This window comes from Kribbella sp. NBC_00889 (assembly GCF_045207705.1).
Classification (GTDB): domain Bacteria; phylum Actinomycetota; class Actinomycetes; order Propionibacteriales; family Kribbellaceae; genus Kribbella.
Genome location: NZ_CP108783.1, coordinates 3,126,757 through 3,241,019, shown reverse-complemented (window position 1 = coordinate 3,241,019; position 114,263 = coordinate 3,126,757). Strand labels below are relative to the sequence as shown.

The window sequence follows — 114,263 nt, the reverse complement described above, 5'->3', positions numbered from 1 at the left end:
CACCGGGGCGCATCAGGCGATCGCGCTGGTCACGCAGATGTACCTGCGGACCGGCGCGGCGGTCGTCATCGAGCAGCCCAGCTGGCCGGGGTGTTTCGATCTGTTCGGCGCGGCTGGTGGGCGGGTGGTCGGCGTACCCCTGGACGATGCCGGCATCCGGCCGGACCTGCTGACGGCCGCGTTCGCCGAGCATCAGCCGGCCATGTTGTTCGTGATGCCGACGTTCCACAATCCGACCGGTCGGCTGATGTCCGCGAACCGGCGTCGGCAGGTGGCCGAGATCGCCGCGAAGTGTGGCGTGGTGGTCGTGGAGGACAACGCGTACTCGGCGTGGGATCCGTCCGGGCCGGCGATTCCGTCGCCGCTGGCCGCGTATGCGCCGGACGGGTGTGAGGTGCTCACCATCGGGTCGGTGTCGAAGGCGGTGTGGGGCGGGTTGCGGATCGGCTGGATCCGCGCGTCGCGACCGCTGGCTGAGCGGCTGGCGCGGCACAAGGCGCTGGCGGATCTGGGGAGTCCCGTGATCGATCAGGCGCTCACGGCGCGGTTGCTGCCGCGGCTGGCGGAGGTGACGTCGGCGCGGGCGCGGGTCTCGACGGTGCGGAAGAAGCTGATGGGTCAGTTGTTGATCGAGCGTTTGCCCGAATGGGAATGGTCGGAGCCCGAAGGTGGGTCGGCGTTGTGGATCCGGCTGCCGGAGACGGATGCGCGGGTCTTTGCGCAGGTGGCGTTGCGGCATGGTGTCGAGGTGGTCGCCGGGCGTGCGATGGATCCGACCGGCGAGCACGACGATTACCTAAGGGTGCCGTTCGCTTACGCAGAGCCGATACTTGACGATGCAGTGTCCCGGTTGGCCGCCGCCTGGCACGAACTCCGCCGGCACGGCCCCGGCCCCGGCGTACCTGTCGTCTGAGGTCCGCCGCGAACACAGAAGGATGGCGGTCACCCCTCCGGGTGGACCGCCATCGAGTCCTGCAGGTCTTTGGCGCCGCCGTTGGCGCGTTTATGAGGCCGAGATCACCGTTCGTCTTCGGTGGCGATGGCCGGGGTGGCTTCGAGCCGACCGGTCTCGTCGTGGATGGTGATCGCGATGTTGCGCAGCTTCTCCGCGTGCTCCCGGCCGTGGTGGGCGCAGAAGAGGAGCTCCCCACCGCTGGTCAGGGTGACACGGACGTAGGCCTGCGCACCGCAGCGGTCACAACGATCCGCGGTCGACAGCGCCGAACTCGGGGCGAGTGCTGTAGTCACTTGAGGCCTCATCTCATCTAGTTCCGTACTCACCAGATAGGAACATCCTGACAGACGGATCGCTTCCCAGTAGGGGCAACGTGTCCGAATGTGAGACGAACCACCTGTTCCCTTATGACGCATCTTGACGAGGAATCGTTTCCGATGGCGTCGATTTCTCGCGTGGCGGCGGGTGCCGGGCGTGTCTTCTTTCACTGTGCGCCATGAGGTGCTCACAGTGCGCTGATGTTCGGAGTGTCGAATGCCACTCCCGGATCGAGTCCGGATCGATACCTGCCGAAACATCTTTCTCGCTGCCACGCCGCGGGTTCGGAGCGGACCAAGTGACGGATGTCCGGTACCCGGGCCGTAATCGCGGACAGCCCCGCCTGCCGGGTTTTGGGGGTCGGTCCGCATAGGCTGTGAACATGCGTTCGGACCGGCGGTCCGGCCCCGGGCGCGCAGTTGGCTTGTGAACCAGTGAAGGAGCCCAGTGGCCGCCCCGACGCCTCGCAGTACCGAACTCGACCCGACGTACAACGCCCGCAACCTGCTCGTCCTCGAGGGACTCGAGGCGGTCCGGAAGCGGCCCGGCATGTACATCGGGTCCACCGACAGCCGCGGCCTGATGCACTGCCTGTGGGAGATCATCGACAACTCCGTCGACGAGGCCCTGGCCGGCCACGGCGACCGCATCGACGTCGTCCTGCACAAGGACGGCTCGGTCGAGGTGAAGGATCGCGCCCGCGGCATCCCGGTCGACATCGAGCCGAAGACCAAGCTCAGCGGTGTCGAGGTGGTGTTCACCAAACTGCACGCCGGCGGCAAGTTCGGCGGCGGGTCGTACAACGCCTCCGGTGGTCTGCATGGTGTCGGCGCCTCGGTGGTGAACGCGCTGTCCGCGCGGCTGGACGTCGAGGTCGACCGTGGTGGCACGGTCTGGACCACCTCGTTCCGGCGCGGTGTCGCCGGTGAGTTCGACACCGAGGGCGCGAGCGCGGGCTTCACCCCGGCGAAGGGCCTGCGGAAGGCCGGCCGGGCGAAGAAGGGCGTCACCGGCACCCGGATCCGTTACTGGGCGGACCGGCAGATCTTCACCCGGGACGCCAGCTTCAACTACGACGAGCTGGTCACCCGGGCGCGGCAGACGTCGTTCCTGGTGCCGGGTCTGCTGCTGGTGATCCGGGACGAGCGTGGCGACGAGGTCACCGAGGAGCACTTCAAGCACGACGGCGGGATCAGCGAGTTCTGCGAGTTCCTGGCCACCGACCAGAAGGTGACCGAGGTCGTCCGGCTGACCGGGACCGGCCACTTCACCGAGACCGTCCCGATGCTGGACGACGCCGGCCACATGACGCCGACCGACGTCGAGCGGGACCTGGACGTCGACATCGCGGTCCGCTGGGGCGACGGGTACGAGACCGAGGTCCGCTCGTTCGTGAACATCGTGGCCACGCCCAAGGGCGGCACGCACGTGGCCGGCTTCGAGCGGGCACTGTCGAAGAGCTTCACCAACGCGCTGGACGGCACTCGCCTGCTCAAGAACGGCGAGGAGATCATCAAGGACGACGTACTCGAAGGTCTCACCTCGGTGGTCACGGTCCGGCTGGCCGAGCCGCAGTTCGACGGGCAGACCAAGGAGGTGCTCGGGACGCCGGCCGCGTCGCGGATCGTCGCGAAGGTCGTGCAGAGCGAGCTGGAGTCGTTCCTCACCTCGAACAAGCGCGAGCACAAGGCGCAGGCGCGCGCAGTGCTGGAGAAGGTTGTCGCCGCGTCCCGGACGCGCGTGGCGGCTCGTCAGCATCGTGAGCTGCAGCGGCGCAAGACCGCGCTGGAGTCGTCGGCGCTGCCGGCGAAGCTGGCCGACTGCCGCAGCAACGATGTCGACCGGTCCGAGCTGTTCATCGTCGAGGGTGATTCGGCCCTCGGTACGGCGAAGCTCGCGCGCAGCTCGGAGTTCCAGGCGCTGCTGCCGATCCGGGGCAAGATCCTGAACGTGCAGAAGGCGTCGGTCGGCGACATGCTGAAGAACACCGAGTGCGCCTCGATCATCCAGGTGGTCGGCGCCGGCTCGGGCCGCAGCTTCGACATCGAGCAGGTCCGCTACGGCAAGATCATCTTCATGGCGGACGCCGATTCCGACGGCGCCCACATCCGTTGCCTGCTGGCGACGCTGTTCTTCCGCTACATGCGACCGCTGGTCGACGCCGGCCGCGTCTACACCGCCGTACCGCCGCTGCACCGGTTCGAGCTGACGAACCCGAAGAAGGGCCAGGACAAGTTCCTGTACACCTACAGCGACGCGGAGTACCAGCGCAAGACGGCCGAACTGATGAAGAAGGGCGTCCGGTGGAAGGAGCCACCGCAGCGCTACAAGGGTCTCGGTGAGATGGACGCCGACCAGCTGGCCGAAACCACCATGGACCCGCGCCACCGCACCCTGCGCCGCATCACCGTCGACGACGGCGAAGCCGCCGCCCAGGTCTTCGACCTCCTGATGGGCAACGACGTGGCGCCCCGCAAGGAGTTCCTGGTCCAAGGCGCCTACGAATTGGACGAGAACCGCATCGACGTCTGATGGCTCGGCTGGCCTGCTTCGATCTCGACAACACGCTGATCGATCGGGATGGCGCGTTCCTGGCCTGGGCTCGGTGGTGGGTCGGCCGGGCCGGTCTCGATGGTGGCGCGGTCGAGTGGTTGGTTGCTCAGGACAACGGTGGGTTCACGCCGCGTGCAGAGTTGTTCGAGCGGTTCCAGGAACGCTTCGGTGTTGTGATCTCGGTCGACGAGTACGACCGGGAGCATCCGGCGTTCACGTGGGTCGAGCCGAGTGTGCTCGAGGGGTTGGGGTCGTTGCGCGCAGCGGGGTGGCGGGTGGTTGTGGTGACGAACGGTGGGGTGGTGCAGCAGAGTCGGAAGCTTGCGCACACCGGGATCGCTGATGTGGTCGACCATTGCTGCATTTCGGAAGCGGTGGGGGTGCGGAAGCCTGATGCGCGGATCTTCGAGGTGGCCGCCAAGGAGGTGGGGGCGTCATTGGACGACGGGTGGATGGTTGGTGATCATCCGGCGTACGACGTTGCGGGTGGTATCAACGCCGGGCTGCGCACGATCCGGGTTGGCAGCCATCACTCTGTCGACGTGCCGCAGGCGGATCATCAGGTCGAGTCTGTGGTTGAGGCGTTCGCGATCATCTTGGCGGCACGACCTGGCCTGGGCTGACGGGACTGCCGTCGACGGTGATCTCGGTGTGGTCTGGTGTGATCACGACGTCGATCGTGTGGTCGCGGTAGATGAGGCCGCGGAGTTCGATGGTGCCCGCGGCAACTGGGTTCGGGTTGATGTGGAGTGAGCCGTCGGGGTGCGGGCGGATGCCGGCGAGGCCGGTGATGATGGCTTCAGCGCCGGCCAGGCCGGCGATGATGTTGATGCGGCGGCCGGTGGCGGGCGCGCCGGGTTTGTCGCAGTAGTGGTCCTGGGGGAAGTACGGGTAGTGGTCGCCCATCCAGAGCAACCGGCGCAGGACATCCCAGGCGACCTCGGGCCGGCCCTGTTCCCACAGGGTGAGGGCGAGTTGCGGGCCTTCGCCGGTGTACGCGCCGGCGCCCGACCAGTCGATGTCGGCGGTCTCGTAGTGGCGTTCGTCCTCGGCGCTGACACTGCTGACGCCGTACTCACCGAGGAACGCACCGGGACGCAGATGCTTGACCAGCACATCGGCGACATCAGGCGGGCAGGCGCCGGACCGCAGTACGTCGAAGGCCTGGATCGAGTACGCGAGTTCGGTGTGACCGTCGGGGTAGCGGCTGCGAAACCACCCCGCCTCGCTGTCCCACAGTTGCCGGATCACCTCGCTCCGGATCTGTTGCGCGGACTCCCGCAACTCATCAGCCGGCAACGCGGCGCCTGTGATGTCGGAGAGTTCCGCCAGCGTTTCGAGCGCCCAAGCCCGCTCGGCGTTCGGACTGGCGACGACATGCTCCCAGCCCGATCCCCGCATCTCGAGCAGGTTGCTCTGGTTGCCGTAGTCCCGCAGTACGCCGGTCTGGTCGTCGGGCTGGAACCCCTTGTCGAGCGTGATCAGTACGTCGTACAGCCGGGCGACGAGGGCCGGGTCGAGAGACCGTTCCGCCGCGGCGGCGCGCGCCAGGGCAACGAGTGACCAGCCGCTGTACGCGTAGGCGACGCCGAGTCCGGTCCCGTCCGGAGCGATGGCGTAGCGATCGGTGAGGTCGGCGTCGAGCAACGACTCGATGATGTCGAGTACGTCGTCGCCGAGCATCAGGCTGAGGACGTTCGGGGCGTAGCCGCCGGTGTCCCACGCATAGGCACACAGCGCACCGCCGTCGAGTCCCGACGTCGCGATGAACGGCGTCGTGACGAAGTCCGGGTGATCCCACCAGCACACGAGACCGCTGGCCAGCGAACGCCGGTAGTACTGCGCGAGCCCGGGGATGTCCGAGGTGATCGTAGGGAGATGGCCGACCGCCTGTGCCACTCGGGACTCCCAAACGCGCACGGCATCGGTGGTCGGCGCATCAGTGGTCCCGACGCCGAGGTTGAACGTGACCGAACCATGAGGCTCGACGGTCGCGGTCAGGGCGTCATGGGTCAACGTGATGGCGTGGTCGGTGCCGGCTTCGGGAGGCACCCAGCCCCAGCCGGACAACGGAACCTGGCGGGCGCGGGTAGGCAACAGCTCCGGCTCGATCACAACCTCGTGGGTGTTGCCGCTGCGGTTGCTGATCGTGAGGACGAGCTCGTAGCCGGGGGAGCCGTGCCGCGGCGTGAGCGTGGATTCCACGGCCAGCGAGACGAGCTCCCCATCGGCGTAGTGGTGGTAGGTGCCGCGTCGGGTCAGGCGGTCAGGCCGCCAGGTGCCACCGGTGGGAAGGAGGCCGCGGTCGCCCGCGCCAGGCCGGGCGGCGTCGACGATCGATCGCCCGTCGACCTCGAACGAGACGGTCAGCCGGCTGTCCGGGGCGGCGTACGGGGGCGCGAACCATCCACCGACGCCACACACCGTGCCGGACAGTTGGGTGACCGTCCCGGTGCCGCTGCCGACCCAGATCTCGGCTGGGGGTACGGCGCGGCGCAGGTCGAAGGAGAAGTCGTCGAGCGAGTACGGCGGCATGGGCGGCCTTCCGGTGACACGGGTGAACGAGCTGGCAAGGGCGATCGGCGTACCGCGCAACGCTCCGCGGCCGAGCACGGGTGAGGGCCGTGCCGGACCGATCCCGGCAGGTGATCCCGGCCTGCGTAGGACCGGTCCAACACGGTGGCTCGATGGTGGCACGACAACCGGTGACAGGGCAATGCCTCGGGGCGGAAACCGATTGCGTACTGCCTGTTGACGTGGATCGGGCGCGCTGTTACGTTCCGGTGCACAGCCGTTGGACCAGTCCAACGGCCACGATCAAAGGAGGGACCGGATGGCGAAGCTGACGATTCGCGACATCGCCGCGCTGTCCGGCCTGTCCAAGTCCACCGTCTCGCTGGTGCTGAACAACAGCCCGAAAGTGGACCCGGCGACCCGGCGGCACGTGCTTGCGGTGATGCGCCGGAATCGCTACGTGCCGAGCTTCGCGGCGACCGCGCTGGCCAAGGGCAGCACACGACTGATCGGCATGGTCGTGCCCGGCCTGTCCTGGCACATGGTTGCCTCGATCAACCTCGGGGTCGCGGCCGTGACCGAGCAGCACGGGTTCGACATCATCCTGTACACGGCGACCAACGACCGCGACTACGGTTCGCTGATCGACCGGGTCCTGACCTCGAGCATGTCCTCGGGTCTGCTCGTGGTCAGCCACGAACAGCCGCTCGAGCCGCTCGTCCAGCTTCACCAGGAGGGCATGCCCGTCGTCCTGGTGAACACCATCGACGCCGACGTGGCCCTGCCGTCGGTCACCGCCGACAACTACGACGGTGCCCGGACGGCGATGGACCACCTGATGCAGTTGGGTCACGAGCGAATCGCTTGTGTGCAAGGCCTGATGCGCTACCGGTGCTGCCAGGACCGGTACCGCGCGTACCTGGACGCCCTGCGTGAGGCCGGCATCCAGCCCGATCCCGAGCTCACCAAGCCAGGTGACTTCGTGCCCGAGCAGATCCGTGCGCGGTCCCGCGAGCTGTTCGCGCTGCCCGCCGGCCAGCGCCCGACGGCGGTGTTCGCGCAGTCCGACGTGACGGCGTACGGCGTGATGACCGCGGCCGCCGAGGCGGGGCTGCGGGTGCCGGAGGACGTGTCGGTACTCGGGTTCGACGACATCGAGTCGGCGGCACAGATCCGGCCGCCACTGACCACCATCCAGCAGCCGTTCGTCGAGATGGGCAAGCGGGCCGCCGAGCTCCTGCTGTCCGAGATCGGTACGAACGACGACGACCCCGGCACCGAAGCGGAGCCGGTCGGCGAGAAGCCTACGGCCGACCTGCCCCGTCTCGTCATGCCGACCAGCCTGATCGTCCGGGCGAGCTGCGGGCCGGTGCCCGTCACCCGCAGCCGGCGCGGACGATCCCAGACCACCAAGGCCTGATCCTCCGGATCGAGGTCCCGCCCGACCGAGCAGACGACTGCTGGCGCTTGATCCGGCGCCGCCCACCCACAGAACCCGCGGCAGTAACCACACCGACCCCGGCCGACGGCCGGCGGGTCAGGCACTGCTGCGCGCCTTCTGGAAGGAACCCGGAGCATGAGGCCCTTTCCGCTCACCAGAGCCAGAGTGTTCAGAAAACTGACCATCGGCATGTCCAGAAAAGTGATCATCGGAGTGGTCCTGGCCGTCGTCGCGGCGGTGGCCGTCCAGCCGGTCGCGCAGGCCGACGCCACGCCGTTCGAGGTCCTGCCGACCGACCCGCTCGCGAACTTCAACGAGTTCAAGAGTCTCCCCACCGACGCCACCCAGCAGGTCCCGATCACCGGAAACCCCAACTTCAGCAAGGCCCTCGAGATCACCGTCCCGAACGGACCGCAGAGCCCGGGTCTCGACGGCGAGTACGAGATCACGCTCGGCGTCCCGACCGCCGCGACCGTGACCGTGGGCGACGCGATGGTCGCGACCCTGTGGGCACGCTCGATCGAGCCGACCCAGGGCGCCACGACCGGTAACGCGCACCTGGTGTTCGAGACCGACGGGTCGCCGTTCAAGAAGTCGCTGAACGCGGCGATGCTGTACGGCTCGGACTGGCAGAAATTCGAGTTCCCGTTCCGTGCGGCCGTCACCTACACAGCAGGTACCACCACCGCCGCGCACCTGAACCTCTGGCTCGGGTACGGCGCTCAGAAGTTCCAGATCGCCGGGGTCTCGGTCCAGGACTGGGGCCCGGGGACGCCGGACGGCTACCCGCAGGCGACCTACGAGGGCCGCGACGCGAACGCCGCCTGGCGCGCCGACGCGAATGCGCGGATCGACCAGTATCGCAAGGGAAACCTGGCCGTCTCGGTCGTCGATCCGGCCGGTCATCCGGTCAGCGGCGCGACGGTCTCGGCGGTGCAGCAGACGAGTGCCTTCAAGTTCGGTGCCGCGTCGGACGGCGCCCGGCTGATCGGCGATCCGTCCGGCGGGATCAGCGGGAACGACCTGCAGCAGTACCAGAGCAAGGCGTCGACGCTCTTCAACCAAGGGGCCCTGGGCAACAACCTGAAGTGGAACCACTGGGAGACCCCGACCGAACGGGAGACCGTCACCCTCCCCGCGCTGCAGTGGATGCGGGAGCACGGGATCCGGATCCGCGGTCACAACCTGGTCTGGCCGTCGTGGGGCGTGATGCCGCCGGACCTGGTCAACCTGCAGAACGATCCGGCCGCACTCCGGGCGCGGATCAACACCCACGTCACCGACGAAGCCTCGGCCCTGGCCGGGATCGTGGACGAGTGGGATGTGGTGAACGAGCCGTACTCGGAGCACAACGTGCAGGACATCCTCGGGCCGGACGAGATCGCGTCCTGGTTCCGGCTGGCCCACCAGGCCGATCCGAACGCCGAGCTCGCGCTGAACGACTACGGCATCGTCGAGAACAACGGCTGGGAGAAGCGGCACCGCGACCACGTCTACGACCTGGTCCAGTCGATGAAGTCTTCCGGTACGCCGATCGACCTGGTCGGCTTCGAGAGCCACTTCAACGGCATGCAGCTGACCTCGCCGGACGACCTGATGACGATAGTGGACCAGTTCGCCGGTCTCGGCGTGAAGGTCGCCATCACCGAGTTCGACGTGGACACCGACGACCTGCAACTGCAGGCGGACTACACCCGCGACTTCATGACCGCGATGTTCTCGAACCCGAACGTCAACCAGATCAGCAACTTCGGCATCTGGACGAAGAACATCTACAACCCGCGCGTCGCGCTCTACAACGACGACTGGTCACCCAAGCCCAACGGTCTGGTCTGGGAAGACCTGATCGAGCGTCAGTGGCACACCAGCGTGAACGGTCAGACCACCGCCGCCGGAACGTTCGGCACCCGCGGGTTCCTCGGTGACTACCTGGTGACGGTCACCGTGAACGGCATCGCCAAGCAGGTGAAGGTCGCGATGCCGACCACGGCAGGCGCCTCGGTGAAGGTCATCGCCGACGGGATCGCCACGACGGTCCGGACCGACACGCCGAACCCGATCGGCGACGGTGACTTCGAGACCGGCACCCGTGGCTGGACCTCGCTCGGCACGGGCCCGGGTACGGCGGCGAACGCACACAGCGGACACACCGCCCTGTCGCTCGAACCGGGATCGGGCGTGACGCAGAACGTCACCGGTCTCACTCCGGGCACGAGCTACCTGCTGTCCGGGTGGGGGAGGCTCAACGCCGGCGGCACTCAGTGCTACGTCGGTGTGCGCGGCGGGGCCAGCGCAGGTACGCCGACCTTCCAGTACGACCTGACGTACGCCGACGAACGCGCCTACACGCAGAAGCTCGCGGCCTTCACTCCGCCGACCGGGACGAAGTGGGTCCAGGTGTTCGCCTGGTCCAACCCCAACCCGACCTCGGCCCAGTGCACACTCGACGACCTCGCGATCACGCCGACGGACGGCACGCCGCCACCCGCTCAGGGTCCACCGGCCATCGCGCCGACTCTGCCGACTCCGTCGGTGCTGGGGAACGGGAGTCTGGAGTACCAGTCGGCCACGACGGGTTGGTACTGCCTCGGCAGTTGCACCCTCAAGAATGCGTCGACGACCCCGCACTCCGGTAGCGGCGACCTGTCGGTGACTGGTCGTGAAGCGGCCTGGGCCGGTCCGGCACAAGGCGTGCCGGTCACCAACGGTGGTCTCTACGACTCGTCGGCCTGGGTCCGGCTGGTCAGCGGATCCGACACCGCCATGGTCAGCCTGAAGCTGACCACGTCGACCGGATCGACGACCATCCGACTCGGCTCGGCGCCGGTCACCTCGACCGGGTGGACGCGGATCTCGGCTGCCAACACCAACGTCTCCTGGACCGGGACGCTGACCAAGGCCGAGTGGTGGATCAGTACGACGACAGGTGCCGGCAACCTGCTCGTCGACGACGCCTCCTTCGCGCCGATGGCCAAGACCGTGGCCAGCCCGCCCTCCGGCCCAGCGGAGACCGTGTTCAACCCGGTGCAGCCGACCGCTGCCTGCGTCGTACGCAACGTTGCCGACAGCACCTACACGGCGTACTTCGGCTACTCGAACGCCAACAACTACTACATCCCGGTTCCGGTCGGCAGCGACAACTCGTTCAGCCCCGGCCCGTCCGACCGTGGCCAGACCGTCTCGTTCCTGCCCTTCCAGCGGCCGCGTCGCGTCGCGGTCACCTGGGACGGCAGCCCGCTCACCTGGCGGCTCGGCCCCCTGACCCAGACCGCCTCGTCCACGTCTCCGGCGTGCGGCGCGGCTGCCAGCACTCATCGGAGGTAATGCAATGTCATCCCGCATCTCACGACGGACCCTGCTCCGGGGCGCAGCCGCTGTGGCCGGCGCCGGCGCGGCCGGCGCACTGGCCGGCTGCTCGTCGGACGACAACAGCAGCGGCACCGGTTCGAGGGCCCAGGCCACGATCACCTACTGGGACTGGTATGCCAGCCAGGCCGGGTGGGTGGACAACGAGATCAAGCTGTTCCAGCAGGCGCATCCGGGGATCGCGGTCAAGAAGACCACGCAGGTCAGCGACAAGTACGCCGACCTGGTCTCGCTGGCCTACCGCAGCAACAACCCGCCGGACATCCTGATGGTGCCGAAGAGCCCGCAGCTCAGCCAGCAGGTGACGCAGGACTGGCTGCTGCCGGTGGACAAGTGGGCGACGAAGGACTGGCAGTCCCGGTTCCCGCAGAGCAGCTTCGTCGAGGGCGTCGACATGTTCGACGGCAAGATCTACACCGCGCCGTTCGCGGCACCGGCGCCGTCCCTGCAGCTGTACATCCACCACAAGGTGTTCAAGGACGCCGGACTGACCGAGTCCGACGGCAGTGTGAAGCTGCCCAAGACCTGGGACGACGTGACGCACGCGGCCGAGGCGATCGCGTCGAAGAGCGGCGGCAAGGTCGCGCCGTTCGGGTTCGGCAACTCGACGAACACGACCCTGGCCTGGTGGCTCGATCTGTTCGTCCGCGGCGCCGGCTCGCCGGGCGGTGCCGCCGTCGGCGGGATCGACGGGATGGACTACCGGCTCGGCCAGTGGACGTTCGGCACCGACCGGAACTACGCCGACGTGATCAACCTGCTGCTGGAGTGGAAGAACAAGAACTGGTTCTACCCGAACTCGATGAGCATCTCGGACGAGCAGGCCCGGGCGTTCTTCGAACGCGGCCGGTTCGGGATGACGATCGGCGGAGTCTGGAACCAGCCGGAGTGGACCGAGCACAAGTTCACCGACTACAGCCTGGTCACCCTGCCCGCGCCGGACGGTGACCCGAAGGCACTGTTCTACGGCCCGCCCGGCGGCAAGTTCGTCGCCGTGTCGTCGAAGTCCAAGCACGCCGACGAAGCGTGGGCGTGGTTCGACTGGCTGTACAGCAAGGACGCCGGCAAGCGCTGGGTCGAGCAGGGCCAGGGGCTGTCGGTCTATGCCGACAACAACGACCCGAAGGGCGTTACCTTCGCACCCTTCGCGCAGTACGTCGCCATGTCCGGGACCGCCGTGGTCGGGCCGCAGCCGACGGTCCGCAACCCGCTGCTGACCAAGCTCGAGCTGCCCGCGGTGAAGCCGGACATCAACGACGTCCTGTCGGGCATCTGGACTGGGCAGCTGAAGGACGTCCAGGGCACGCTGACGTCGCTGACGGACAAGATGAACCAGGCGTTGTCCGACGGAGTGAAGAAGGTCGGCACCGGTGCGAGCCTGAAGGACTTCGCCTTCCCGGACTGGGACCTGACCAAGCCGTACACCACCAAACCGGGCGCCTGATGGTTGTCACCGTCAGCGTCCGCGAGGACGTCGCCACGGCCGAGCCGCCCCGCTCGGCCGGACGGCGGCGGGCGCGACGCCGGACGTACCTGTGGTCGTACGTCTACCTGGCCCCGATGATGGTGTTGCTGCTCGGCTTCGTGGTGTACCCGATCGTGGCGTCGCTCGGGTACACGTTCTACAAGTGGGACGGGATCGGTGACCCGTCCGACTTCGTCGGGCTGGACAACTTCCGGCAGATCGTGCACGACAACATCTTCTGGCGCTCACTCGGCCACACCTTCGTGTACGCCGGCTTCGTCGTACCGATCCAGCTGGTCCTGGCCCTGGCGCTCGCGCTGGTGCTGAACAACAAGCGGCTGCGGTTCGCGTCGTTCTACCGCACGTTGTTCTTCCTGCCGGTGGTGACGTCGGCGGCGGTGATCGGTGTTGTCATCCAGTTGCTGGTGTCGAACTTCGGCGACTCGATCAACGACCTGCTGCTGAAGCTGCACGTGATCGACCAGCACGTCGACTGGCTGGGGGACCCGCACTTCGCGCTGGCGATCATCATCCTGGTCGGGATCTGGCACACGTTCGGCTACAACCTCGTGTACTTCCTGGCCGGGCTGCAGACGATCCCGGACGAGCTGTACGAGGCGGCCCGGCTGGACGGCGCCGGGCCGCTGGCGACGTTCCGGTACATCACGATCCCGATGCTGCGAGCAGTCGGCGTGGTGATCGTGATCCTGGCGGTCATCGGGACTTTCCAGATCTTCGACCTCGTCCAGGTGCTGACCAGTGGTGGGCCGTACTTCTCCACCGAGGTCGTGAACACCTACATCTACCACCTGGCCTTCGGTGGCAGTAATGCGAACGCGGTGCAGCCCGACATCGGTCTGGCCTCCGCCGCATCGTTCATCTACGGCGTTCTGCTGATCGTGTTCTCGGTCGTACAAGTCCTTGTACTGCGATCACTGGCGAAGCGTCGGGCAACGGGAGGAAAGTCATGACGCGCCGCCGGGTGGTCACGGTGATGACCCATGTCGCCTTGCTGGTCAGCGGTCTGGCCTGGCTGTACCCGTTGTTCTGGGCGCTGGGCAGTTCACTCAAGGGCGACGACGACTTCTTCAGCGAGGGCCTCAACCCGATGCCCTCGCACTTCCTCTGGGCGAACTACCTCGACGCGTGGCGCGAGGCGTCGTTCGGCAGGTACTTCCTGAACACTTTGGTGATCACCCTCGGGACGGTGGTGGTCACTTTAGTAGTCACTTCCACCGCAGGGTACGTACTTGCCCGTACACGCTTCCCGGGGCGCGGCTTCTGCCTGGGGCTGGTGTCGGCGACGCTGTTCCTGCCGCACGGCTACACGATCATTCCGGTGTTCGACCTGATGCAGCGGCTGCATCTGCTGAACAGCCTGTGGTCGGTGATCATCGTGCAGGCGTCCGGCGGCGTGGTCTTCGGCACGTTCCTGTTCATGGGCTACTTCATGGCCATCGACCGTGAGCTGGAAGACGCGGCCCAGGTCGACGGCGCGAACTTCCACCAGACGTTCGCCCGGATCATGCTGCCGCTGTCCGGACCGATGCTGGCCACGGTCGGGTTGTTCACCGCGATCAGCGCCTGGAACAGCTTCTTCATCCCGCTGGTCTTCACCCTCGGGCGGCCGGAACTGCGGACGCTGGCGATCGGCATGTACGCGTTCATCGGCGAGAACTCGACCGAGTGGACGTTGCTGTGCGCCGGCACGGTGATCACGCTGGCGCCGATCATCCTGCTCTTCCTGCTCCTGCAACGCTTCTTCGTCAACGGCCTGGCCGGCGCGGTCAAGCAATAGGAGGACTCTGTATGCCCACCCCCGTACGGACCGCGATCGTCGGCACCGGCAACCGTGCCCAGCTGTTCACCGAAGGGCTGGCCAAACGCGACGGGTACGACGTCGTGGCGCTGTGCGACCCGAACTCGGTGCGGATGGCGTTCCACAACCGGATGCTGCTGGCCGCCGGTCGCCGGCCGGCCCATCAGTGGCCGCCGGCCCGGTTCGACGAGATGATCCGGGTCGAACGGATCGGGCTGCTGGTGGTCACCACCGTCGATGCCACTCACAACCGCTACATCGAGGCCGCGCTGCGTGCCGGCGTCCGGGTGATCAGCGAGAAGCCGATGACCACCGACGCGACGAAGGCTCAGAGCATCTTGGACACGGTCCGCGAGACCGGCGGCGAGCTGGCGATCGCGTACAACTACCGCTTCAATCCCGTCCACCGGAAGGTCCGTGAGCTGCTGGCCGGCGGAGCGATCGGCGACATCCACTCGGTGCACTTCGAATGGCTGCTCGACGTCTCACACGGCGCGGACTACTTCCGTCGCTGGCATCGCGACAAGGCGAACTCCGGTGGCCTGATGGTGCACAAGGCCAGCCATCACTTCGACCTGATCAACTGGTGGCTCGGCGCGGAGCCCCGGATCGTCTACGGCCAAGGCCAGTTGGCGTTCTACGGGCCGGACCACAAGCACGGGTACGCGCGGGAGTATGCGCGAGCTCATGGTTCGGAGGCATCGCTCGATGATCCGTTCGCCTTGCATCTGGCGGACAACGCGACGCTGAAGGAGCTCTACCTGGACGCCGAGGTCGAGGACGGGTACTACCGGGACCGGAACGTCTTCGCGCCTGGCGTCACGATCGAGGACGACATGGCGTTGCTGGTCTCTTACGACAGCGGTGCGTCGATGAGCTACCACCTGACCGCGTACTCGCCGGCCGAGGGCTATCGGGTGATGTTCAACGGATCGGGTGGCCGACTCGAATTGAATGTCGAAGAATCGACATGGACGATGCCGCACCTGCGCGTCGCGTCGGCTAAGGGAGCGATTCACGGCGATCTCGCCGCACCGACGGCGGGCCGGACGAGCATCACCCTGCGGCCGCTGTGGTCACCGCCCGAAGACCACACGGTCGACCACGATCACGCCGGCCATGGCGGAGCCGATGCCCGCGTCCTCGCGGCATTGCTGGACGACGACCCGACGCACGCAGCGGATGTTGCCGACGCCCGTCAGGCGGCGCTGGCCTTGGTCACCGGCCTGGCCGCGAACCGGTCATTCGAGACCGGCCAGCCGGTGCGGACCAGCGACGTACTCGATCTCTAGGGGCAGGTCTGCTGGTAGGGGCGGTCGGGGAAGATCTGGTTCCATTCGGCAGCCGTCAAGTTGCGCCCGGCCATCTTGCACGCCTGGGCGAGGGTGTGGGCGCTACGGATGTTCCATTGATAGACCTTGCCGTCGTACGACGGGATGATGATGACCTCGCCACCTCGGGCGAAGCGAGGGGTGACGGGGATCGGATCGGCTTCGGTACTGGTGGCTACCGTGAGCAGCTTGTCGAGCGTACGGGCGTCCCAGACGGTGACGGTACCGTCCGCCGCGCCGGAGACGAGGCGCGTTCCGTCCGTAGAGAAGCGGACGGAGACCCCTTCCGCCTTGCGGCCGCTGGGTGGCGGGAACTCGAGCGCACCCGAGGCGGTGTCGATGGTGAACACGCCGGCGGTCCCCGCGCCCGCGATCAGGCGGCCGTCGGGCGAGTAGGCGGCCGAGTTGGCCCAGGTCGGCAGCTTTCCTGTCCGGATGACCTCACCGGTGGCCGACTGGACGATCGCCCACGACATCGTCGCGCCCCGCAGGCCCTCCTCGAAGAGCACGGCGGTCGTTCCGTCCGGGGACGACGCGGTGCAGCAGTCCGCGACGAAGCCGAATGCCACGCGGCTCGGCCTGAGGTCGGCGTCGAAGTAGTGGCTGCCATCATGACTGCCCGCGACGATGCGGTTCCCGTGATCGATGAAGGCGACCGACAGCGCGCTCAGGCTGTGCGTCGTCAGGATCTTGCCGGACTCGGCATCAATGGTTGCGATCACTTCGAACCCGTGGACGACGAGGCGGCGGCCGTTCGGGTGCCAGGATGCCGGTGGATGGGCCTGTTGCTGGACTTCGAACCCGAGCCGGGTCGGTCGAGTCATCCGTCCGGTGGTCGAGTCGGCGATGCTCAGCCACGACGTGCCGGCTTCGTTCCACAGGTACGCCGTCCGCCTGCCGTCGTCAGAGGCAAGAACGTGGGTGTAGCGGCGGGGTGGCGCGCCCTGGATCCAGGGCAGGTATCGCTGCTGTCCACCGAGATCGTAGGCACGCAGCATGCCTGCGTCGCCGGCCGTGTACAGCGTCCGCCCATCCGGACTGAGCGCGACTCCCCACGAGACCTCCGCAGTACGCAGGCGTTGCGTCGCCTGTCCCGTGTCCAGGTCCCAGATGACGACCTCGCCCCCGTAGTGAGCGGTGGCCAACAGCTTGCCGTCGGCCGAGAAGGCAGCGTCGCGCGGTGGGTCCTGAGCAGTCGGCAACACCCAAACGGTCTTCCCGGTGCGTGCATCGACGACCGTTGTCGTAGTCCGCTCGGTGCGGACGGGGCCGGGATGCAGATAGGCGAGCAGCTCACCGTTCCGGGAGGTTTCCACGATGGGCAGACCGATGCTTGGGGTGACCACAGGATCGCCCTTGAGATCGGGTCGCTGCCACCTCTCCCGGCCGGTGGCGACGTCGGACGCAATGAGCGGCCAGGACCGGTAAACCGTCCGGCCGTCGGGGCTGAGGGCTGCGCGCTGCGGCCCAATGCTGAGATCGACCCTCCGCGGCAGTCGATCGAGCGCTCCGACGTCCCAGACGAGCGCGAACGCCGAGTCGCTGTTCGGATCGCGTGCTCCGGCCACCAGATAGCGGCCGTCTGCGCTGAAGGCGAGGTTGTTCAGCTGAGGTCTTCCAGAGCCTGGAAAGACGGGCTGTGGATCTACCGGCTCGAGTGTGTCGGCCCTCAGCATCCGTATCGGCCAGGCCGGGTCGACCGGGTTGTTGTAGGTGTCCACCGCGATCGCCGCGATCAGGCTGCCGTCGGGGCTGAACACCGGGCGGGTGAAGACGACCGCGTCGTCGGCGACCGGAGACAAGGTGTGCGCCTCGAGCACTCGTCCCGATGCGGCGTCGTACAGCTGGAAGGTGGCACGGTTGTCGCCGGAGACGATCCTGGTGCCATCCGGTGAGACATCGACGTTCTCGGTCCGGCCCAGGGGTGCGGAGATCGATCGGATCAGAGACGGATGTCTGTTGATCGCGGCCACCAGATTCGTCCGGGTGTCCGGGGAGTCGTCGAAGCGGACGCCTTGGGCGGCCAGCAGGAGGGACGGGCTGATGTCCTCGGTCACCAGCGCGCGAGCACCCACCTGTCGGGCCAGTTCGCGGTCGGCGGCGACTTCGGCGCGTCCTGCCTGGCGTACGGCGACGAAGCCGGCGATGAGAGCGCCGACCAGGAGAACGGCCGCGGTGGCGAGGGCGGCGCGGAGGCGACGGTTGGCCCTCGACTGGAGCCGGGCTTTGGTCTCGGCCGCACGGAGTTCGGTCTCGGAAAGTCGTTTGCTCGTGGCAAGGAAGTCTTCTTCGGTCGCGGTCAGCGCGGGCGTCGTCCGCTCACGCCAGTCCAGTGCCTTGGCCAGACGCACGCCACGATAGAGCTCACTGCCGGGCCGGTCGAGGTTGTTCCAGGAGTCGGCGGCGACCGCGAGATGATGCAGGATGCGCTGGCCTTCCAGGTCGTCCTCGATCCAGCCGCGGAGCCGGGGCCAGGCCCGGACCAGAGACTCGTGGGCGATCTCGACGACTCCGGCGTCGCTGGTGAGCAGCCGCGAAGCCACCAGCAGATCGATCATCTGGTCGTCCTCGGGACGTGTCACGACCAGGCGACGCGGCAAGCGGCTGCGGGTCGGTTCGCCCTCCGGTCCCGGCGCGACCAGGCGCAGCAACAGGCCGTGCAGGACCGTGCGCTGCTCCGGTGACAGCCGCTCGTGGACCGCTTCGGCGGATTGCGCGTCCGCGACCTCGTTGACGAGCAGGTCGACCAGGCCTGGTTCGACGACCAGCGATGCCAGCCGGGCGGGTTCCTCGATCGCCGCCCGCAGGTTGTCCGGTGTCATCGCCGACAGCAGGTAGAGGCCGCGCTCGACCAGCCGCGCGAACGACGGAGACTCCGAGACGTCGGCCAGCCGGTCAGCACGGATCGAGATGATCAGCAACGCCTCATGCGCTGCCAGAGCGGTCAGGAAGGCAACCCGCTCGGTCCTGTCCTGGCACAGTGAGAACACTTCCTCGAACTGGTCGACGAGGAGCACCGGTGCCGTCGTACCGGACATGGCCGCTGCGAGCATTGCGACCGGATGCGGCCCCGGTGTCATCACCACGACCTGCCGGCCGTCCCGGCGCAACGTGGCGGCGACGCCGGCCCGGATCAGTGAGGACTTGCCGCAGCCGGAGGGGCCGGCGACTGCCAGTACCGATTCGTCGGCGAGTCGGCGCAGGCAGGCCGCGATGTCGGCGTCACGGCCGAAGAAGGAGTCGGCGTCGTCGACGTCGTACGGCTTGAGGCCCGGATACGGGCATTCCGGGCTGGGCTCCTGCAGGGCGCTTGCCGCGACCAGCGACGGGTCCTGGCGCAGGATCGCCTGCTCCAGGGCGTCGACTTCCGCGTTGGGATCGAGGCCGAGATCGCGGTTCAAGACGTTCTTCAGTCGATGGATCGTCCGCAGCGCGTCGCCTTGCCGGCCGGACCGGTACTGCGCCGTGGCGAGCAGGACCCAGCGTCGTTCGCGCAATGGCGCCTCAGTGACCAGTGCCTGTGCCTTGGCGAGGACCTGGTCGTGCTGTCCGGATCGCAGGGCCGACTCGACGTACAACTCGTCGGCCGTGTGCCGCAACTCGATCAGTCGGGAGGCCTCGATGCGGGCGGTGTCCCAGCCGTCCAGCTCCGTGAGCGGTCGGCCACGCCACAACGCCAGAGCGTCGGCGAGGACCATGGCCGATCGCTCGGGTTCGTCCGACGCGAGCAACGCCCGCGCCCGGACCACGGCACGATCGAAGCGCTGAGCGTCGATCTCGTCGAGCGGTACGGCGAGCCGGTACCCGAGCGGCTGCGTCTCGATCGCGTGCGTGCCGAGGACCTTGCGAAGCCGGACCACGCACCCCTGGACGACTTTCTGCCATGACGGCGGCGGCCGCTCGCGCCACAACACGTCGGCCAGCTGCTCTGCGCTGACGACCTCCCCGGGGTGGACGGCCAGCGCTGCGACCACGATCCGATCACGTCGCCCGAGAACCTTCTGCGCGCCCTCGACCGTGAGCGGACCGAGTACGTCGATACCCACCTCTCGACTGTCATGCCCGCCCGGAGCGCCGTCAATGGCGGCGTCACCGCCGTGATACCGCCCTGCGGCGTCGCGATACCGCTGTGGGCGACAACGGAGTACCAGACGTACGGCGTACCCGGACCGCGGCGAGCGGTTCCGCCGGACGTGAGGACAAGGAGACGGGATCATGAAGCACCGCAGCATGGCGATCGCAGTCGTTCTCTTCGGCGTCGCCCTCGGAACGGCTGCGCCTGCGACGGCCACTCCGTGGCAACCGAACCAAACGCAGACGCAACAGGCGGACCCCTGGCCGGACGAAGGAACCGGCTATCCGGGATACGCCGACCCAACCCCTGCCCCGGCACCGCTCGATTCGGTTGATCGAACGACTGCTCTCGACACCAACTCCGTCGCGTTGGGCGCACTGGGTGGCATCTCCCTCGGCGCGGTCGCGCTCGGCGTCACGCTGGTCGTTCTGCGCCGCCGCGACCAGCACGGCCTCTCTGAGTCCTAATGCAGGGCTTGGCGGAGTACGGCGTGGGCGCCGCGGACGATGTCTTCGCGGTTGGTCTCGTACGTCAGGTCGGTGATCTCGGTCTTGTTGGCTGGGTCGAACGACAGCACCGGGACATGCAGGTGACCGGCGGGCATCGACGGGTCGAGCAGGTCGCGCTGGAGAGTGTTGCGGTAGGCAACCTCGTTCGACAGGTACCCGCCACCGGTGCCTTCCGAGGCGATCGAGCCGGGTGTCGGACCCAGCGGCTGCCGGACCGGCGCGGTCTGTCCGTCCGGGATCTCGAGCACTGAGGTGTTCACGCGGGTCCGGAACGGGGTGACGTCGGCCTGCGCCATCCGTGCCAGCGGGAGGCTCGACGTCAGCCACTCCGGGCCGGGCGGCATGCTGGGGGAGACGACCGGGGCGTTGACGGTGCCGCCGCCCCAGAGGTTGTTGTTGTCACCGATCGAGCTGACCGACCGGCGCCGGCCGTTGTAGACCTCGAGGTCGAAGATGCCGGCCCGGCCCTGGCTGGCCGTCATGACCAGGTCCGCGCGCTGCGGGCCGGGGCGGTAGTGCGGGGCGAGGGCGTTCTCGACCATGTTCTCGTCGAAGTCGGTGTAGCGGACCGGGAACATCACGGTCTGGATCTGGTAGGTCGTGCCGTTGATCGTCCAGCGCTGTCCGTCCAGCGTCAGTGCGTTCGCTCCGGACGGGTTGCCGATCCGGATGTCCGCGTCGAGCGTGAACGGATCGAAGCCGGTGACCAGGATCTTCCGTACGCCGGGGGAGAAGCTGCTACTGGTGATGCCGCGTGAGGTGTATTCGAGCGATCGGATCAGGTCGGCGCGTTCCGTCGTACCGAGGCCGAAGCGGGGTTGCCACTGGCGGAGGGCCAGGGCCATAGAGAGGCGGGCCCAGTAGAGGCCGCGATCGTCGGTGGCTGGGAGCGCGTTGGTGCCGGTGACCGGATGTTGGGCGCGGTGGGTCGCCGTACGCCAGAGAGCCTCGCCTTGGGCGTGGACGAGGATGGCGGCAGCCCGCGGGTTCGGCATCGTGCAGAGCAGGCGGGTGAAGAGCGCTACCTGATGGTCGAAGCCGGATCGCTGCAGGATCTGGGCCGGAACCGAGGGACCGCCGGCGACGCCGTTGTCCAGGCGTTGCTCCTCGACGCTGCCGGTGACGGACTGGTCGAGGCAACCGGTGACGACCGGCGCCGCGTGCACGGTGGGCGCGCCGGAGAGAACGGTGGTCAGGGCCAGGGCGCCGACGAGTAGGGATCGGGAGAATGAGCTGGGGCGGAGTCTCATAAGGGGTATCTATCAGATTTCGGCCCGGGAACCGAGAGATCCGAACATCTCGCGGGTATTGCAGACTGTATGCAATCAGCTACCTTCGGAACAGGCGGCGTCGCCCCACGCCGCACTCCCGTGAGGAGCTCTCCGTTGAACACACCGTCGCTTCCGTCCCTGGACACGCCTTCCGGCAGCACGCCGTACCGGAATCGGCCGTCGCGTCGCCGGATGCTGGGTTTGCTCGCGGCCGGAGCTTCCGGCGCGGTCCTCGCCGGCTGTGCGGACGACGCCTCGCCCGAGGTGACGCCTGCCGCCGAGCAGATCGCCGGCGGGACGTTGCCCCCGACAACGGGTTCGACACCCTCGCCGCCGTTGGCTGTTGTTGACGGCAACCAAGCGCTGCAGCAGCTACTGGACGGCAATGCCCGCTTTGTGGCTGAGCGGGACGAGGATCTCGACGAAGGGATCGCGCGCAGGGTCGCGGTGAGCAAGGCGCAGCATCCGTTCGCGACCGTGCTCGGGTGCGTCGACTCCCGGGTCCCGATCGAGCTCGTCTTCGATCAAGGGCTCGGCGATCTGGTCGTCGTACGCAGTGCGGGTGAGGCGCTCGACCAGTCCGTCACCGGCAGCGTGGAGTTCGGGATCGCGGAATTGCGTACTCCTCTTCTCGTCGTCCTGGGCCATCAGCGCTGTGGTGCACTCGACGCGACGATCAAGGCGCTGGACTCGCGTCGGCGAACTGCGGAAGCCGGTGAGCTGGGGTACATCGTCGACGCCCTCGCGCCGGCCGTCCGTCAGGTCGCCGGGAAGGCGGGCGACCGCCTGACCAACGCCGTCCACGCGAACGTCGACCTGGTGCTCGCGACGCTGCGCCAGTCGCCGGTGATCGGCCCGCTGGAGAAGTCCGGCAAGCTCAAACTCGTCGGCGCGTACTACGAACTCGACACCGGCAAGGTGACCGTCAGGTAGGCGGCGCCTGGAAGAGTGGCAGCAGGTAGCGCGTCCAGACCGCGTGCTGGACGACGAGGACGGCGACCCACACCGCAGCCGGGACCAGTGTGCGGATCCACCACGCCAGCTGGTTGACGAGCAGAGCCATCACGATCATCACGATCGCGGTCAGCACGCCTGGTGCGAGGTTCGCCGCGATCTGTTGGTGCAGTGGCCAGCAGGAGGCGTAGGTGCAGCGATCGTCCGGGCCCCAGAAGTACGCGCTGGTGAGCGCGGTGCCGACCACAGCCCAGAAGGCGACGGCCAGGCCCCCGATGACCTGGGCAACTGCACCTGGGAGCGAACCGCGCCCGGCCAGGCGGCCGATGGGGAGTCCGGTGACGAGCATCAGGAGGAGTGCTGAGAGCAGCGCCTGCGCGATCCACCGGTGATCGATGCCTGAACCCGAGTAGGTGACCCCGTGCCCGAGTTGGGAGGGATCGACCCGCGGCAGCGCGTCCATGAGAACGAAGGTGGGATACACGAGGACGACCAGTCCGATCGCGCCGAGCAGCAGAAGAGCAGCTTCGCTCCAGCGTCGGGCTCTGGTCGCGGTGGGTGTGGTCGTTCCGTTGACGTCGGTGGTCACGCGCAGAGTTGGGTGCGGAGGGTCTGGGTGGCCCATTCGACCCAGCGGTCGTGGGACCAGCCGCGGTCGCGGACGAAGAGCAGGTAGAGCTCGGGGCTGAGGATGCCGTAGAGCAGATCGGCGGCCTCGTCGACGGTCAGGCCTCTCCTGCGGCCCGACTTGGTGACGAGGGCCTCCGCGGCCGCGCGTTGTACGACGTACCGCAGGTCCTCGTCGGGTGGCCAGAGGGCGGAGACCTCCGGATCGTTCGCGACGGCGGACTCGAGGACGCGCATGATCGGTGCGACCCGGGCGAGGACGGCGCTGGAGCCGGGGACGTATTCAGCCAGCATGTCCGGGGCGGTGCGCATCGCGACCGCGTCGGTGAACCAGGGGCGCTCCATGGTCGCGACCGGCTCGGTGTCGCCGGCGATCGTGACGTCGACCAGTTCCTTCAGCAAGGCCCGCTTGTTGCCGAACACGAAGTAGATCGTCTGTACCGCGACACCGGCCTGGTCGGCCACGTCCTGCAGGTTGGTCGCGCCGTACCCGTCGGCGACGAAGAGCTCTGTCGCGGCCTGGATGATCCGGCGGCGGGTCTCCTGCGCTTTCTCGGCCCGCTTGCTTGGTCGCTTGACAACGGTCATGACTAGAGTCTATCTCTAGATTCGTTCACTATAAGTCAACTCTAGAGAGAGGCACTAGTCATGTCGCTGATCGCGATCACGAAGTTCGAGGCCGTGACGAAGGACGCGGGGGAGGTGCTGGATCGGCACAACGCGCTGGTCGATGCGGTCCGGGCGTCGATCCCGGGGCTGACGGAGGCACGTCTCGGCCGGGTCGGGGAGAACCAGTGGGCCGGGGTGTGGCGCTGGGAGTCGGCCGACGACCTGAAGGCCGCGCGCGAGCTCGCGCCTACCCTGGCCGAAACGAAGGCGGCCTTCGCGCTGGTCCGTGAGGGTACGTCGGCCGTCGACGAGATCGAGCTGATCGAGGAGCGCTAGACCGCAGGCACCTCGGTCACCCGAAGCGTCGTGCACCCATAAGGAAGGAAGGTGAGCTCCTCCAGCTCCAGCTCCAGCTCCAGGCCGGCCGAGCGGGACGCCGCGCGTCATGGCCAGGACCTTGGTGGCAGGGTCGCAGGTGGCAGGTGGCAGGTGGCAGGTGGCAGGTGGCAGGTGGCAGGTGGCAGGTGGCTGGGCGGTCGGTGCGGCGTGACCGTGAACACCTTCTGGCGACCGTGAACAGGTCATGCCATGTCCGCGGTCCCCAGCTCCTGTCCGCGGTCCCGGGATCCTGTCCGCGGTCCCGGGGTCCTGTCCGCGGTCCCGGGGTCCTGTCCGCGGTCCCGGGGTCCTGTCCGCGGTCCCGGGGTCCTGTCCGCGGTCCCGGGGTCCTGTCCTCGATCCCCAGATCCTGTCCGCGGCGTCGGCCGGCTCACCCTGGCCGAATCTCCTGGGTGGGCACACCGCTAGACCTGCGGAAGCTCGGTGACCCTCAGAGTCGTACAGCCGTACGGGATGAAGGTGAGCTCCTCCGGCCCGCCGATGGCAGGATCCGGGTCAGCCGGGTCGGCGCCGACGGCCGTTGGGTCGGTGGAGTGCCTTGGGGTGGGTGGGGGTGCGGCTGCGGCGCCGTGTTCCAGGGGCCAGGGGATTTGGTGGGCTCGGACTTGGAGGTGGAGTGGGGCGGTGGCGGGGGAGAACGGGTTGGAACTGATCGGTTTCCGGGACAGGTGGGTGTGCTCGGGGTTGATCGCGTAGTTCCAACGGGTGGTGGGGTGGACCTCCCAGGTGGCGTGGGGGTCTTCGCCGGCGATCTGGCGCCAGTCTTCGCCGATCGGGAGTGAGAACACCAGGGGGCCGCGCTCCAGGGTGATCGCTCCACCCGTACGAGGTACCGCCTGGACGCTCGCGCCGAGGTGCAGACGAAGGGTCTGATCACCCGACACCTCGATCTCATGCACGGAACCGGGGGTGGGGTCGGGCGCGTGTTGGTGGTGGGGTGGGTCGGTGGGGGTGTCGATGGTCAGGGTGGGGTTGGTTGCCCACGTGGGGATTCGGAGGCGGAGTCGGCCGGTGCCCTGGGTGGTGATTTCGACGTCGTCGGAGAAAGGGTAGGCGCCGGCTACGGACACCGTCAGGCCCTCGTACTCGAAGGAGCAGGGGGCGTAGGAGAGGGCCGTGAAGGCGCCGTCGGGGGAGCGCATCCACAGTTGGGAGGTGAAGCGGGGCCAGCCTTGGTGGCGGTTGGCGGTGCAGCAGCCGAAGTGGGGTTCGAGGCCGAAGACGTTCGCGTCCGGGCCGTTGTTCGTGTAGATGCGGTCCTCGGTGACGTGGCAGATCACCTGGTTGGCCTGCTGCACGTACTGATGGGTCCATTCATCGGGCGTCGTACTGGCGGGCAGCGCGTTGAAGGCCAGTCGTTCGAGGCGGTCGGCGAGCAGCTCGACCGGACCGAAGGATTCGAGGGCGACCTCGAGCGAGGCGAGGTACTCGACGACTGTGCAGGTCTCGGTGCCCTGGCTCGGATGACGGCCGGCCAGGTGTTCGTCGCAGCTGAAGAGTCCGTTCGCCTGGCCGTGACAGGCGTCCAGCTGCGCGATGAGGTGAAGGAGCCGCGCCTGCTGGTCGACCGACGTGTCATGGCGTTGCCACACCGGCATCGCCTTCAGGCCCATGGCGACGTTGACGCCGTGGGACGACAGGTGGCCGTCGTTCATCCAGTTGCCGTCATGCTGCGCCTGGAACGCACGTAACGTTGCCTCAGGCACCTTACCGGTGAACGGCAGCCGATCGGCATACCCGAACCAGTCGAACCCCTGCTCCTTGCACTTCGCAGCCAGCCCCAGCAGCCAGTCCTCACCAGTCAGGTCGTGCAGCTGGTTGATCACCCACACGACGTCGGTCCACCGAGACCGCGCCCACTCCCGCAGCGGCCACTCGTCCAGCATCGCGTCGAGCAGGCGAAGGAACCTCAGCGCAGCCGGGACGACGCGCGGATCACCCGTCGCGTCGTGGTGCTGCAGCAGTGCCTTGAGCACAATGATCCGCGGCCAACTGTCGTGATCGGCGTACGTCGACTCGCCACTGCGCGGACCGAACCACCCGTCCTCATGCTGGTGCTCGAGGATGTAGTCCACCCACCGCCGCACCTTGGCCTTCAACCGGTCATCGTCCAGCAGGTAGGCGACGCCGACGATCCCGTCCAGCCAGTACGGACCGCGCTCCCAACCCTCCGCATCACCGCCGATCCAGCCACTCCGGGCCACATCCGGCCAGAACTCGTCCAGATGCCCGGACATCCCGTCCGCCTGCAGTCGCAGCCGTTCCAGCAACCACCCCTGCGGGCGGAGGGTTGCCAGCGGCAACGTCCGGAGCGCGGGCTCGGTAAGCCCCGGCATCAATCGATCTGGGTGAGGCGGCCGGTGTCGACGTCGTACATGAAGCCGCCGACCAGGATGTCCTCGCCGATGAGCGGGTGCTCGCGGACGGCCGCGACGTCGCGGCGGAGCGCCTCGAGCTGGTCGGGGATGACGTTGATCGGCAGGTAGCCGGCCGGCTTGCCGGCAGCCTTCTCCACCTGGGCGCGCAGGTCGTCCTCGGACATCGCGGCCATCGCGCAGCGGGTGTGCGGGATGACCATGATCCGGCGGACGCCGAGCAACTGGACGCCGAGCACCAGCCCGGTCATGGTGATCTCGGTGACCCGGCCACCCGCGCTGCGCAGGACCTTCGCGTCGCCTGGCTTCAGCCCGAGCATCTCCAGCGGTGGGATCCGCGAGTCCATGCACGTGACGACGCCGATGCCGGCGTGGGCCAGACCGTCGAAGCCGCCGTAGTGGAAGTCGGCGACGTACTCCGCGTTGGCGGCCAGCAGGTCCTCGAACCCGGTGCTCATCGGGCCTCACCTGGCACAGGGGTTCCGGCTTGCAGGATCGACATCGCGAACGGCTCCTTTCCGCAGGACTCCGGACGGGGTGGATCGGCGGCGACACTGGTGACCGGAACAGTCCAGGACCGGCCGTCGCGATGCCACACCGTCACAGCTTCAGGGTCTTCGCCCGCGACTCTGAGGGCATCCAGTGAGAGTTCACCGATCAGACGGCGTACGGCGATCTCCGCGGCCTGACCGTGCTTGGTCCAGCTCGACCGGCCACGCAGTCCGGTCAGGACGGTCTCGCCGCGATCCGCGGCCGCGAGCACGGCGACGGCGGCCTCGGCGGTGAGGTGTCCGTGCATGGTGCCCGCGGGGAGCACGGTCGCGGTCGGCGCGAAGCGGTGGCCGCCCAGGTGGTTCGCCTCCCAGACCCGGCCCGGCGCGGCCGCGGACAGTGCCTTCACCAGCGGCCGTCCGAGCAGCGCGCAACACTCGTCACGCTTGCCATTCGTGCAGACCAGCATCACCGGATGGTCGACCTGGCGCAGCCCGGGCAGCGATGCAGCGACCGCATCCCGATCGCCGCGGGCGGCCGCGTCCAGGTCAAGCGTCCGCAGCGCCGCCGGCTCGTCGACCAGGCCTCCGAGCAACCAACTCCGCCCGGGCATCGTCGAGCCGACGTACACCTGGCGGGACTGTTCGATTGCGTCCGAGTGCCGGCCGGGAGCGCGGATCAGGCCGAACCTGACGTCCGCCTTCTTGCAGGCGTCGTCGAACTTCCCGCCGAACTCGGGATCGAGGTGACTGTGCGTCGGCGCCTTCGCACCCCAGGGACCCGGCTGCTCGACAACGACCCAGCCGCTCGCGACGACCGCCGTACCGGCCAGCGGCTCGCGCAACTCCCGGCAGAACGTCGAGCACAAGCCGGGCCTACCGGTCGCGTCGGGTCGAACAGTCACGTCATCACGGTACGCGAGGTGGGACGGCTGTCCGGCGTGATGCTCATCATCTGTGCACAACACCACGTCGGCCGAGCAGTAGGACGGCCAGAATCGCGGCGAGGAACGCGCACACCGCGGCTCCGGCGAAGATCGCGTGAACTTGTGAAATAGCCGCGTCGCGGAGCGCGTCCACGAAGGGCCGGCAGGAACCGGGCGCCGACGGGCACAGCTCGTTGGGCGAAGGGATGTCGTCGGCGATGGAGAAGTACCGCCGCAGTCCGATCGCTGTCAGCGCGGACACGCCGACCAGCATGCCGATCATGCGCGCCACCACAACGAGTGCGCTGACCAGACCGTGGGTGTCCGCGGGCGTCGCGCCGAGCATCGCCGTGTTGACCGGCGACAACGCCAGCCCGAACCCGAAGCCGCACAGCAGCAGTACGACGGTCGCCGGGAAGTGATCGAGCGAGTTCCGCCCCCAGAACGCCATCACCACGAACATCGCCCCAGCCAGCGCCAGACCAGCGCCGGTGATGAGACCAAGCCCGAAGCGCCTGGTCAGCCACCCGCCAACTACCGCGCCGACGGGCAGCGCGATCAGGAACCGCAGCAACACCAGCGCCGCGGCCAACTGCCCGCCGCCCTGAGTGGTCCGCGCGAAGACGGGTACGTCGACCAGCGCCGCGATCAACGCACATCCGACCAGGAAGCTGACCGCCAGCGAGCCCCAAGCCGGCCGTGCACCCAGCAGACCTCGCGGCACGATCGCCCGCGTCGTACGGCGTTGCCAGATCGCGAAGCCGACCGCGAAGACCGCGGCAACGACCAGCAGCCACGGACCGGCAGGCGCCATCAGCTCACGCTCGGGGTCAGCAGTCGCGAACGCCAAGACCACTCCGGCCAGCGCGAGAGCCAGCAGGAGTGCGCCGACGAGGTCCACCTGCGACAACACAGCGCGCAACCGACCACGTGTCCGCCACAAGACCAGACCCAGCCAGACCAGGGCCAGAACAAGCGTGACCACGCCGATCGGCGTGAGCAGGCGGGACGACCCAGTGAAGGGCACGAAGGGCAAGCCCAGAGTGACGCCGGTCGCGAGTCGCTCAGGCGCGGTGATGGTCAGCCCGAGTGCGATGCAGGCGAGGACTCCGACCGCGGCTGACAGCGGTGGAGGCTTGAGGCCGCGGAGGAGGAGCGCGAGGAGAACCGCGACGGTCAGATTGAGCCAGAAAATGTAGCGCCAGTCCGCCACCGCCAGCACCGCCGCACCGAGCAGCGGCCCGAGCACCGCCCCGAGTTCCTGGACCGCACCGACGACGCCGAGGGGGAGTCCACGCCGGTCAGCCGGCCACAGGTCGGCGACCAGGGCCAGCGTCGCGGGCACGAGCCCACCACCACCCACACCCTGAAGAAACCGACCGGTTACCACCAGCGAGAGGTCGTACGCCCCGGCCGTGATCAGCGACCCGACCGCGAACAGGATCAGCGCGCCGACGAGCACCGGCGTACGCCCGACCACGTCGGCGATCCGCCCGATCAGGGGCAGTACGGCGATGTAGCCGAGCAGGAACCCCGAGATGATCGGCGCGGCCCGCTGCAGTTCGTCCACCGACAGCCCGACGCCCGCCATCATGTCCGGCAGCGCCAGTACGACGACGTAGGTGTCCGCCGCGGCGAACGCCACCGCGATCGAGGCCAGGGTGAGCCTGGTCTTCGGGCTGCTCACCGGCGCCGCACGGCCGACGGGCGAGTCCTCGCTCACGGCTTGGTGATCTCGACCGTCTCGCCGTACTTGTCCAGGGTGACGTCGTAGCTGCTGGTGGCGCCCTCGTAGAACGGACCGGAGATGGTCGCCGCGACCAACTGCTTGGTGTCCTTGTCGATCTTGAAGGTACTCGGGAAGTCCTGGTCGGCGGGCGCCTTCGGGAAGATGCCCTGCAACGACTTTCCCTGGACCGCGCCGGTGATCTCGGTCAGGACCTTGGCGCCGTCCCTGGTCTCGCCCTTGATCTTCGGGTCCTTCACCTTCGGCAGGACCGAGGTCAGGCCCCTGGCCGGGTCGAGCAGGACGGCCGGGTCGGGCGCGCCGAGGCCCGCCAGTTGGGACGGTGTCAGTTCGAGGAATCGACCGGTGAGCGGGAGCTTCGCGTAGACCTTGCCGTCGACCGCGACGACCTCCGCGTCGATCGGCGAACCGGCCGCGCGCACGGTCAGCTTCCCCTTGAACGCCGGGGCATGGGTCGCGACGCCGTCACCGGACGCCAGCGCCTGCGCGGTCTCCGGCAGGTCGCGGCCGGTCAGCACGATGTGCACGCTGGCCGCCTCGTCGATGGCCTTCTTGGCCGCCGTGAGCATCGCGACCGGGTCGTCACCGGACTGGCCGCCGCCGTCCCCGGAGTCCTTCTTGTCGCTGCACCCCGCCAGCGCCAGCACCAGCACCGCGCCGAGCGCGACGAGTCTCTTCATGGGGGTCAGCCTGCCATGTAACTGACACTGTCTGGAGCACACGCAGCAATCGGTTGAGCCACGGGTACGCCGGAGCCGTCGCGCCGCGGGTCGATCGGGGGCAACTCGACCGGGGCACCGCTGCTCGCACTGGCCCGCACCGGAGCCGCCCCGATGAATCCGAGCAGCAGCCCGTCCTCACCCTTGAGCAGCCGCTGGCACCGCACACCACCAGTGCCGCGCCCCTTGCCCGGGTACTCGCTGAACGGCGTCACCTTCACCGCGCCGACTTCGGTCCCCGGCAGCGCCGACGACGAGCCCGCGATGGTGACGACCTGCGCGTTGCGACCAGCGTTCACAGCACCGAAGAAGACCACCTTTGCGCCGGCGGTCAGGCGAACGCCCGCCATGCCACCCGCCGTCCGTCCCTGCGGCCGAACCGCGGACGCCGGGAAGTGCAGCAACTGCGCGTCCGACGTGATGAAGCACAGTTCCTCGTCGCCGGTGGTCAGCTCGACGGCGCCGATCACCTCGTCGCCCTCCTTGAGGCCGACGATCTCCCACGAGTCGCGGTTGCTCAGGTGGTCCGGGACGACGCGCTTGACCACGCCACCCGTCGTACCCAGGGCGACGCCGATCGAGTCCGGGTCCATCGTCGTCAGGGCGAGCGCCTTCTCGCCGGGCTCGAGCGACACGAACTCGGCCACCGGCGCGCCACCCTGCAGGTTCGGCGCGTTCGCGGTCGTCGGTACGGCGGGCAGGTCCAGCGACTCGAGCCGGATCAACCGGCCCGCGCTGGTGATCAGGCCGTACTGACCGCGCGCCGTACTCTTCACCGCGGACACGATCGCGTCGTGCTTCGCCCTGGTGTCGCCGGTCCCGAACGGCTCCACGCCGTTCGTCCGGGCGAGCAGGCCGGTCGAGCTCATCAGGACCCAGCACGGGTCGTCGCTGACCTCGAGCGGCACGGTCGCGGTCTTGGTCGCACCCGACGACTCCAGCAGCACGGTCCGCCGCGGCGTGCCGTACGTCTTCGCGACCTCGGCCAGCTCGTCCGAGACCGTCTTCTTCAGCAGCGCCTGGTCCTCGAGGATCGCGGTCAGCCGCTCGATCTCGCGCTCCAGTTCGCCCTTCTCGGTCTCCAGCTCGATCTTGGAGAACTTCGTCAGCCGGCGCAGCGGCATGTCCAGGATGTAGTTGGTCTGCACCTCGGTGAGGTCGTAGATCTCCATCAGCCGGGTCCGGGCGGCGGCCGCGTCGTCGCTGGTCCGGATGATCTGGATGACCTCGTCGATGTCCAGGATCGCGATCAGCAGGCCGTCGACGATGTGCAGCCGGTCCTGCGCCTTCTTGCGGCGGAACTCGCTGCGCCGCCGCGTCACGTCGTACCGGTGGTCGAGGTAGACCTCGAGCAGGGTCTTCAGACCGAGGGTGCGCGGCTGGCCGTCGACCAGGCAGACGTTGTTGACGTGGAACGCGTCCTCGAGCGGGGTCAGCTTGTAGAGCTGCTCCAGCAGCGCCTCGGGCACGAAGCCGTTCTTGACCTCGATCACCAGCTGGGTGCCGTGGGTTCGGTCGGTCAGGTCCTTGACGTCGGCGATGCCCTGCAGCTTCTTGGACTGGACCAGGGTCTTGATCTTCTCGATCACCTTCTCCGGGCCGACGGAGTACGGCAGCTCGGTGACGACGATGCCCTTGCGCCGCGGGGTGACGTTCTCGACCCGGGCGGTGGCGCGCATCTTGAAGCTGCCGCGACCGGTCGCGTACGCGTCCTTGATGCCCTCCAGGCCGACGATCTTGCCGCCGGTCGGCAGGTCCGGGCCGGGGATGAACCGCATCAGGTCGTCGAGGTCGGCGGCCGGGGTCTTGATCAGGTGCCGCAGGGCCTGGATCACCTCGACCAGGTTGTGCGGCGCCATGTTGGTCGCCATCCCGACCGCGATGCCGGAAGCGCCGTTGACGACCAGGTTCGGGAAGGCGGCCGGCAGCACCGACGGCTCTTCCTCCTGGCCGTCGTAGTTCGGCTTGAAGTCGACGACGTCCTCGTCCAGGCCGGTCGTCATCGCCATCGCCGGCGGCGCCATCCGGCACTCGGTGTACCGCATCGCGGCGGGACCGTCGTCGAGTGAGCCGAAGTTCCCGTGGCCGTCGATCAGCGGGACCCGCATCGACCAAGGCTGCGCGGTCCGGACCAGCGCGTCGTAGATCGCGCCGTCGCCGTGCGGGTGGTACTTACCCATGACCTCACCGACGACGCGGGCGCTCTTCACGTGTCCGCGGTCGGGGCGGATGTTGTTCTCCGCCATCGAGAACAGGATCCGCCGCTGGACCGGTTTCAGTCCGTCTCGCGCGTCCGGCAGTGCGCGGGCGTAGATCACCGAGTAGGCGTACTCCAGGTAGCTGGCGCGCATCTCGTCGGCGACATCGACGTCGAGGATGCGCTCCTCGAAGTCCTCGGGCTCGGCGGTGGTGCTGGAACGGCGTGCCATGCGGGTTTTACTGCTCCTCGATCGAACCGGTACGGCGCCGCGACGGTCCGGCGCCGTGCCCATTGTCGCTGGTGAACGGCCTTTTGCCCGGCCACGACCCACCGTTGCGTCGGTCGATCCGCCCGATACCGGTCTATTCCACCGCAGCGGACGGCTGCGACCGGCGCAGGATGTACGTCGTCGGGGCCAGAGCGGACCCTACCGCCAGCGTCAGACAAAGTCCGGCGATACCCAGCAACACACCCCACGGCACCGTCACCGGTACGTCGGTCATCCCCGACGTCATGGCGTGCCGGATCAGTATCCCGACGGTGACCGTGATCGCCGTACCGAGGCTGAGGGCGACCACGCCGACCAGCGAGGACTCCCACAGGACCATCCGGCGGATCTGTGCCGGCGTGGCACCCAGCAGCCGCGAGGTGATGAACTCGTGTCGCCGCTGCAGACTGCCCATCAGAAGCGTGTTGGCGATCGCGATGGCGCTGTACAGCGCGGCCGGGCCGAGCAGCAGGATCAGCCCGAACTGGTTGCCCTTCCGCACGCCCTCGGCCTGCTCGGCTTCCCACTCGGCCGCCCGTACGGCGTGGTCGATCGTGCCGAGCAGATCGACACCGGGAGCGGGCAGGACGAAGCTCCGGTCGGGTACGGCGGACGGAGCGTGCTTGCGGGCGAGGTCGAGCGGGATCAGGAAGGACGGGCTGACTCCGAAGGCGTCCGGGACGATCGCGACGATCCGGAGCTTCGCGGCGGTCTTGTCCAGGAACGTCACCGACACCTGGTCGCCGACCTTGTAGCGCTCGAACCCGGACGTTTCCTTGCTTACGGCAACAGTGTTTCCGGTGAGCTTGCCCAGGTCACCGGACAGCGCGGTGAGATTGCGGGTCTGCGTGGCGATCGCCGGGTCGATCCCTTCGGCATCCTCGAGTTCGGCGTCGTCCTGGTCGATCCGGACGAATTGGAGCGGCACCCCGGCGTCCACCGTGCCCAGACCGGCGTCGAGCTCGGCGGCACCGGTCACCACGATGGGTGCACGAACGGAATCGCGGATCGTCGCCTCGGCGCTGTCGGCGGCGAAGCTGAGGCTGAGCACCATCGACCCGGCGACCGCTGAGATGGCGAGGATCGGCGCGGCCAGCGATGCGCTGCGCCTCGGCGAGGCGACGACGTTGCTGCGGGCCAGACTCCCGGACGCCCGGGTCCAGGCGGTCAGCGGCAGCGCCCACAGCCGGCTGATCCACGGGACTATTAGCGGTGCGAGCAGGGTCAGCGCGATGACCAGGAGCATCGGCGTGAACATCGCCAGCGGCATCACGCCCTCGCCGGTCGACGGCCGGATCAGCGTCAGGAGCGTGATCGACCCGGCCATGAAGAGCAGCCCGAAGACGATCCGGACCGGCCCGATCCGCGGCGGCTCCAGTGCGGCCTCGCGCAGCGCATCGATCGGCCCGACCCGTCCGGCCCGTCTGGCCGCGGACCGGGCGCCGAGCATCGCCACGAGCAGCCCGGCACCGACCGCGATCGCCAGCGGCACCCATGGCGAGGCCGGCTCCAGTTTCACGGGCGCCAGTTCGGTGTACGACGCCTTGCGCAGCAGCAGGGGAGTCGCCAACTGCGCCAGCACCGCACCGCTCAGCGCGGCCACGAGTGCGACCACGAACGCTTCGCCGAGGATCATCCGCCGTACCTGCCGTGGTGTCGCGCCGATGAGCCGAAGCAGACCGATCTCGCGGCGCCTGGACGCCACCGCGAAGGCGAACGTGCTGGCGATGACGAAGATCGTGATGAACCCGCTGATCGTCCCGACCATGCTGAGGACGACCTGCAACCCGGACGTGTCCGCGCCGGAGGTCGGTACCCGGACCTGCCTCGGTGCGGCGTCGTTGCCGCCCAGCGTCGTCACGGTGATGCTGTCGGCGAGCGGGCCGCGGTAGGCGATGGTGGCGGCGGTCGCGGTGGCCGCGAGTCCCAGGAGGAAGACTCCGACGGCCAAGGCCACGAACGAACCGGCGTACAGGGAGTGGTGACGGCTGACCGTCTGGCGGCTGAGGTAGAACATCAGCGTTCCAGGTCGCTCATGGCCGCGGCGATCTGGCCCGGCGTACCGCGGTCGAGGTGACCCGCGATCAGCCCGTCGGACAGGAACAGCACCCGCTCGGCGTACGCCGCGGCCACCGGATCGTGAGTGACGATCACCACCGTCTGCCCGGCCCGGTCGGTTGCCTCGCGCAACAGCCCGAGGATCTGCCGGCTCGTCCCGCTGTCCAGCGCGCCGGTCGGCTCGTCGGCGAAGAACACCGATGGCCGGGTGATCAGCGCCCGCGCGATCGCGACCCGCTGCTGTTGCCCTCCGGACAACTCGGCCGGCCTGCGCTTGGCCTTCCCCTCCAACCCGACCTGTTCGAGCACCCGATGGACGTCGCCCCGGCGCGGGCGGCGACCGGTCAACCGCAGTGGCAGTGCCACGTTGTCGTACACGGTCAGCGAAGGGAGCAGGTTGTACGCCTGGAAGACGAACCCCATCTCCTCCCGCCGCAGCTTGGTGAGCGCGACCTCGTCGAGTCCGTTCAGCTTGGTCCCGCCCAGAACGACGCTCCCGCCGGTGGGCTGGTCGAGTCCCGCCGCACACTGCAACAGCGTCGACTTGCCGGAGCCCGACGGACCCATGACGGCCGTGAACGAGCCGCGAGCGAAGTGGTACGTCACGCCTCGCAGCGCATCGACCGCCCCGGCTTTGGACCTGTAGGTCTTGGTGATGCCGTCCAGCAGCAGGGCCGGCGCTTCGGTGGGTACGACGCTCGGGTGCGTCGGCGCGGTAGCGGTCATGGTTCCAGCCAACCGCCGGTACGGCGTTTGCACCCTGGCCTGTGGAGGAGACCTGTAGTAGCGCGCACGCTACCGTCCGGCGGGCCGCCCTGGACCTAGGGTGGCACGGTGGACAGATCCGTACCGATGACGCCGTGGGCAGCGCTCGCGTCACCGCGCTACGTGGTGTCGTCCTGGCCGTGGCGCAGCTACGCCTATCTGTTCACCTCGGTGCCGGTCGGAGTACTGACCTTCGCCATCCTCATCGTCGCGGCCGCGGCCAGCATCGTCCTGAGCCCGATCCTGATCGGGGTCCTGCTGCTGACGGCGTTCCCGCTGATCGGCGTCGCGATCGGCCGGATCGAGCGGTGGCGTGCCGGATTGGTGCTGGTCGGCGGCATCAAGACTCCGCACGCGGACATGCCCGCGTCGCTGTCGGTGCGGGAGAAGCTGAAGTTCCGCCGCCGCGAGCAGGCGTCGTTGCGGTCCGTCGGATACGGATTCGTCCTCGGCGTCTTCGTCTGGCCGCTCAGTGCCGCCGTGGCAGGGCTGAGTGCGGCCACCCTGCTCACGACGCTGGCCGCGCCGATCATTGCCAGCATCGACGAGATGGGGATGGGGCCGTGGATCCTGGACTCGACCCAGGAAGGGCTCATCTTCCTGGTCGCGTTCGGGCCACCGTTCTTCGTCGTCAGCTCCTACCTGGTCGGTGTGGTCGCCGGAGCAGAAGCGTCGCTGGCGAGGGCGATGCTCGGCCCGCGGCAGGACGAACTGCAACGGAACCTGGCGGAGTTGCGCCGGTCGCGGCTGGATCTGGTCGACGCGTTCGAGACCGAGCGGGCCCGGATCGAGCGGCATCTGCACGACGGCGTACAGCAGCGGCTCGTCGGGCTCACGATGACGCTCGGATTGGCGGAGCTGGACGTGCCCGAGGGGGAGGGCCGGCGGCTGGTGGTGAAGGCGCATGCCGAGGCGGAGGCGGCGCTGGCCGATCTGCGCGAGGCGGTCCGCGGGATCCACCCGCGGGTTCTGGTCGACCACGGGCTGGAGGCCGCCGTACGGGAGGTGGCGGACCGCAGTCCGCTGCCGGTGACTGTGCAGATGGCGTTGCCGTCGCGGTTGCCGTCGCCGATCGAGGCGGCGGCGTACTTCGTGGTCAGTGAGGCGCTCGCGAACGTCGCGAAGCACGCGCGGGCCACGCACTGCGAGGTGGCCGGTTGGGTCGATCGGCAGCAGTTGGTCATCACGATCACCGACGACGGGATCGGCGGCGCGCGGGCCGGTGCCGGGACCGGACTGACCGGGTTGGTGACCCGATTGGACGCGTTGGGAGGCACACTCGTCATCGACAGCCCATCCGGTGGGCCGACACGACTGAGGATGGAGTGCCCGTGCCGACTCGGCGACTGAGCATCGTGCTGGCCGAAGACTCGCTGCTGTTGCGGGAGGGGCTGGCCCGCATCCTGGATCGCGCCGGGCACGAAGTACGCGACACCGTCGGAGACGCGGACACACTGCTGGCCGTCGTCCGCAAGAACCCTCCGGATGTGGTGATCACCGATGTCCGGATGCCGCCGGGGCACAGCGACGAGGGGCTACGGGCGGCTGCCGCGATCCGGGCCGAGCTTCCGTCGATCGGGATCCTCGTGCTGTCGCAGTACGTCGCGGATGCGTACCTGTCATCGTTGCTGGAGACAACGACCGGCGGGATCGGGTACCTGCTGAAGGACCGGGTCGGGCATGTCGCGGAGTTCCTCGAGTCGCTCGACCGGGTCGCCGACGGCGGGATGGTGGTCGACCCTGAGGTGGTGCGTCAGCTGCTGGCCCGGCGCCGGAACGACGGGCCGCTGTCGGCGCTCACGCCGCGGGAGCTGGAGGTGCTCGCGCTGATGGCCGAGGGCCGGGTGAACGCGTCGATCGCGGAGCAGCTGGTCGTCAGCGAGGCCGCCGTACGCAAGCACGTCGGCAACATTTTCGCGAAGCTGCAGCTCGACGAAGGACTGGACCGGCGCGTCTCCGCCGTCCTCACCTACCTGCGGGGTTGAAGCTCGCGAGAGGATCTAGGCATGGACAGTGATATCCGGAAGATCCTGGCGGACTGCCAGACCTGGGCCGTGGTGGGGTTGTCGAACAACACGAGCCGGGCGGCGTACGGCGTGGCGCGGTTCCTGCAGGGGCACGGTAAGCGGATCGTGCCGGTGCACCCCGCGGCCGAGACCGTGCACGGCGAGCAGGGGTACGCGACGCTGGCGGACATCCCGTTCCCGGTGGACTGCGTGGATGTGTTCGTCCGGTCCGAGCTGGCCGGCGACATCGCGGACCAGGCGGTGGGAATCAACGCCAAGGCGGTGTGGTTCCAACTCGATGTAGTGGACGATGACGCCTACGCCCGGACGACGGCCGCGGGACTCACGATGGTGATGAACCACTGCCCGGCCATCGAGTGGGGGCGCCTCGGTCCGTCCTGACCAACCCAAGGGGCCTGATGTTCACGATCGACACTTCCACCGACTTCGGCAAGCGGATCGCGCGGCAGCTGGACGACGAAATCGTGGTGTGGCTGACCACGGTCGGCAAGTCCGGTACGCCGGCGCCGAACCCGGTCTGGTTCCTCTGGCACAACGGCGAGGTGCTCATCAGCAGCCAGCGGAACAAGGCCAAGCTGCACAACATCGCCGCCCACCCGCAGGTGGCCCTGAACTTCAACGCCACGCACAGCGGGGGAGACGTCGGTGTCATCTCCGGTACGGCGGTGATCGACGAGCAGCCGATCTCCGGCGATGCCCTGGCCGCCTACAACGCGAAGTACGCCGACGACATCGCCGGCCTCGGGATGACCACCGACGGCTTCCACCAGGACTACTCGGTCCTGATCCGCCTCACCCCAGAGAAACTGCGCGGTTTCTGAGTTGCTGATGCCCTCCCGGCCGGAGCCAGGAGGGCATCGCAGTGCTCAGTTCAGGTAGCCCTCGACGGTGTCGGCGGAGCGGGGCTGGGCGCTGTCGGGGTTCTCGCCGAACTCGCGCTTGGCGCGGCGCTGCCGGAGCAGGTCCCAGCACTGGTCGAGCTCGACCTCGAGGGCCCGCAGACGGGCGTGCTCGTCGGCGTCGTTGATCTTCCCACCGGCGTGCTTGGTGCGGAGCTCGTGCTCTTCGGCGACCAGTTCGTCGATCCGGCTGAAGAGGCTGTTGTCATCGGTCATGAGGAAACCGTACGCCCGTCCGGAAGCCGGGCGCGGGCGAGGAGTTCGGTGATGGCCAGGATCGCGATCGACTCGGACGCGATCAGGCCGAGCAGGACCACGAGCTGCAATGCGGCGGCCTCGGTGGGCGACGCGCCGCCGAGCACCATCCCGACGAAGGCCCCGGGCAGCGACACCAGGCCCACCGTTCGGGTCTGGTCGAGTGCGGGCAGCAGCGCGTCGCCGGCCACCGGGCCGACCACCAGCTTGAACGCGTCCGGAGGGAGCAGCCCGATCGACAGCCCGGCCTCGAACTCGCCGAACCGGGTCCCGTACTCGCTCAGCATCCGCCGTCCGGCCAGCGTGGTGGCGGTCATCGTGCCGCCGATGATGATGCCGCCCATCGGCAGGATCGTCGCCGGGTTACGCGGTACGACGCCCGGCCCGATCAGCAGCAGGAGTACGACGAACGCACCGAGACCGATCGCGGTCCCGCAGTACATCCACTGCTGTGGGATGACAGCGGTCTGATGGAGACGCCGCGTACTGGTGAAGGTCGCGATCACGAACATCACCAGCACGAACGCGATCGCCCCGAGCGTGTGCTGCAGGGCGACCCCGACGACCGCGCCGACGGCGGCCAGCTGCACGACGGCACGCAGGGCCGCGGTGACGATCCCCTTGTCGTGCCGCGTTCCGGCGTACCGGGACGCGGCCACGCCGATCACGATCAGCAGCGGCAGGACGACAACCGCGGCGAGGCCCAGGCCGGTGTCGGGGGACATCCGCCCATTTCAGCACGCACCCCCTCGCCCGGGGTGCGCTGACTCACCCTTGCTTGAAGTCGGCCTCGTCGTACGTGTGCTCGCCGCCGGACCCGCTCTCCACCTTCGACGCCTCGTCCGCGCGCAGCTCGACCCGCCGGATCTTGCCCGAGATCGTCTTCGGCAGCTCGGCGAACTCGATCCGGCGGATCCGCTTGTACGGCGCGAGGTGCTCGCGGCAGAACCGCAGGATCTCGCCGGCCAGCTCCCGCGACGGCTGGTGTCCGGCGGCCAGTACGACGTACGCCTTGGGCACCGCGAACCGGACCGGATCCGGCGACGGTACGACGGCCGCCTCGGCCACGGCCGGATGCTCGATCAGCACGGACTCCAGCTCGAACGGCGAGATCCGGTAGTCACTGGCTTTGAAGACGTCGTCGGAGCGCCCGACGTACGTGATGTAGCCGTCCTCGTCCCGGCTCGCGACGTCGCCGGTGTGGTAGTAACCGCCGCGCATCACCTCGTCGGTCAGCTCCCGGGCGTCGCGGTAGCCGCGCATCAACGGGACCGGCGCCGGGGCCAGCTCGATGGAGATCTCGCCGTCGTCGCCGATCTCGTCGGTGGACGGGTCGATCAGCGCGATGCTGTAGCCGGGCAGCGGGCGGCCCATCGAGCCGAGCTTCACCGGCTGACCCGGCGGGTTGCCGATCTGGGCGGTCGTCTCGGTCTGGCCGTAACCGTCCCGGATGGTGATGTCCCAGGCGGTACGGACCTGCTCGATCACCTCGGGGTTGAGCGGTTCGCCCGCCGAGATGCACTCGCGGATCTGCACCTTCACCGCGGACAGGTCGGCCTGGATCAGCATCCGCCACACCGTCGGCGGCGCGCAGAACGTGGTCACGCCGTACGTCTGCAGGACACGCAGCATCTTCTCGGCGTCGAAGCGGGTGTAGTTGTACAGGAACACGGTCGCGCCGGCGTTCCAGGGCGCGAAGACGTTGCTCCAGGAGTGCTTCGCCCAGCCGGGGGAGGAGACGTTGAGGTGGACGTCGCCGGGCTGGAGACCGATCCAGTACATCGTCGACAGGTGACCGACCGGGTAGCTGACCTGCGTGTGCTCGACCAGCTTCGGCTGGCTCGTCGTACCCGAGGTGAAGTAGAGCAGCAGCGAGTCGTCGGCCGCCGTATCGACCTCGGGGACCGGTCCGTCGTACGTCGCCGCGTCGTCGTACTGCAGCCAGCCCTCGACCGGTGCGCCGACGGCGACGCGGATGCAGTCGTCGGCGATACCGGCGTACCGGCCGGCCTCCGCGCTGCTGGTGACGACTGCACGAACACTGCCGCGGGTGATCCGGTCCGCCAGGTCGGCGTCGGTAAGCAGCGTGGTGGCGGGGATCATGACAGCGCCGGCCCGGATGCAGCCGAGCATGGTCTCCCAGAGCGGGACGGTGTTGCCGAGCACGATCAGCACCCGATCGCCTGGCCTCAGACCGGCCTCGGTGAGCCAGCCGGCGACCTTGCGGGACTGCTCGGCCATCTCGGCGTACGTCCGTGAGTTGACCTCACCGTCCTCCTCGACGATGGTCAGCGCGGCCACCTCGGGCTGCTCGACCGCCAGCGCGTCGAACCAGTCCCGGGCCCAGTTGAACCGCTCGAACCGCGGCCAGCTGAAATCCCGGTACGCCGTCTCGTAATCCTCCCGATGCGCCACCAGGAAGTCCCGCGCCGCCCGGAACTCCCGCGTCACGTCCGCCGTGCTCTGCTCACCGCTGTCCGCTGGGCTCATGACCGCACTATTGCCCAACCAGTACCGCTCGGTAAACCGTGCCACTCCGCCGGTCGGGGGTGCTGCGGCACCATCTCGTGGGTTGACCCACGAGATGGTGGGTTGGCTACCCGCCTGCCGCTGGCCAACCCACTGTCTGATGGGTCAGCCCACCAAATGGGGTCTCATCGCGCGGTCTCGTGGGTCAGCCGAGCGCCAGTACCGCGCCGGTGACGACGAGTGGGGTGAGGATGAGGCCGCGCCACAGGAACGACCACCAGGTGATGTCGACGCGGGCGGCGTCGCAGCGGGCTCGCCACAGCAGAGTGGCCAGCGACCCCCAGAGGGTCAGCAGGCAGCCGCAGTTGACGCCGATGAGCAGCGCCATCATCCGGTGGGCGTCGTTCGACGCGACCGGCTCCATCGCCAGGTACGCCGGGAGGTTGTCGACCAGGTTCGCCCCGAGGGCCGCGGTCGCGCTCAGCCGGAGCTCGGACGTGGTCCCGGCGACCCGGTTCAGCAAGCCCTCCAGGCCGTGGTCGGTGAGGAATCCGACGACGGTGAACAACACCACCACGGTGATCACAAGCTTCGCCGGGATCAGCGACCACCTGAGCGTCGACCGCCGCCGTACCGCGAACAGCACGACGAGCACCACCGCTCCGATACTCGCGGGCACTGCCACCTCGATCCCGGACACGAACGCCGGTCCGAGCAGCACGCACACTCCGGCCGCACCCCAGAACAGCACCTTGTCGTCCACCTGAGGAGTCGGCGGTACGACGTACTTCCGGCCGAGGTCCCGGTGGAACAGGACCGCGAGCACGGCGACCGTGATCACGATCGCCGCGATTGCCGGCCGCCAGCTCACCGAGAGGTACTCGACGTCGAGCTTGCGGAACTGATGGAGCGCGAGCAGGTTGGTCAGGTTCGACACCGGGAGTAACAACGAGGCGGTCCCGGCCAGCCAGACGGTGGTGAACGCGAACAACTTCGGCGGGATGTCCAGCTGCCTGGCCATCGCGAGCACGACCGGGGTAAGCAGGACCGCGCACGTGTCGAGGGACAGCACGATCGTCAGCCCGGTGGCGAGCACGACCACGAGCAGCCACAACCGCCAGACCTTGCCCCGGGCCAGGTGGGCCGCCTCCCGGGCGGCGACGTCGAACACCTTGGCCTCGTCGGCCAGCTCGGCGATCACGGTCACCGCGATCAGGAACACCAGCACAGGCGCGATTCGCGCGATCAAAATGCACGACCTCCCGCCGGGCTGGTTGAGTAGGCTGGGCCGGGTGACCCCGCCGGAGCAGGACCTCCACCACCCGGCCGGATACCCGGACGGCTACGAGGCGGACGTCGTACTCCGGGACGGCGCTACCGCGCATCTGCGGCCGATCACTCCGGGTGACGCTGATCTGCTGGTGGCGTTCTACGCCCGCGTATCCGAACAATCGAAGTATTACCGCTTCTTCGCCCCGTACCCCCAGCTGTCGGACCGGGATGTGGCGCGATTCACGCAGGTCGACTATCACGACCGGCTGGCACTGATCGTCACCGTCGGTAGCGAGATGATCGGCGTCGGACGGTACGAGCGGACCGGCCGGCGGACCGCGGAGGTCGCCTTCCTGATCGAGGACGCCCACCAGGGCCGCGGCCTCGGGCAGTTGCTCCTCGAGCACCTGGCCCAGGCGGCCCGGGAGAACGGCATCCACCGGTTCGTCGCCGAGGTGCTGCCGGACAACCGGAAGATGATCACCGTCTTCGCCGAGGCCGGCTACAAGGTGGCCCGGGAGTTCGAGGACGGCGTGATCGTGGTCGAGTTCGACATCGCGCCGACCGACACCTCGTTCGGCGTGATGCAGGCCCGGGAACAGCGCTCCGAGGCCTTGTCGATCGCGCGGCTGCTGACGCCCAACGCGGTCGCGGTGATCGGTGCGAGCCGGCGCGAGGGCACGATCGGGAACGCGCTGCTGCGCAATCTGCGCGACGGCGGATTCCCCGGCCGCCTGTACGCCGTCAACACCGACACGAAGGCCACCGAGATCGAGGGCGTTCCGGCGTACCCGACGATCCGGGACGTGGACGACACGGTCGACCTCGCGGTGGTCGCCGTACGCGCCGAGTTGGTAGCGGACGTCGTACTGGACTGTGCCGCGAAGGGTGTGCGCGGTCTGGTGGTGGTGTCGAGCGGGTTCGCCGAGATCGGTGGCGAAGGCCGGAAGCTCCAGCGATACCTGGTCGGTCTGGCCCGGTCCTACGGGATGCGGGTGATCGGGCCGAACGCGCTCGGTCTGATCAACACCGCGCCCGGGGTGTCGCTGAACGCGACGTTGTCACCGTTGATGCCGAGCAAGGGCCGGGTCGCGTTCTTCTGCCAGTCGGGTGCGCTCGGCGTGCCCATCCTGGCCGACATGGTCGGCCGTGGCCTGGGGCTGTCGACCTTCGTCTCGGCCGGCAACCGGGCCGATGTGTCGGGCAACGACCTCATGCAGTTCTGGTACTCCGACGAGGCGACCGAGGTCGTGCTGCTGTACCTGGAGTCGCTGGGCAACCCGCGCAAGTTCAGCCGGGTCGCGCGCCGGCTCGCCCGCCGCAAGCCGGTGATCGCGCTGAAGTCCGGTCGCGCCACCCAAGGAGTGCCGCTGGGCCAGATGGTCCGGCGCAGTCAGTTGCCTGCCGCCACCATCGAATCGCTGTTCCGGCAGAGCGGGCTGATCGGCGTCGACACCACCGGCGAGTTGTTCGACGTCGCCCAACTGCTGGCCCACCAGCCGTTGCCGAAGGGCCGCCGGGTCGCGATCGTCAGCAATTCCGACGCCCTGACGCTGCTCGCGCTCGACACGATGGCGGGCTGTGGCCTGGACGTGGCGGGAGAGCCGTACAACCTCAGCGCGGACGCGACGGCCGAGGACTTCGGACTGGCCCTGTCGGAGGTGTTCGAGGACGAGCGGGTGGACTCCGTCGTGGTGATCTACACCCCGCCGGTGCAGTCGAACGGCGCCGCGGTCGCTCAGGTTCTCGCGGCTGCCGCGGCCGGGTCGGACAAGCCCGTCGTCTCCACGTTCCTCGCCTCACGCAGCGTGCCCGAGGAGCTCCGCGTCCCGGACGACCACGGCGGTGCGGCCCGCGGTTCGATCCCGTCGTTCCTCAATCCGCAGTACGCCGTGGGTGCCCTGGCGAAGGCGACGCAGTACGGCGAATGGCGGCGGCGATCGGACAGCCGGATCCCGGACCTGGCGGACGTGGACACTCCTGGGGCCGAGGACTTCGTCGCCGAGTTCCTGCAGCGGCATCCGAGTGGCGCCGACCTGGACGATGCGGACCGGCAGCGGCTGCTCAGTTTCTACGGGATCAACGTGCTGCCCGCGTTCCCGGTGCTGAGCGCGGACGAGGCCGTGGCGCGCGCGGCGGATCTCGGGTTCGAGGTCATCCTCAAAGCGACCGCGGAGCAGTGGCGGATGCGGCCGGATCTGGCCGACATCTGGCGGCACATCCACGACGAGGACGACATGCGCGCGGCCTGGGCGGAGATGACGCAGATGTTCGGGGTCGCGGCCGATCCGGCCCGGGCCCAGTTCGTCGTACAGAAGATGGCGCCGCCTGGCGTACCCGTGGTCATCTCCGCGCTCGAGGACGTGTCGTTCGGACCGGTCGTGACGTTCGGCCTGTCCGGGGTCGCGACCGACCTGCTCGGCGACCGCTCGTACCGGATGCCGCCGTTGACGACGCGGGACGCCGCGGAGATGGTTCGCGAGGTTCGCGCGGCGCCGCTGCTGTACGGCTACCGCGGCTCCGATCCGGTCGACATCGCCGCGATCGAGAGCCTCCTGCACCGGGTGTCGCGGCTGACCCTCGACCTGGAAGAGGTCGTGCGCCTGGACCTGCGGTCGGTCCTGGCCGCGGCGGAGGGCGCCACGGTCCTGGACACCACGATCCGCATCGCCCCGAACGAGAAGCCCCGCCAGGACGCCCCGGCCCGCCGCCTGACCTGATCAGGTCCGCCTGTAGATGCTGTCGGTGCGGCTGAGCAGGCGCGCGTCGACCAGTTCGCGTCGAAGCGCGGCGTGGTCGGCGTGCCAGTGGTTCAGGATCTCGTTGACCTCGGACTCCGGGTAGCTCCGGCCGGGTTCGAAGCTCGTCACCAGATGCTCCAGCACGATCCGGAACTTCTCCGGGAAGGTCGGGAAGTGGGTCAGCCGGCCGTCGCGGATGAAGGACCTCAGTACGGCGTCCCGCTCCGGATCGGGATCGAGCGGCACCCATTCCGGACGGCTCTCGCGGACCGCGTCCTTGAAGGCCGACTGGTCAGCCTGCAGACGATCACCGTCGGCCGTGACCAGACCGCCCTTGAACAACCGCTGCAGGGCTTTGACGACGACAGGCTGGGTCAGTCCGGTGCTCCCGGCAACCTCATCCGCGGTGGTGGCGCCGAGGACGACGGCGGAGTACGTCCGCAGCCTCGACGGTTCGGCCAGGAGTCCACAGAGCTGGTCGGCATTCATGCCTTCCACGCTAATGTCGGCCGCAACCCGATTTCGGCGCCGTGTCGACCGGCACCGTGACAGGATCTGGGTCATGCAGCCTGGTCCGCACAATGCGATCACCGATGTCCCTGGAGTTCTCGTCGGCCAGGTCGAGCGCGTCGACGCGCCGTACCTGACCGGTACGACAGTCGTCCACGTGCCCGGTACGGCGGTGGCCGGTGTCGACGTCCGCGGTGGCGCACCCGGCACCCGCGAGACCGACCTGCTCGACCCGGTGAACTCGAACGCCGGGGTGAACGCGATCGTCCTGACCGGAGGCAGCGCCTACGGTCTCGACACGGCCGGCAGCGTGATGCGCTGGCTGGAGGAGCGCGGCGAGGGAGTGCGGGTCGGGCTGGGCGACAACGAGGTGGTCCCGATCGTCCCGACCGCGGTGATCTTCGATCTCGGTCGCGGTGGCGACTTCCGGGCCCGGCCCGAACCGTCCTGGGGCGCTGATGCGATCGCCGCCGCCACCGACGGACCGGTTGCCCTGGGCAACCACGGCGCCGGCGCGGGCGCACGAGCCAGGTCGTTGAAGGGTGGCGTCGGCTCGGCCAGCGTCCGGCTCGACGACGGCTCGACGGTCGGTGCACTGGTGATCGTGAACGCGGCCGGCTCGACGGTCGACGGCGACGGCAACCTGTACGGCGCTCGTTACGGCATCGGCGACGAGTTCATCCACCTGCGGACGCCGACCGAGGCACCACCGCCGGCCGCGCCCGGCCGCAACCTGATCCCCGGCCCGCCGATGAACACGGTGATCGCTGTCGTGGCGACCGACGTACCGCTCGAGAAGGCGGCGGCGAAGCGGATGGCGATGGTGGCACACGACGGATTGGCTCGGGCGCTCGACCCCATCCATACGCTGGTCGACGGCGACAGCATCTTCGCCCTGTCGACTCGCCTACCCGACGACGACCGGCCGCGGTTGAGCGTCACCGATCCAACCGCACTCGGGCAACTGGAGACGGTCTTCGCGGCCGGGTCCCGCACGCTGTCTCGTGCGATCGTGCACGCGATGCTCAACGCCCAGACCGTCGAGACCTCGGCCGGCGCGATCCCCAGCTACCGCGACGCCTACCCGTCAGCCTTCCGGACCGAGTGACGTACGACTCCAGTACTACGCCGGGCTGACGAAGGACGCCTGAAGGCGACGGCAAGACCGGTCCGCGGGCCGACGAACTCCGCCGCCGTCCGCGACAGGCTCTGGGGCATGAGCTTCCAGAGTCCCCAACCCACGCAGCCGCAGATCGTCCTCAGCGGCCATGGCCTGGTCAAGTACTACGGAGAGGTCGTCGGGCTGGCCGGCGTGGACGTCGCCGTACGATCCGGCGAAGCCCTCGCCGTCATGGGCCCCAGCGGCAACGGCAAGACCACACTGCTGCACGTGCTGGCCGGCATCCTCACGCCCGACCAGGGCGAGGTGTGGCTGGGCGGCGAACGGGTCGACCAGCTGAACGACGCCGCACGGACCGTGCTCCGCCGCCGTCGGCTCGGGTTCGTCTTCCAGGACAACCAGTTGCTGGCCGAGCTGCCCGCCGACGAGAACGTGGCGCTGCCGCTGATGGTGGACGGCATGAGCCGGCGCGACGCCGTCGGCCGCGCGCGCACGATGCTCGCCCAGGTCGGTCTGGCCGCGGAGGTGGGTCGCCGTCCGGGTGAACTCTCCGGCGGTCAGGCGCAGCGGGTCGCCATCGCGCGGGCGCTGGTCGGTGAGCCACAGGCGGTGTTCGCCGACGAGCCCACCGGCGCGCTGGACGCGGCGACCGGTGCGCAGGTCATCGACCTGCTGGTCGGCGCCGCCACCTATCGCGGTGCCGCGGTGGTCGTCGTCACGCACGACAACGCCGTGGCCGCCCGCTGCCACCGCGTCCTGCGGATCGTCGACGGCAGGGTGAGCGAGTCGCTGGGGGCGAACCGATGAACCCGATGACCGATCTCGGCCTGCGGTTCGTCCGCCGACCAGGTCCCGGCGGACGGGCAGCCAACCTCGCGGCGCTCGGTGCGACCGCCGTCGTCGCGCTGCTGGTCACCTTCCTGATCGCCGGCTCGCTCGGTCTGGCCCACCGCTCCGATCGGATCGGCTGGCGGAGCGCGGATCACGCGGACCCGGCGACCGCGATCGGTGCAATCGACCAGACCGACCGCGAGCGAGTCGATGGCCACCCGATGATCCGCCTCGACCTCGCCACGCTGCACCAGAACGAACTCCCGCCGCCTCCAGGTCTCGACCACACGCCCAAGCCGGGCGAGGTCTTCGTCTCGCCCGAGGTCGCCAAGCACTGGTCCAGCCTCAGCAAGCAGTACGGCGTCGCGCAGCCGACCGGAGTGATCAGCGACAAGGGTTTGTCCTCGCCGGAGGAGTTCATCGTCATCCGTGGCGTCGACTCGATCAGTCCGGACGAGCACCCGCAGTACGTGAGCAGCTGGAACGAAGACGTAATGGACAGCCGGATGGTCGGACTGCTGATCGCCGTGGCGTTCGGCATCGTTCTGGTGCTGTTCCCGATCCTCAGCCTGGTCGGCCAGGCAGCCGGCGTCGCAGCCAAGCGCCGAGAGCACCGGCTGGCCGCACTGCGCCTGGCCGGAGCCACCAGGACTCAGGTGCTCTGGCTGAGCGCTGTCGAGCAGGCCGTGCTCGGTCTGGCCGGTGCTGTCGTCGGTCTGGTCGGCTACACCGTGCTGACTCCGCTCATCGCGCGTATTCCGCTGGGTGGCGGGCGCTGGTTCGTGCACGACATCACCGCGAGCTGGTGGAGCGTGCTGATCGTGCTGGCCGCCGTACCTGTCCTGTCGGTCATCAGCGCCCTGATCGGTCTCGGCCGGGTCAGCATCACTCCGCTGGGCGTCGTACGCGGTCAGACGCGTAAGGCGACCAGTGCGCTGCGGCTGGGGCTGCTGGCCATCGGTCCGATCATCCTGGCTGCCTACGGCATGCGGGCGGCCGTCGTACCGCTGCTGATCGGGATCGGGTTCGCCGCGCTCGCCGTACGAGTGATGGGGCCGTGGGCGGTGCAGTTGATCGGCAAGACGTTGGCGAACCTCGCCAACGGCCCGGTGGCGCTACTGGCAGGCCGACGGCTCGTGGACGACCCGAAGGGAGCGTTCCGCCCAGTGGCTGCGCTCGTGCTGAGCGGCTTCGTCACCGGATTCATCTCGGTGTTCATGCCGTCCGGGGACGACGACCCGTCCTTCCAGGACATGCGGATCGGCGTGGCGCTTCTGCTGGCGCTGGTGTTCCTGACCGTGGCCGCCTCGACCGCGGCTGGTGCGGTCGGTACGGCGCTCGACCAAGCGACCCCGGCACGCGCGCTGCGCCGGTCGGGAGTGCCGCTGCGAGTCATCGAGCGGTCATCGCGGTTGGCAGCCCTCATACCCGTGATCGGAGTCGGGCTGCCGGTGGTCGGCTTCGGCGCACTGTGCGGACTGGCGCTCAGCGGCGGGAAGGTCATCACCGAGGGCAGCTCGGGCCTCGTCCTGCTGATCGGGCAGGTCGTGGTCGGGCTCGTCCTGGTCGCGGTCGCCGGAACCGCCGGGGCACCGGTCCTGCGGAAGGCAAGTGCGAACTGATCGCGGTTGTCCACAAGGGGCGATCGGGCCGTGGCGTGTCCGTGCAAGGATGAGGGCATGCGTGACCTGAATGTTCCGGAGCTCGCGGATGTCTCGGCGGACCTGCGCGAGGCGATCGACCGCTGTGGCTACTACCCGGACGTGGTGACGGACTCGCTCGCGGTGGCGATCGCGGGCGAGCCGATCCGTGCGTTCGTGCTGCAGCACGAGCCGACGTTCGATCGGGACGAAGTCCGGCGGCACATCACGATCCTGGCGCTGACCCCGTCCCGGCTGATCGTCGGGCACACCGACGAGCATGCCGCCGACGAGCTGATCCGGGCGCCGTACGCGTCGACGTCGACCGAGGCCATCCCGCTGCCGCGGGTGAACGCGGTGGTCGTGAACCGGGTGGTTCCGAATCCGGCCGGCTACGCCTCGGGCAAGGGCGACCCGGCCTCTGGCGGCGGCGAGGTGGTGCTGACCATCGGGTGGGGCATGGTGAACCGGATCGACCTCGAGCCGGCCGTCTGCGCCGACCCGAACTGCGAGGCCGACCACGGCTACACCGGCTCCGTTGCCGCTGACGACATCTCGCTGCGGATCAGTGCCGCCGCGGACGGCGCGGCGGGCATCCAGCAAGTGCTCGACTTCGCCCAAGCACTGTCGTTCGCCACCAGTCGGTAGTGCCGTGATCGCGCCCGTGGCCCCGCAGTACGGCGGTGGCTCGCTTGCCGACGTACTGCCCTCGGTGGCAGGTGCGCTGTCGGTCCCTAACGAGCACAACCTCCTCGGCCTGCCGCCTGCCTCGCGGTACGCCGTACTGCTGCTCGACGGACTGGGATGGAATCTGCTGCGCCGGAACGCGGACGCGGCGCCGTACCTGTCGTCGTTGCTGCCGACTGGGCGCAGTCTGACGGCTGGTGTGCCGTCGACGACTGCGGTGAGCCTGACCAGCCTCGGGACCGGGCTACCACCGGGTGCACACGGGATCGTCGGCTACACGTCGATCGTGCCCGAGTCCGGTGCCTTGCTGAACGCGCTCTCGTGGGATGCGCCGGTGGACCCGCGGCGGTGGCAGCCGCACGGCACGGTCTTCGACCGGATCGCGGCCGCCGGAGTCGCCACGCGCAACGTGAGCAAGGCGCGCTTCGACACGTCCGGGCTGACGGCGGCAGCGTTCCGGGGGAGTGCGCACCGGGGCGCGGACACCGTCGAGGACCGGCTGGACGCGACCCGGTTCGCGAGCCGGGAAGGCAGCTCGTCACTGGTCTATGTGTACGACTCGCAGCTGGACTACACGGGTCACAACCAGGGCTCGGAGTCGTGGCAGTGGCGCAAGGAGCTGGGAGCCGCGGACCTGTTCGCCCAGCAGGTCCGGTCCGCCTTGCCGCGGGACGCCGTACTTGTCGTCGTCGCCGATCACGGCATGATGGACGTCGCGCCGGAGGACCGCGTCGACCTGGATGCCGAGCCCGCGCTCACCGACGGCCTGCGCCTGATCGGTGGCGAGTCGCGCTTTCGTCATCTCTACTGCTTCGACGGCGCCGAGGCCGACGTACTGGCGGCGTACCGGGAGAGGCTGGGGGACGACGCGATCGTGCTCAGCCGTGCGGAGGCGGTCGCGCGTGGGTGGTTCGGCAGCGTGGAAGACCGCGTGTCACCGCGCCTGGGTGACGTGATCGTCGCCGCCCTGGGTCAGATCTCGCTGGTCGCGAGCCGGCGCTATCCGCACGAGGCCGGGCTGATCGGCCTGCACGGCTCGCTGACCGAGGACGAGATGGCGATCCCGTTGCTCGTCGACGCCGGCTAGAAGCTCCAGACGTCCCAGAAGAAGCTGGTCTGCGCGGTCTTCGCCTCGCCGTCGCGGGCGACCACGGTCACCTTGTAGCGCCCGGCTCCGGGCGTCAGGACGCCGGTGATCCAGCCGCGCTCGGGGTCGATGCTCAGGCCCGGCGGCAGACCGTGGGCGGTGTAGCTGATGTCGCCGGTGCCGCCCGTACCCTTCATCAGCAGCGGAACGGCCGGCACACCGCCGAACCCGAGCTGCTCCGACGGTTCGGTGATCGCGATCGCGCCCTGCGGCTGCGCGGCGGCCTCCCCGACGGCCTCGGCCGCGTCGACCATGCCCTCGCCGTAGTAGGAGTTGTTCGCCTGGGTGCCGATGCACTCACCGGCCGAGCCCGCCGGGCAGGCCAGGTCGTTCGCCTGCTCGGCCAGCTTCCCTCGCACCTGCGCGGCCGTCAGCTTGGGATCGACGCTGCGCAGCAGCGCGGCGACACCCGCGACGTGTGGCGATGCCATCGACGTACCGCTGATCTGCTGGTAGCCGCCGCCCGGGATGGTGGAGTACACGTTCTCGCCGGGGGCGGCGAGGTTGATCTTGTTCTCACCGAAGTTGGAGAACCGGGACTTGACGCCGGTGGCGTCGACGGAGGCCACCGTCACCATGTTCGGCAGCTCGCCCGGAAGGTTCAGGCAATCGGTCGTCACCTGGCGCGGGGCCGGCTCGGAGTCGTTCGGGCTCGCGTCGTCACCGGACTTGTCGGCCAGGTTGTAGTCCTCGTTGCCGGCTGCGGTGACGTTCACCACGCCTTTGGTGTCCGAGTACGCGACAGCCCGCCGTACGCCCTCGGCGATCGCGTCCTGGTCCGGGTCGTTCGGGCACAGGAACAGCCAGGGGTCGGTGTAGTAGCTGTTGTTCGTCACCGAAACGCCCTTGTCGGCGGCGAACATGAACGCGCAGACGGTGGCCTCGGGAAAGAACAGTTGACTGCCGGCCTCGGCGACCCGGATCGACGACACCTTCACGCCCGGCGCGACGCCGATCATGCCGATGCCGTTCTTCGCGGCGGCGATCGTGCCGGCGACGTGGGTGCCGTGTTCTCCGACCGGGCGCCAGGCACCCGGCCGCGTGTCGACCTTGCCGTAGGCGCAGGAGGCCGACTTGGCGGCGTCGAAGTTCGCCTTCAGGTCCGGGTGCTGGTCGTCCACACCGGTGTCGAGCACGCCGACCGTGACGGTCTTCGCGCCGACGGTCTTCGTCCAGGCGCGGTCCGCACCGATCTGCATCATGTCAGCGCGGTCGGTCTCCGGCGCGTTGGTCGGTACCTCGGTCACGGCCGGCGGGATCGCCGGATTGCCGACATCGCCCGGCAGGTCCGAGGTGCGGGTCGCCCCAGCCTTCTGTACGCCGCTGACGCTGCGCATCTTGCCGATGAACTCCGGGGAGGTCGAGTGCGCCACGATCACGCCGATGGCGTCGTACGTCGCATAGACCGTGCCGCCGTTCGAGGTGATCGCGCTGGTGACCTTGGCGGTCTGCCGCGGCTCGGTGATCACGAAGTACGCACGCAGCCCTGCCTCGGCCCGTATCGGCGTCGCAGCGGCCGGCAATCCGGCTGTGACGGCCGTCAGACACGCCGTGAGGAAGAGGATCAAAGCTTTGCGCACGATCCATTCAAACCGGCCGGAGGCACAGAACCCAAGCCGACGCCCGGAATTGTTCCCCGAACCGACACACCCCGGCGTGCGAGCCGGACCGTTGACTTGGCAGGATGAGCGCCCGTGGCTGAGCTGACCTACTTCACGGGGACCATGGACTGCGGAAAGTCCACGCTGGCGCTGCAGATGGATCACAACCACAAGGCGCGCGGACGGATCGGCCGGATCTTCACCAGCCACGACCGGGCCGGCGAGTCGGTGCTCTCGTCCCGGCTCGGGCTGTCGGCCGACGCGATCGAGGTGCGTCCCGAGTTCGACTTCTGGGACTACGTCGTCAGCGAACTGACGCACGGCGGCCGGATCGACTACGCGGTGTGCGACGAGGCGCAGTTCTACAGCTCGCTGCAGATCGAGCAGCTGGCCCGGCTGGTCGACGAACTGCAGATCGACGTGTTCTGCTTCGGCATCCTGACCGACTTCCGGGCGTCGCTGTTCCCCGGATCGGCGCGGTTGGTCGAGCTCGCCGACCGGCTGGAGGTGCTGCAGGTCGAGGCGCTGTGCTGGTGCGGTGAACGCGCCACCCACAACGCCCGTACGATCGGTGGGGAGATGGTGACAGAAGGCGAGCAGCTGGTGGTGGGCGACATCGTGTCCCACGACCACGAGGTCTCGTACGAAGTGCTCTGCCGCCGGCACCACCGGCGTCGGCTCACCCAGGCGCGCGCCCGCGCCACCCTGTCACCCGAAGTACTGCCGTTCGGAGGAGCCGCGTCATGAGTCCCTTGATCACCGTCGACGAATTGCGCGCCCTGGCTGAGCCGCCTGTGCTGATCGACTCCACGTGGAATCTCGCCGGCCCGCCCGGCAAGGGGGCGTACGACGCCGGCCACCTCCCCGGCGCGTACTTCGTCGACCTGGACACCGAGCTGGCCGGCCCACCCGGTCCCGGGCGCCACCCGTTGCCCGCAGCAACGACCGTGACGGCGACCTTCCGGCGTACCGGGATCTCTGCGGACACGCCCGTCGTGGTGTACGACGCGTCGAACTCGACGGCTGCCGCGCGGGCCTGGTGGATCTTCCGGTACTTCGGTGTCCGCGACGTACGCGTGCTTGACGGGGGACTGGCTGCCTGGCAGGCGGCTGGGGGAGAGGTCACAACCGACGTCCCGGCCGACAGCGTCAGCAACTTCACCGCGACGCCCGGACACATCCCGATGCTCGACGCCGACGGCACCGCCGCGGTCGCCACCTCGGGTGTGCTCCTGGACGCCCGTGCTCCTGAACGCTTCGCGGGTGAGGTGGAGCCGATGGACCCGGTCGCCGGCCACATCCCCGGCGCGGTGAACGCCCCCACCACCGCCAACGTCGACTCCACCGGTCACTTCCTCCCGACCGCTGACCTCCAGGCCCGCTTCACCGACCTCGGCGTCGACAACACCTCCGAGGTGGCCGTCTACTGCGGCTCCGGCGTCACCGCGGCCCACGAAGCCCTGGCCCTCGAAGTAGCCGGCATCCCTTCCACGGTGTACATCGGCTCCTGGTCCGAATGGATCACCGACCCCACCCGCCCCACAGCCAAGGGCAACGACTGATCTCAGGCCCCGGCAGAGTGTGACGTGGAGCCGCGGACAAGTCGTGGGGACCTCGGACACGTCGTGACTTGTTCGAGGTCCCCGGATGGTGTCCGAGCCGCGGTGTGGCGGACGTGGACAGGCGCGAGCCCTTGACCTTCGTTGGGCGCACCGAGTGTGAGTTCGGGGACGTCGTCGGCGATGTAGCCGTATCCGGGATGATCCGCCGTCAACTGGCGCGCCCAGGTCGCGCCGGCCAGAGCGCCGTCGACCTCGGCCACGACGCCGAAGTCGGTGGCCCGTGGCCAGCCGGCGACGTACCGCCAGGCACTGTCCTCGGCCCGGAGCTTGTCCAGCGTGAACCAGGACTCCCCGTCCCAGTTGTTTGCCTCCAGCAACATCTCGGTCAGGAACGTGAAGTCGTCGGCCGTCGCCGGTCGGAGGATCATGCCGCCATCCTCGCCGACCGGCGAACCGGCCGCGACGCTATTTCGGCCCGGCCACCCCGACGAGGTTGCCCTCCGGATCGGTGAACTGCCCGACCACGAGCTTCCCCGGTGCGCCGTCAGGCCCGAACACCCGGCGGCCACCCAGCTCGTCGGCCCGGTCGAGCGCCGCCCCGACATCGTCCACACCGACGTAGAACAGCGCCTTCGGCCGGAGACCGGGCCCGCCTCCGACACCGCCGTTCAGCCCGGGCGCGCCCGTCGTACTGCCGTCCACGAAGCCGTAGTTGCCAGGCTCGGAAACCTGCCCGGACACGGTGTCGCCGACCTCGTACTCCCAGCCGAACAACTCGCCGTAGTACTCCCGGAGCCGGACCGGATCGGTCCCGATGATCTCGAAGTGCACGACCGCATCAGTCATGGGTCCTCCTCGTCGATTCTGTATCAGTGGGAACGTCGGAAGCCCGCTGCTACGTTCGACATCATGGAGATCGACGCGGGGGGAATCCGGATCTACTACGAGACACAGGGGACCGGCGAGCCGATGATCCTGATCCACGGTGGTGCGACGACAGGGGAGAGCTGGAGGGCTCAGGCGCCGGCGCTCGCTGAGCGGTATCAGCTGTTCATCCCCGACCGCCGCGGGCACGGCCGGGGCCCGGATGTCGAGGGACCGGCGACCATGGACGGCTACGCCGAGGACATGATCGCGTTCATGGCGGCGCTCGGACTCGAGTCGGCGTACGTGATCGGCTGGAGCGACGGCGGCAAGGTCGCCGTACGCATGGCGTTGAGCCGCCCGGAGCTGGTCCGGAAACTGGTCATGATCGGCACCGAGCTCACCAGGGCCGGCGGAACGCCCGCCAACGACCGCCTGATGACGACACCCGAGGGCCTCGAGTCACTCGCGTCGTTCGCCCGCGAGGACTACGAGCGGGTGTCGCCCGACGGACCCGAACACTTCGACGTCGTCTTCACCAAGTGGACCGAGATGTGGAGCTCGATCCCCGACATCCAGCCCGCCGGCGTCCAGCACCTGCCGATGCCGGTCCTGCTCATGCAAGGCGACGACGACTGCGTCCGGATCGAGCACAACGTCGCCGTCGCGAGGGCGATCCCGGACGCGCAACTCGCCGTCATTCCCGGCGCCTCGCACGCTCTGCCGCTGGAGAAGCCCGCCCTGGTGAACGGCCTCCTGCTCGACTTCCTCGGCGACACGCCGTCGCCGAAGTACATGCCGATGGGCGATCTGGGCGGCTGAGCGAAACCGTTGCGGGAATCGGTAGCTTGCAGGCATTGAATTAGTAACACGCTTGGTTTAACTTACTCGGGACCTGGCCGGTGTGCGGCTCAGAGCACATCGGCGGCATGCGGAAACCCGAGGAGTTCCGATGACGAGAGTGAGCAGGTGGAGCGCCGGCCTGGGCGTGGCGGGGCTGGTGCTCGCGGTGGCGGGCTGCGCCGACGGTACGACGCCGTCCTCCGGCCCGGCGGCCGGTGCGATCGACGAGAACGCGCCGGTCACCATCACGATCGGGGACCGTCCGACCCCCGACAAGCCGAACGACATCAAGGCGTTCGAGAAGAAGATCAAGGACTTCACCTCCGCCCACCCGAACATCACGGTGAAGTCGACCGAGACGAAGTGGGACGCGCAGACCTTCCAGGCGCAGGTCGCGGGCGGCTCGCTGCCGACGGTGATGAACATCAGCTTCACCGAGCCGGCCAACATGATCCCGAACAAGCAGCTCCCGGACATCACCGACGAGCTCAAGCTGGTCGACCTGACCAAGGACCTGAACCCGAACGTGCTGAAGATCGTCCAGGACGACAAGGGCCGGATCTACGGTGTCCCGATCGACGTCTTCTCGGTCGGCCTGGCCTACAACCGGGCGCTGTTCACGCAGGCCGGCCTGGACCCGGACAAGCCGCCGACGTCCTGGGACGAGGTCCGGCAGTACGCCAAGCAGATCACCGAGAAGACCGGCAAGGCCGGCTACGCCCAGCTGACCAAGGACAACACCGGCGGCTGGATGCTGACCACGATGACCTACAGCATGGGCGGCACGGTCGAGAGCCAGGACGGCAAGAAGTCGACCTTCAACGACGCGCCGACCAAGAAGGCGCTGCAGTTGCTGAAGGACATGCGCTGGACCGACAACTCGATGGGCAGCAACTTCCTCTACAACCAGGAGGAGATCCGGCAGGACTTCGCGGCCGGGAAGATCGGCATGGTCCTGCAGGCGCCGGACGCCTACGACATGTCGGTGAAGAACTTCGGCATGAAGCCGGCCGACTACGGTCACGCCGCACTCCCGCAGGACGGTGGCCCGCACGGCACACTGACCGGCGGCTCGCTGAAGATGATCAACCCGAAGGCGTCCAAGAACGAGATCGTCGCGGCGCTGAAGTGGATCAAGTTCGAGCAGTTCGACAAGTACACGACCGAGTCGGTCGCGGTCGCGGACGCCAAGACCACGATCGCCGACAAGGGTTTCGTCGGCCGCCCGGGGATCTCGCCGCTGAGCCAGGAGACCTACGACCAGTTCAACAAGTGGCGTGAGCCGTACGTGAACGTCCCGGTGAACCAGTTCCAGGGCTACATCGACTCGACCAAGTCGCTGAAGCTGCTGCCGGAGCCGTCGAACAAGGGCCAGGAGGTCTACGCCCTGCTCGACCCGGTGGTCCAGCAGGTGCTGACGAAGAAGGACGCGGACATCGACAAACTGCTGACTGACGCCGCTTCGAAGATCGACGCGCGCCTGGCCCGGTAGTCACATGCTCCGTCAACGTACGCCGAAGTCCGACCGGAGCAGTGCCAGGTCGTTGGCCACCTGGTACCGCTCCGGCGGACTGAGCAGCGTCATCTTCGCCGTGCCCCTGGTACTGACGTTCCTGTACTTCTCCTGGGGCCCGATCGTCCGCGGCCTGGTGCTGAGCTTCCAGAAGAACAACCTGGTCACCGCGCCGGAGTGGGTCGGGATGGCCAACTTCAGCTATGTGCTGACCGACCCGCAGCTCCCGCAGGCGGCGCTCAACACGCTGTACTTCTGCCTGCTGGCGCTGATCTTCGGCTTCCCGGTCCCGTTGTTCCTGGCCGTCTTCATCAGCGAACTGCGCAAGACCGGCTGGCTCTACAACGTGATCTCCTACCTGCCGGCGGTGGTTCCGCCGGTGGCGGCGATCCTGTTGTGGAAGTTCTTCTACGACCCCAGCGGCGCGGGTGTCTTCAACTCCATCCTCGGCTGGTTCGGTCTCGGGCCGTTCGCCTGGCTGAACTCGCAGAGCCTGGCGATGCCGGCGATCGTGCTCGAGGCCACCTGGGCCGGGGCCGGCGCCACGTCGATCATCTATCTGGCCGCACTGACCGGCGTACGGACCGAACTGTACGAGGCGGCCGAGCTGGACGGGGCCGGGATCTGGAAGCGGGTCTGGCACGTCACGCTGCCGCAGATCCGCGGAATCATCCTGATCATGATGCTGCTGCAGCTGATCGGGACGTTCCAGGTGTTCACCGAGCCGTTCCTGTTCACCGGCGGTGGCCCGAACAACGCGACCACCACGATCCTGCTGCTGATCTACCGGTACGCCTTCATCAACGGCGACTTCGGTGCCGCGACCGCGCTCAGCGTGCTGCTGGCCGGGGTGCTGTGCGTGCTGTCGGTCGTCTACCACCTCCTGACCCGTCGCTGGAGTACCACATGAGCCACGAACGCGGCATCATCTCGACCGCGGACCGGAAGCGGTCGGTGGTCCAGTACGGCCTTCCCACGATCCAGGTGCTGCTGTTCATCGGCGTCGTGATCGCCGGGATCGGCCCGCTGCTGTGGCTGCTCAAGTCCGGCCTGTCCACCAGCCAGGACATCCTGCGCGGCCCGATGCAGCTGTGGCCGTCCGGGATCCAGTGGCAGAACATCCCGGACGCCTGGAACCGGGTCCAGATCGGCTCGTACCTGGGCAACACCGCGATCATCGCGATCGGCTCGATGATCTCCACCCTCTTCGTCTGTACGACGGGTGCCTTCGTGCTCAGCGTGCTCCGGCCGAAGTGGGGACCGATCATCACCGGTGCGGTGCTGGCCACGCTGTTCCTGCCCGGCGTCATCTCGCTGGTCCCGCTCTACATGACGATCCTCAAGATGCCCGTGCTCGGGGTGAACCTGCAGAACACCTTCTGGGCGGTCTGGCTGCCGCAGGCGGCCGGGGCCTTCAACATCCTGGTGATGAAGCGGTACTTCGACGCGATCCCGCGCGAGCTGATCGAGGCGGCCCGGATCGACGGGGCGAGCAACCTGCGGCTGTTCACCTCGCTGGTGCTGCCGTTGTCGAAACCGATCGTCGGGGTGGTCGCCCTGCTGACCGTGATCGGCTCCTGGAAGGATTACCTGTGGCCGCTGCTCGTGCTGCCGGATCCGCGCCTGCAACCGATCTCTGTAGCGCTGCCCCGGGTGGCCGAGACCACGGAGATCTCACTGCAGATGAGCGCGCTCTTCCTGGCGGTGCTGATCCCAGTGGTGCTGTTCTTGGTATTCCAGAAGCAGTTCCTGAGAGGTGTGGGGATGTCGGGAGGGATCAAGGAGTGAATGCACTCAACGGCCGGCGGGTGGCGGTCACGGGGGCCACCGGCCGCATCGGGTTGGTCACGGTCGAGCACCTGACGGCGCTCGGCGCGGTGGTGACCACTCTGTCGAACGGCGAACATCCGGAGCTGAAGGCCGACCGGGTCCTGGTCGGTGACACCCGCTCCGAGACCGATGTGGCCCAGGCGCTGGAGGACGCAGAGCTGGTCGTGCACCTCGCGGCGCTGGCTCACCCGTCGGCAGGTACGCCGTACGACGTGTACAGCGTCAACGTGGTGTCGACGTTCAACGTGCTCGCCCAGGCCGGTGCCCGGGGCATCAAGCGGGCGGTCATCGCGAGCAGCATCAACGCGACCGGGCTGCCGTTCAACCCGCACGACATCAAGCCGGCGTACTTCCCGTGGGACGAGAAGATGGCGACCGACGTCGCCGATCCCTACTCGCTGTCGAAGCAGAACGACGAGAACACCGCGCGGATGGCGTGGCGGCGGTGGGGGATCGACGTGGTCGCATTCCGGTTCCCGCATGTGAACTCGGGCGAACTGCTGCAGCGGCAGGCCGATCGCGCCCGCGAGGATCCGGCCGGCGGATTCCGGGAGGCCTGGAGCTACCTGGACACCCGCGACGCGGCGTACTCGATCGAGCTGGGGCTGACGGCTCCACTGTCCGGTGCGCACACGTTCTTCGTCGCCGCCGGCACCACGAACGCGCCGTACGAGACCGAAGCCCTGCTGGACGCCTTCGCGACGGACGTGCCGCGACTGCGGCGCTTCATCGGGCGTGAGGTGCCGATCGACCTGACTGCCGCGCGGACCGTGCTCGGCTTCCAGGCCCAGCACGAACTCGACCTACCGACACTTCCCTTGGAGCTCTGAATGCCCTCGACCTTCGACCAGCCCTGGCCCGTACCCGACGACGTCCGGATCAGCGCGGTCCAGGCGATCGTCACCGCACCGCAAGGCATCCCGCTGGTGGTGGTCAAGATCGACACCACCGAGCCCGGCCTGTACGGCCTCGGCTGCGCGACGTTCACCCAGCGGTGGAAGGCGGTGCAGACGTTCATCGACGAGCACCTGGCCCGGCTGCTCGTCGGCCGCTATCCGGGTGACATCGGCGACCTGACCCGGCTGGCCGGCTTCAGCGGCTACTGGCGTGGCGGTCCGGTGACGAACAACGCGATCTCCGGCATCGACCAAGCCCTGTGGGACATCGCCGGGAAGCGCGCCGGGATGCCGGTCTACGAACTGCTCGGCGGCAAGGTGCGGGCGGCAGCCGACACCTATATCCACGCCAGTGGCCACACCATCGACGAGACGCTCGAGCACGCGCACAAGCTCGTCGCTCAGGGCTGGCGGCACATCCGGCTGCAGATGTCGACGCCGGGTGGCGGCGGGTACGGCGCTCCGCGGGTGCCGACGCTGTACCCGGATGCGCCGTACCACAACGGCTGGTCGGCGCGGGACTACCTGCGCGCGACTCCGGAGCTGTTCGCCGAGGCGAGGCAGGCGCTGCCGGACAACATCGAACTGCTGCACGACGTCCACTCGCGGCTGACGCCGAAGGAGGCCGTGCTGCTGGCGAGGTCGCTCGAGCCGTACGGTCTGTTCTTCCTCGAGGACGTGCTGCCGCCCGAGCACTGGGACCGGCTGCCCGAGGTCCGCGCCGCCTCTCCGGTGCCGCTGGCGGTCGGTGAGCTGACGACGTCGATGGGTGACGCGGTCCGGCTGGTCCGCGACCTGGGCGTGGACTTCATCCGCTCGCACGTCTCCGACATCGGCGGTCTGACCCCGGCCCGGAAGCTTGCCGACCTGGCCGAGCTGTGTGGTGTCCGTACGGCGTGGCACGGCCCGGGCGACACCTCGCCGATCGGCGCCGCCGCGAACGTCGCCCTCGACGTCAGCTCTGTTGCCTTCGGCATCCAAGAGGGTCACCTGTACAACGAGGCGACGCACGAGGTGTTCCCCGGCACGCTGCGGATCGAGGACGGCTGGCTGCGGCCGAACGAGGCGCCCGGCTGGGGGATCGACATCGATCTGGAGGCGGCCGCACGTTATCCCGCGCAACTGTCCGGACACGACGAGTGGGCGGCCGGCGTACGGCGCCCCGACGGTGCGCTGGAAGCACCGTGACAGCTGCTCACGCGCAGTACGATCGCGGCTAATCGGGACAGACGGGGAGGTGGGCGATGAGCACGGACGACCAATCAGGCGAGAAAGCGGTGCTGACGGAGTTGCGGCGCGCTGGCGCGAACCAGTACGACCTGGGCTCCTTCAACGAGGCCGTGATCATCGAGACGATCCGGCTGGCCGGCACCATCAGCCGGACCGAGATCTCCCGCCGGACCGGCCTGACCCAGCAGTCGGTGTCGCGGATCCTGCGCATCCTGCTGCAGCAGGGACTGCTGGTGGAGGAGGCGCAGGAGCGCGCCGAACGGCTCGGCAAGCCGCGGACGCCGGTCCGGATGCGCTCGAACGCGGCCCACGCTGTCGGCATCCACATCGATCCCGAGCTGCTCACGGTCGCGGTGGTCGACCTCGACGGCACGATCGTGCGGCGCGAGACAGTCGACCTCGCCGATGATCTCGACGCCGGCCGGCTGGTCGATCTGACCGCGGCGACCGTGACCGCGGCGCTGAGCATCAGCCAGGTCGACCTCGACTCGATGCTCGGCGTGGGCGTCGCCGTACCCGGGCCGATCGACGCGGACGGCTCGCTGCTCGCGCTGCCGCTGCAGCCGGCCTGGCGCGGGCTGAAGATCCGCCAGTTGCTGCAACAGAAGCTCAACTACCCGGTCCTGGTCGAGAAGGACGGTACGGCGGCCGCCATCGGTGAACGCTGGATCGGCCGCTCGGCCAGGGCCCGCGACTTCGCCTACCTCTATCTCGGCACCGGCGTCGGCAGCGGCCTGATCCTGAACGGCTCGATCTATCGCGGCGGTACCGCGAACGCCGGGGAGTTCGGCCAGATCGCGGCGCTGCGGATGGGGGAGTGGGACGCGGAGAACGGGCCGCGGATGGTGCCCGAGTGCAACCCGACAGCCTCACTGCCGGTGATCGCGGCGGAGTACGGGTACGTCGAGACCGACCCGAGCGCGACCGACGAGGCCAAGCGGTACAAGGCGGTCTGCAAGGCGGCGGCCGACGGTGACGAGGCGGCCCGGAAGGCGGTCACCCAGGTCGCGCGGGTGGTCGGCCAGGGCGCGGTCGGGCTGGTCGACCTGCTCGACATCGACCTGGTCGTGCTCGGCGGGCCGGCGTTCGGCAAGGAGATCTCGGAGATCTTCCTGACCGAGATCGGTCGCGCGGTGAACGCGCATCCGGTAGCGCGGGAGACCCGTCCCGTCGAGGTGGAGGAGTCGATGCTGCAGACCGACGCGGCCGCGGTCGGCGCCGCGTCGACGATCTTCCACGACGCGTTCACCCCTCGGGTCAGCGGATCCAGTCAGGCACGTAGGCTGCCGAAGTGATTTCACCCCGCCAACTCACCCCGGAAGTCGAACTCCGGATCGCCTCTCTCGACGACGCTCCCGCCCTCGCTGACGCCTATGCCCGCAGCTGGGACCACCTCAGCCCCTGGGAGCCCAAGCGTCCGGCGAACTGGCTCACCCCTGCAGGTCAGCTGGAACGGCTCACGATGACGCTCGAGCGCTACAAGAACGGCGTGGTCGTGCCGTGGCTGCTGTTCGAGGACGACCGAGTTGTCGGCAGCTTCACCTTGCAGGATGTGGTGCCCGGCCCGTTCCGCAGCGCGAGCATCGGATACTGGCTCGCCCTCGATGCGGTCGGTCGTGGCCTCGCCACGCGGGCAGTCAACCTGGTCGCGGAGATCGCCGATACCGAGCTCAAACTGCACCGGATCGCGGCCAGCACGATGACGCGCAATGTCGCGTCACAACGGGTCCTCGAGCGCACCGGCTTCGTCCAGATCGGCCTCGCCCCGACGTACCTGCACATCAACGGCGCCTGGCAGGACTCCAACCTGTACCAGCGCATCCTCAACGACCGCGAGCCCGGAGCGTGATCACTGGCAGGTTGTTTGACCGCTGACGCGTTGATTTCGCGCCAGCGGTGAAACAACCCGCTATCGACGGCCGGTCAGTTGGGTGCGAGGCGGATGCCTCGGGAGACCTCGACGTCGTCGTAGCGGCCTTCGAGGACGTCGAGGAACTTGACCGGCCGTTGCAAGGTCGACGCGATGTAGACCGCACGGACCGTGGCGAGTGCCTCGATACCGTCCTGGACCGTGAGCCCGGGCTGTCCGCCCTCCGCGATCGCCGTCAGGATGTCGTCGTACTGCGCCTCGTGGCCGCCGGGCGGACCGGCGTCCACGGGCGCCTCGTCCTTGACGCCGTCGACGTTCAGGCGCCGCAGCAGGTCGTCCTCCACCTCGGCGCCACCCTCGGTGCCGTGCACCGACACCCGTGTGCGGCCACCGGGGAAGGCCGCGGTCGTCGCGTGCAGGGTGCCGACGGCACCGGACTCGAAGGTCAGCGTCGCGACCAAGGTGTCCTCGACCTCGATCGCGTGGTGCGTCGACCGCACCGCCTGCGCCTGGATCTGCACCGGCCGGCCCATGAACCACAGCATCAGGTCGACCGTGTGCACACCCTGGTTCATCAGCGCGCCGCCACCGTCCTGGGCCCACGTCCCACGCCAGTCCGCGGAGTCGTAGTACTCGTCGCTGCGCCACCAGGCAACCGTCGCGACGCAGGACGTGAGCTGACCGAACCGGCCGGAGTCGATCGCCTCCTTGACCACGACGCTGCCCGCATCGAAGCGGTGCTGGCTGATCACCGACACGACCACACCCTGGCTCGCCGCCCGGGCGGCCGCCGCGCCGAAGCGGCGGGCCCTGGCCGGGTCGACGTCGAGCGGCTTCTCGACCACGACGTGCTTCTTGTCGTTCAGCGCCTGCTCGGCCAGGTCGGCGTGCGTACCGCTCGGTGTACAGATCGCGACCAGCGAGACCTCCGATCCGCTGAGTGCCGCAGGCAGGTCGTCGTACACCTTGGGCTCCGGCTGGCCCGCCTCCTTCAGCCGGGCCGCCAGCGCCTCCCGGGCACCGGCGTCGACGTCGACGACGGCGGTCACGGTCGCGTCGGGCCGTGCCGCGATGGTGTCCGCGTGGGTGCGGCCGATGATGCCGCAGCCCACGATCGCGACCTGATGTTGTGCGTCAGCCATCTCGCTCCTACTCGGCCTGGAAATTCGCGGTCAGTACCTGGTCCGTGGCGACGCTGATGGTGTACGACGCATCGGTCGAGACCACGACGCCGTCGACGGTCCAGTTCTGGAAAACGCTATCCGATGTCGGCGCCGCAGTCACTGTGACCTGCGCGCCGACCTCGTAGGTGCCCGGTTCGGACTCGTTTCCGGCGATCGCCGCGGTGCCCGGACCACTGGCCTGGACCTTGATGCTGCGCTGGACGACGTTGATCACCATCACGTTGCGTAGCGTGGCCGGCCCCGACAGGGTGGCGCCGTTGTAGCGGGCCAGGTTGGTGGCCTCGACGTCGCCGCTCACCACCTTGACGGTGTGACCGTCGGTGCCGAGGTTGTCGGTGCCCAGGTTGAACGCGTCCACCTGACCGCTGTTCACCACGAGCCCGTTGTGGAAGCCGTACGCGAACACGTTCAGCAGCGTCAGGCCGCGGGCGCCGTCGACGGTGACGATCTTGGCGGTCTTGCGCATGTACTTGTCGATGACGAGTTCGAAGATGCTGCCCTCGTTCATCCAGTACGGCTGCTGGTAGCCGACCCGGGTGACCGCGTTCCCGTTCGACAGCACGCCCTCGATCCGGCCGTTGTCGCCGGGGCCGATCGCGATCGCGTGGTCGAAGAACGCCCCGGCGACCTTGCGGACGACGACGTCGTCACCACTGAGGTCGATCCCGTTCCAGGCGTTCGGGAAGCCGGCGTTGATCACGTAGTTCCCGCCGGAGTGACCGCGGATCGCGTACGGGTAGGGCACGACGCCTTCGGCCCTGCCGGGGTTGTTGTCGGGGTAGAAGACCCGCAGCCCACGCACACCCGCGCGGTTCTGCAACGTGATCAGCGCAGTCTCGGTGTCCTTCTCGAAGGCCTGCAGAACGGTCCCGCCGCTGGCGCCGCCCTGATCCCGGTTCGGTACTGCAGACGCTCCGCGCAACTCGACCTTCGCGGGGACTTGGAGGTGTGTGCTGATCCGGTACCACCCGGCGGGCAGGTAGACGATGCCGCCGCCGTTCCGCCCAGCCTGGTCGAGCACCTTCTGTACGGCGTTTGTCGCGTCGGCGGCCGGCAGATACCCGACCCCGTGCGGCGCGTCGACGACGTACAGGGACTGCTTCGGTTTTGGCAGTGGTTCCTGCGAGTACGTCGGCGCCGTGCCGGACATCCTGTGCACGATGCCGTCGACCGCGCCGGTGAGCGTGGTCCCGGTGACCTTCACGTAGCCGCGCGAGTTGTTCTGGATCGCGTGGTCACTGCCCTCGATCCTGCCTGCCGCGAGTGTCATGCCCCAGCGGTCGTCCATCACGTCGACCAGCACGCCGATGTCGGTACGGCGTACGTCCGGCTGGAGGAAACTGCCGGTGAACTGGGCCCGCTGACCGGCGACCACGTGGATGCCGACGTGGTAGTCGGTGAGCGAGATCCGGTGGAACTGGTCCCACTCGAGGTCGCCGAGGACGAGACCGGTGCCGTGGGCCCGCGTCCACGCGTCGAGTGCGGTCCGCGCCGGCGGGTGGTAGGCGGCCGGTGCGTCCGCCCAGAAGGAGTTGCTGAACGCAACGTTCTCCCAGGTGCCGACGTCGGCGCCGTTGTACGCACGGGCTCCCTCGAAGAGCGCGGTACCGCGGATGTTGCGGATCGTGCTGGACTCGTGCACCTGGCCGGAGCTCGGTGCGTTGCCGTGGTCGTTCGGCATCGTGCTGATGCCGATACCGCGGTACGAGTTGAGCATGGTGACGTCGGCGACGGTCGCCATCATGTAGTTCTCGTTGCCGATCCAGGCGCCGCCGGGGATCTCGAAGGTGTAGTTGTACGGGACCGGGTCGGTGGCGTTCTGGTTCGGGTAGTACGTGGTGACGCCGAGGACGCCGGCGCTGCCGCCGATCCGGAACAGGCTCGGCCCGTCGTTGCCGGAGGCAAGATCCGCGACGATCACCGTCCCGGTCCCGAGCTTCTCGCCGTGGTCTCCGCGGAGGGTGCAGAACGCGTGCACCTCGATGGTGTCGGTGACCTTGTACTTGCCGGCCGGTAGCCAGACGGTCCCGCCGCCCGCGTCCTGGCACGCGTAGATGGCCTGCTGGATCGCCTTGGTCGAATCGCTTCGGCCGGAGCGGTCGGCGCCGTACTGGGTGGCGTCGAAGTCGGCGATCACGCCGTCCTCGGTCGGGTTGGTCGTCTGCACGAGCCGCGGCTTCGGGGTGACGACCGGGCTCAGCCGGAGCTGGAGCTCCTTGACGGTGAACGAGTCCGCGCCGGTCATCGCGACCCGGACGTACCGGGCCGTGGTGGTCGCGAAGCGGGTCCGGCTGATCTGGTTGCCGCCGGGTGACCCGATGCGTCCGACGGCGGTGAACGTCCGGCCGTCGTTCGAGACCTGGACGGTGTAGTCGGGGGAGTACGCCTCGGCCCATTCGACCCGTACGTCGTTCACCGATCGCGGCTTGCCCAGGTCGAGTTGGAGCCACGAGTCGCCCTGGCCGCTGGTCCAGGCGGTGTCGTGATTACCGTCGTTGACGTTCGTGGCACCGGTGCCTCCGCTGGCGGACGCCGTACCACTGGCTGCGAAGTTGGTGTCGACAGCGGACGCCGTGAAGGCGTCCAGCTTCACCTGCAGCGTCTGCAGGGCTGCCTTCACCTGTACGTCGGTCACACCCGGAGTGGCTGCGATCGCGCGGGCGTCGTCGATCGCCGTCCGGAAGGTGGTGCGGCTGCCGGCTGGGAACTGACCGTCGCGGGTGCCTTCGCGGGCAGCCTTCTCGACCCTGGCGGCCTCGTCGATCAGGTCGAGCAGGCCCTCGGTGACATCGAGAGTGGTCGCGACCTTGGCGACACGGACGGTGGCGACCTTGAGGTCGACCGAGCCGTCTCCGTTGTGGATGCGGAAGTCGCCGCCGTTCGAGCGGTTCGTCATCACGGCGTCGGGGAGCGCGAACGTGTGCGTCTTCCAGGTCTTGGTGTCGCCGTACTGGACCACCTCGGAGTTCTTGAACTTCTCCGGGATCGTCTCGCCGGGGGAGTCGTAGTGCAGGCCGAACTGCCCGTTGCCCGCGTCGAAGTAGTCGACGCTGATCAGCACCAGGCTCTGGTTGTCGTACAGGTAGGTGTCGGCGACGTTCATGTAGAAGAAGTTCGTGCCCGGAGACGGCGCGGAGTGGTCGGTCTGCCAGTAGGGGCGGCCGTCCTGCACGCCGGTGATCAGGTTCTCCGTCCGGTCGCCGGCGCGAGGGCTGATGCCGGACTGGATCGGCGACGCCCCGAGCTGGACCGAGGCTCCCGCCGTACTGATCCGGAGGCTGGAGATGGTGATGTCGGCGCTGCCGAACAGGCGGACGTCGGCGTCGCCGAGGCGGTCGGTGAAGCCGATGCCGGTGAGCTCGAACGTGCCGGTCCGCCACTGACCCGTGTTGGTCAGCTGGACGTCGGTCGCGTCGGCCTGCGGGTTCGTGGCGGCGTCGTACTGGAGCTCGAGGGTGCCGGAGCCGCTGTCGAGATAGGTCACCGTCACCAGGACGTCGTCGGTGCCGATCTCGTCGACATAGTCGCGGTCGACATCGAACTCCAGGTAGCCGGTGCCGGCAGCCTGGTCGGTCTGCCAGTACGTGCGGCCCTGCTCGGTGCCGGTACGCAACCCGGCGGGATCGTCGCCGGCGGCGGGCTTCACGCCGAGCGTGGTCGGGGTCGGTCCGAGGTCGGCGCCGACGCCGCTCGGATACATGGTGGCGGCCTGAGCCGCCGGTACGGCGATGACGCTGGCGAGCAGCACGGCGGGAAGGACCCGCGCGAGCAGGCGTCTGGACATGCTGAAACCTCCAGGTGGCGGGCCGGAAGTACACGCGAGAGCAGCTGCGCGGATAAGTTAAACCAAGCGTGTTACTTATTCAAGAGCCCAGCATCCGGCTCCGGAAAGGGGCTTCCGGTAGCGTTGCGCGAGTGGGGACGGATCAGCGTGGAGGCGCGGCGCGCAGCCGCCGGCAGACCGAACTCCGTGAATACCTGCGCAGTCGCCGGGAACGGTTGAGCCCGTCACAGGTCGGACTGCCCGCGGCCGGGAACCGCCGTACGCCGGGCCTGCGCCGCGAGGAGGTCGCCGTCCTCGCCGGGGTCGGCGTGTCCTGGTACACCTGGCTGGAGCAGGGCCGCGACATCAAGGTCTCCGAAGAAGTCCTCGACTCGGTGGCTCGGGTGCTGCTGCTGGACGATGTCGAACGCGCCCATCTCTACCGCCTGGCCGGGCTGAACCCACCACCAGCGGGACGCAGCACCGACGGTGCCCGCCTCGCCCGAGATGCAGCGGCTGCTCGACGCCTGGTCGCCACGCCCCGCCTACATCCGCGACCGGCACTGGAACTTCACCGCCGTGAACGATGTCGCCCGCCGAGTCTTCGGGTACGGCGAGACCGACCACAACTGCCTGGTCTCGTACTTCACCAACGCGCGCTTCCGCGGACTGCACGAGCACTGGGACGAGGCGGCGCTGGACGTAGCCGCCGGCTTCCGGGCCGACGCGGCTCGCTATCCCGACGACCCGGAGTTCGACCGGATCGCAACCGACCTCGCGCCCCGGCTCGCAAGATCGTTGCCATGAGCGAGAACACGCAGATGACCGCAGTCACCATCCCCTCCTTCGGCCCAGCCGACGTACTGCGCCTGGCCACCGTCCCGATCCCGGTCCCGGCGACCGGACAGGTGGCGATCGACGTCGCCTACGCGGGTGCCAACTTCGCGGAGGTCCTGTACCGGCAGGGCGTCGTGGACGTCCCGCTGCCGTTCGTGCCCGGCATCGAGGTGTCCGGCCGGATCCGGGCTCTCGGCCCGGTGTCGAAGGCCTCTCGGTCGGGCAGCCGGTCGCGGCGCTGACGATTGTCGACAGCGGTGGGTACGCCGAGGTCGTCACGACCGCCGCCGAGCTCGTCGTACCGCTGGACGACTATGGACTCGGCCTGGAGCTCGCGGCCGCGTTGCCGTCGAACAGTACGACGGCGTTCCTGGTGCTTGACCGGGTGGCGCGGATCGAGCCGGGCGAGAGCGTGCTGGTGCACGCCGCCGCTGGTGGTGTGGGCAGCCAGCTCGGCCAGGCGGCCCGTCTGCTCGGGGCCGGTCGGATCGTCGGGACCGTCGTCGGCCGGAGAAGCTCGCGGCCGCCAAGGCGTTCGGCTACGACGAGGTGATCCTGCGCGATGACGTGGTCGATGCGGGTGAGTTCGACGTCGTCGTCGACATGGTCGGCGGTGCGAGTCGGCGGACGAGTCTGGATCGGTTGACGCCCATGGGACGCCTGGTCGTGATGGGTAATGCGTCCGGCGCCGACGATGTCGGCATATCGGCCAACGAGCTGTGGTTCACGAACAAGACGGTGTCCGGGTTCAACCTCGCCGCGTTCGCCGCCGCCAACCCGGCCGCGGCGCGGGGTTGCGGTGGGCCGTCGAAGCGGCCGCTCGCGGCCAACTCGAGGTCCGGACCGAGACCCTCTCCCTGCAAGAGGCCGCCGACGCGCATCGGCGGATCGAGTCCGGCGTCACCACCGGCAAGCTTCTGCTCCGGGTCACCGCCTGACAGCCGGCAGGAAGAGGGCAGGTACCGCGGCGACAGCGGTGAAGGCGATGGCCCACCAGAAGCTGGTCGCGTAGGCGGTCGACGTCGGGTGCCCGACGAGGTTGCTCTGCAGGACCACGGCCAACGTCGCGGCACCGAAGGCACCACCCAACTGCTGCATGATCCGGGTCGTGCTGCTTCCGTCCGGGATCTGCCGCGGCTCCAGATCGCGGAAGGCGCCGACCATCACCGACAAGCTGACGGCGCTCAGTCCGGCGCCGCGCACGACGAGCGCGACCGCCAGCAGCCAGTACGCCGTACCCGCGAAGGCGAACGGAATCGTTCCGGCGACGGTGAGGAGGATGCCCGCGAACACCACCGGTCGAGGGCCGAACCGGTCGGTGAGGCCGCCGGCGGTGCGGGCGAGGAGACTGCCGATGCCCTGGGGCACGAGCAGGAGTCCGGCGGCGACCACGCTCTCGCCGCGGGCTTGTTGGTAGAACAGCGGCAGCAGGAGCATCGCGCCGTACAGGGCGAAACCGGTCAGGAAGAGCAGGGTGGTCGATGCGGCGAACGATCGCGTTCGGAACAGGCCGAGGTCGATGAGCGGCTCATCGGTACGCCGGACCGCGAAGGCGATCAGGAGGACGATGCCCAGGCCGATCGGCAGCAGGACATCGGCGTGGCCGAAGCCGCCGTGGGTGCCGACCTGGGTGAGGCCGTAGATGATGCCGGCGAGCGCGGGGGAGACGAGCAGGAGCCCGGTCACGTCGAGCGCGGCCGCCGTCGGTTGCGGGTCCGGCTTCAGTACGCGGACGGCGAGGGCGATCGCGGCGAGGCAGATCGGCACGTTGACGTAGAAGATCCAGCGCCAGTCGAGGTGGGCGATCATCAGGCCGCCGATCACCGGGCCGAGGATCGGTCCGATCAGCGCGGGCAAGGTGACGACGGCCATCAGGCGGCCCATCCGCTCGCGTCCCGCCGCCCGGAACAGCAGGGTCTGCAGGATCGGGAGCATCAGCCCGCCGCCGAGGCCCTGGATCACCCGGAACGCGATCAACGACTCGATGTTCCACGCGACTCCGCACAGCATCGAGCCGGCCAGGAACAGAGCCAGCGCGACGATCCAGATCCGCTTGGCGCCGACCCGGTTGGCCGACCATCCGGTGATCGGGATCGCGGTCGCCAGCGACAGCAGGTACGCCGTACTGACCCACTGGACTGTGGACACGCCCGTGCGCAGTTCGGTGCCGAGGGTGTGGATCGCGACGTTGACGATCGTGCTGTCGAGCAGTGGTGCGAGCGCGCCGAGCACGAGGACGCCGGCGAGTGTCAGGACCGCGCGATCCAGGCGGTCGGGAGTGGTTGTGGTGGTCATCTGAGGATCCCCTTAGAGACGGTTCGTCTCTTACGAGTTTCAGAGTAGACTCGGCTCGTTAGGAGACGCAAGGTCTCTTGTTGGGAGTCGAGCAATGGAGCAGACGCAGCGCCGGCGGGGTGCCGAACTCGAGGCTGTGCTGCTCGACGCTGCGTGGGACGAGTTGCTGGAGTCCGGCTACGCAGGGTTGACGATGGAGAGGGTCGCGGCGCGGGCCCACACCGGCAAGCAGGTGCTGTACCGGCGATGGAGGAACCGGGCGGAGTTGGTGATCGCCGCGATGCGGTATCGCACCGGCTCGATCGTCGAGGACATCCCCGACACCGGGAGCCTGCGCGACGATGTGCTCGCCGTCCTGCAGCGGATGGCCGACCGGTTCGCCTCGCTCGGGCCTGACGTCGTCCATGGGCTGCTCGCCGAGGCGCCGGATCTGGATCCGGAGGTCTCCAGCCGGATGACCGGCGTGATGGCGACCATCGTGCGGCGGGCCGCGGCGCGCGGCGAGATCCCGACCGCGGACGTTCCCGGCCGGGTGCTCACCGCGCCCACCAATCTGCTGCGCCACGAGATGCTCTTCACCAGCGAACCGGTCGCCGCGTCGACGCTGACCTCGCTGGTCGACGACGTCTTCCTGCCGCTCGTGCGAGCTACCTGAAGGCCTCGACGTTGCGGATGGCCCAGTCCGCGAAGGTCCGTGCGGGTCGGCCGAGCACCTTCTCGACGTCCGGGCTGACCTCCTGCTCGTCAGCCGACGGCGAACCCAGGACGTCCAGTGTCGCGTCGACCACCGGCCTGGGCATGAAGCGCACCATCCGGTCCCGGGCCTCCGTGCGGGTCAGCTCGACGAATCGCACCGGCTCGTTCAGCGCGAGCGCGATCTCGTGAGCCTGCTGCCGCGGCGATATCGGAGCCGGCCCGGTGAGCGTGTAGACGTTGCTCGCGTGGGCCGGGTCCGTGAGCGCCACCGCGGCCACCTCGGCGATATCGGCCGGATCGATCGCGGGCAGCGCGACCTCGGCGAACGGCGCCTCCACCACTCGCTGAGCCCGGACCGCCGGCGCCCACTGCAGCGCGTTGGAATCGAAGTTGCCGGGCCGCAGCATCACCCAGTCGAGACCTGACCGGGTCAGCGCATCCTCGTGGTCGGACGGGTGCCGCTTGGTGCCGACGCCCTGTGAGGACAGGAGCACAACCCGCTCGACACCGGCAGCCCGGATCACAGTCATGACGTCGTTCAGGTTCCCGCCGGCCAGGAACTCGGCGCCGGTCAGGAGGAAGACCGCCTCGGCTCCGTCCAGGGCGGGCTCGAGGGTCTCCGGTCGGGTCAGATCGGCCCGGTGGTGTCGAACCCCCTCCGGCACCTCGGCGGTCCGCCGGGACACCGCCGTCACCTCTTCGCCCGCGGCGGCCAGCGCCTGGACGAGCGGCCGGCCGACGTTGCCGGTGGCTCCGGTGATCACGATCATGTTCGCTCCTCGTTCGGTTGACTGACGAGGACGCTACTTGCCGTGGAATAGTAGGTACCTAGAGGAAAGTATTGGCGGGAGGCGGGTTTGTGAGCGAGCGCACAGAGGTGGAGCCGGTGCAGGCGTGTCCGATCGCGCCGGTGGTCGATCTGGTCTTCAGCCGGTGGACGACGCCGATCCTGTGGACGCTGAACGAGTACGGGCGTCAGCGGTTCGTCGAGCTCGAGCGGCGGATCGGGGTGATCACGCCGAAGGTGCTCACCCAGCGGCTCCGTCAGCTCGAACGCGACGGGCTGGTGCAGCGCACGTACTACCCGGAGGTGCCGCCACGGGTCGAGTACGAGATCACCGACCTCGGCCGCAGCCTCGCCCCACTCTTCCACTCCCTCGCCGAATGGTCCCCGAACCTCGCGAAGGTCGAGGAGGCCCGCACGCACTACGACACCCACGAGCCGGCCCACCGCCGCCCCTGACCCGCACCGCGCCGCCTCCTGACCCAGCGGCCCGGCCGGCCCGATCGCCGCTCCCTCGGCCCGGCAATGCCCGGGGGTCGACGGGGCCGGGCGGCGGCAAGGTGATGGCCAGGACAATGTGCGGGTCATCGACCGGCGGTGTGCAGAGCGACAGGTAGTGCACCTGCGATACACCGTACATAGGATGCACGCGCGCTCAACCGCACTACCTGTCGGCCCGACACCTCCTGTCCATCTGCACGCCGCCACCTCAGCCGAAACCAACCCACCCATCAAACAGGAGGCCGGAAATCCCCTCGGATGGTGGTGGTAAAGGATCAGGCGACGCCGACCAGTTCGCGGGTGGGGGTCTGCAGTTGGTCGAGGAAGGTGAAGAAGTGGGTGGCGGCGTCGGGTAGGCGGAGGAGGCCGGCTTCGTGGTTCTGCCAGCCGAAGAGGAGTTCGCCGTCGAGGGTGTGCTCGTCGAGCGGTACGGCGTACCTGCTCAGAGTGACGCGGGCCGGGCCGGACTGCGGGTGGTGGTCGCCGCAACCGCACTCGGCGGCGATCGTGATCGCGGTGAGCGCGTCGGGGGAGAAGCGGCGCAGGCGGAGCGTCGTACCGCGTGCGGTGAACTTGGCGATCGTTGCGTCAGGCAACTGAACGAGCAGCTCGACCGGTACGGCGTGGGAGCCGGGCAGCAGCCGGAGGCCACGGGACGCGAGCAGGTCGGCGAGAGCCGGGAGATTCATGGGGAAAGATCCTGTGAGTGCTGGTGTCGGCGGGCGGGCCACGGAAAGGGGCAGGGCCTCGTGCGCCGGAGACGGCGCGCGTCAGCGACAACAGCAACAACACAGCAGGAACATGCCGAAGATCATGGCAGAGCTCCAAGACCCTGCCAAACAGGGTCCGCCATCTGGGACAACAGTCCGTGATGGGTCAGGCGACGGCGGGATCAGTCGGCTTTCTTGCCGAACATGATCTCGTCCCAGCTCGGGACGCTGGCGCGCTTGGCGTTGCGGCGGGCCGGCTTCTTCTTCGGCTCTGCCGGAGCTTCTTCGTTCGCCGCAGGCACGGCGTCGGCGTCGGCGTCGGCGGCGGCCGCGGGCGCCGCAGGCGGCTCGGTGGTGGCCGGCTGCTTGGGCGCGGGTGCCTCGATCGGAGACGGCGTCGGGTCGGCAGGTGCCGGAGTGGTCGGCGCAGAGCGGTGATCGGCCGGAGCGGGACGCTCCGCCGGAGCAGTCCGACCAGCCGGGCGCTCGGCAGGGCGGGACTCGGGTGCCTGGCGCACAGGAGCTGGGGGAGTGCGATCCGGAGTGGCGCGGCGTTCGGTGAACGGGTTCTCGCGCGCGGCAGCACGCTCCTCGGGCGGAGCCATCGAGGCAGCCTCGGCCGGGAGCTGAGTGGGACGCTCGACGGCACGCACGGCCGGACGCAGCGTCGGCGGCTGCTCGACCGGTACGTCGATCAGCGTCGGCTCCTCGTCCGGGTCCGGCACCGAGTGCACCCGGCGCGGACCACGCTCTGCGTCGCGCGTGGTGTGGCTGTCATGGCCGGCCTCCCGGGAAACCGGCTGGTTTCGCCGTGGCAGGCTGACGGTGTCCTCGAAGCCGGCCTCGTAGCTGTCGGCCCCGTGGTCGGGCGCGATGGACAGGTCGATGTCGGCCACCGCGCTCAGCCGGCGCTCGCCTGGCTGGTGCTCGGGCTGGACCGGCGGCGGCAGCACCTGCGCCTGCTCACCCACCAGCCACCGGGCCTCGTCGTCGTCGGGGACCGCGTACCGACCAGGAGCGTCGTACGCGAACATCGCGATCTTCTCTTCCTTCTGCTCCTCCGCGTCCTCGGCCGCGACGAAGTAGGAGACCCGGACCGCCCAGCGACCGTCGTCACGCCGCCAGGCATCCCAGTCGGCCGACGACGGGTCGACCTGGCGGGTGCGGAGCCGCTCGGTGACCCAGGCACCGAGGTTGCGGGTCGGGGCGTCGCCACCGCCACGGCGACGGACGGAGGCGCGCTGCGCGAGGCTCGCGATGTGGTCCCGCTCGGCCAGGACCGGACCGGCGAACGCCATCACGCGTTCCATCGGCATCTGGGCGACGGCCGCGACCGCCTCGGGACTTTCGCCGGCGCGGATACGAGCCTGGATGTCTCGTGGGCGCAGCGCGCTCTCCATTTGAATCTCCAGCTGGCCGAGTCGGGCACGGTCGCCGCGCAGGGCCGCACGCAACCGGTCGTCGACCGGAACGGCGAACTCCTCACCCGTCTCTGCCAGCGCCAGGATGAGCTGCATGCCATCCTGGCTCAGACCGACGAGCCTCGCCTCGCGCATTGCCTTTGTTCTCCTGTGCGGTTCTCGACAGTCTCTCCCGTGACGTGCTGCCTGACCAAGACCGGCGCGCCGTGCCGCCCGGTCATTGTGGAGGTTCTGTCACGAAATCACATCTTGCCTGCTCACAAGGGTCCTTGTGATCACACCAGTCACAGTAGTCACAACACGGTGTGACCGCGACTCAGTGCTCAGTCACCGAACGCCGAACGGACCGCCAGAGCGCGTTTGATGTCGTCGGCGTCGTCGCCGACAGCACGCTGGATTCCGGCCGCGACCGAATCGTCGGCCGCCAGTTCACCGGCCAGCCCGACCACCCGCTCGTCGATCGCGTACCGCGGGAACGACGTGTGCGCGCTGGTCCCGATGACCCAGCCGGAACGGAACTTGGCGGTGCCCCCGATCTCGGCGAAGAACCGGTCGACGTACGGCGCGGTGAGCTCGGCCTGCGCCGGGTGCCAGAAGCCCTTGCCGGCGGCGTACAGCTCGTAGTTCGCGACGTCGGCGTCGGCCATGATGATCGCCCAGGCCCGCTCCTTGGCCTCCGGCGTCGGCAGCGCGGCCCGGCACTCGGTGGCGTGCACGACACCCTCGGAGGTGTTGTCGCGGGCGAGCTCGGCGTCGATGTCGGCATCGCCGATCGCGCCGAGGCGGGCCAGCTGCAGCGTCACCATCCAGCGCAGCTCGGCGTCGACCGGGAGTCCTTCGGGTACGTCGCTGCCGCTCAGCCAGCCCTGCAGCAGGTCCACGTCGTCGGTCAGCTTGACCAGGCCGCGGGCCACCGCGAGCTGCAGGCTGCTGCCCGCCGGCGCGGACCGGAGCCGCTCGGCCAGTACGTCGGCCAGCCGGCCGCGGTACGGCTCGTAGGGCAGGTAGATCCCGAGCAGCCGGCTCTGCGCCCAGCCGACAATCGACGAGACCGCGATGTCGCTGGTCTCGCCGGGCAGCATGCTGAGCAGCACCTCGAAGCCGAGCTTCGGGTCGAGCTCGGCGTCCGCGACCGCGTCCCGGATGCTGTTCAGTACGACGGCCCTGGTCACCCCGCTCTCGATCTTCGGCAGCACCGTCGCGAGGTTCGCCAGGCTGTCCGCGTCGAGCCGGATCTTCGCCCAGGTGTCGTCGCCCGCGTCCGGGATCACCACCGCGACCGACGAGTCGAGCGGCACGTCCACCTCGTCCGCGTCCAGCAGTACGTCGACCGTGGTCGCGCGGCCGTCGGCGTCGTACCCACCGACGGTCAGCTTGTGCGGTCGTGTCGCCGGGTGTGCGACCGGCGCGACGCGGCGCAGCTTGATGCCGGTCTCGGTGCGGACGGCGCTGATCGTGTCGACGCCCGGGGTGCGGAGCCAGTTCTGCGCCCAGGTGTCGAGGTTGACGGCACCGGCCTCGGTCCACTTCGCGAGCAGGTCGGCGAACGTCGCGTTGGCGAACTCGTGCGCGACGATGTGCGCCTTGACGCCGGCCAGGAAGATGTCGTCACCGAGGTAGGCGGCGAGCTGCTTCAGCACTGCCGCGCCCTTGGCGTAGGAGATGCCGTCGAAGTCGTCGAGGGAGGCCTGCGCGTCCTTGACCGCGTCGGCCGCGACCGGGTGCGTCGACGAACGCTGGTCGGCCTGCAGACCCCACCACTTCCGGATGAAGGCGAAGTCGATCCAGTTGTCCTGGTAGTCGGTCGCGGCGGTCGACACCCGGTGCGCCATGTACTCGGCGAACGACTCGTTCAGCCACAGGTCGTTCCACCACTGCATCGTGACGGTGTCGCCGAACCACTGGTGCGCCATCTCGTGGACGATCGTCCGGGCCCGTTGGCCGCGCTCGGCGTCGGTCGCCGCGGACCGGAACACCATCGAGTCGCGGAACGTCACGCAACCCGGGTTCTCCATCGCGCCGGCGTTGAACTCCGGCACGAACGCCTGGTGGTACTCGCCGAACGGGTACCGGTAGCCGAACATCCGGTGGTACTCGTCGAAGGCCTGCTTGGTGACCCGGAAGATGTCCTCGGCCTCGCGGTCCAGCGCCTCCTTCAGCGACTGCCGCGACACCACGCTCAGCGCGATCCCGTCGTGGGAATCGGTCAGCTGGTGGTACGGCCCGGCCACGACGGTGACGAAGTACGTCGACAGCGGCAGCGTCTCGGTTAGCTCCCAGCGACCGGGGGAGACCTGGGTCGCGGCTCCGTTGCCCAGCACCAGCCACTCCGGCGGCGCGGTCACCTTCAGCCGGTACGGCGCCTTGAGATCGGGCTGGTCGAAGCACGCGAAGATGCGCGGCGCGGCGTCCAGGAACGACATCGCGTAGGTGTAGACGAGACCGTCGGCGGCGTCGACCGCGCGGTGCAGTCCCTCACCATCGTGGGAGTAGGCCATCGAGGCGGCGACGACGAGCACGTTGTCCGGCTGCAGGCCGGTGAGCTCGAGCCGTCCGTCGTTCAGCCCGGCGACGTCGACCGGTGCGCCGTTCAGCGTCACCGACAACAGCTCGTCGGGTTGCACGTCCAGCCACGTCGTCTGATCCGACGCGTTGAACCTGATGGTGGTGGTGGACCCGAACGTGCGCTCGCCCTGGGTGAGGTCGAGATCGACGACGTACGACTGGACGGAGAGTGCGGCGGCCCGAGTGCGGGCGCCGTCCACGGTGAGACTCGGCATGAGGGCCACTGTATGCCGTGATTAGGCTGAGCACATGAGTGAGATGGAGTACCGGCAACTGGGTGACTCGGGGCTGACTGTGAGCGTGGTCGGACTCGGCTGCAACAACTTCGGGCGGCGGCTGGATGCGACCCGTACAGACGTGGTGGTGAACGCCGCGGTGGACGCGGGCATCACCTTGTTCGACACCGCGGACGTCTACCAGGGCGAGCACGGGTTCAGTGAAGAGCTGCTCGGCAAAGCCCTCGGTGGCCGGCGCGACGAGGTGGTGATCGCGACCAAGTTCGGCGGCGACATGCACGGGGTGAACGGCCCGGACTGGGGTGCCCGCGCCTCCCGCCGGTACATCCGCAAGGCGGTCGAATCGAGCCTGCAACGGCTCGGCACCGACTGGATCGACCTCTACCAGCTGCACCTGCCGGACCAGGTCACTCCGATCGAGGAGACCCTTGCGGCGCTGTCCGAGCTCGTTGCCGAGGGCAAGGTTCGGTACATCGGCAGTTCCCAGTTCGCCGGCTGGCAGGTGGTGGACGCCGACTGGGCCGCCCGGACCGCCGGCCTCGAGCACTTCATCAGCGCCCAGAACCGGTACTCGCTGCTCGAGCGCGAGGTCGAGGACGAACTGGTGCCCGCGTGCGAGCACCTCGGCATCGGCGTACTGCCGTTCTTCCCGCTCTCCTCCGGCCTGCTCACCGGCAAGTACAAGCGCGGCGAAGAGGCACCCGCCGGGACGCGGCTGGCGACCCAGCCGGACCGTCTGGCCGGCGCCGACTTCGACAAGATCGAGGCACTGGAGACGTTCGCGGCCGAGCGCGACCTGACCATGATCGACGTCGCGATCGGCGGCCTCGCCGCCCAGCCCGCGGTCGCGTCGGTGATCGCGGGCGCCACCACACCGGAGCAGATCGCGCAGAACGTCGCGGCCGGGATGTGGGACCCCACCGCCGCCGACCTGGCCGCCCTGGACGAGCTCACCTGATGCTGATTCTGCTGCCGCCGTCCGAGGGCAAGACCGGGCGGTCCCGCGGTCGCGCCGTCGACTTCTCGACGCTCTCGTTCCCGGAGCTGAACCCCGTCCGCGAGCAGATCCTGGAGACGCTGGCGAAGGTGTCTGCGTCTTCCGACGCGTACGACGTTCTGGACGTCGGCGCCTCGCTGCAAGGTGAGGTCGACCGCAACACCCGCTGGCGCACCGAGCCCGCGGTTCCGGTGTCCGAGCTTTACTCCGGCGTCCTGTACGACGCTCTCGGCTACGCGAGCATGTCCGCGGGCACCAAGCGCCGCGCGGGCAGCCGCCTGCTCGTGGTGTCCGCGGCGTGGGGCGCGTTGCGGCCGGCCGACCGCGTACCGCCGTACCGGCTTTCGATGGGTACGACGCTGCCCGGTCATGGACCGCTGGCGTCGGTCTGGCGTGATCCGCTGGCGGCCGCGCTGTCGGAGAGCAGCGGTGTGATCGTCGACTGCCGCTCATCGACGTACGTCGCCGCGTGGCGCCCGAGCGGTGACCAGGCGGCCAAGTGGGTCACGGTCAACGTCGTCCGTGAACGCGACGGTGTCCGGACGGTCGTGTCGCACATGGCCAAGCACACCCGCGGCCTGGTCGCGCGGCACCTGCTCGAGTCCGGCAAGGACCCTGGAACCCCGAAGTCCCTGCACAAGCTGGTCAGCGAGCGCTGGAACGCCGAACTCGACCGCACCGGCCCCGGCTGGACACTCACCGTCGTCGAGCACGACTGACCGGACCGTTCACACGCCCTTCACCGGTGAGTGGTTTCTTACCGCCTGTGATCGGGGAAGGCTGAGGGCAGTACGTCAGGGGGAATCCGCCCCACCCTCGGAGGCCTGACCTATGCGACGTTCGATCACCGCTGTACTGACAGCAGTCGCCGCGACCGCGGCGTTCACCCTGAGCGCCGGACCAGCGCTCGCCTACCCACCGGACCCGCCGTCGGCCGGTACGGCGGCCACCCAGCTGGCGAGCCTCACCGTGAAGACGGAGGGCTCGACGAGCGGGTACAGCCGGGACCTGTTCCCACACTGGATCACCCAGTCCGGTAGCTGCGACACCCGTGAACAAGTGCTCAAGCGCGACGGCACCGGCGTCATCGTCGACAGCAGCTGCCAGCCGACCACCGGTCGCTGGTACAGCGTGTACGACGCCACCTACGTGAACGACTCCTCGGGCGTCGACATCGACCACATCGTCCCGCTCGCCGAAGCGTGGAAGTCCGGTGCGAACGGCTGGACCACCGCGCGTCGCCAGCAGTTCGCGAACGACCTGAGCATCGCGCAGCTGATCGCGGTGTCGGCGTCGAGCAACCGGTCCAAGGGCGACAAGGACCCGTCCGAGTGGAAGCCGACCAACGCCTCGGTGCACTGCATCTACGCCCGCGAGTGGATCTGGGTGAAGTACACCTACGGCCTCTCGCTGCAGTCGGCCGAGAAGACCGCGCTGCAGCAGATGCTCGCGGCCTGCTGACTCAGTCCTCGAGGAGATGGCGACGCTGGGCGTGGATTCCGGCCTGGAACCGGGTCCGCGCGCCTAGCGTCTCCATCAGCTCGGCCACCCGGCGGCCGACCGTGCGACTGCTCAGCCCGAGCTGCCGCGCGATCGCGTCGTCCTTGAGGCCCGCGCCGAGCAGCGTCATCAACCGTGCGTCGAGCGGGTCGGTCTTGACCACGGGCACTACCGGAACTGCCTGGTCCCACAACAGCGTGAACATCTCGACCAATGCGTCGAGCAATGCGCACGGATGGACGACGAGAGCGCTGTCGACCAGTTGGTCAACGTCCAGCGGCATCAAAGCGGCCCGGCGGTCGAACACGGCGAGCTTCATCGGCAGCTGCGGATGGACCCGCGAGGTCTCACCGGCGTCCGCCGCGCTGTAGGCCTGGTCGACACCGCCGGGACGATCGAGTGAGTCGGGGGAGTAGATGCCCCGGACAACCACACCGTCGCTGAGCAGCCTGTGTACCCGCGGCTCCGACTCCCCGGTCTTCGACGCGTACGGCGGCCGGTCGAGCACCAGCAACTCTTCGCGGGTCCCGTTGAGCAACTGCGCGAACCGGGCCGCGATCGCTTCCTGACCGACGATCACCTCGACCAGGTTCTCCGGCCGGTGCTGCTCTTGCGCTCGCAGCTCCGTCAGCAACACCCTTGCCTCAGCGCGAACCCGATCCAGCTCGGCACGACGTACGGCGACCAAGGCGTCGACGGCCACGTCGGGACGGGTCGGCAGCAGCCGCATCGGATGGTCCGACGTGGTGGTGAGCAGTCCGAGAGTCTCCAGCCGCTCGACGGTCGCGGCGACCTCGCGCTCGTCGCGGTCGAGGAGCTTGGCCAGCTCGGCGATCCCGCACCCGGACGCGGTCAGCAGGGCGCGGTACGCCTCCTCGTCGGGCGGATCGACCCCCACCGTCTCCAGCATCCGTCCCTCCCATCGCCCGGATCCCGGACAGGCTATCCCGTCTCCTGGACGCAGGTGGAATCGTTTTCCCGTTATTGGCGACTTCGCGCCATGTCCGGCATACGTCAGGCGATCCGCAGGTGCGAATCCACCCCGAGTGGGGTACGACTGTGTCTGCCGGGCGCGCGCGGATCGGACAGGGGACGTCCGGTCAAGCCTCAACGCGCGCGCCCGCCTGACCTCGCCCCTTCACCCGCAGATAGATTCGCCAGACCACGCGCTGCACGAGCAGGGTGACGACACCGGCCACCGTCATGCCGGCCAGATTGATGCCGAGCTGCGCTGCTGCGCCGCCGATGTGGCTCGGCACCCACAGCGCGAGCGACAGGGCCAGATCGCCGGCCGCCGGCACCGTGGTGACCGAGATGAAGACGCCGACCAGCGCGTTCGACCGTCCGGCGGTCTGTGAGAGCACCCCAGCACAGCCGGCCAGAACGGCGACGACCGCCGACCACTTGTCCGGCCGCCAGATGAACCCGGTCAGTGGACGGTCCGCAGTGACGGACCCGGCATCGATCCACCCGACGGCACGGGCCAGCAGGGCAGCCGCTGTCGCCAGTGCGATGGCCACCACGAATCCGAGCACCAGCAGACGCAGGGACCGCCAAGTCAGGGCCCGGTTGCGCATGGCCAGCCCGACGGCGAGGGCGGCGACGACTCCGAACTCGGGGCCGACGACCATCGCGCCGACGACCAGGATGGACGAATCGGTGACCACGGCAACCGACGCGATCATGGTCGCCAGGGTGAGGAAGGCGTAATAGACCCAGGAGCCGCTGGCCTCGTTGTAGGCCTGGTCGACGACCGCGTCCCAGATGACCGCGTCGTCCGGCGCACCGGGGGCGGCCTTCTCGGTCTCGCGAGCGTTCCGCGACGGCGCGGCGTCGACGTCGGCGACCGCCACCGAACCCTCGTCGTACAGGCCCTCAGCCTTGAGGAAGGCGAGGATGTCCGAGGTCGCCTCCCGGGTCACGTCGCACTCGAGCACGTCGCCGGCCGGTCGCTGCGCGGCGCCGGGCAGCCGGACCACGCTCGTCACCCGTGGATCGTCGACGAGCGCGTCCAGGACGCGGCCGGTGCGATCCGGTGGGACGATGAGACGAAGGTGCATCACGGGCCTATGCTCCCAGGCCGCCGGTCACCTTCCGGCTACGGCCTTGGTCGCAGGCTGTGGCGAATGCACTCCGGAATGTGGTCGACTGACGCACCGAATTCCAGGGAGGACGACGATGAGCGAAAGCCCCAGCGCCGCCGCACCTCAGACCGGCGAGCGTCCTGAACTCAAACGGGTCATGGGACCCGGCCTACTACTCCTGTTCGTGGTCGGGGACATTCTGGGTACCGGCGTGTACGCGCTGACCGGGAAGGTGGCCGGCGAGGTCGGCGGGGCGGTCTGGCTACCGTTCCTGTGCGCGTTCGTGGTCGCGCTGCTGACCGCGACCAGCTATCTGGAACTCGTCACGAAGTACCCGAAGGCCGGCGGCGCCGCCGTCTACACGCACAAGGCGTTCGGGATCCACTTCCTCACCTTCCTGCTCACGTTCGCGGTGATGTGCTCCGGTCTCACCTCGGCGTCGAGCGCGTCGAAGGCGTTCGCCGCGAACTTCTTCTCGGCCGCCGACATCGATCCGGACCGCGGGTCGCTGCTGATGATCACCGCGCTCGCGTTCATGACGCTGATCGCGCTGGTCAACCTGCGCGGCGTCGGCGAGAGCGTGAAGGCGAACGTCGTCCTGACCTGTGTCGAGCTGAGCGGTCTGCTGATCGTGATCGGCATCGGCGCGTGGGCGCTGGCCGGCGGCGACGGCGACACCTCGCGGCTGACCGAGTTCAACGTCCCGTCCGGTGAGTCGCCGTTCGGCGCGGTCACAGCGGCGACCGCACTCGCGTTCTTCGCGATGGTCGGCTTCGAGGACTCGGTGAACATGGCGGAGGAGACGAAGGACCCGGTCCGGATCTTCCCGAAGGTGATGCTGACCGGCCTGTGCATCACCGGCGTCATCTACGTGCTGGTCGCGATCTCCGCGGTCGCCCTGGTCTCGCCGGAAGACCTGAACGAGGGCGCCACGCCGCTGCTGAAGGTCGTCCAGGCCGGTGCGCCGGGCTTCCCGCTCGAGGTGTTCGCCTGGATCACCATGTTCGCGGTGGCGAACTCGGCGTTGATCAACATGCTGATGGCGAGCCGCCTGCTGTACGGCATGTCGCACGAGCAGGTCCTGCCGGGTCCGCTCGGCCGGGTGCTGCGCCGGCGCCGGACGCCGTGGATCGCGATCCTGTTCACGACGCTGCTCGCGTTCGTCCTGATCGGGTACGCCGATCTGGCCGCGCTCGGTGGGACGACGGCGCTCCTGCTGCTGTGCGTGTTCGCGATCGTGAACGTGGCCGTGCTGGTGCTGCGCCGGGACCGGGTCGAGCACAAGCACTTCCACGCCCCGACCGCGCTCCCGCTGCTCGGTGTGATCCTGTGCGTGTACCTGGCCAGCCCGCTGTCAGGGCGCGACTCGGCGGACTACAAGATCGCCGGGTGGTTGATGCTGATCGGCGTCGCGTTGTGGGCGATCACCTGGCTGTTGAACAAGTACGTGTTCAAGCGGCACGCCGAGTTCGATCCGAGCCATATCGACCCGGGTGGTCCGGTGAACTGACCGGCAGGAAAGCTGCGACGACCACTGTCGCGAGGGCCGCGAGCCCGGTGGCCACCGCGATCCAGCCGAGTGCCGGGTAGCCGGCGCCGGCGTCGATCGCGAGGCCACCGAGCCACGGCCCGGCGGTGATGCCGACGTTGAACGCGGAGAAGTTGGTCGCGGTCGCCAGGGTCGGGGCGTCGCCGGCCAGGCTGAAGACACGGGCGTTGAGCGCCGGGTTGGTGGCGAAGCCGAAGCCGCCGAGCAGGACGACCGCGGCGAGGGTGACGACGGGATTCGTCGCGGTCAGGGCGAGGACCGCGGAAAGGATGCCCAGACCGGTGATGCCCACGAAGAGGGTGTGGAACGGCAGGGCGTCCGCGGTCCGCCCGCCGAGCGTGATGCCGATGAACGAACCGAGACCGTAGAGGGCGAGGACACCCGGTACGGCGCTCGGCGTCAGCCCGGTGGTGTTGATCAGCAGGGGAGCGAGGTAGCTGAACACCACGAGGATGGTGGCAGTGACCAGTGCGGTCGTGCCGAAGGCCAGCCAGAGTCTGGCGTGGCGGAGCCCACGGAGTTCCTCGCGCAGCCGCGGCGCGCTCTCCGCGTCCGGCCTGCCATCGGGAATGGTCGCGAACACACCGGCCATCGCGAGGACACACAAACCGGCGACCGTCCAGAACGCCGATCGCCAGCCGAGATGCTGCCCGAGCACCGTGCCGATCGGGAGACCGACGATGGTGGCGATGGTCAGGCCGCCGGTGACAACGCTCATCGCGCGAGCCCGCCGGTCGACCGGCACCAGCGCGACCACTGTGACGGCCGCGACCGACCAGAAACCGGCGTACACGAAGGCGCCGACGACGCGGGTGGCCAGGAGGATCGCGTAGTTCGGGGTCAACGCCCCCGCGACATGGGTGGCCGCGAAGATGCCGAGGAACACGAGCAACGCCGTACGCCGGGACCACTTGAGCGTGACCACCGCCAGGATCGGCGCACCGAGCAGCATGCCGAGCGCGAACGCGGAGATCAGCAGGCCCGCGGCCGGGATGGAGATCCGCAGATCGCCCGACAATTCGGGCAGCAGACCGGCGAGCATCAACTCCGACGTTCCCTGCGCGAAGATGCTCAAGCCCAGCACATAGACGGCGACCGGCATCGCGTTCCCCCACCTCACCTCGATAGCCACCGGGAGTATCGCAGAGATCACTGTGTGCTGTCGCCGCGCTCGTCAAGGACTGAGACTTGGCCGGATACGGCATCGTTGTTACATGGACGAGCGGAGCGAGTTCATCACCAAGCACAGTGCGTTCTGCGCCTCATCCGCGCCCGGAGCGAAGCGAGGACGTGGATGAGCTTCCAGATACCTGCGAAGCGGACCGGTGGGGCGGTCGACGCTGCCCGGATCGGGAGCGGGCTGAAGCTGCTCGGCGTGCTGGTCGGGCTGATGTGGCTCAGCGAGATCATCGACGCGGCGACGAACGGCGCGCTGGATCAGTACGGGATCATCGCCCGTGATCCGCAGGGGCTGATCGGCATCATCACCGCGCCGTTCCTGCACCTCGGCTTCGGCCACCTGATCTCGAACACGCTGCCGCTGGTGACACTCGGCCTGTTGATCGCCGTCGGCGGTGCGGCCCGGCTGTTCGCAGTGACCGCCATCGTGACCGTGATCGGTGGCTTCGGCACCTGGCTGATCTCACCACCGAACACGGTCACCATCGGCGCCAGTGGTCTGGTCTTCGGGTACGCCGCCTACCTGATCATGCGCGGACTGTTCAACCGCCGGATCAGCCAGGTGCTGGTCGGCGTTGTGGTCGTCCTGGTCTGGGGGAGCGCGCTGCTCGGCGGGCTGCTTCCGCAAGACGGGATCTCCTGGCAGGGACACCTGTTCGGCGCGATCGCCGGTGTCCTGGCCGCCTGGATCCTGGCCGACGACCGGTCGAAGCGCAGGCCGGCCAGACCGGTCAGGTGAGCGTCGCGGGGTCCGTGTTGGCTCCGCAGACCACCAGGACCATCCGCTCGCCGTCGGCCGGGCGGTAGGCGCCCGACTTCAGCGCGGCGTACGTGACGGCGGCGCCGTGCTCGACGGCCAGGTGGTACTCGTGCCAGAGCTCGTTGCGAGCAGCAACGATGGCTTCCTCGTCGACGAGCAGCGACCGTACATCGTGCTCCCGAGCGGCCGCGAACGCGAGATCACCGAGCCGCCGGGCACCGAGTGAGTCCGCCGCCACGCCGCCGACCGGCCCGTCGACCGGCTCGCCGGCCTCCAGTGCGCGGTGCAGGGTCGCCGACAACTCCGGCTCCACACCGATCACCTGCGCGTTGTCGCCGATCGCCGTCGCGATCCCCCCGATCAACCCGCCGCCACCGACCGCGACCAGGACGGTGTCGAAGGATCCGGCCTGCTCGAGCAGTTCCAGCCCGATGGTGCCCTGACCTGCCACGACTTCTGGCTGGTCGTAGGCGTGCAGCAGTAGCGCGTCGCCCTCGTCCCGCGCTTCCACCGCCGCCTGATACGCCTCGGCGTACTCGTTCCCGACCTGGACCACCTCGGCGTCGAGCGTGCGCAGCTTGGCAACCTTCGGGGCAGGCGCGTTGACCGGAACGAAGATCCGCGCCGGTACGCCGAGTTCGCGGGCGGCGTAGGCCGCGGCCAGACCCGCGTTGCCGCCGGACGCCGCGACGATGCCCTGCCCGGTCAGCTCGCCGCGTTCCTTCGCGACCAGGAGCCGGTTGAAGGCGCCGCGCGGTTTGAACGAGCCGGTGTGCTGCAGCAGCTCCAGCTTGAAGACCAGGCCCGGCGCCACCTCGATCACCGGAGTCCGCCGTACCCGTCCGGCGATCCGCTCCGCCGCCGCCCGCACCTGATCGACCCTTACCGTCATGCCCCAACCCTGCCACGATGAGAGAAGCCGACGGTTGGGAGGCCACCAGAAATGGGCGCGTACGAGGAGAGCTACCGGCGGAGTCTCGCTGATCCGGAAGGGTTCTGGCTGGAGGCCGCGGAGGCGATCTCCTGGACCCGGCCACCGACGCGGGCACTGGACGACTCGGGCGCACCGCTGTACCGGTGGTATCCGGACGCCGAGCTCAACACGTCGTACAACGCACTCGACCGGCACATCGAGGCGGGGAACGGCGACCGCGCTGCGCTGATCTACGACTCCCCGGTCACCGGCACGGGTCGCTCGTACACGTACGGCGAACTGCGGGACGAGGTTGCGCGGTTCGCCGGGGCGCTCGCATCGCTCGGTGTGGGTACGGGCGACCGCGTCATCGTCTACATGCCGATGGTGCCCGAGGCCGCCGTCGCGATGCTCGCGTGTGCGCGGCTCGGCGCGATCCACTCGGTGGTGTTCGGTGGGTTCGCACCCCGCGAGCTCGCCGCGCGGATCGACGACGCGACGCCGAAGGTGATCGTGGCCGCGTCCTGCGGCATCGAGCCCACGCGCGTGGTCGAGTACAAGCCGATCATCGATGCGGCTCTCGAACTCAGCCGGCACCAGCCGGAGCACACCATCGTGCTGCAGCGGGAGACCACACTGGCCGAGCTGGGCGGGCGTGATCTCGACTGGGCCGAGCTGACCGCCGCCGCGAAGCCGGCGGATCCGGTCCCGGTCGCCGCGACCGATCCGCTCTACATCCTGTACACGTCGGGTACGACGGGGAAACCGAAGGGCGTGGTCCGCGACAACGGTGGTCACGCGGTCGCGCTGTCCTGGTCGATGCGGGCGATCTACGACATCGGTCCGGGTGACGTGTGGTGGACCGCCTCCGATGTCGGTTGGGTCGTCGGGCACTCGTACATCGTCTACGCGCCGCTGCTGGTCGGCGCGACCACGGTGCTCTACGAGGGCAAGCCGGTCGGTACGCCGGACGCCGGTGCGTTCTGGCGCGTCATCTCCGAGCACGGCGCGAAGGCCCTGTTCACCGCACCGACCGCGATCCGGGCGATCAAGAAGGTCGATCCTGAGGCCAAGCTGGCGTCGAAGTACGACCTGAGCGACTTCGGGACTCTGTTCCTGGCCGGCGAGCGGCTCGATCCCGAGACGTATCACTGGGCTCACGAGCATCTCGGCGTACCGGTGGTGGATCACTGGTGGCAGACGGAGACCGGGTGGCCGATCGCCGCGAACCCGCGTGGACTCGAGGCGCTGCCGACCAAGCCGGGTTCGGCCACGGTCCCGGTGCCAGGGTGGGACGTGCAGATCCTGGACGCCGTGGGGACGCCGCAGCCGACGGGCGTGGAGGGAGCGATCGCGATCAAGCTCCCGCTGCCGCCGGGCGCGCTGCCGACGCTGTGGGGCGACGACCAGCGCTACATCGACAACTACCTCAGCCGGTACGACGGCTACTACCTGACCGGCGACTCCGGGTACCTCGACGAGGACGGCTACATCTTCGTGATGGGCCGCACCGACGACGTCATCAACGTCGCCGGTCACCGCCTGTCGACCGGTTCGATGGAGGCAGTTCTTGCGGCTCATCCGGCGGTCGCCGAGTGTGCGGTGATCGGCGTACGTGACGCGTTGAAGGGCCAGGTCCCGCGCGGTCTCGTCGTACTCAAGGCTGGTGCCGATATCCCGGAGGATGTGTTGCGGGACGAGTTGGTGGCAGCCGTACGGCGGGAGATCGGGCCGGTGGCGGCGTTCCGGGACGTATCGGTGGTGGACGGCCTGCCGAAGACGCGGTCGGGGAAGATCCTGCGCAAGACGATGCGCGGAATCGCCGACGGGCGGGACGAAGCGGTGCCGTCGACGATCGAGGACGCGAGCGTGCTCGACGCGCTCCGCCCGATCCTGCGCAGTCAGTGAGCCAGGAAGTCCACTACCAGCGGGCCGGCGACCGCCCGGAACTCGTGGAAGTACGCATGTCGAGCGCCCTGGATGAGTTCTGCGCGGGCGCCGGGGATCCGGTCCGCGAGGAGCTGCCCGTTGGCGACCGGGCTGAAGATGTCGTCGGTCCCGTGCAGTATCAACGTCGGCGCACTGATGCTCGGCAGCCCGTCCCACGCGTCGTGCCTGTTGCTCGCGACCAGATGCCGCCCCTTCGCGTACGCCGGCATGTCAGGGTCACCGAGCACCGGGTGCGGCCCGGGGTTCACGGCCAGCCACGCCGGCGTGTACATGAGCTCGAGCAGCACTCTCTCGGTACGTTGCGGGTCGGTCAGAGCGCGGCGGATCTCCTGACTCCGCTCGTAGCCGTGTTTGGCACCGGGTGACGTGCACCCGAGCACCAGCCTGTTGACGCGGTCCGGATGGTTGATCGCGATCCACTGCGCGACCCGACCACCCATCGACGTGCCGTACACATGCGCGGCCGGCAACCCGAGGTCGTCGAGCACCGCGACCACGTCCTCGGCGAAGCCGCGTGTGCTGTAGACCTCGTCCGGCTTGTCGCTGTCCCCGGTGCCGCGCCAGTCCAGCGTGATCGTCCGGTACGTCGCCTCGAAGTCGGCCCGGACCGGGTCCCACCAGGTGTGGTTGTTGGCCTGGCCGGCCAGCAGGACGAGTGGTTGCCCGTCGCCACGGACCTGGTACGCGATCCGGTTCCCGTCGGCGGCTGTTGCGTGCGGCACGGGAGCAGTCTGCCTGATGCGGCGGCGAGTTAGGCTCGGGGCATGCGAGTGGTGATTGCGGGTGGACACGGACAGATCGCGCTGCGGCTGACCAAGCTGCTGGCCGATGACGGTCACGAGGTGGTCGGGCTGGTCCGCAACCCCGATCACGAGGCCGACCTCACCGCGGCCGGCGGGCAGGCCGCCGTACTGGATCTCGAGCAGGCTGACGCCGCGGCCGTCGCAGAGGTGCTGTCCGGCGCCGACGTGGCGATCTTCGCCGCCGGTGCCGGCCCGGGCAGCGGGAACGCTCGCAAGGACACGGTCGACCGTGGTGCGGCCGCGCTGTTCGCCGACGCGTCCGAGCAGGCCGGCGTACGGCGGCACATCCAGGTCGGCTCGATGGGCGCCGACCGGGCGCCCTCGCTGACCGACGACGAGACCTTCACCGTCTATCTGCGGGCCAAGTGGGCTGCCGAGGAAGACCTGCGGTCCAGGGACCTCGACTGGACGGTGCTGCGGCCGGGCGGTCTGACCAACGACCCCGGCACCGGTCAGGTGCTGCTGGCCGACAAGACAGGCAACGGCAGGATCAGCCGCGACGACGTGGCGCTGGTGCTGGCGGGGCTGTGCGACACCCCGGCCTCGATCGGCCGGACCCTCGAACTCGTCGCCGGACAGACCCCGGTGGCCGAGGCCTTGACGACTCTCTGACGTTGCCACGAGCAACAGATTGTGACGGCTATGAGCGACACACTCCGGCAGGTGCAGTTCGAACGCCTGGCGAACAGCAGCTACGAGGTCCGCAACGCGCGCGGCGGCAGCATCCGGGTCGGATCCGGCGGTGCGGACACCGACTTCACCCCGGTCGAGCTGCTGCTGGCCGCGATCGGCACCTGCTCGGCGATCGACGTCGACATCGTGGTCAGCCGGCGGGCCGAGCCGACCGAGTTCCGTGCCGAGGTGCGCGGCGACAAGGTCCGCGACGCCGAGGAGGGCAACCGGATGGAGAACCTCACCGTCGAGTTCACCATCCGCTTCCCCGAGGGTGAGGACGGCGACAAGGCCCGGGAGGCCCTGCCGCGCGCGGTGAAGATGTCGCACGACCGCCTCTGCACGGTCAGCCGCACGGTCGAACTCGGCACACCCGTCACGACGACGGTCGACGAAACCGCCTAGACACGGCCTACGTCGTCAGGAACTCGCCGACCGGGCGGAGGCGGGTGGTGAGCAGCTTCTGTGTCTCCCGGCTGTCGAGGCGAACGTCCGACGGCTGGCCCGGCACGAATGGCAACGTGTCCGGGTCGAGGCCGTCGCGAGCCGCGATCAACCGGCCGAGTTCCAGTCGGCTGACGGCGTCCGGGCCGGCCACGTGAGCCGTGCCGGTGTGGTCTGATTCCACCAACTCGAGCAGCGCGCTGGCCAGGTCGCTGACGTGCACCGGGCACCGGATGTTGCCGGCGAACAGTGCCCCCGGTTGCCCACTCGCCAACTCGTGCACGAGCCGTTCGCTGGCCGACGTACCGTCGCTCCCGACGATGATCGACGTACGCGCGATCACCGCGGATGGATCGACGGCGCGGATCGTCGTCTCGGCCGCCGCCTTCGCCGCGCCGTACGGCGTGACCGGGCACGGCGCCGCATCCTCGTCGTACGGCTGATCGGCTCCGCCGAACACCACATCCGTCGACACGAACACGAGCCGGGCACCTCTTGCGGCAACGACCAGGTTGGCGGCCCCGTCAGCATTGGTCTCCCAGTCGGACTGCCGGAACGCCGCGTGGATGATGCCATCGGGGCGGACCCGGCGCAGTACATCCGCGACCTCGCCGCGGTCCCGGACATCCATCCGAACCCCGCCCGCGACCGCAGCTGTGTGGTACGTCGGAACGACGTCATGCCCAGCCAGCCGCACGACCTCACGCCCCAGGAAGCCGGCGGCCCCAGTGACGAGAAGCCTCACACCGACAGCCTACGACGCTCTAATCGCCAGCCCGCAGTTCTCGTACTGCGCTTCACCTCCGCGACCGTGCGGATCTTGCGCGGTGTCATCCACGACTGCAACGGCTTGTGCAACATCCAGCCGCCGCCGATCGTGATCGCCGCATGCTCCACGAGACCATTCTGGTTGCGCCAGACGAAGACGGTCCCCGGTACGTCGTCCCGTCCGCGCGGGACAGTGTTGCCGGCTAGCCACTCCTCGAAGGGCTCGCGCACCATCCAGACCTGGTCCGCTCCGTCGACGCCGGCCGCCGCCATGACGGTCCCGAAGCAGTTGGGCCCGCTGCCCGCTGGGTATGTCCCGGCGAGCTCCCGGACGCGGGGGAGCGTGGACGGCCACTCGCGGACTTCGGCGTGCCGACTCGGTCCGATGTCCTCGCTGACGACGTGTGGGAGCACCTGCTCGGCCCGGTCCTCGAGCAACGACTTCCACCAGACGAACCGATGACCGTCGGCTTGCCGGCGGACCTCCGGACCGAGAATCGCGTGCCACCGGCGCACGGTCGGCACAGCGCCACGGTTGTGACGGACCTGCGCGCGGACCAGTGCGGCCCGCGTCGGCTTCGGAAGCGCGGCGTACGTCGCTTCGTCCAGCCAGGCCACGTGCGTCGCGGAGCTGTCCAGCCTGTAGACGCGATAGGTGTCGCGTTGCTCCCGCGTCGGCTCGCGGTCGTCCGTCACGAGGTCCCAGTCCTTCGCCTGGTGCCTGGTGACGTAGAACGGCTGGACCTCGGGCGCGAGCCAGTCGACCCAGTGCGCGAGCAGGGCGGGGGAGACCTCGATGCCGAGGACCGTCAGAGTCACCCGGCCAACGCTCTCAACTCCCGCCGCTGACCGCTACCGGGTTTCGCCCGGCGCGGCCCGCGGACCGCGGTACGGCTGGGTCTCCGTGTAGACGAGGTTGGTCGTCGTGCTGCCGAACTCGGTGAGCTCGTTGACGAGTTCCTCCAGGTGCGGCATGGACGCCGCGGCAACCTTGAGCGTGTAGCAGTCGTCGCCGGTGGTGCGCAGGCACTCCAGGATCTCGTGCCGTTCCTTGAGCAACTGGCGGAGCGGCTCGTGCTTGTTGCCCGGATACTTCAGCCGGACGACGGCGAGTACGGCGTACCCGACCTTGGTCAGGTCGACGTCGGCCCGGTAGCCGCTGATGACGCCAGTCGACTCGAGCCGGCGGACCCGCTCGGTCGCTGCGGACGCACTGAGGTTCACCCGGCGGCCGAGCTCGGTCAGCGACATCCGCGCGTCGTCCTGCAGCGCGACCAGGATGGCCCAGTCGGTCGAATCGAGAGTCTCGGTCATACCGCGATATTACCGGTGATTCCCCGGTCGAGTGCGCCGTACACCGGGAGGAATCCCTTCAAAACAGCGTGTTCACCTCGATAGCCTAGATGGCGTGGAACTTGGTGTGAACGTCCTCAACTTCGGCCCCGGCGCGACCCCGGCCCGGCTGCGCGGCTGGGCCCGGACCGTGGAAGGCCTGGGCTACGACCTGCTGATGGTGTCCGACCATGTCGCGATCACGCCGGATGTCGCCGAGCAGTATCCGGCGCCGTTCTACGAGCCCTTCACGACATTGAGCTGGCTCGCCGGGATCACCGACGGGATCCGCCTCGGTACGACCGTGCTGATCGCGCCGTACCGGCATCCGTTGCTGGTGGCAAGGATGGCGGCGAACCTGCAGCAGCTCAGCGGCGGCCGCCTCGTCCTCGGCGTCGGAGTCGGCTGGGCGCGGCAGGAGTTCGAGGCACTCGGCGCCGACTTCACGCGGCGGGGCCGGCAGACCGACGAGTTGCTCGGTGAGTTGCGCCGGGTCTGGGCCGACGACAAGGACTACGGCGAGGGCCATATCCCGCTGTGGATCGGTGGCGGCAGTACGGCGGGACTCCGGCGGGCTGTCCGGTTCGGCGACGCCTGGCATCCGCTGCGCCATCGGGTCGACTGGATGAGTTCGGCCCTGGACAAGCTGCGGTCGATCGCCGCCGCGGAGGACCGGCCGGTGCCGGAGTTCGCGCCGCGGATCCTGCTGCGACTGACCCCGGAGCCGCTGCCCGACGACGAGAGAGTTGCGGGAGAGGGCTCTCTCGAGCAGGTTCTCACCGATATCGACGCCCTCCGTGACCTCGGCGCGCGGAGCGTCGTCCTGGATCCCTTCGCGGGGGATCCTGCCGAGACCGAACGGCCCGAAGTGGCCTGGCAAGCGCTGGCGACGATCGCCGCGCACCGACGATGGGAGAACTCGTGACCCCCGAAGCTGAAGGCTTCCTCCGCCGCGCGATCGAACTGGCCGCGGCCGCACGCGAAGACGGCAATCCGCCGTTCGGCTCGCTGCTGGTCGGCCCCGACGGGACCGTGCTGGCCGAGGAGCAGAACACCACCATCACCGACAGCGACATCAGTTTCCACCCGGAGCTCAAGCTGGCGGTGTGGGCGGCGCGGAACCTCGACGCCGAGACAGCCTCGGGAACGACCATGTACACCAGCTGTGAACCGTGTGGGATGTGCTCCGGCGCGCTCGCCCGGTCCGGCCTCGGCCTTGTCGTGTACGCGCTCTCGGGCGACCAGTTGGGCGGACTCAAGCCGACCGGCGGCTTCCCCGCCGTACCGCAGGAAGGTCCTGCCCTGTACGACGAGGCGCGCGTGCCGGTCGACGGCTACTACCAGTAGGGGCCGGCCGCACCGGCCGGCCCCTAGCCGATCAGAGCGGCGCGAGACAGAGCGTGTACTTCGTGGAGCTCTTCTCCACCGTGTACGACGCCTCGACACCCTCGAACTGGTCGCACTTGCTGTCGTCGGTCGAGCCGTCGAGCTTGCCGACGATCTTGTACTCGGCCTCGGAGCCGGCGCAGTCGACGACCTTGACGTTCGGGTCGGACGACGTCCCCTTGTTCACCACGCACGCGCCGATCGTGGCTTCCGACGTGGTCGTCGTCGCGAGGTTGACGATGACGATCACGGCGATCAGCGCGATCGGGAGCAGCAGACCGAGGATGGCCGGGCGCCGGAACAGCGGCTTGCCCGGATCCATCGGCCGGCCCGGCGCGCCCGGCGCCGGCTCGGGCAGGCTCTTGAACTTCTGCATCGGCCCGATGTTCATCAGCATGGTGATCGGGTTGACGATCGACGACCCGATACCCCACCAGCCCTGCCACAGGCTCTTCGCCGTCATGTCCCGCACGGACGCGATGCCGCAGCTACGGCAGAACGGTCCCTGCAGCTTCAGGAACCGCATCAGGATGATCAGGCCCTGGTGCCCGCGCACGGTCGCGTCGACCGCCGGGAAGGAACCACAGAACCGGCACTGCAGACCCATCTGCGCACCGGGGTACGCCGGCAGCGGCTGCTGCCCGAACTGGTCCTGCTGACCTGGCTGGCCCGGCTGGGGCGGGGCCTGGTGGAACGGTTGCTGCTGGTAGGCCTGGACCGGCTGCTGGGACTGCGGCTGGCCCGGGTACTGCCCAGACTGTTGGCCCGGCTGTTCGGGCTGGGTGTATTGGGGGAACTGCTCCGGCGGAGGTCCGTAACCGCCCGGCTGACCGGGGTACGGATTCTGCGGTGGTTGCGGTGGTGATGTGGTCACGGACGCTTCCTGAGAATCGAGAGGGACACCAAACCAGGGCACCCTACTCACCCCACCGGGCCATCCGGACCATCGGTGTGGCAGCGTGCCGCCATGCTCACCATCGGCCCGCTGCAACCTACCGACCGTGACGGCTGGCAGCGACTGTTTGCCGGATACAACGAGTTCTACGGCCGCACGATGCCGCCGGAGTTCTTCGACCACGCCTGGACGCGGTTCCAGCGGGCCGAAGAAGTCCACGCGCTCGGCGCCCGGCTCGACGGCCAACTGGTCGGCATCGCGCACTTCCTGACCCACGCGAGTACGACGGCGCCGGACTCCTGCTACCTGCAGGATCTGTTCACCGCTCCCGAAGCGCGGGGGAAGGGTGCGGCTCGGGCGTTGATTGCTGCCGTCACCGATTGGGCGAAGGAGCGCGGGTGCGGCCGGGTCTACTGGTCGACCCACGAGAGCAACGCGACGGCCCGCGGGCTCTACGACCAGGTCGCCGAGAACCGCGGCTTCATCCTGTATCAGATCCCGCTGTAGCGGTCGGCAAGTTCCTGGCCGAGTCGCGCCAGCTCGGCCTGCACCGACGGAGGATCGACGACCTCGATCGACCCACCCCAGCCGGCCAGATGCTGCGCGATCATCAGGGGTGTCGGCGCGGTGACCTTCAGCCGCGCGCGGTCGCCCTCCATCCCGTCGACCTCGCAGTTGCGCCCGAGCCGGTCCTGCATCACCCAGACGAACCGTTCGTCCATCAGTACGGTCGCCGTCAGACCGGACCGCCGTTCCTCCATCCGGTCGACGATCTCTTCCCAGGCAGCGGACAGATCGAAGTCGGCCGGCCGCTCGAACCTCGCAGCGGTCACATCCGCCGACAGCAACCGATCGACCCGGAACGTCCGCTGCCCCTTCTCGGTCCAGGCGATCAAGTACCAGACGTCGTCCTTGTCCACGAGCCCGAGTGGATCGACCACTCGCTCCGACGCATCACGCCCGCGTCCGGCGTACTCGAGCCGCACCTTCACCCGCCGTACGACGGCATCCTGCAAGCGACGTACCAACTCTGGCCGTTCCTTCACGTGCTCACCCCAGCGCGCCGGGTCGATCACCACCGCCTCGGCCGCCGCCTGCGCGTGCTCCCGGAAGGTGTCGGGCAGCGCCCGCACCAGCTTCCGCAGCGCCGCCTTCGCATCAGGGGCGATCGACGCGGCCGGCCCGACCAGCAGGAACAGTGCCTGCGCTTCCGTCGCGGTCAGCCCGCTGAGGTCGGTGCGTGCGCCGCCGATGAGCTGCCAGCCACCATTGCGTCCAGGCTGTGGGTAGACCGGGATGCCTGCGGTGGACAGTGCCTCGAGGTCGCGGCGCGCGGTCGCGACCGAGATCTCGAGCTCACCGGCCACCTCGGCCGCGGTCACCCGGCCCCGGGCCTGCATCAGCAGCAACACAGCCACCAGTCGATCCGCGCGCACCCCCTCATGGTCGCAGAGAAAGCGCTCACCGAGTGAGCACTTACTGTGCCAGCGGTTGGCCCTCTCCGACCAGGCCGTCAATCGACTCGCGGATCAGATCGGCGTGACCGGTGTGCCGCGCGTACTCCTCAATCATGTCCGCCACCATCCGGCGCAGGTTCTGCCCGTCGTCAGTCTTGCCGACCTTGCCCATCCCGCCCTCGGCCAGTGCCTCGGCCACCGACGCGTGTGCGCGCTCCACAGCGCCCTCCCACAAGGCCTGCAGTGCCTCGGGGGAGTCGTCGGCCGCGGTCCGCCACTCCCAGTCGGGATCAGCGTCCCAGTCCACCGCGTTCCATGGCGCGCCCGGATCCCGTCCGAACAGGCGGTTCGAGAACATGTCGTCCTCGACCAGTGCCAGATGCTTGACCAAGCCGCCCAGAGTCATGGTGGACGGTGCGAGTCGCGTGTTCATGCCGGCCGCGTCGAGCCCGAAGCACTTCCAGGCGAAGGTACGGCGATTGCGGTCGAGTACGCCGAGCAGCGTCTGGATCTCGTCGCCGGCGGCGGGCAGTTCCGTCATGGTGTTCAGGTCCATGCGCGGCACGCTACCCTCGGTTCCGGACGGACTACTTCCGGAATGGTGACGCATGGCGTACGACGTGAGTCCGACGGCCCGGACCCTGATGGTGCTGGAGCTGATCCAGAACAGCCCGGGCATCACGGCCGACCAACTGGGGGACAAGCTCGGTGTCTCCGAGCGCGCCGCCCGCCGCTACGTCGGGATCCTGCGCGAAGCCGACATCCCGATCGAGTCGGTCCGCGGCCCGTACGGCGGGTACCGGGTCGGCCGCGGCCTGCGACTCGCGCCGCTGATGTTCAGCCAGACCGAGGCACTCGGGCTCGTGATGGCGGTGCTCGAAGGTCCGCGCGGCGCGGATGATCCGGTGGAGGTCGCGCTCGGAAAGATCATTCGTGTTCTCCCGGAGGCCATCGCCCGCTCGACCGACGCCGTACGCCGGGTCAGTGCCCGCGGCCCGGATCCCGGCGCTCGCACTCCGGACCCGGCGACCACGGCTCAGCTGGTATCGGACAGCGCGGACTGCCGGCGGGTCGTCCTCCGGTACGAGCGCTGCCCGGGCGAGGAATGGTCGATGGAGGTGGATCCCTGGGCGGTCGTCGTCCGCCGAGGCCGCTGGTATCTGCTCTGCTGGTCGCTCGCCAAGAACGCTCGGCGCATCCTCCGCGTCGACAAGATCCGCGGCATCGAGACCCGGACCGAGACGTTCACCCCACCGCCGGACCTTGATGCGCTGGCGCTGGTCGAGGAGCACTTGGCGATGGGCTGGAAGTACAAGATCGAGGTCGTCATCGACGCGCCGCTGGAGCAGGCCAGGTGCTGGATCGCCCGCAGTATGGGTCGCCTGGAGGCCATCGATGCCGACCACACCAGGCTCACCGCGAGCACGGACGAGCCCGACTGGTACGCCTCCCAGTTGACCGCGATCACAACGCCGTACCGCGTGATCGGATGCCCGGAACTGGTCGAGGCGACCGAGGAACTCGCCCACCGGCTGTTGCGGGCGAGCGGTGCGACGGAAACTGTCGGTGGGCAGGTCTAGCGTCACCGATCTAGTCGAACTGAAGGAGGGACGTCCATGTCCACGTTGTCCGACAGGCCGAACACGGCCCTGGTAGTGATCGACGTCCAGAACGGCGTCGTCGAAGGAACTCACGAGCGCGATCAGACCGTCGCGAACATCAGCAGCCTGGTCGGCAAGGCGCGCGCGGGCGGTGTGCCGGTCGTCTGGGTGCAGCACTCGAGCAAAGACCTGGTGAAGGACAGCGACGAGTGGCAACTCGTTCCTGAGCTCGACCGCGACGAGGCCGAGCCTCTGGTCCACAAGACCTTCGCCGATTCCTTCGAGGACACCAACCTCGAGGACGTCCTGGCCAAGGGCGGGATCGGCCGGCTGTTCGTCAGCGGCGCGCAGACCGACGAGTGCATCCGCTCGACGATCCACGGCGCCTTCGTCCGCGGGTACGACGTCACCCTGGTCGCCGACGCCCACACCACCGAGGACCTCTCCGAGTGGGGCGCTCCGCCGCCGGACAAGGTCATCGCGCACACCAACCTCTACTGGGAGAACCACACGGCACCGGGCCGCACCGCCGGCGTCCAACCCACCAAGGAGGTCGACTTCAGCTGAGCTCCGGGAGCCCGTGCAGTGACCGGATCCGTCGGACCTCGCGTGACCTGCTGCGCGTCAGTCCGGCAGCCAGTGCACCTCGTGTGCCAGGGTTTTGGCGACGGTAAGGATGCGGCGGTGGAGGGGTGACTGCACGCGCGGGAGGACCAGGTGGAGCGTCAAGGTGGGTGCGCCCTGCAGCGGTCGCCACGTGAGACCGGCCGATAGTGCCGTGACCGCGGCTTCACCGGCCGGGGCGAGGGTGAGCCCGTCGCGTAGGTCGCGCTGAAACATGTCGAAAGAGACTGCGGGCGTGTGGAATCGGGGGTTTGGCCGGGTGTCGCGGAACAGTGCGGACAGCTGATCGTGGATCACGGGGTTGGCCGTACGGTCGGGGAGTCGCAGCGGATACGCGGCCGCATCGGCGATCTCGATCTCCGGGTGTTCGGCCAGCGGATGATGCTGTGCCAATTGGACCCCGACGCGCTCACGCCGCAGCAGGAACCGGCGCACGCCACGACCCGGCTGTTCACCGCGGGTGATCCCCGCATCGATGCGGCCGTCGGCGACCGCGGGGGAGATCTCCGGTGTCGCCATTGGGACCGCGCCGACCTCGAGTCCCGGGCTGCTGCGAATGAGCCTGTCCACCAGGGCCGGTGCCGTCTCGGCCCCCGCGCTGAGGCTATATCCGATGCGCAGCGTGCCCAGTTCACCGGCCCCCGCATTCCGGGCGGTGTCCCATGCCCGGTCCAGCGCCGCCAGCGCGGGCGGCGCGGACTCCGCCAAAGCCGCACCGGCCGTGGTCAATGCGACGCTACGAGTGTTACGCACCAGCAGGCTCGTACCGAGTTCCGCCTCCAATCGGCGCATCCGGGCACTGAGTGCGGGCTGCGCGATACCGATCCGTGCGGCCGCGCGGGTGAAGTTCAACTCCTGCGCCAGCACCAGAAAGTACCGCAGGCTCACCGTATCCGGCGCCACATGGCCTCCCTGTCGATTGATAACGATCCGTTCTGAGTCTATCCCGTCCCGGTCTTTCCCTCGACCACACATCAAGCCCTAACGTGCGCATATGACGATTCAACTGACCGCGGTCCTGGACCCACCTCCGTCACCCGAATCCCGATGTCCCGCACCTGGCGATACAGGAGGCAGTCATGCATAAGTTGGTGGTCCTGTATTCCGAGCCCGCCGACCCTGACCACTTCCGCGACTACTACGTGACCAACCACCTTCCACTGGTCATGAATTGGCCCGGCCTGCTTGCGTGGCGCTACAGCTTCGACGTGGCGGCGACCAAGGGAGAAGCGCCGTACTTCGCGGTCTTCGAAGGCGACTTCGCTGACGCCGCCGCCATGGCCGCGGCGCGGGCGTCGCCGCAAGGCCAGCGGGTGGCCGCCGATGTCGCCAACTACGCCACCGGCGGTGCGGTCATCATCCACTATCCGGTGCAGGTCGGCTGAGGCAGGCCGGTACGCTCCGGGACGCTTTCAGTCGGCCGTTGCGGCCAGGTCCGGCTATCGGCGGACGCCTCGGCAGGCTGCCAGCGGCGTACCGGCGTCACGGAGTGGCTGCCTCGGTGAGGGCGGCGAGGAGGGCTGCGATCGCGGGTGGGTCCGGTGGTTCGCCGTAGGTGGCGGCGTAGACGTGCCGCCGCGATCCAGGCAGCTCGTTCGCGATCACCCCGTCGGCGTGGTGAGTGCGAAGAGCGAGCCCGGGCATCGTGGTGACGCCGAGGCCGGCCGCAACGAGCGCCTGCATCACCACCATGTCGTCCGAGGTGTAGCCGATCCGCGGCTCGTAGCCTTCCTCCGCGCACAACGACACAAGATGACTCCGGCAACGATCACAACCCGCGATCCAGGTCGCGTCACGCAGCCCGGACAGCTCGACCTCCCGGCCCGACGACAGCACGTACAGCGGGTCGTCGAGCAAGTGATGCAGCCGGATCCCGCTCGGTTCCGGCGCGGTCTCGTCGTACCGGAAGATGATCGCGACGTCGATCGTCCCGATACGGAGCAGCTCGAGCGCCTCGGGTGGGTGCGTGTCGATCAGGCTGATCCGCAGGCCCGGATGCTGCGCGGACAGCGCTGCCACCGCTCCCGGGACCAGGGCCCCGATCGCCGACGAGAAGCCGGCGAGGCGGACTCTGCCCGCAGTCAGTCCGACGTGGGCCGCGAGCTCGGCGTCGACCGCATCGATCCGCCCGATGATCTCCGCGGCCCGGGCCGCCAGCATGCGTCCCGCCTCGGTGAGCCGGATCCCGCGACCCACCCGCTGCAGCAACTGCGCGCCGGTCTCCGCCTCCAGCCGGGACAGATGATGCGTGACGGACGGTTGCGAGTAGTGCAACTCGCGCGCCGCCGCGGTGACGGAGCCATGGCGCGCGACGGCGTCGATCACGCGCAGCCTGGTGACATCGAGCATGTATCAATTCCATCTATGGATGACCTAAAGACTTGGCATTAGACGTTATGGGTTGGCGGGGGCACGCTCAATACATGACAACGACAACGCTTCCGACCAGCCAACTCACCGACCTCGTGGCGGGCGTCCGCACCGCCATCTCCCAGCACGCCGACTGGAACGACACGGCCCAGCTCGTGGCCGAGGAACTCCGCCGGAACCTGCCCACGCCCGACGTACTGACGCCCGAGCAGCGGCTCGGCTCGCCCGACCGCTACATCAGCCACACCCTGCACGTCGAACCGGACGGCTCGTTCTCGATCATCGCCCTGGTCTGGCGACCCGGCCAGGTGACGCGGATCCATGACCACGTCACCTGGTGTGCGTTCGGCGTCATCCAGGGCGTCGAGCACGAGGACCTGTTCGACGCCGAACTCCGGATCGTCGGCCAGAGCGACAACCACGTCGGCGACGTGAGCGGCTTCGCTCCGCCCGGTGACATTCACCGGGTGCACAACACGACGGACAGCACCGCGATCTCGGTCCACATCTACGGCACCGATGTGACCGCGATCGGCGGCAGCGCCCGCCGGTACTACGACTGAGGCAGAGCGTCCAACGCCTCGAGCTGGGCGGGGGAGAGGCGGATCGAGCCGGCCGCCAGGTTCTCCTCCAGGTGGTGCGCGTTCCCCGTGCCGGGGATCGCCAGGACGTTGTCGCCACGACTCAACGTCCACGCGAGCCGGATCTGCGCCGGCGTCGCACCGTGTTCCGCGGCGATCTCGCGAATCACGTCGGTCTGCTTCACACCGCCGGTCTCGCGGGAGTCCGCCGTCAGTGTGAAGAACGGGACGAACGCGATCCCTTGGTCGCCACAGGCCTCCAGGATCGCGTCATTGACCCGGCCGAAGTCGACGCTGTACCTGTTCTGTACGGCGACGACCGGCGCGATCTCCTGAGCCTGCGCGAGGTGCTCCAGCCGCACGTTCGACAGGCCGAGGTGCCGGATGAGTCCCTTGGCCCTCAACTCGGCCAGCACACCGAAGTGCTCGGCGACCGAGTCGAGGCCGGTCTGCCGCAGGTAGACGAGATCGAGCGAGTCCCGGCCGAGTGCGCGCAGATTGCCTTCCACCAGTGCAGGCAGGGCATCCGCCCGCGCCAGCCCGGTGATCGTCGGCCCGACCTTCGTCGCGATCACGAGGTTGTCGTCGTACGGCGCGAACGCGCGGAAGATCGCGTCGTTCGCCCAGTTGAGCGGCTCGAACTCGCGGCTGTTTCCCTCCTGCCCGTAGGTCGGGTAGAAGTCGGCGGTGTCGAGGTGGTTGACGCCCAACTCGACCGCCCTGCGCAGCAGCGCGATCGCCTTCTCCTGCACGTCCGCCCCGCGGCCGTCGCTTCCAGCGAGCCGCTTCGTGCCGAATCCGATGCGGCGGACCATGCGGTCGCCGAGCCGCCAGAATTCCGTGGACTTGATTTCCGGAATTTGTGATGATAGGTTTGTTGCTAGAGTGTAATTCTGTTGTGTTTTCTGCATTTGGTCAGGATAAGACCTCCGGCGCAATTCGTCCAGGGTTTTTCGATGAATTTCTGTGCGCTGCGATAGGCTTCGGCGGGTGATTCCGCAACTCAGTGAGCGCCAGCGTGAGCTCCTCCAGGAGTGGATGCCCGCTGCCGAGGTCGTGACCGATCACAGTTGGGGTCTGGTCGGGACCGCCGTCCTCGAACTCCACCTCAACGGCGAGCGCTACATCGCCAAGGCCGGCGATGCGAGTGACGGACACATCGCCCGGGAGATCCGCGCCCATCGCGAGTGGCTGGCGCCGTGGACCGCGCGGGGGAGAGCGCCGCGGCTCGTCAATGGTGACGAGGAGGCCAAGCTTCTCGTCACGCAGTTCCTGCCGGGGGTGCTGGTACAAGGCACCGAGCAGGAACGGGACCCGGACGTCTACCGCCAGGCTGGTGAACTGCTCGCGGCGTTCCACACCCAGGTCGCCGTACCGGACGAAACCCACGAGGCGCGGGAGAACCGGCGATCCCTTGCCTACCTGGACAAGAAGCACACCATTGCGCCCGAGTTGACCGCGCGCTTGCGTTCAGAGATCGAATCCTGGCCGACCCCTGTGGCCTCGCTGGTTCCGACCCATGGCGACTGGCAGCCGCGCAATTGGCTGATCGACGAGGGCACTGTCGGCATCATCGATTTCGGCCGAGCCGATCTCAGGCCCGCGGTCACAGACTTCGCCCGGCTCGCAGTCCAGCAATTCACCACCGACCCCGCTCTGGAGCCCGCCTTCATCGCCGGCTACGGCTCGGATCCCCGCGACCCTGCCACCTGGCACCGCATCCAACTCCGCGAGGCCATCAACACCACTGTCTGGGCTCACCAGGTAGGCGACGAACCCTTCGAAGCACAAGGCCACCGCATGCTCGCCGCCGCCCTACGCGAGTAATTCGGTCAGCCGAACCTGTACGTCGGCGGGATGCATTCCTAGTTCTCCGAGCTGATCCGGGGACGTCCAGCGCAATTCGAAACTGTTGCGCTCGGAGTGCTCCACCGCTTCCTCCCCGGACAATTCGGCAACGCCTTCCACGTTCTCCATCAGGAAGTAATAGGCGGGTCGTCCGTTGTGCGTCCCGGTCCACAGCAGCCGGTCGATCGTCGCCGTCAGCGTCGTCTCTTCCCACAGCTCCCGTAGCGCGGCCTCGCCCGGTGTTTCACCCGCCTCGACATGCCCGCCAGGCAGTACGGCGTACTCATGTCCCTCGCACTTCGGACCGGACGCGCCGAACGCCTCGCACATCACGCACTCGTCAGCCCGCTCGTGGCGCAGGTACCGCTTGATCACCAACACGTTGCCCGCATCCATCACCACTGCAGCCGCTCTAGGAATCGCCATGCCCAGGACCCTCCCACCTGCCCCGGACAGTTTTCGCGCGGACTACGCCGCGGGCCACACACAGAACTCGTTGCCGTCGGGGTCGGCCATCACTACCCAGGCGGCGTCACCCTGGCCGATGTCGATGCGCTTCGCCCCGAGGGAGACGAGGCGGTCGACCTCGGCTTGCAGGTCGCCACCGTCGGCAGGAGCGAGGTCGAAATGCAGCCGGTTCTTGCCCGTCTTCGGATCCAGCGGGGGACCGCCCCAGGTGATCTTCGGACCGCCGTGGGGGGAGCGAATCGCGGTCTCCTGGTCCTGGTCCCAGACCAACGGCCATCCGAGCGCTTCGCTCCAGAAGTACCCGACCTGCTGCGATCCGTCGCTCGAGAGCGCTCCGATGAATCCACAGTCGGCAAGGAAGTTGTTGCCCGGCTCAATGACGCAGAACTCGTTGCCTTCGGGATCGGCGAGTACGACGTGCTCTTCCTCGGGAAGCTGGCCGATGTCGATGTGCCGACCACCGAGCTCGAGCGCCCTGGCCACGGTCTCCTGCTGCTGCTCGAGGGACTGGCTGGTCAGATCGAAGTGAATCTGGTTCGGCCCGGTCTTCTGCTCCTCGCTCGGAACGAACCGCAGCCGGAACCCGGTGTCGTCACTCGGCAGCAGCGCCACCCCGCCGCGAGCGTCGTCGACCATCTCCCAGCCGAGAACGCCGGCCCAGAAACGCGCGACACCGGCCGGATCGTTCGCATCGAAAGACAACGCGAGAAGTTGAGAAGTCATCCTGATCGCATCTCCGATCCGCACCCGCCACGAGACTGCAACGCTAGGCTGCCCGACCACCACCCGCAACGCGATTAACTCCGCCTCGGATCTACGCGCCGAGGCTGGGTGGGGTCGGGTGTGACACTGTGGCTCGGGTGATTGACGACTTTGCCAAGGAGTACCTGCACGACGACCTGCGCTGGGTCCGCGAATCCCTGCTGTACAAGGTGGAGGGGCTGTCCGAGTACGACGTACGGCGGCCGCTCACGAGGACCGGGACCAACCTGCTGGGTCTGGTCAAGCACCTGACGTTGTCGGAGGCGCGGTACTTCGGCGAGATCTTCGGCCGCCCGTTTCCCGAGCGGTTGCCCCAGTTCGACGACCCCGGCTACGCGAACCACGACCACATGTGGGTCACCGAGAAGGAATCACACGCCGACATCATCGAGGGGTACAAGCGGGCCTGGCGCCACGCCGACGCCACGATCGAGGCGCTGCCGATCGACGCACCCGGCTTCGTCCCGTGGTGGCCGCGGCCGAAGGTGAAGCTGTTCAACGTGATGGTCCACGTCCTCACCGAGACCAATCGCCACGCCGGCCACGCCGACATCCTGCGCGAGCAACTGGACGGCGCGGTCGGCGCACGGCCGACCGCAACTGCCGACGACACCGACTGGGACGCACACCGGTCGAGAGTCGAGAAGGCAGCCCGGGAAGCCACTACCTGACAACTACCCCAGCTGGTCGCGGCGGCGGGTCAGGTGCGCGGTCTCGGCGGTGTTACCCGCCAGCTCGATGGCTCGGTCGTACGCCGCGCGCGACTCCTCGCTGCGGCACAGCCGGCGCAGCAGGTCGGCGCGGGTCGCGTGGTACGCGTGGTAGCCGGCCAACTTGTTGTCGAGACGGTCGACAGCCGCCAGTGACACCTCCGGGCCGTCCAGCTCGGCGACCGCGATGGCCCGGTTCAGGGCGACGATCGGCGAGGGATCGATGCGGATGAGTTGGTCGTACAGGGCGACGACCTGCGACCAGTCCGTGTCGCGGATGTCCCGGGCAGAGGTGTGTACGGCGTTGATCGCGGCGAGGACCTGGTAGCGACCCGGAGCCACCCCGACGGCGGCCGCGGCGAGGCGCTCACGCACCAGCCGATGGCCTTCGGCGATGAGTGCCGCGTCCCAGGCTCCACGGTCCTGCTCGTCGAGAGGCACGAGCTCACCAGTGGCCGACACTCGGGCGGTACGCCGGGCCTCGGTGAGGAGCATCAGCGCCAGCAGCCCGGCCACCTCACCGTCCGCCGGCATCAGAGCACGGATCAGACGGGTGAGCCGGATCGCCTCAGCGGTGAGCTCATGACGTACGGGATCGGTGTCGGGGCCGGTTGCGAGGTAGCCCTCGTTGAAAACGAGGAAGAGCACGGAGAGTACGCCGGAGACGCGCGCCGGGAGATCCTCCGCGGACGGCACCCGGTAAGGGATCCGAGCCGCCTTGATCTTGGCCTTCGCCCGGGTGATCCGCTGACCCATGGCCGATTCCTGCACCAGGAAGGCACGGGCGATCTCGGGCATGGTCAGACCGCCGACCATCCGCAGCGTCAGCGCCACCCGGGTCTCCAGCGAGAGCGCAGGGTGACAGCAGGTGAAGATCAGCCGGAGCCGGTTGTCGTCGATCGCACCGAGAGGCTCAGGCGGGTCGTCGTCGTACACGATCTGAGCCTCCTTGTGCTTGTCGTCGCGCTTGCTCTCGCGCCGGATCCGGTCGATGGCCTTGCGGTTGGCGGTCGTGGTCAGCCAGGCGCCGGGGTTCGGGGGTACGCCGTCGGCCGGCCACCGCTCGACGGCGATCGCGAACGCCTCGGCGGCCGCCTCCTCGGCGATGTCCAGGTCGCCGAAGCGCCTGGTCAGGGCGGCGACCACTCGCGCCCACTCCTCGTGGTGGACCTGGATGATCGCCTGCTGGGCGTCGACCGCGCTCACCGGAACGGCCGCACCTCGACGTCGGTCTTGTCATCGATCACAGAAACCAGATACTGCATCTCGGAATCTCCTGCGGTTCGGGTGGCGCCCCTCGTGGGCACCCGCTCACCTCTGCAACGACAACTCTGCCCTGATCCGATACTGCCTCACGGCATTTCTGCAAGGACATTCCGGGGCCGCTCACCGGGAGCCGGCCGCGTCGAGCGTTGTGGAGATGGGCTCGAGGTCCGCGATGAGCTGGTCGAGCTCGCTCGGCTCCAGGCCGTCGTACGCCGCGGCCGCGAGGTCGTCGGTGAGCGACTCGATCTGCTCCTTGGTCTTCCGGCCGACGTCACTGAGCCAGCCGGAGTCGTCGACGAGCCCACGGGCGCGCATTCCGTCCACGACCGCGGCCAGCTGGGCTGCGGGGAGATGGTGGACCCGGCCGAACTTCTCCGCGGGCATGTCCACGGAGAGCGCGTGAAGTACGTGGGCCTCCGTCCCGCCGATGCCCGCGGCGACCAGAGCCGCGATATGACCGTCGCCCCGGTGCTCGCGGAGCAGGGTGGCCGCATGCCAGAGCCTGGCCACGGGCTCCTCAGGTACGGGGAGTGCTCGGAGCCCGGCGTACAGGATCCGTCCCTCCGTCGGAGCGCTCGACGCTGCTTTGGTGGCGAGGTCGGCGGCACGCGCGAGGCCGGGGGAGTCGGCGAGGTCGCCGAGAATCCGCCTCAGCGCGGCGGCGCTGCCCTGCTCACGCGCGGCGAGGGCTGCCTCGGGAGTGGCGGTGTCCCACACGCGGGGGATGTGCCGGGCGACCTCGCCGTCGGCGAAGTTGTAGAAGATCGCATGGACCACCTCGGCCGGGACACGTCCCAGTGGTGCGGCCCGTCCGGCGAAGTAGCCGTCCCAGTAGTTGCGGTGGCCGAGCGCCATGAGCGCCTCGGTCGGCTCCTCGGACATATAGGTGACCATGTGGATCGGCTCCACGAGCCGGTGCAGGTGGCGGGCGGTGGACTCCATGATTGCTCCTCGGTGTGGACAGGTGCTCACCTCTGCCACGAACACCAGTGCCCCGATCCGACACCCGTCGCGCGGATTCCTTCTTCTCGTACTTGCCGGGGGAGAGGCTGCCCTTCACGCCCTCCTCGAAGGTGCCGTACGCCGCGTCGATCGTGAACAATCGCAACGCCTGATCGACCGTCAGGCGTTGCGTCAGCTGCCAGGCTTCCGGCGTACGGCCGAGAGCGCTCCGCCTGGTCATCGCCTGCTGGATCGCCTCTTGGGGGAGGCCGTAGCCTCGTGTCTCATGACAGAGCCGACCCAGGTGGTCCACATTCGCGACGCGGTGCCGGGGGACGGCGATGCGCTGGCGGAACTGCATGCCCGGTCGCGGGCTGTGTACTACCGTGCCGGCGGCCATGAGGTGGCAGCGCTGCCTGACGAGGGGTACCGGGAGACATGGCGCAAGATGGTGGACGATTCTCGGATCGCCGTCCTGGTAGCTGCCTTGGGCGATGACATCGTCGGTGTGGTCACAGTGGATGCCAGCGGGGTGTTTCCGACCAGAGCGCCTGACGAGACGCGTGTCCGGCTCGTCGGAATCTTCGTAGAGCCTGGCCAGTGGTCCATCGGCGTCGGTAGCGCTCTGATGACACGCTTCGTCTCCATCGCACGCCGTACTGACGCCGTCGGCGAGGTCGATGTGTGGGAGCGAAACTCTCGTGCCATCCGATTCTACGAGCGGCACGGCTGGATCCAGGACGGAACCTCGCGTCCGGGGCCGGCCGGAGCCGCTTACCTCGGCTTCGTACACCTGCCCTGACTCGCAAGGCCAACGGAACCCGAGGTCACAGCCCTGGTCCATCACGGCGTCGGGGTTCGTGCGACCCGGTGGTGGAGCGATCATCGGGCAGCCATGCCCGCCTGGTTTGGCGCCGCCCCCGGCGGCGGATACGAGGGTGCGGCTGACCCCTCGGCGGGAAGGGGTCAGCCGGCCAAGTGGGACCAACGCGGGGAGAGTTCGGACCAGGGGCCGACCGCGGCGACCTCGCCGTCGACCAGTACGACTACCCGATCTGCCTGGGCCAGGGCAGCCCGTTTCGAGGTCGCGCCGATGACCGTCGCGCGACGCTCCCGCAGTGCCTTCCACAGTTCGATCTCGGTGGTGGCGTCCAGGGCGCTGGAGACGTCGTCGGCCAGCAGCAGCTCCGCATCTGTCGCCAGGGCGCGGGCGAGCGCGAGGCGTTGGACCTGGCCGCCGGAGAGTCGTACGCCTCGATGGCCGACCAGCGCGTCCTTGCCGCCGGCGTCGACGACGTCGGCGTCCAGGCGGGCGCCCGCGACCGGACCCTCGAACGCGCGGGGGTGCCCGAGCCGTACGTTGTCGGCGATGGTGCCAGACAGCACCCGGGGAACCTGGGCAACATGCGCGACCTGGCCCGGACGCAGGAACAGTTGCGGGTTGTCGATGAGTTCGCCGTTCCAGCGGAGCTGGCCGCGATGATCGATCAGTCCGGCCAGGGCGGAGAGCAGGCTGGACTTGCCGGAACCGACCTGGCCGACCAACAGCACCAACTGCCCGGCCTCGACGGTCAGGTTGACGCCGGAGACGCCGATCGTGCCGTCGTCGTGGATCGCGCTGAGGTCGACCAGGTCCAACCGACGCAGCCGGGTCCGGGGCACCGGCTCGGGTCCGGGCGCGATGCCGGCGACCAGGTCGACACCGGGCGGCAGGTCCATCAGGTCGGTGCCGCCGGCGAAGCGGCTGGTCTCGGCCTGCCAGGCCCGGGTGCCCGGCGCGTCGGTGACGACCGAACTGGCGACTCGTCCGAAGTAGTCGAAGCCGTTGACGGCATTGGCGACCAGCAGCGCGGTGGCCAGGCTCCAGATGTTTCCCATGTACGCCGCCCAGGCCGACACCACGCCGACCTGCACCATCACGACGGGGATGCCGTCCAGGCACGCTTGCACCCGGTGTTCCCGCACCGCGGCGTCCACCCGGCCACCGTCCACATGCCTCAGATGGGTGTGCACCTGCGGCGTCGCGGCTGCCAGCTTGATCGTCCGGGCCGCGTCCAGTGCGGACACCAGTGCACGACCGAACCGAGCGCGGGCGGCCGACGCCGCGGCCGCCGATCGACCGGCGACGGGGCGGCCGACGGTCGAGGCCAGCGCCGACGAGACCATCACGGCCAGCAACACGGCACCTGCCAGCCAGGTGCCACCGAGTACGGCGGTGACGACGGCGATCACCATCGCGTTGAGGAAGTCGACCCAGCGGTCGCCGTAGTGGACGATCCGGCCGGCATCCATGGAGCGGGCGACCACCTCGCCCGGCGGCGTACGGGGTAGTCGGTGCTGTCCGGTCTGACCGAAGAGCACCGACATCCGCGTCCGCAGCATCACCTCGGCCCACCGGCGCGGGTAGCGCCCGAGGCCTTCGGCCAACAGCAGCGGGGCAGCGAGCACGGTCGCCACCAGGGCCACGGCGAGCCACCACGGTGCCTGCCCGTGTTGCAGGGCCTCGACGACATGACCCCACACCAGACCGGTGACCGCTCCTTGCGCACCGGTCAGGGCCGCGAACAGGAACAGCACGGCGCCGACCACGCTCCATTCCGGACGGAGCAGCAGCGCATGCGCGACGCCGCGGGCAAGACTGGGTCCGGTGCCGACGTCGGCATGTTCGGGCGGTTCGCCGATCCGGCGCCGACCACCGACCGCCTCGGCCGGGGCATTGATCGCACGATCCCGCTCGTGGTGGTGACCATGACCGTCGTCGGCGGGTCCGCCGGCCAGCAACAGTTCCCGGAACGGTCCGGGGGAGACGGCCAGTTCGGCACGAACTCCGTGCTGGACGACCCGGCCATGATCGAGGACTGCGACCAGCGGTGCTCGGGCGATCGTCGAGAGCCGGTGGGCGATCAGAACGCCGGTACGGCCGGAGAGCAGCCGGTCCGATGCGGCGATCACCAGCCGCTCCGTGAGCGGATCCATCCGCGCGGTCGCCTCGTCCAGGATCACCACTCTGACGTCGCGGACCAGCAGGCGGGCGAACGCGACCAACTGTTCCTCGCCTGCGGACAACGACGTGCCACCCGGGCCGAGCAGCGTGTCCAGGCCGTCTGGCAGGCCTGCCACCCAGTCGCCGAGCCCGAGTTCCACCACGGCCGCGTCGATGACTGGCCTCGGCAGGTCGTCGTTGAACAGGGCGATGTTCTCGGCCAGGCTGCCGGCCAGGATCTCCGTCCGCTGGGTGACCACACCGACCGCCGCGCGCAGCTTGTGCAGATCGAGATCGCCGACATCGTGACCGGCCAGGAACACGCTGCCCGGCGGCGGCTCGACGGCTCGCGAGATCAGTGACGCCAGTGTCGACTTGCCGGAGCCGGTGCGTCCGACCAAGGCGATGGTCTGACCGTCAAGTACCCGCAGATTGATGTCGCGGAGGGCGAAGGTGCCCTCAGCGTACGAGAAGTCCAGGTCGCGGATCTCCAGGGCCACCGGGCCGTCCAACGGAAACTCCAACCCGCCCTCCGGTTCGGGTTCGGCGGCCAGCATCTGCCGCAGCCGGGTGACGGCGCCGAGTCCGGCCTGGAGATCGGGCAGATTGTTGGCGATCATCGCGATCTGTCCGACGAAGGTCGAGGTGACCAGGAACAGCGTCACCAACCGTGCCACGGTGAGATGGTTGTCGACGGCCAGGGCGATCCCGGCGACGCCGATCGCCACCAGCAGGCCATGCAACAGCACGCCGGCCCGACGGGCGATCTGGCTGTCCACGGCGACCCTCGAGTTGACCTTCTCGTGCGCCGTGGCCGAGAGCCGGGCAACCCGGGCCAGGACGTGCGCCTGGCCAAGACTCGTCCGGAGATCGTCGCGGGCCGCGATGCCTTCCTCGAGTGCGGCGGTATGGTCGGTCCAGGCCATCTCCTCGATGATCTTCCGGCTGGCGATCTCGGCCAGGAGCTTGCGGATGGCGAACCAGGTGATCACGGCCAGCACCGGGAAGAGCACAGCGGCCGGCCACCAGGTCACCCCGGCGACGATCCACATCGGGATCGTCCCGAAGAGGATTCCCGCCAGCGTCCACAGCTGGGAACGCAGCAGGGTGCCGACCTCGTGGGAGTCGTCGTCGACCCGGTCGAGGATCTCGCCGACGGCTTGTTCGTTCAGGACGGCCAGGGGCTGTCGGATGGCGGCCTGGAGCACGTCCGCGCGGAGCCGGCCCTCGACCCTGTCGGAGACGCCAACCCAAAGGATCTTGCCGAAGCTGTTGATCACGGCCCCGCCGACGACACACACCATCAGCAATCCGACCAGCCGCCAGCTGGGCTGTGCCGCCAGCAGTCCGGCCACGACACTGCCTAGTGTGGAACCCAGCGACGCGATCGCCGCTGCCGCGAGCGCCACCGCGGAGGCCGGCCCGCGGAGGCGTCGCCAATCGACCCGCCGGGCGGGATCGGCGGGCGGCGGTGGGGCAGTCGTGCGGGCATCCGGCAGCCGCGCGAGGAGGTCGGTCATCAATCCGAAACCCTAGGTCGCGGCGCGGAAAGAGTCAGCCGGTTTTCCACTCGCTGCTGCGCTCGCCGGCGGGTGGTCGTCATGGTGGTTTCGCGCAGGATTCAACCCGACGGACGCCCGGTGAGCGATCCCAACCGGACAGGCTGGGGTAGCGGCGATAAGCCGGGTAGTTGACATAATGTCGCTTATCGGCGCTTGATTTCTGCCAGTTGAACCTCGTTGTGATCCCTTCCTGCCGGTACGGTGCAGGGCTGGTGATGCGGTGTCGTGCATCGTGTTATCGGTCTTTCGGAGTACTCGACTCGTTTCAACTTCAATGACCCGAGGATGTTTGCCTTGAGTAACACGCCGGATCTCGGTCCCGTGCCGGAGCGCATCGACGTCGAGGCAGCGCAGGTACGCCGTCTCGTTGAGGAGCAGTTCCCGCAGTGGGCCGGTCTTCCCGTCCACCCCGTGGCCAACGGCGGCTGGGATAACCGGACGTTCCATCTCGGCACCGACATGGTGGTGCGCATACCCAGCGCGTCCGAGTACGCCCAGGCGGTCGAGAAGGAGCACCGGTGGCTTCCGGCTCTCGCTCGCCAACTCCCGCTGCCGATCCCCGTCCCACTGGCGAAGGGCAAGCCAAGCGCGGAGTACCCGTATTCGTGGTCGATCTACCAGTGGCTCGACGGCGTGACTGCCACCGCGGACCGCATCGCCGATCCTGTTCAGTTCGCCCTCGACCTGGCCGGCTTCCTGGCTGCTTTGCAGAGCGTCGACGCCACTGACGGTCCCCAGCCGGGAATTCACAACTGGTTCCGGGGCGGCACACTGCGCACCTACGACAAGAACACCCACAGCGCGCTCGGGGAATTGGACGGCCACATCGATGTCGAGTTGGCCCGAGAGATCTGGTCGAACGCGCTCGACGCACGCTGGGACGGTGCGGACCGCTGGTTCCACGGAGACGTCGCGGAGGGAAATCTTCTGCTGGACAACGGGCAGTTGACGGCCGTCATCGACTTCGGGACATGCGGCGTCGGCGACCCGGCCTGCGATCTCGCGATCGCCTGGACGTTGCTGACCGCCGATGGCCGCCAGGCGTTCCGGGATCGGCTGTCGGTGGACGCGGTGACCTGGGCGCGTGGGCGCGGCTGGGCCCTGTGGAAAGCAATCGCCACCTATTGGTATACCTACGAGGATCCCGAGGATGCGGCGGTGTGTGCGAGCGCGAAGCGCGTCCTTGACGAGATCTTCTCCGAGTACTCGAGCAGCCGATCCCCTGCGTCGACTCCGACCGTGCGTCCGTCGGCTTGAGACCGGGAAGGCCGATCTTCCCCCGCAGACCATCGTGCTTGCTGAT

104 protein-coding genes and 2 pseudogenes (1 of these 106 running past the window's edge) are annotated in these 114,263 nt (G+C 68.7%); 58 read left to right on the top strand and 48 right to left on the bottom strand.

Annotated elements, in window-relative coordinates; genetic code table 11:
* A protein-coding gene (locus OG817_RS15665; RefSeq protein ID WP_406055338.1) for a PLP-dependent aminotransferase family protein crosses the window boundary here: on the top strand, positions 1-913 show its 3' portion. The gene continues 563 nt to the left of window position 1, outside the view; the window shows 913 of its 1,476 coding nt (coding positions 564-1,476); its start codon lies off the left edge, out of view; the stop codon is at positions 911-913.
* A 104-nt stretch (positions 914-1,017) separates the two neighbouring features.
* Here OG817_RS15665 and OG817_RS15660 read toward each other — a convergent pair whose 3' ends face one another.
* A complete protein-coding gene (locus tag OG817_RS15660; RefSeq protein WP_360448960.1) occupies positions 1,018-1,260 on the bottom strand; it encodes a hypothetical protein in 243 nt (80 codons plus the stop codon).
* 460 nt (positions 1,261-1,720) lie between these two features.
* Between OG817_RS15660 and OG817_RS15655 the strand changes: the two genes are divergently transcribed.
* Both OG817_RS15655 and OG817_RS15650 read left to right on the top strand, forming a co-directional pair.
* On the top strand, positions 1,721-3,805 hold the full coding sequence (locus OG817_RS15655; protein WP_396390368.1) for a type IIA DNA topoisomerase subunit B: 2,085 nt from the start codon (positions 1,721-1,723) through the stop codon (positions 3,803-3,805).
* On the top strand, positions 3,805-4,449 hold the full coding sequence (locus OG817_RS15650; protein WP_406055335.1) for an HAD family hydrolase: 645 nt from the start codon (positions 3,805-3,807) through the stop codon (positions 4,447-4,449). Before OG817_RS15655 ends, OG817_RS15650 begins: the two co-directional genes overlap by 1 nt.
* Here OG817_RS15650 and OG817_RS15645 read toward each other — a convergent pair.
* Positions 4,418-6,439, bottom strand: coding sequence for an MGH1-like glycoside hydrolase domain-containing protein (locus OG817_RS15645; protein ID WP_406055333.1), 2,022 nt, complete (start codon positions 6,437-6,439; stop codon positions 4,418-4,420). The two genes, OG817_RS15650 and OG817_RS15645, sit on opposite strands and share 32 nt — an antisense overlap.
* 220 nt (positions 6,440-6,659) lie before the next feature.
* Here OG817_RS15645 and OG817_RS15640 point away from each other — a divergent pair, with 220 nt between their 5' ends.
* The 6 genes from OG817_RS15640 to OG817_RS15615 all read left to right on the top strand — a co-directional run bounded on the left by OG817_RS15640 (position 6,660) and on the right by OG817_RS15615 (position 15,723).
* Positions 6,660-7,760, top strand: a complete 1,101-nt coding sequence (locus tag OG817_RS15640; protein ID WP_360448950.1) for a LacI family DNA-binding transcriptional regulator — start codon at positions 6,660-6,662, stop codon at positions 7,758-7,760.
* 210 nt (positions 7,761-7,970) lie between these two features.
* Entirely contained in the window at positions 7,971-11,105 is a 3,135-nt protein-coding gene (locus tag OG817_RS15635; RefSeq protein ID WP_406055331.1) for an endo-1,4-beta-xylanase, read from the top strand.
* A gap of 4 nt (positions 11,106-11,109) precedes the next feature.
* Positions 11,110-12,591, top strand: a complete 1,482-nt coding sequence (locus tag OG817_RS15630; RefSeq protein ID WP_406055329.1) for an extracellular solute-binding protein — start codon at positions 11,110-11,112, stop codon at positions 12,589-12,591.
* Positions 12,591-13,583 (top strand): carbohydrate ABC transporter permease, encoded by a 993-nt coding sequence (locus tag OG817_RS15625; RefSeq protein WP_406055327.1) that lies wholly within the window; start codon positions 12,591-12,593, stop codon positions 13,581-13,583. The genes OG817_RS15630 and OG817_RS15625 overlap by 1 nt, the downstream gene beginning before the upstream one ends.
* Complete coding sequence (locus OG817_RS15620; RefSeq protein WP_131357761.1) at positions 13,580-14,410, top strand: carbohydrate ABC transporter permease; 831 nt, start codon at positions 13,580-13,582, stop codon at positions 14,408-14,410. The genes OG817_RS15625 and OG817_RS15620 overlap by 4 nt, the downstream gene beginning before the upstream one ends.
* Before the next feature lie 11 nt (positions 14,411-14,421).
* On the top strand, positions 14,422-15,723 hold the full coding sequence (locus tag OG817_RS15615; RefSeq protein ID WP_406055324.1) for a Gfo/Idh/MocA family oxidoreductase: 1,302 nt from the start codon (positions 14,422-14,424) through the stop codon (positions 15,721-15,723).
* Here the strand turns inward: OG817_RS15615 and OG817_RS15610 are convergent.
* On the bottom strand, positions 15,720-19,808 hold the full coding sequence (locus tag OG817_RS15610; protein ID WP_406055322.1) for a BTAD domain-containing putative transcriptional regulator: 4,089 nt from the start codon (positions 19,806-19,808) through the stop codon (positions 15,720-15,722). The two genes, OG817_RS15615 and OG817_RS15610, sit on opposite strands and share 4 nt — an antisense overlap.
* 169 nt (positions 19,809-19,977) lie before the next feature.
* Here OG817_RS15610 and OG817_RS15605 point away from each other — a divergent pair, with 169 nt between their 5' ends.
* Positions 19,978-20,304, top strand: coding sequence for a hypothetical protein (locus tag OG817_RS15605; RefSeq protein WP_406055320.1), 327 nt, complete (start codon positions 19,978-19,980; stop codon positions 20,302-20,304).
* On the opposite strand, the gene OG817_RS15600 is transcribed toward OG817_RS15605, so the two are convergent.
* Positions 20,301-21,596, bottom strand: coding sequence for a hypothetical protein (locus OG817_RS15600; protein ID WP_406055318.1), 1,296 nt, complete (start codon positions 21,594-21,596; stop codon positions 20,301-20,303). The two genes, OG817_RS15605 and OG817_RS15600, sit on opposite strands and share 4 nt — an antisense overlap.
* Before the next feature lie 135 nt (positions 21,597-21,731).
* Here OG817_RS15600 and OG817_RS15595 point away from each other — a divergent pair, with 135 nt between their 5' ends.
* Positions 21,732-22,550: a carbonic anhydrase gene (locus OG817_RS15595; RefSeq protein ID WP_406055316.1), complete on the top strand. Its 819-nt coding sequence runs from the start codon at positions 21,732-21,734 to the stop codon at positions 22,548-22,550.
* Here the strand turns inward: OG817_RS15595 and OG817_RS15590 are convergent.
* Together OG817_RS15590 and OG817_RS15585 are read right to left on the bottom strand one after the other, a co-directional pair.
* Complete coding sequence (locus tag OG817_RS15590; RefSeq protein ID WP_406055314.1) at positions 22,543-23,160, bottom strand: hypothetical protein; 618 nt, start codon at positions 23,158-23,160, stop codon at positions 22,543-22,545. The two genes, OG817_RS15595 and OG817_RS15590, sit on opposite strands and share 8 nt — an antisense overlap.
* Positions 23,157-23,786 carry a TetR/AcrR family transcriptional regulator gene (locus tag OG817_RS15585; RefSeq protein WP_406055312.1) on the bottom strand — a complete coding sequence of 210 codons (630 nt, stop codon included), beginning with the start codon at positions 23,784-23,786 and terminating at the stop codon, positions 23,157-23,159. Before OG817_RS15585 ends, OG817_RS15590 begins: the two co-directional genes overlap by 4 nt.
* Positions 23,787-23,846: 60 nt before the next feature.
* Between OG817_RS15585 and OG817_RS15580 the strand changes: the two genes are divergently transcribed.
* Positions 23,847-24,143: a hypothetical protein gene (locus OG817_RS15580; RefSeq protein WP_396390383.1), complete on the top strand. Its 297-nt coding sequence runs from the start codon at positions 23,847-23,849 to the stop codon at positions 24,141-24,143.
* Between the two features lie 467 nt (positions 24,144-24,610).
* Here OG817_RS15580 and OG817_RS15575 read toward each other — a convergent pair whose 3' ends face one another.
* The 8 genes from OG817_RS15575 to OG817_RS15540 all read right to left on the bottom strand — a co-directional run bounded on the left by OG817_RS15575 (position 24,611) and on the right by OG817_RS15540 (position 35,716).
* A complete protein-coding gene (locus OG817_RS15575) occupies positions 24,611-26,542 on the bottom strand; it encodes a beta-L-arabinofuranosidase domain-containing protein (protein ID WP_406055309.1) in 1,932 nt (643 codons plus the stop codon).
* Positions 26,542-27,039, bottom strand: a complete 498-nt coding sequence (locus OG817_RS15570) for a beta-class carbonic anhydrase (RefSeq protein WP_396390385.1) — start codon at positions 27,037-27,039, stop codon at positions 26,542-26,544. The genes OG817_RS15575 and OG817_RS15570 overlap by 1 nt, the downstream gene beginning before the upstream one ends.
* On the bottom strand, positions 27,036-27,977 hold the full coding sequence (locus tag OG817_RS15565; RefSeq protein ID WP_406055307.1) for a sucrase ferredoxin: 942 nt from the start codon (positions 27,975-27,977) through the stop codon (positions 27,036-27,038). The genes OG817_RS15570 and OG817_RS15565 overlap by 4 nt, the downstream gene beginning before the upstream one ends.
* A gap of 46 nt (positions 27,978-28,023) precedes the next feature.
* Entirely contained in the window at positions 28,024-29,721 is a 1,698-nt protein-coding gene (locus tag OG817_RS15560; RefSeq protein WP_406055305.1) for an MFS transporter, read from the bottom strand.
* On the bottom strand, positions 29,718-30,425 hold the full coding sequence (locus OG817_RS15555) for an LppX_LprAFG lipoprotein (protein WP_396390388.1): 708 nt from the start codon (positions 30,423-30,425) through the stop codon (positions 29,718-29,720). The genes OG817_RS15560 and OG817_RS15555 overlap by 4 nt, the downstream gene beginning before the upstream one ends.
* Before the next feature lie 5 nt (positions 30,426-30,430).
* Entirely contained in the window at positions 30,431-32,893 is a 2,463-nt protein-coding gene (locus OG817_RS15550) for a DNA topoisomerase (ATP-hydrolyzing) subunit A (protein WP_406055303.1), read from the bottom strand.
* A gap of 133 nt (positions 32,894-33,026) precedes the next feature.
* Positions 33,027-34,949, bottom strand: a complete 1,923-nt coding sequence (locus OG817_RS15545; RefSeq protein WP_406055301.1) for an FtsX-like permease family protein — start codon at positions 34,947-34,949, stop codon at positions 33,027-33,029.
* Complete coding sequence (locus OG817_RS15540; protein WP_406055299.1) at positions 34,949-35,716, bottom strand: ABC transporter ATP-binding protein; 768 nt, start codon at positions 35,714-35,716, stop codon at positions 34,949-34,951. The genes OG817_RS15545 and OG817_RS15540 overlap by 1 nt, the downstream gene beginning before the upstream one ends.
* A gap of 108 nt (positions 35,717-35,824) precedes the next feature.
* On the opposite strand from OG817_RS15540, the gene OG817_RS15535 reads away from it, so the two are divergent.
* From OG817_RS15535 to OG817_RS15520, 4 genes are read left to right on the top strand one after another with little or no spacing between them, the layout of a single operon-like run.
* On the top strand, positions 35,825-37,105 hold the full coding sequence (locus OG817_RS15535; RefSeq protein ID WP_406055297.1) for a sensor histidine kinase: 1,281 nt from the start codon (positions 35,825-35,827) through the stop codon (positions 37,103-37,105).
* Positions 37,087-37,740 carry a LuxR C-terminal-related transcriptional regulator gene (locus tag OG817_RS15530; RefSeq protein ID WP_406055295.1) on the top strand — a complete coding sequence of 218 codons (654 nt, stop codon included), beginning with the start codon at positions 37,087-37,089 and terminating at the stop codon, positions 37,738-37,740. Before OG817_RS15535 ends, OG817_RS15530 begins: the two co-directional genes overlap by 19 nt.
* Positions 37,741-37,761: 21 nt before the next feature.
* Positions 37,762-38,163, top strand: a complete 402-nt coding sequence (locus tag OG817_RS15525) for a CoA-binding protein (RefSeq protein ID WP_360448890.1) — start codon at positions 37,762-37,764, stop codon at positions 38,161-38,163.
* Between the two features lie 17 nt (positions 38,164-38,180).
* Entirely contained in the window at positions 38,181-38,603 is a 423-nt protein-coding gene (locus OG817_RS15520) for a TIGR03667 family PPOX class F420-dependent oxidoreductase (RefSeq protein ID WP_406055293.1), read from the top strand.
* A gap of 45 nt (positions 38,604-38,648) precedes the next feature.
* Here the strand turns inward: OG817_RS15520 and OG817_RS15515 are convergent, their stop codons facing one another.
* The 4 genes from OG817_RS15515 to OG817_RS15500 all read right to left on the bottom strand — a co-directional run bounded on the left by OG817_RS15515 (position 38,649) and on the right by OG817_RS15500 (position 42,654).
* Positions 38,649-38,897 (bottom strand): DUF2630 family protein, encoded by a 249-nt coding sequence (locus OG817_RS15515; protein WP_406055291.1) that lies wholly within the window; start codon positions 38,895-38,897, stop codon positions 38,649-38,651.
* A complete protein-coding gene (locus OG817_RS15510; RefSeq protein WP_406055289.1) occupies positions 38,894-39,661 on the bottom strand; it encodes an ABC transporter permease in 768 nt (255 codons plus the stop codon). The genes OG817_RS15515 and OG817_RS15510 overlap by 4 nt, the downstream gene beginning before the upstream one ends.
* Before the next feature lie 43 nt (positions 39,662-39,704).
* The gene (locus OG817_RS15505; protein WP_406055287.1) at positions 39,705-41,426 is read right to left on the bottom strand and encodes an AMP-binding protein; all 1,722 of its coding nucleotides are present in this window, start codon (positions 41,424-41,426) and stop codon (positions 39,705-39,707) included.
* A gap of 184 nt (positions 41,427-41,610) precedes the next feature.
* Positions 41,611-42,654, bottom strand: coding sequence for an SLC13 family permease (locus OG817_RS15500; RefSeq protein WP_406055285.1), 1,044 nt, complete (start codon positions 42,652-42,654; stop codon positions 41,611-41,613).
* A 43-nt stretch (positions 42,655-42,697) separates the two neighbouring features.
* On the opposite strand from OG817_RS15500, the gene OG817_RS15495 reads away from it, so the two are divergent.
* The gene (locus OG817_RS15495) at positions 42,698-45,397 is read left to right on the top strand and encodes a GNAT family N-acetyltransferase (protein ID WP_406055283.1); all 2,700 of its coding nucleotides are present in this window, start codon (positions 42,698-42,700) and stop codon (positions 45,395-45,397) included.
* Here OG817_RS15495 and OG817_RS15490 read toward each other — a convergent pair whose 3' ends face one another.
* Entirely contained in the window at positions 45,398-45,907 is a 510-nt protein-coding gene (locus OG817_RS15490) for a DUF2087 domain-containing protein (RefSeq protein WP_406055281.1), read from the bottom strand.
* A gap of 73 nt (positions 45,908-45,980) precedes the next feature.
* Between OG817_RS15490 and OG817_RS15485 the strand changes: the two genes are divergently transcribed.
* The 5 genes from OG817_RS15485 (at position 45,981) to OG817_RS15465 (ending at position 51,293) form a co-directional block, all read left to right on the top strand.
* Complete coding sequence (locus OG817_RS15485; protein ID WP_406055279.1) at positions 45,981-47,036, top strand: P1 family peptidase; 1,056 nt, start codon at positions 45,981-45,983, stop codon at positions 47,034-47,036.
* Between the two features lie 108 nt (positions 47,037-47,144).
* Positions 47,145-47,855 carry an ABC transporter ATP-binding protein gene (locus tag OG817_RS15480; RefSeq protein WP_406055277.1) on the top strand — a complete coding sequence of 237 codons (711 nt, stop codon included), beginning with the start codon at positions 47,145-47,147 and terminating at the stop codon, positions 47,853-47,855.
* The gene (locus OG817_RS15475; protein ID WP_406055275.1) at positions 47,852-49,501 is read left to right on the top strand and encodes an FtsX-like permease family protein; all 1,650 of its coding nucleotides are present in this window, start codon (positions 47,852-47,854) and stop codon (positions 49,499-49,501) included. Before OG817_RS15480 ends, OG817_RS15475 begins: the two co-directional genes overlap by 4 nt.
* Positions 49,502-49,558: 57 nt before the next feature.
* A complete protein-coding gene (locus tag OG817_RS15470; RefSeq protein ID WP_406055273.1) occupies positions 49,559-50,167 on the top strand; it encodes a DUF5998 family protein in 609 nt (202 codons plus the stop codon).
* A 4-nt stretch (positions 50,168-50,171) separates the two neighbouring features.
* Complete coding sequence (locus OG817_RS15465; RefSeq protein WP_396390407.1) at positions 50,172-51,293, top strand: alkaline phosphatase family protein; 1,122 nt, start codon at positions 50,172-50,174, stop codon at positions 51,291-51,293.
* Here the strand turns inward: OG817_RS15465 and OG817_RS15460 are convergent.
* On the bottom strand, positions 51,290-52,933 hold the full coding sequence (locus OG817_RS15460; protein ID WP_406055270.1) for a S8 family peptidase: 1,644 nt from the start codon (positions 52,931-52,933) through the stop codon (positions 51,290-51,292). The two genes, OG817_RS15465 and OG817_RS15460, sit on opposite strands and share 4 nt — an antisense overlap.
* Positions 52,934-53,047: 114 nt before the next feature.
* On the opposite strand from OG817_RS15460, the gene OG817_RS15455 reads away from it, so the two are divergent.
* Both OG817_RS15455 and OG817_RS15450 read left to right on the top strand, forming a co-directional pair.
* The gene (locus OG817_RS15455) at positions 53,048-53,701 is read left to right on the top strand and encodes a thymidine kinase (protein ID WP_360448853.1); all 654 of its coding nucleotides are present in this window, start codon (positions 53,048-53,050) and stop codon (positions 53,699-53,701) included.
* Positions 53,698-54,516 carry a sulfurtransferase gene (locus OG817_RS15450; RefSeq protein ID WP_406055268.1) on the top strand — a complete coding sequence of 273 codons (819 nt, stop codon included), beginning with the start codon at positions 53,698-53,700 and terminating at the stop codon, positions 54,514-54,516. Before OG817_RS15455 ends, OG817_RS15450 begins: the two co-directional genes overlap by 4 nt.
* Positions 54,517-54,518: 2 nt before the next feature.
* Here the strand turns inward: OG817_RS15450 and OG817_RS15445 are convergent, their stop codons facing one another.
* The gene (locus OG817_RS15445) at positions 54,519-54,944 is read right to left on the bottom strand and encodes a hypothetical protein (protein ID WP_406055266.1); all 426 of its coding nucleotides are present in this window, start codon (positions 54,942-54,944) and stop codon (positions 54,519-54,521) included.
* 37 nt (positions 54,945-54,981) lie between these two features.
* Positions 54,982-55,362: a VOC family protein gene (locus OG817_RS15440; RefSeq protein ID WP_406055264.1), complete on the bottom strand. Its 381-nt coding sequence runs from the start codon at positions 55,360-55,362 to the stop codon at positions 54,982-54,984.
* A gap of 63 nt (positions 55,363-55,425) precedes the next feature.
* Here OG817_RS15440 and OG817_RS15435 point away from each other — a divergent pair, with 63 nt between their 5' ends.
* From OG817_RS15435 to OG817_RS15400, 8 genes are all read left to right on the top strand, one after another.
* The gene (locus OG817_RS15435; protein ID WP_406055262.1) at positions 55,426-56,202 is read left to right on the top strand and encodes an alpha/beta fold hydrolase; all 777 of its coding nucleotides are present in this window, start codon (positions 55,426-55,428) and stop codon (positions 56,200-56,202) included.
* 130 nt (positions 56,203-56,332) lie between these two features.
* Positions 56,333-57,715 carry an ABC transporter substrate-binding protein gene (locus OG817_RS15430; RefSeq protein WP_406055260.1) on the top strand — a complete coding sequence of 461 codons (1,383 nt, stop codon included), beginning with the start codon at positions 56,333-56,335 and terminating at the stop codon, positions 57,713-57,715.
* Positions 57,716-57,719: 4 nt separating this feature from the next.
* Positions 57,720-58,646 (top strand): sugar ABC transporter permease, encoded by a 927-nt coding sequence (locus OG817_RS15425; RefSeq protein ID WP_360448836.1) that lies wholly within the window; start codon positions 57,720-57,722, stop codon positions 58,644-58,646.
* Positions 58,643-59,524 (top strand): carbohydrate ABC transporter permease, encoded by an 882-nt coding sequence (locus OG817_RS15420; protein ID WP_406055258.1) that lies wholly within the window; start codon positions 58,643-58,645, stop codon positions 59,522-59,524. The genes OG817_RS15425 and OG817_RS15420 overlap by 4 nt, the downstream gene beginning before the upstream one ends.
* Positions 59,521-60,396 carry an NAD-dependent epimerase/dehydratase family protein gene (locus OG817_RS15415; RefSeq protein WP_396390415.1) on the top strand — a complete coding sequence of 292 codons (876 nt, stop codon included), beginning with the start codon at positions 59,521-59,523 and terminating at the stop codon, positions 60,394-60,396. Before OG817_RS15420 ends, OG817_RS15415 begins: the two co-directional genes overlap by 4 nt.
* Positions 60,397-61,650, top strand: coding sequence for an enolase C-terminal domain-like protein (locus OG817_RS15410; RefSeq protein WP_406055255.1), 1,254 nt, complete (start codon positions 60,397-60,399; stop codon positions 61,648-61,650).
* A gap of 56 nt (positions 61,651-61,706) precedes the next feature.
* Positions 61,707-62,987 carry an ROK family transcriptional regulator gene (locus OG817_RS15405; protein WP_406055253.1) on the top strand — a complete coding sequence of 427 codons (1,281 nt, stop codon included), beginning with the start codon at positions 61,707-61,709 and terminating at the stop codon, positions 62,985-62,987.
* Positions 62,984-63,541 carry a GNAT family N-acetyltransferase gene (locus tag OG817_RS15400; RefSeq protein WP_406055251.1) on the top strand — a complete coding sequence of 186 codons (558 nt, stop codon included), beginning with the start codon at positions 62,984-62,986 and terminating at the stop codon, positions 63,539-63,541. The genes OG817_RS15405 and OG817_RS15400 overlap by 4 nt, the downstream gene beginning before the upstream one ends.
* Positions 63,542-63,615: 74 nt before the next feature.
* Here OG817_RS15400 and OG817_RS15395 read toward each other — a convergent pair whose 3' ends face one another.
* Both OG817_RS15395 and OG817_RS15390 read right to left on the bottom strand, forming a co-directional pair.
* Entirely contained in the window at positions 63,616-64,704 is a 1,089-nt protein-coding gene (locus tag OG817_RS15395; RefSeq protein WP_406055249.1) for a Gfo/Idh/MocA family protein, read from the bottom strand.
* A 7-nt stretch (positions 64,705-64,711) separates the two neighbouring features.
* Positions 64,712-68,530: a discoidin domain-containing protein gene (locus OG817_RS15390; RefSeq protein ID WP_406055247.1), complete on the bottom strand. Its 3,819-nt coding sequence runs from the start codon at positions 68,528-68,530 to the stop codon at positions 64,712-64,714.
* Between the two features lie 68 nt (positions 68,531-68,598).
* Between OG817_RS15390 and OG817_RS15385 the strand changes: the two are divergent.
* From OG817_RS15385 to OG817_RS15365, 5 genes and pseudogenes are all read left to right on the top strand, one after another.
* A pseudogene (locus OG817_RS15385) lies at positions 68,599-68,889 on the top strand (helix-turn-helix domain-containing protein); the annotation flags it as partial.
* A gap of 109 nt (positions 68,890-68,998) precedes the next feature.
* The gene (locus OG817_RS15380; protein WP_406055245.1) at positions 68,999-69,316 is read left to right on the top strand and encodes a hypothetical protein; all 318 of its coding nucleotides are present in this window, start codon (positions 68,999-69,001) and stop codon (positions 69,314-69,316) included.
* Positions 69,313-69,588 carry an alcohol dehydrogenase catalytic domain-containing protein gene (locus OG817_RS15375; protein ID WP_406057449.1) on the top strand — a complete coding sequence of 92 codons (276 nt, stop codon included), beginning with the start codon at positions 69,313-69,315 and terminating at the stop codon, positions 69,586-69,588. Before OG817_RS15380 ends, OG817_RS15375 begins: the two co-directional genes overlap by 4 nt.
* Positions 69,589-69,895: 307 nt before the next feature.
* Positions 69,896-70,048: pseudogene (locus tag OG817_RS15370) on the top strand (hypothetical protein); the annotation flags it as partial.
* 17 nt (positions 70,049-70,065) lie between these two features.
* Complete coding sequence (locus OG817_RS15365; protein ID WP_406055243.1) at positions 70,066-70,284, top strand: zinc-binding dehydrogenase; 219 nt, start codon at positions 70,066-70,068, stop codon at positions 70,282-70,284.
* Here the strand turns inward: OG817_RS15365 and OG817_RS15360 are convergent.
* On the bottom strand, positions 70,274-71,641 hold the full coding sequence (locus tag OG817_RS15360; protein WP_406055241.1) for an MDR family MFS transporter: 1,368 nt from the start codon (positions 71,639-71,641) through the stop codon (positions 70,274-70,276). The two genes, OG817_RS15365 and OG817_RS15360, sit on opposite strands and share 11 nt — an antisense overlap.
* 94 nt (positions 71,642-71,735) lie before the next feature.
* Between OG817_RS15360 and OG817_RS15355 the strand changes: the two genes are divergently transcribed.
* Positions 71,736-72,296 (top strand): TetR/AcrR family transcriptional regulator, encoded by a 561-nt coding sequence (locus tag OG817_RS15355; protein ID WP_406055239.1) that lies wholly within the window; start codon positions 71,736-71,738, stop codon positions 72,294-72,296.
* On the opposite strand, the gene OG817_RS15350 is transcribed toward OG817_RS15355, so the two are convergent.
* On the bottom strand, positions 72,289-73,107 hold the full coding sequence (locus OG817_RS15350; protein WP_406055237.1) for an NAD(P)H-binding protein: 819 nt from the start codon (positions 73,105-73,107) through the stop codon (positions 72,289-72,291). The genes OG817_RS15355 and OG817_RS15350 overlap by 8 nt on opposite strands.
* A gap of 89 nt (positions 73,108-73,196) precedes the next feature.
* Here OG817_RS15350 and OG817_RS15345 point away from each other — a divergent pair, with 89 nt between their 5' ends.
* Positions 73,197-73,580, top strand: coding sequence for a helix-turn-helix domain-containing protein (locus tag OG817_RS15345; RefSeq protein WP_360448800.1), 384 nt, complete (start codon positions 73,197-73,199; stop codon positions 73,578-73,580).
* A gap of 317 nt (positions 73,581-73,897) precedes the next feature.
* Here OG817_RS15345 and OG817_RS15340 read toward each other — a convergent pair whose 3' ends face one another.
* From OG817_RS15340 to pepN, 3 genes are all read right to left on the bottom strand, one after another.
* A complete protein-coding gene (locus OG817_RS15340) occupies positions 73,898-74,311 on the bottom strand; it encodes a hypothetical protein (protein ID WP_406055235.1) in 414 nt (137 codons plus the stop codon).
* A 203-nt stretch (positions 74,312-74,514) separates the two neighbouring features.
* Positions 74,515-75,888, bottom strand: coding sequence for a septation protein SepH (gene sepH / locus OG817_RS15335; RefSeq protein WP_406055233.1), 1,374 nt, complete (start codon positions 75,886-75,888; stop codon positions 74,515-74,517).
* 188 nt (positions 75,889-76,076) lie between these two features.
* A complete protein-coding gene (pepN, locus tag OG817_RS15330; protein ID WP_406055231.1) occupies positions 76,077-78,533 on the bottom strand; it encodes an aminopeptidase N in 2,457 nt (818 codons plus the stop codon).
* 34 nt (positions 78,534-78,567) lie between these two features.
* Here pepN and OG817_RS15325 point away from each other — a divergent pair, with 34 nt between their 5' ends.
* From OG817_RS15325 to OG817_RS15315, 3 genes are all read left to right on the top strand, one after another.
* Positions 78,568-79,512: an aldo/keto reductase gene (locus OG817_RS15325; RefSeq protein ID WP_406055229.1), complete on the top strand. Its 945-nt coding sequence runs from the start codon at positions 78,568-78,570 to the stop codon at positions 79,510-79,512.
* The gene (locus OG817_RS15320; RefSeq protein ID WP_406055227.1) at positions 79,512-80,270 is read left to right on the top strand and encodes a YaaA family protein; all 759 of its coding nucleotides are present in this window, start codon (positions 79,512-79,514) and stop codon (positions 80,268-80,270) included. Before OG817_RS15325 ends, OG817_RS15320 begins: the two co-directional genes overlap by 1 nt.
* A 112-nt stretch (positions 80,271-80,382) precedes the next feature.
* Positions 80,383-81,012 (top strand): HNH endonuclease family protein, encoded by a 630-nt coding sequence (locus OG817_RS15315; protein WP_406055225.1) that lies wholly within the window; start codon positions 80,383-80,385, stop codon positions 81,010-81,012.
* A gap of 1 nt (position 81,013) precedes the next feature.
* Here OG817_RS15315 and OG817_RS15310 read toward each other — a convergent pair whose 3' ends face one another.
* The gene (locus OG817_RS15310; RefSeq protein WP_406055223.1) at positions 81,014-81,961 is read right to left on the bottom strand and encodes a transcriptional regulator TrmB; all 948 of its coding nucleotides are present in this window, start codon (positions 81,959-81,961) and stop codon (positions 81,014-81,016) included.
* Positions 81,962-82,151: 190 nt separating this feature from the next.
* Entirely contained in the window at positions 82,152-83,111 is a 960-nt protein-coding gene (locus OG817_RS15305; protein WP_396390767.1) for a DUF389 domain-containing protein, read from the bottom strand.
* Positions 83,112-83,229: 118 nt separating this feature from the next.
* Between OG817_RS15305 and OG817_RS15300 the strand changes: the two genes are divergently transcribed.
* Positions 83,230-84,645, top strand: coding sequence for an APC family permease (locus tag OG817_RS15300; protein WP_406055221.1), 1,416 nt, complete (start codon positions 83,230-83,232; stop codon positions 84,643-84,645).
* Here OG817_RS15300 and OG817_RS15295 read toward each other — a convergent pair.
* Positions 84,587-85,816 (bottom strand): Cmx/CmrA family chloramphenicol efflux MFS transporter, encoded by a 1,230-nt coding sequence (locus OG817_RS15295; protein ID WP_406055219.1) that lies wholly within the window; start codon positions 85,814-85,816, stop codon positions 84,587-84,589. The genes OG817_RS15300 and OG817_RS15295 overlap by 59 nt on opposite strands.
* A gap of 162 nt (positions 85,817-85,978) precedes the next feature.
* On the opposite strand from OG817_RS15295, the gene OG817_RS15290 reads away from it, so the two are divergent.
* Positions 85,979-86,602 (top strand): rhomboid family intramembrane serine protease, encoded by a 624-nt coding sequence (locus tag OG817_RS15290; protein ID WP_406055217.1) that lies wholly within the window; start codon positions 85,979-85,981, stop codon positions 86,600-86,602.
* Here OG817_RS15290 and OG817_RS15285 read toward each other — a convergent pair.
* A complete protein-coding gene (locus OG817_RS15285; RefSeq protein WP_406055215.1) occupies positions 86,595-87,515 on the bottom strand; it encodes a threonine/serine dehydratase in 921 nt (306 codons plus the stop codon). The two genes, OG817_RS15290 and OG817_RS15285, sit on opposite strands and share 8 nt — an antisense overlap.
* Before the next feature lie 51 nt (positions 87,516-87,566).
* Here OG817_RS15285 and OG817_RS15280 point away from each other — a divergent pair, with 51 nt between their 5' ends.
* Entirely contained in the window at positions 87,567-89,444 is a 1,878-nt protein-coding gene (locus tag OG817_RS15280; protein WP_406055213.1) for a propionyl-CoA synthetase, read from the top strand.
* On the opposite strand, the gene OG817_RS15275 is transcribed toward OG817_RS15280, so the two are convergent.
* Positions 89,438-90,208 (bottom strand): alpha/beta fold hydrolase, encoded by a 771-nt coding sequence (locus tag OG817_RS15275; RefSeq protein WP_406055211.1) that lies wholly within the window; start codon positions 90,206-90,208, stop codon positions 89,438-89,440. The genes OG817_RS15280 and OG817_RS15275 overlap by 7 nt on opposite strands.
* Before the next feature lie 42 nt (positions 90,209-90,250).
* Between OG817_RS15275 and OG817_RS15270 the strand changes: the two genes are divergently transcribed.
* Both OG817_RS15270 and OG817_RS15265 read left to right on the top strand, forming a co-directional pair.
* Positions 90,251-90,901: an SDR family oxidoreductase gene (locus OG817_RS15270; protein ID WP_406055209.1), complete on the top strand. Its 651-nt coding sequence runs from the start codon at positions 90,251-90,253 to the stop codon at positions 90,899-90,901.
* 30 nt (positions 90,902-90,931) lie between these two features.
* Entirely contained in the window at positions 90,932-91,366 is a 435-nt protein-coding gene (locus OG817_RS15265; protein WP_406055207.1) for an OsmC family protein, read from the top strand.
* Between the two features lie 7 nt (positions 91,367-91,373).
* Here OG817_RS15265 and OG817_RS15260 read toward each other — a convergent pair whose 3' ends face one another.
* From OG817_RS15260 to OG817_RS15250, 3 genes are read right to left on the bottom strand one after another with little or no spacing between them, the layout of a single operon-like run.
* Positions 91,374-92,150, bottom strand: coding sequence for an SDR family oxidoreductase (locus tag OG817_RS15260; protein ID WP_406055205.1), 777 nt, complete (start codon positions 92,148-92,150; stop codon positions 91,374-91,376).
* On the bottom strand, positions 92,147-92,992 hold the full coding sequence (locus tag OG817_RS15255; protein ID WP_406055203.1) for a hypothetical protein: 846 nt from the start codon (positions 92,990-92,992) through the stop codon (positions 92,147-92,149). Before OG817_RS15255 ends, OG817_RS15260 begins: the two co-directional genes overlap by 4 nt.
* 33 nt (positions 92,993-93,025) lie before the next feature.
* On the bottom strand, positions 93,026-93,487 hold the full coding sequence (locus OG817_RS15250; RefSeq protein ID WP_406055201.1) for an Lrp/AsnC family transcriptional regulator: 462 nt from the start codon (positions 93,485-93,487) through the stop codon (positions 93,026-93,028).
* 94 nt (positions 93,488-93,581) lie between these two features.
* On the opposite strand from OG817_RS15250, the gene OG817_RS15245 reads away from it, so the two are divergent.
* Together OG817_RS15245 and OG817_RS15240 are read left to right on the top strand one after the other, a co-directional pair.
* Positions 93,582-94,430: an LLM class flavin-dependent oxidoreductase gene (locus tag OG817_RS15245; RefSeq protein ID WP_396390444.1), complete on the top strand. Its 849-nt coding sequence runs from the start codon at positions 93,582-93,584 to the stop codon at positions 94,428-94,430.
* A complete protein-coding gene (locus tag OG817_RS15240) occupies positions 94,427-94,852 on the top strand; it encodes a nucleoside deaminase (protein ID WP_406055198.1) in 426 nt (141 codons plus the stop codon). The genes OG817_RS15245 and OG817_RS15240 overlap by 4 nt, the downstream gene beginning before the upstream one ends.
* A 31-nt stretch (positions 94,853-94,883) precedes the next feature.
* Here the strand turns inward: OG817_RS15240 and OG817_RS15235 are convergent, their stop codons facing one another.
* On the bottom strand, positions 94,884-95,765 hold the full coding sequence (locus OG817_RS15235; protein ID WP_406055196.1) for a toxin-antitoxin system, toxin component: 882 nt from the start codon (positions 95,763-95,765) through the stop codon (positions 94,884-94,886).
* A 93-nt stretch (positions 95,766-95,858) separates the two neighbouring features.
* Between OG817_RS15235 and OG817_RS15230 the strand changes: the two genes are divergently transcribed.
* Complete coding sequence (locus OG817_RS15230; protein WP_406055194.1) at positions 95,859-96,293, top strand: GNAT family N-acetyltransferase; 435 nt, start codon at positions 95,859-95,861, stop codon at positions 96,291-96,293.
* Here the strand turns inward: OG817_RS15230 and OG817_RS15225 are convergent.
* Both OG817_RS15225 and OG817_RS15220 read right to left on the bottom strand, forming a co-directional pair.
* Entirely contained in the window at positions 96,278-97,222 is a 945-nt protein-coding gene (locus OG817_RS15225; RefSeq protein ID WP_406055192.1) for a helix-turn-helix transcriptional regulator, read from the bottom strand. The genes OG817_RS15230 and OG817_RS15225 overlap by 16 nt on opposite strands.
* Positions 97,223-97,262: 40 nt before the next feature.
* Entirely contained in the window at positions 97,263-97,799 is a 537-nt protein-coding gene (locus tag OG817_RS15220) for a DinB family protein (protein WP_406055191.1), read from the bottom strand.
* A gap of 52 nt (positions 97,800-97,851) precedes the next feature.
* On the opposite strand from OG817_RS15220, the gene OG817_RS15215 reads away from it, so the two are divergent.
* Both OG817_RS15215 and OG817_RS15210 read left to right on the top strand, forming a co-directional pair.
* A complete protein-coding gene (locus OG817_RS15215; protein ID WP_406055189.1) occupies positions 97,852-98,823 on the top strand; it encodes a helix-turn-helix transcriptional regulator in 972 nt (323 codons plus the stop codon).
* A 36-nt stretch (positions 98,824-98,859) separates the two neighbouring features.
* A complete protein-coding gene (locus tag OG817_RS15210) occupies positions 98,860-99,411 on the top strand; it encodes an isochorismatase family protein (protein WP_406055187.1) in 552 nt (183 codons plus the stop codon).
* Positions 99,412-99,468: 57 nt separating this feature from the next.
* Here OG817_RS15210 and OG817_RS15205 read toward each other — a convergent pair whose 3' ends face one another.
* Positions 99,469-100,371: a LysR substrate-binding domain-containing protein gene (locus OG817_RS15205; RefSeq protein WP_406055185.1), complete on the bottom strand. Its 903-nt coding sequence runs from the start codon at positions 100,369-100,371 to the stop codon at positions 99,469-99,471.
* Between the two features lie 176 nt (positions 100,372-100,547).
* Between OG817_RS15205 and OG817_RS15200 the strand changes: the two genes are divergently transcribed.
* Positions 100,548-100,853 (top strand): EthD family reductase, encoded by a 306-nt coding sequence (locus OG817_RS15200; RefSeq protein ID WP_406055183.1) that lies wholly within the window; start codon positions 100,548-100,550, stop codon positions 100,851-100,853.
* A 97-nt stretch (positions 100,854-100,950) separates the two neighbouring features.
* On the opposite strand, the gene OG817_RS15195 is transcribed toward OG817_RS15200, so the two are convergent.
* Complete coding sequence (locus OG817_RS15195) at positions 100,951-101,817, bottom strand: LysR family transcriptional regulator (RefSeq protein WP_396390455.1); 867 nt, start codon at positions 101,815-101,817, stop codon at positions 100,951-100,953.
* A gap of 74 nt (positions 101,818-101,891) precedes the next feature.
* Between OG817_RS15195 and OG817_RS15190 the strand changes: the two genes are divergently transcribed.
* On the top strand, positions 101,892-102,401 hold the full coding sequence (locus tag OG817_RS15190; protein ID WP_396390456.1) for a hypothetical protein: 510 nt from the start codon (positions 101,892-101,894) through the stop codon (positions 102,399-102,401).
* On the opposite strand, the gene OG817_RS15185 is transcribed toward OG817_RS15190, so the two are convergent.
* A complete protein-coding gene (locus OG817_RS15185; protein WP_406055180.1) occupies positions 102,392-103,234 on the bottom strand; it encodes an aldo/keto reductase in 843 nt (280 codons plus the stop codon). The two genes, OG817_RS15190 and OG817_RS15185, sit on opposite strands and share 10 nt — an antisense overlap.
* A gap of 175 nt (positions 103,235-103,409) precedes the next feature.
* Here OG817_RS15185 and OG817_RS15180 point away from each other — a divergent pair, with 175 nt between their 5' ends.
* Positions 103,410-104,246, top strand: coding sequence for a phosphotransferase (locus OG817_RS15180; RefSeq protein WP_406055178.1), 837 nt, complete (start codon positions 103,410-103,412; stop codon positions 104,244-104,246).
* Here the strand turns inward: OG817_RS15180 and OG817_RS15175 are convergent.
* Both OG817_RS15175 and OG817_RS15170 read right to left on the bottom strand, forming a co-directional pair.
* On the bottom strand, positions 104,235-104,693 hold the full coding sequence (locus tag OG817_RS15175; RefSeq protein ID WP_406055176.1) for an NUDIX hydrolase: 459 nt from the start codon (positions 104,691-104,693) through the stop codon (positions 104,235-104,237). The two genes, OG817_RS15180 and OG817_RS15175, sit on opposite strands and share 12 nt — an antisense overlap.
* Before the next feature lie 42 nt (positions 104,694-104,735).
* Positions 104,736-105,458: a VOC family protein gene (locus OG817_RS15170; RefSeq protein ID WP_406055174.1), complete on the bottom strand. Its 723-nt coding sequence runs from the start codon at positions 105,456-105,458 to the stop codon at positions 104,736-104,738.
* A gap of 137 nt (positions 105,459-105,595) precedes the next feature.
* On the opposite strand from OG817_RS15170, the gene OG817_RS15165 reads away from it, so the two are divergent.
* A complete protein-coding gene (locus tag OG817_RS15165) occupies positions 105,596-106,168 on the top strand; it encodes a DinB family protein (RefSeq protein ID WP_360448717.1) in 573 nt (190 codons plus the stop codon).
* Between the two features lie 3 nt (positions 106,169-106,171).
* Here the strand turns inward: OG817_RS15165 and OG817_RS15160 are convergent, their stop codons facing one another.
* Positions 106,172-107,413: an RNA polymerase sigma factor gene (locus tag OG817_RS15160; protein ID WP_406055172.1), complete on the bottom strand. Its 1,242-nt coding sequence runs from the start codon at positions 107,411-107,413 to the stop codon at positions 106,172-106,174.
* A gap of 180 nt (positions 107,414-107,593) precedes the next feature.
* Positions 107,594-108,415, bottom strand: coding sequence for an SCO6745 family protein (locus OG817_RS15155; RefSeq protein ID WP_406055170.1), 822 nt, complete (start codon positions 108,413-108,415; stop codon positions 107,594-107,596).
* A 286-nt stretch (positions 108,416-108,701) separates the two neighbouring features.
* Between OG817_RS15155 and OG817_RS15150 the strand changes: the two genes are divergently transcribed.
* Positions 108,702-109,217 carry a GNAT family N-acetyltransferase gene (locus tag OG817_RS15150; RefSeq protein ID WP_406055168.1) on the top strand — a complete coding sequence of 172 codons (516 nt, stop codon included), beginning with the start codon at positions 108,702-108,704 and terminating at the stop codon, positions 109,215-109,217.
* A 164-nt stretch (positions 109,218-109,381) separates the two neighbouring features.
* On the opposite strand, the gene OG817_RS15145 is transcribed toward OG817_RS15150, so the two are convergent.
* Positions 109,382-112,918 carry an ATP-binding cassette domain-containing protein gene (locus tag OG817_RS15145; RefSeq protein ID WP_406055166.1) on the bottom strand — a complete coding sequence of 1,179 codons (3,537 nt, stop codon included), beginning with the start codon at positions 112,916-112,918 and terminating at the stop codon, positions 109,382-109,384.
* A 336-nt stretch (positions 112,919-113,254) separates the two neighbouring features.
* Here OG817_RS15145 and OG817_RS15140 point away from each other — a divergent pair, with 336 nt between their 5' ends.
* Positions 113,255-114,217, top strand: coding sequence for an aminoglycoside phosphotransferase family protein (locus OG817_RS15140; RefSeq protein WP_406055164.1), 963 nt, complete (start codon positions 113,255-113,257; stop codon positions 114,215-114,217).
* Positions 114,218-114,263: the final 46 nt, after the last annotated feature.

What these genes read in the sequence shown, in the direction of transcription:
- OG817_RS15190 (WP_396390456.1), top strand. Translation starts at nt 101,892, where the DNA reads ATGACAACGACAACGCTTCCGACCAGCCAACTCACCGACCTCGTGGCG.
- OG817_RS15420 (WP_406055258.1), top strand. Translation starts at nt 58,643, where the DNA reads ATGAGCCACGAACGCGGCATCATCTCGACCGCGGACCGGAAGCGGTCG.
- OG817_RS15215 (WP_406055189.1), top strand. Translation starts at nt 97,852, where the DNA reads ATGGCGTACGACGTGAGTCCGACGGCCCGGACCCTGATGGTGCTGGAG.
- OG817_RS15200 (WP_406055183.1), top strand. Translation starts at nt 100,548, where the DNA reads ATGCATAAGTTGGTGGTCCTGTATTCCGAGCCCGCCGACCCTGACCAC.
- OG817_RS15155 (WP_406055170.1), bottom strand. Translation starts at nt 108,415, where the DNA reads ATGGAGTCCACCGCCCGCCACCTGCACCGGCTCGTGGAGCCGATCCAC.
- OG817_RS15210 (WP_406055187.1), top strand. Translation starts at nt 98,860, where the DNA reads ATGTCCACGTTGTCCGACAGGCCGAACACGGCCCTGGTAGTGATCGAC.
- OG817_RS15525 (WP_360448890.1), top strand. Translation starts at nt 37,762, where the DNA reads ATGGACAGTGATATCCGGAAGATCCTGGCGGACTGCCAGACCTGGGCC.
- OG817_RS15195 (WP_396390455.1), bottom strand. Translation starts at nt 101,817, where the DNA reads ATGCTCGATGTCACCAGGCTGCGCGTGATCGACGCCGTCGCGCGCCAT.
- OG817_RS15230 (WP_406055194.1), top strand. Translation starts at nt 95,859, where the DNA reads ATGCTCACCATCGGCCCGCTGCAACCTACCGACCGTGACGGCTGGCAG.
- OG817_RS15650 (WP_406055335.1), top strand. Translation starts at nt 3,805, where the DNA reads ATGGCTCGGCTGGCCTGCTTCGATCTCGACAACACGCTGATCGATCGG.
- OG817_RS15285 (WP_406055215.1), bottom strand. Translation starts at nt 87,515, where the DNA reads ATGACGGTAAGGGTCGATCAGGTGCGGGCGGCGGCGGAGCGGATCGCC.
- OG817_RS15250 (WP_406055201.1), bottom strand. Translation starts at nt 93,487, where the DNA reads ATGACCGAGACTCTCGATTCGACCGACTGGGCCATCCTGGTCGCGCTG.
- OG817_RS15145 (WP_406055166.1), bottom strand. Translation starts at nt 112,918, where the DNA reads ATGACCGACCTCCTCGCGCGGCTGCCGGATGCCCGCACGACTGCCCCA.
- OG817_RS15150 (WP_406055168.1), top strand. Translation starts at nt 108,702, where the DNA reads ATGACAGAGCCGACCCAGGTGGTCCACATTCGCGACGCGGTGCCGGGG.
- OG817_RS15310 (WP_406055223.1), bottom strand. Translation starts at nt 81,961, where the DNA reads ATGCTGGAGACGGTGGGGGTCGATCCGCCCGACGAGGAGGCGTACCGC.
- OG817_RS15630 (WP_406055329.1), top strand. Translation starts at nt 11,110, where the DNA reads ATGTCATCCCGCATCTCACGACGGACCCTGCTCCGGGGCGCAGCCGCT.
- OG817_RS15300 (WP_406055221.1), top strand. Translation starts at nt 83,230, where the DNA reads ATGAGCGAAAGCCCCAGCGCCGCCGCACCTCAGACCGGCGAGCGTCCT.
- OG817_RS15620 (WP_131357761.1), top strand. Translation starts at nt 13,580, where the DNA reads ATGACGCGCCGCCGGGTGGTCACGGTGATGACCCATGTCGCCTTGCTG.
- OG817_RS15545 (WP_406055301.1), bottom strand. Translation starts at nt 34,949, where the DNA reads ATGTTCTACCTCAGCCGCCAGACGGTCAGCCGTCACCACTCCCTGTAC.
- OG817_RS15430 (WP_406055260.1), top strand. Translation starts at nt 56,333, where the DNA reads ATGACGAGAGTGAGCAGGTGGAGCGCCGGCCTGGGCGTGGCGGGGCTG.
- OG817_RS15470 (WP_406055273.1), top strand. Translation starts at nt 49,559, where the DNA reads ATGCGTGACCTGAATGTTCCGGAGCTCGCGGATGTCTCGGCGGACCTG.
- OG817_RS15425 (WP_360448836.1), top strand. Translation starts at nt 57,720, where the DNA reads ATGCTCCGTCAACGTACGCCGAAGTCCGACCGGAGCAGTGCCAGGTCG.
- OG817_RS15405 (WP_406055253.1), top strand. Translation starts at nt 61,707, where the DNA reads ATGAGCACGGACGACCAATCAGGCGAGAAAGCGGTGCTGACGGAGTTG.
- OG817_RS15220 (WP_406055191.1), bottom strand. Translation starts at nt 97,799, where the DNA reads ATGGACCTGAACACCATGACGGAACTGCCCGCCGCCGGCGACGAGATC.
- OG817_RS15575 (WP_406055309.1), bottom strand. Translation starts at nt 26,542, where the DNA reads ATGCCGGGGCTTACCGAGCCCGCGCTCCGGACGTTGCCGCTGGCAACC.
- OG817_RS15520 (WP_406055293.1), top strand. Translation starts at nt 38,181, where the DNA reads ATGTTCACGATCGACACTTCCACCGACTTCGGCAAGCGGATCGCGCGG.
- OG817_RS15605 (WP_406055320.1), top strand. Translation starts at nt 19,978, where the DNA reads ATGAAGCACCGCAGCATGGCGATCGCAGTCGTTCTCTTCGGCGTCGCC.
- OG817_RS15315 (WP_406055225.1), top strand. Translation starts at nt 80,383, where the DNA reads ATGCGACGTTCGATCACCGCTGTACTGACAGCAGTCGCCGCGACCGCG.
- OG817_RS15475 (WP_406055275.1), top strand. Translation starts at nt 47,852, where the DNA reads ATGAACCCGATGACCGATCTCGGCCTGCGGTTCGTCCGCCGACCAGGT.
- OG817_RS15305 (WP_396390767.1), bottom strand. Translation starts at nt 83,111, where the DNA reads ATGCACCTTCGTCTCATCGTCCCACCGGATCGCACCGGCCGCGTCCTG.
- OG817_RS15505 (WP_406055287.1), bottom strand. Translation starts at nt 41,426, where the DNA reads ATGAGCCCAGCGGACAGCGGTGAGCAGAGCACGGCGGACGTGACGCGG.
- OG817_RS15360 (WP_406055241.1), bottom strand. Translation starts at nt 71,641, where the DNA reads ATGACCACCACAACCACTCCCGACCGCCTGGATCGCGCGGTCCTGACA.
- OG817_RS15490 (WP_406055281.1), bottom strand. Translation starts at nt 45,907, where the DNA reads ATGAATGCCGACCAGCTCTGTGGACTCCTGGCCGAACCGTCGAGGCTG.
- OG817_RS15270 (WP_406055209.1), top strand. Translation starts at nt 90,251, where the DNA reads ATGCGAGTGGTGATTGCGGGTGGACACGGACAGATCGCGCTGCGGCTG.
- OG817_RS15280 (WP_406055213.1), top strand. Translation starts at nt 87,567, where the DNA reads ATGGGCGCGTACGAGGAGAGCTACCGGCGGAGTCTCGCTGATCCGGAA.
- OG817_RS15600 (WP_406055318.1), bottom strand. Translation starts at nt 21,596, where the DNA reads ATGAGACTCCGCCCCAGCTCATTCTCCCGATCCCTACTCGTCGGCGCC.
- OG817_RS15550 (WP_406055303.1), bottom strand. Translation starts at nt 32,893, where the DNA reads ATGGCACGCCGTTCCAGCACCACCGCCGAGCCCGAGGACTTCGAGGAG.
- OG817_RS15340 (WP_406055235.1), bottom strand. Translation starts at nt 74,311, where the DNA reads ATGAATCTCCCGGCTCTCGCCGACCTGCTCGCGTCCCGTGGCCTCCGG.
- OG817_RS15615 (WP_406055324.1), top strand. Translation starts at nt 14,422, where the DNA reads ATGCCCACCCCCGTACGGACCGCGATCGTCGGCACCGGCAACCGTGCC.
- OG817_RS15445 (WP_406055266.1), bottom strand. Translation starts at nt 54,944, where the DNA reads ATGATCCTCCGACCGGCGACGGCCGACGACTTCACGTTCCTGACCGAG.
- OG817_RS15350 (WP_406055237.1), bottom strand. Translation starts at nt 73,107, where the DNA reads ATGATCGTGATCACCGGAGCCACCGGCAACGTCGGCCGGCCGCTCGTC.
- OG817_RS15555 (WP_396390388.1), bottom strand. Translation starts at nt 30,425, where the DNA reads ATGAAGAGACTCGTCGCGCTCGGCGCGGTGCTGGTGCTGGCGCTGGCG.
- OG817_RS15320 (WP_406055227.1), top strand. Translation starts at nt 79,512, where the DNA reads ATGCTGATTCTGCTGCCGCCGTCCGAGGGCAAGACCGGGCGGTCCCGC.
- OG817_RS15660 (WP_360448960.1), bottom strand. Translation starts at nt 1,260, where the DNA reads ATGAGGCCTCAAGTGACTACAGCACTCGCCCCGAGTTCGGCGCTGTCG.
- OG817_RS15510 (WP_406055289.1), bottom strand. Translation starts at nt 39,661, where the DNA reads ATGTCCCCCGACACCGGCCTGGGCCTCGCCGCGGTTGTCGTCCTGCCG.
- OG817_RS15540 (WP_406055299.1), bottom strand. Translation starts at nt 35,716, where the DNA reads ATGACCGCTACCGCGCCGACGCACCCGAGCGTCGTACCCACCGAAGCG.
- OG817_RS15450 (WP_406055268.1), top strand. Translation starts at nt 53,698, where the DNA reads ATGAGTCCCTTGATCACCGTCGACGAATTGCGCGCCCTGGCTGAGCCG.
- OG817_RS15440 (WP_406055264.1), bottom strand. Translation starts at nt 55,362, where the DNA reads ATGACTGATGCGGTCGTGCACTTCGAGATCATCGGGACCGATCCGGTC.
- OG817_RS15635 (WP_406055331.1), top strand. Translation starts at nt 7,971, where the DNA reads ATGTCCAGAAAAGTGATCATCGGAGTGGTCCTGGCCGTCGTCGCGGCG.
- OG817_RS15640 (WP_360448950.1), top strand. Translation starts at nt 6,660, where the DNA reads ATGGCGAAGCTGACGATTCGCGACATCGCCGCGCTGTCCGGCCTGTCC.
- OG817_RS15185 (WP_406055180.1), bottom strand. Translation starts at nt 103,234, where the DNA reads ATGGTCCGCCGCATCGGATTCGGCACGAAGCGGCTCGCTGGAAGCGAC.
- OG817_RS15170 (WP_406055174.1), bottom strand. Translation starts at nt 105,458, where the DNA reads ATGACTTCTCAACTTCTCGCGTTGTCTTTCGATGCGAACGATCCGGCC.
- OG817_RS15585 (WP_406055312.1), bottom strand. Translation starts at nt 23,786, where the DNA reads ATGACCGTTGTCAAGCGACCAAGCAAGCGGGCCGAGAAAGCGCAGGAG.
- OG817_RS15625 (WP_406055327.1), top strand. Translation starts at nt 12,591, where the DNA reads ATGGTTGTCACCGTCAGCGTCCGCGAGGACGTCGCCACGGCCGAGCCG.
- OG817_RS15355 (WP_406055239.1), top strand. Translation starts at nt 71,736, where the DNA reads ATGGAGCAGACGCAGCGCCGGCGGGGTGCCGAACTCGAGGCTGTGCTG.
- sepH (WP_406055233.1), bottom strand. Translation starts at nt 75,888, where the DNA reads ATGCGCGAGGCGAGGCTCGTCGGTCTGAGCCAGGATGGCATGCAGCTC.
- pepN (WP_406055231.1), bottom strand. Translation starts at nt 78,533, where the DNA reads ATGCCGAGTCTCACCGTGGACGGCGCCCGCACTCGGGCCGCCGCACTC.
- OG817_RS15410 (WP_406055255.1), top strand. Translation starts at nt 60,397, where the DNA reads ATGCCCTCGACCTTCGACCAGCCCTGGCCCGTACCCGACGACGTCCGG.
- OG817_RS15395 (WP_406055249.1), bottom strand. Translation starts at nt 64,704, where the DNA reads ATGGCTGACGCACAACATCAGGTCGCGATCGTGGGCTGCGGCATCATC.
- OG817_RS15325 (WP_406055229.1), top strand. Translation starts at nt 78,568, where the DNA reads ATGAGTGAGATGGAGTACCGGCAACTGGGTGACTCGGGGCTGACTGTG.
- OG817_RS15515 (WP_406055291.1), bottom strand. Translation starts at nt 38,897, where the DNA reads ATGACCGATGACAACAGCCTCTTCAGCCGGATCGACGAACTGGTCGCC.
- OG817_RS15435 (WP_406055262.1), top strand. Translation starts at nt 55,426, where the DNA reads ATGGAGATCGACGCGGGGGGAATCCGGATCTACTACGAGACACAGGGG.
- OG817_RS15580 (WP_396390383.1), top strand. Translation starts at nt 23,847, where the DNA reads ATGTCGCTGATCGCGATCACGAAGTTCGAGGCCGTGACGAAGGACGCG.
- OG817_RS15570 (WP_396390385.1), bottom strand. Translation starts at nt 27,039, where the DNA reads ATGAGCACCGGGTTCGAGGACCTGCTGGCCGCCAACGCGGAGTACGTC.
- OG817_RS15175 (WP_406055176.1), bottom strand. Translation starts at nt 104,693, where the DNA reads ATGGCGATTCCTAGAGCGGCTGCAGTGGTGATGGATGCGGGCAACGTG.
- OG817_RS15485 (WP_406055279.1), top strand. Translation starts at nt 45,981, where the DNA reads ATGCAGCCTGGTCCGCACAATGCGATCACCGATGTCCCTGGAGTTCTC.
- OG817_RS15375 (WP_406057449.1), top strand. Translation starts at nt 69,313, where the DNA reads ATGAGCGAGAACACGCAGATGACCGCAGTCACCATCCCCTCCTTCGGC.
- OG817_RS15265 (WP_406055207.1), top strand. Translation starts at nt 90,932, where the DNA reads ATGAGCGACACACTCCGGCAGGTGCAGTTCGAACGCCTGGCGAACAGC.
- OG817_RS15390 (WP_406055247.1), bottom strand. Translation starts at nt 68,530, where the DNA reads ATGTCCAGACGCCTGCTCGCGCGGGTCCTTCCCGCCGTGCTGCTCGCC.
- OG817_RS15290 (WP_406055217.1), top strand. Translation starts at nt 85,979, where the DNA reads ATGAGCTTCCAGATACCTGCGAAGCGGACCGGTGGGGCGGTCGACGCT.
- OG817_RS15480 (WP_406055277.1), top strand. Translation starts at nt 47,145, where the DNA reads ATGAGCTTCCAGAGTCCCCAACCCACGCAGCCGCAGATCGTCCTCAGC.